The sequence below is a fragment of the Rhizobacter sp. OV335 genome (assembly GCF_900142965.1).
GTDB lineage: Bacteria > Pseudomonadota > Gammaproteobacteria > Burkholderiales > Burkholderiaceae_C > Rhizobacter.
Genome location: NZ_FRCQ01000020.1, coordinates 1 through 114950, shown reverse-complemented (window position 1 = coordinate 114950; position 114950 = coordinate 1). Strand labels below are relative to the sequence as shown.

Annotated in this window: 98 protein-coding genes and 3 tRNA genes (1 of these 101 running past the window's edge); 43 read left to right on the top strand and 58 right to left on the bottom strand. The window is 67.8% G+C overall.

All coding sequences use genetic code 11. The annotated features are described in order from the left end of the window. The 6 genes in view from BUE42_RS20200 to BUE42_RS20175 are tightly spaced (at most 14 nt apart) and all read right to left on the bottom strand, a layout consistent with a single transcriptional unit that may run on beyond the window. Nucleotides 1-261, bottom strand: partial view of a pilus assembly FimT family protein gene (locus BUE42_RS20200; protein WP_143171640.1) — the 5' portion only. It extends 222 nt beyond the left edge of the window; only the first 261 of its 483 coding nucleotides appear in the window; its start codon is at nt 259-261; its stop codon lies off the left edge, out of view. Further along, nucleotides 248-634: a type IV pilin protein gene (locus tag BUE42_RS20195; RefSeq protein ID WP_235002481.1), complete on the bottom strand. Its 387-nt coding sequence runs from the start codon at nt 632-634 to the stop codon at nt 248-250. The genes BUE42_RS20200 and BUE42_RS20195 overlap by 14 nt, the downstream gene beginning before the upstream one ends. Continuing rightward, nucleotides 634-1131 (bottom strand): type II secretion system protein, encoded by a 498-nt coding sequence (locus BUE42_RS20190; protein WP_073467082.1) that lies wholly within the window; start codon nt 1129-1131, stop codon nt 634-636. The genes BUE42_RS20195 and BUE42_RS20190 overlap by 1 nt, the downstream gene beginning before the upstream one ends. Further along, nucleotides 1128-3413, bottom strand: coding sequence for a cohesin domain-containing protein (locus BUE42_RS20185; RefSeq protein WP_073467119.1), 2286 nt, complete (start codon nt 3411-3413; stop codon nt 1128-1130). The genes BUE42_RS20190 and BUE42_RS20185 overlap by 4 nt, the downstream gene beginning before the upstream one ends. 14 nt (nt 3414-3427) lie before the next feature. Continuing rightward, nucleotides 3428-3979 carry a hypothetical protein gene (locus tag BUE42_RS33125; protein ID WP_159445463.1) on the bottom strand — a complete coding sequence of 184 codons (552 nt, stop codon included), beginning with the start codon at nt 3977-3979 and terminating at the stop codon, nt 3428-3430. Between the two features lie 5 nt (nt 3980-3984). After that, nucleotides 3985-4602: a hypothetical protein gene (locus BUE42_RS20175; protein WP_073467080.1), complete on the bottom strand. Its 618-nt coding sequence runs from the start codon at nt 4600-4602 to the stop codon at nt 3985-3987. 346 nt (nt 4603-4948) lie between these two features. Between BUE42_RS20175 and BUE42_RS20170 the strand changes: the two genes are divergently transcribed. Continuing rightward, a complete protein-coding gene (locus BUE42_RS20170) occupies nt 4949-5299 on the top strand; it encodes a hypothetical protein (protein WP_143171638.1) in 351 nt (116 codons plus the stop codon). Nucleotides 5300-6156: 857 nt separating this feature from the next. Here the strand turns inward: BUE42_RS20170 and BUE42_RS32465 are convergent. The 11 genes from BUE42_RS32465 to cynS all read right to left on the bottom strand — a co-directional run bounded on the left by BUE42_RS32465 (nt 6157) and on the right by cynS (nt 20222). Continuing rightward, nucleotides 6157-6780 (bottom strand): hypothetical protein, encoded by a 624-nt coding sequence (locus tag BUE42_RS32465; protein WP_143171637.1) that lies wholly within the window; start codon nt 6778-6780, stop codon nt 6157-6159. A 647-nt stretch (nt 6781-7427) separates the two neighbouring features. Further along, nucleotides 7428-8093: a hypothetical protein gene (locus BUE42_RS20165; protein ID WP_143171636.1), complete on the bottom strand. Its 666-nt coding sequence runs from the start codon at nt 8091-8093 to the stop codon at nt 7428-7430. Between the two features lie 501 nt (nt 8094-8594). Then, on the bottom strand, nt 8595-8885 hold the full coding sequence (locus BUE42_RS32460; RefSeq protein WP_143171635.1) for a hypothetical protein: 291 nt from the start codon (nt 8883-8885) through the stop codon (nt 8595-8597). Nucleotides 8886-9191: 306 nt separating this feature from the next. Further along, on the bottom strand, nt 9192-9773 hold the full coding sequence (locus BUE42_RS32455; RefSeq protein WP_143171634.1) for a hypothetical protein: 582 nt from the start codon (nt 9771-9773) through the stop codon (nt 9192-9194). Continuing rightward, nucleotides 9770-13858, bottom strand: a complete 4089-nt coding sequence (locus BUE42_RS32450; protein ID WP_073467077.1) for an RHS repeat domain-containing protein — start codon at nt 13856-13858, stop codon at nt 9770-9772. The genes BUE42_RS32455 and BUE42_RS32450 overlap by 4 nt, the downstream gene beginning before the upstream one ends. An 8-nt stretch (nt 13859-13866) precedes the next feature. Next, complete coding sequence (locus BUE42_RS20155) at nt 13867-17748, bottom strand: FG-GAP-like repeat-containing protein (protein WP_255376874.1); 3882 nt, start codon at nt 17746-17748, stop codon at nt 13867-13869. Between the two features lie 92 nt (nt 17749-17840). Continuing rightward, nucleotides 17841-18194: a hypothetical protein gene (locus BUE42_RS33870; protein WP_073467075.1), complete on the bottom strand. Its 354-nt coding sequence runs from the start codon at nt 18192-18194 to the stop codon at nt 17841-17843. A gap of 50 nt (nt 18195-18244) precedes the next feature. Then, a complete protein-coding gene (locus tag BUE42_RS20145) occupies nt 18245-18547 on the bottom strand; it encodes a hypothetical protein (protein ID WP_143171632.1) in 303 nt (100 codons plus the stop codon). 90 nt (nt 18548-18637) lie between these two features. Next, on the bottom strand, nt 18638-18991 hold the full coding sequence (locus tag BUE42_RS20140; protein WP_143171631.1) for a hypothetical protein: 354 nt from the start codon (nt 18989-18991) through the stop codon (nt 18638-18640). 274 nt (nt 18992-19265) lie between these two features. Then, on the bottom strand, nt 19266-19640 hold the full coding sequence (locus BUE42_RS20135) for a hypothetical protein (protein ID WP_143171630.1): 375 nt from the start codon (nt 19638-19640) through the stop codon (nt 19266-19268). Nucleotides 19641-19778: 138 nt separating this feature from the next. After that, nucleotides 19779-20222, bottom strand: a complete 444-nt coding sequence (cynS, locus tag BUE42_RS20130; protein ID WP_073467071.1) for a cyanase — start codon at nt 20220-20222, stop codon at nt 19779-19781. 62 nt (nt 20223-20284) lie between these two features. Here cynS and BUE42_RS20125 point away from each other — a divergent pair, with 62 nt between their 5' ends. From BUE42_RS20125 to BUE42_RS20115, 3 genes are all read left to right on the top strand, one after another. Then, the gene (locus BUE42_RS20125; protein ID WP_083614315.1) at nt 20285-22888 is read left to right on the top strand and encodes an ATP-binding protein; all 2604 of its coding nucleotides are present in this window, start codon (nt 20285-20287) and stop codon (nt 22886-22888) included. Between the two features lie 114 nt (nt 22889-23002). Continuing rightward, on the top strand, nt 23003-23278 hold the full coding sequence (locus tag BUE42_RS20120) for a DUF4242 domain-containing protein (RefSeq protein ID WP_073467117.1): 276 nt from the start codon (nt 23003-23005) through the stop codon (nt 23276-23278). Between the two features lie 72 nt (nt 23279-23350). After that, entirely contained in the window at nt 23351-24802 is a 1452-nt protein-coding gene (locus BUE42_RS20115) for an NAD-dependent succinate-semialdehyde dehydrogenase (RefSeq protein WP_073467070.1), read from the top strand. Here BUE42_RS20115 and BUE42_RS20110 read toward each other — a convergent pair. From BUE42_RS20110 to BUE42_RS20075, 8 genes are all read right to left on the bottom strand, one after another. Beyond that, on the bottom strand, nt 24789-26078 hold the full coding sequence (locus BUE42_RS20110; RefSeq protein WP_083614313.1) for a glycoside hydrolase family 18 protein: 1290 nt from the start codon (nt 26076-26078) through the stop codon (nt 24789-24791). The genes BUE42_RS20115 and BUE42_RS20110 overlap by 14 nt on opposite strands. A 30-nt stretch (nt 26079-26108) precedes the next feature. Continuing rightward, on the bottom strand, nt 26109-27137 hold the full coding sequence (locus BUE42_RS20105) for a phytoene/squalene synthase family protein (protein WP_073467068.1): 1029 nt from the start codon (nt 27135-27137) through the stop codon (nt 26109-26111). Between the two features lie 37 nt (nt 27138-27174). Further along, nucleotides 27175-28074, bottom strand: a complete 900-nt coding sequence (locus BUE42_RS20100; protein WP_073467067.1) for a ParA family protein — start codon at nt 28072-28074, stop codon at nt 27175-27177. A gap of 160 nt (nt 28075-28234) precedes the next feature. Continuing rightward, a complete protein-coding gene (locus BUE42_RS20095) occupies nt 28235-29347 on the bottom strand; it encodes an ABC transporter ATP-binding protein (RefSeq protein ID WP_073467066.1) in 1113 nt (370 codons plus the stop codon). Between the two features lie 15 nt (nt 29348-29362). Beyond that, nucleotides 29363-30976: an alpha-glucosidase gene (locus BUE42_RS20090; protein ID WP_073467116.1), complete on the bottom strand. Its 1614-nt coding sequence runs from the start codon at nt 30974-30976 to the stop codon at nt 29363-29365. A gap of 23 nt (nt 30977-30999) precedes the next feature. Further along, a complete protein-coding gene (locus tag BUE42_RS20085; RefSeq protein WP_200798999.1) occupies nt 31000-31848 on the bottom strand; it encodes a carbohydrate ABC transporter permease in 849 nt (282 codons plus the stop codon). Further along, nucleotides 31845-32744: a carbohydrate ABC transporter permease gene (locus tag BUE42_RS20080; RefSeq protein WP_073467065.1), complete on the bottom strand. Its 900-nt coding sequence runs from the start codon at nt 32742-32744 to the stop codon at nt 31845-31847. Before BUE42_RS20080 ends, BUE42_RS20085 begins: the two co-directional genes overlap by 4 nt. A gap of 156 nt (nt 32745-32900) precedes the next feature. Then, entirely contained in the window at nt 32901-34178 is a 1278-nt protein-coding gene (locus BUE42_RS20075; protein WP_235002479.1) for an ABC transporter substrate-binding protein, read from the bottom strand. Nucleotides 34179-34445: 267 nt separating this feature from the next. On the opposite strand from BUE42_RS20075, the gene BUE42_RS20070 reads away from it, so the two are divergent. Together BUE42_RS20070 and BUE42_RS20065 are read left to right on the top strand one after the other, a co-directional pair. Continuing rightward, nucleotides 34446-34724, top strand: coding sequence for a hypothetical protein (locus BUE42_RS20070; RefSeq protein WP_073467064.1), 279 nt, complete (start codon nt 34446-34448; stop codon nt 34722-34724). 5 nt (nt 34725-34729) lie between these two features. Next, a complete protein-coding gene (locus tag BUE42_RS20065; protein WP_073467113.1) occupies nt 34730-35140 on the top strand; it encodes a methylglyoxal synthase in 411 nt (136 codons plus the stop codon). 232 nt (nt 35141-35372) lie between these two features. On the opposite strand, the gene BUE42_RS20060 is transcribed toward BUE42_RS20065, so the two are convergent. Beyond that, the gene (locus BUE42_RS20060; RefSeq protein ID WP_073467063.1) at nt 35373-36509 is read right to left on the bottom strand and encodes a metallophosphoesterase; all 1137 of its coding nucleotides are present in this window, start codon (nt 36507-36509) and stop codon (nt 35373-35375) included. A gap of 235 nt (nt 36510-36744) precedes the next feature. Between BUE42_RS20060 and BUE42_RS20055 the strand changes: the two genes are divergently transcribed. The 9 genes from BUE42_RS20055 to BUE42_RS20015 all read left to right on the top strand — a co-directional run bounded on the left by BUE42_RS20055 (nt 36745) and on the right by BUE42_RS20015 (nt 47558). Beyond that, nucleotides 36745-38061: an ABC transporter substrate-binding protein gene (locus BUE42_RS20055; protein WP_073467112.1), complete on the top strand. Its 1317-nt coding sequence runs from the start codon at nt 36745-36747 to the stop codon at nt 38059-38061. A 120-nt stretch (nt 38062-38181) separates the two neighbouring features. Then, nucleotides 38182-39039 (top strand): carbohydrate ABC transporter permease, encoded by an 858-nt coding sequence (locus tag BUE42_RS20050; RefSeq protein ID WP_047584944.1) that lies wholly within the window; start codon nt 38182-38184, stop codon nt 39037-39039. A gap of 4 nt (nt 39040-39043) precedes the next feature. Next, a complete protein-coding gene (locus BUE42_RS20045; RefSeq protein ID WP_073467062.1) occupies nt 39044-39871 on the top strand; it encodes a carbohydrate ABC transporter permease in 828 nt (275 codons plus the stop codon). Between the two features lie 9 nt (nt 39872-39880). Further along, nucleotides 39881-40936 carry an ABC transporter ATP-binding protein gene (locus tag BUE42_RS20040; RefSeq protein ID WP_073467061.1) on the top strand — a complete coding sequence of 352 codons (1056 nt, stop codon included), beginning with the start codon at nt 39881-39883 and terminating at the stop codon, nt 40934-40936. Between the two features lie 16 nt (nt 40937-40952). Beyond that, a complete protein-coding gene (dalD, locus tag BUE42_RS20035; RefSeq protein ID WP_073467060.1) occupies nt 40953-42353 on the top strand; it encodes a D-arabinitol 4-dehydrogenase in 1401 nt (466 codons plus the stop codon). Further along, on the top strand, nt 42346-43146 hold the full coding sequence (locus BUE42_RS20030; RefSeq protein WP_073467059.1) for an L-iditol 2-dehydrogenase: 801 nt from the start codon (nt 42346-42348) through the stop codon (nt 43144-43146). The genes dalD and BUE42_RS20030 overlap by 8 nt, the downstream gene beginning before the upstream one ends. Nucleotides 43147-43248: 102 nt before the next feature. After that, nucleotides 43249-44181, top strand: a complete 933-nt coding sequence (locus BUE42_RS20025; RefSeq protein WP_073467111.1) for an AraC family transcriptional regulator — start codon at nt 43249-43251, stop codon at nt 44179-44181. Between the two features lie 28 nt (nt 44182-44209). Then, entirely contained in the window at nt 44210-44962 is a 753-nt protein-coding gene (locus BUE42_RS20020; RefSeq protein WP_073467058.1) for a response regulator, read from the top strand. Then, nucleotides 44946-47558, top strand: a complete 2613-nt coding sequence (locus tag BUE42_RS20015) for an ATP-binding protein (RefSeq protein WP_073467057.1) — start codon at nt 44946-44948, stop codon at nt 47556-47558. The genes BUE42_RS20020 and BUE42_RS20015 overlap by 17 nt, the downstream gene beginning before the upstream one ends. A gap of 7 nt (nt 47559-47565) precedes the next feature. On the opposite strand, the gene BUE42_RS20010 is transcribed toward BUE42_RS20015, so the two are convergent. The 6 genes from BUE42_RS20010 to BUE42_RS19980 form a co-directional block, all read right to left on the bottom strand. Then, nucleotides 47566-50544 (bottom strand): SMP-30/gluconolactonase/LRE family protein, encoded by a 2979-nt coding sequence (locus BUE42_RS20010; RefSeq protein WP_143171628.1) that lies wholly within the window; start codon nt 50542-50544, stop codon nt 47566-47568. 96 nt (nt 50545-50640) lie between these two features. Beyond that, the gene (locus tag BUE42_RS20005) at nt 50641-51999 is read right to left on the bottom strand and encodes an HlyD family type I secretion periplasmic adaptor subunit (RefSeq protein ID WP_073467055.1); all 1359 of its coding nucleotides are present in this window, start codon (nt 51997-51999) and stop codon (nt 50641-50643) included. Next, the gene (locus tag BUE42_RS34200) at nt 51996-60491 is read right to left on the bottom strand and encodes a calcium-binding protein (protein WP_304442389.1); all 8496 of its coding nucleotides are present in this window, start codon (nt 60489-60491) and stop codon (nt 51996-51998) included. Before BUE42_RS34200 ends, BUE42_RS20005 begins: the two co-directional genes overlap by 4 nt. A gap of 23 nt (nt 60492-60514) precedes the next feature. Further along, nucleotides 60515-60868 (bottom strand): hypothetical protein, encoded by a 354-nt coding sequence (locus tag BUE42_RS19990; RefSeq protein WP_073467053.1) that lies wholly within the window; start codon nt 60866-60868, stop codon nt 60515-60517. Then, nucleotides 60861-63029, bottom strand: a complete 2169-nt coding sequence (locus BUE42_RS19985; protein WP_073467052.1) for a peptidase domain-containing ABC transporter — start codon at nt 63027-63029, stop codon at nt 60861-60863. The genes BUE42_RS19990 and BUE42_RS19985 overlap by 8 nt, the downstream gene beginning before the upstream one ends. Before the next feature lie 55 nt (nt 63030-63084). Further along, nucleotides 63085-64314 carry a glycosyltransferase family 4 protein gene (locus tag BUE42_RS19980; protein WP_073467051.1) on the bottom strand — a complete coding sequence of 410 codons (1230 nt, stop codon included), beginning with the start codon at nt 64312-64314 and terminating at the stop codon, nt 63085-63087. Here BUE42_RS19980 and BUE42_RS33845 point away from each other — a divergent pair. Beyond that, nucleotides 64294-64605, top strand: a complete 312-nt coding sequence (locus tag BUE42_RS33845) for a hypothetical protein (protein WP_235002477.1) — start codon at nt 64294-64296, stop codon at nt 64603-64605. The genes BUE42_RS19980 and BUE42_RS33845 overlap by 21 nt on opposite strands. 60 nt (nt 64606-64665) lie before the next feature. On the opposite strand, the gene BUE42_RS19975 is transcribed toward BUE42_RS33845, so the two are convergent. The 7 genes from BUE42_RS19975 to BUE42_RS19945 form a co-directional block, all read right to left on the bottom strand. After that, on the bottom strand, nt 64666-64869 hold the full coding sequence (locus BUE42_RS19975; RefSeq protein WP_073467050.1) for a hypothetical protein: 204 nt from the start codon (nt 64867-64869) through the stop codon (nt 64666-64668). Between the two features lie 223 nt (nt 64870-65092). After that, nucleotides 65093-65467 (bottom strand): 2OG-Fe(II) oxygenase family protein, encoded by a 375-nt coding sequence (locus tag BUE42_RS33840; protein WP_073467049.1) that lies wholly within the window; start codon nt 65465-65467, stop codon nt 65093-65095. 221 nt (nt 65468-65688) lie between these two features. Further along, nucleotides 65689-66042, bottom strand: coding sequence for a hypothetical protein (locus BUE42_RS19965; protein WP_143171627.1), 354 nt, complete (start codon nt 66040-66042; stop codon nt 65689-65691). A 284-nt stretch (nt 66043-66326) separates the two neighbouring features. Further along, nucleotides 66327-66414: transfer RNA gene (locus BUE42_RS19960), tRNA-Ser, on the bottom strand. A gap of 75 nt (nt 66415-66489) precedes the next feature. Further along, entirely contained in the window at nt 66490-67785 is a 1296-nt protein-coding gene (gene serS / locus BUE42_RS19955) for a serine--tRNA ligase (protein ID WP_073467047.1), read from the bottom strand. Nucleotides 67786-67821: 36 nt separating this feature from the next. Further along, nucleotides 67822-68781, bottom strand: a complete 960-nt coding sequence (ispH, locus tag BUE42_RS19950) for a 4-hydroxy-3-methylbut-2-enyl diphosphate reductase (RefSeq protein ID WP_143171643.1) — start codon at nt 68779-68781, stop codon at nt 67822-67824. Between the two features lie 14 nt (nt 68782-68795). Continuing rightward, entirely contained in the window at nt 68796-69239 is a 444-nt protein-coding gene (locus BUE42_RS19945) for an FKBP-type peptidyl-prolyl cis-trans isomerase (RefSeq protein WP_073467045.1), read from the bottom strand. 71 nt (nt 69240-69310) lie between these two features. Here BUE42_RS19945 and radC point away from each other — a divergent pair, with 71 nt between their 5' ends. The 3 genes from radC to BUE42_RS33480 all read left to right on the top strand — a co-directional run bounded on the left by radC (nt 69311) and on the right by BUE42_RS33480 (nt 72950). Further along, the gene (gene radC, locus BUE42_RS19940; protein ID WP_073467044.1) at nt 69311-69985 is read left to right on the top strand and encodes a RadC family protein; all 675 of its coding nucleotides are present in this window, start codon (nt 69311-69313) and stop codon (nt 69983-69985) included. Beyond that, nucleotides 69982-70620 carry a Smr/MutS family protein gene (locus BUE42_RS19935; RefSeq protein ID WP_073467043.1) on the top strand — a complete coding sequence of 213 codons (639 nt, stop codon included), beginning with the start codon at nt 69982-69984 and terminating at the stop codon, nt 70618-70620. The genes radC and BUE42_RS19935 overlap by 4 nt, the downstream gene beginning before the upstream one ends. A gap of 314 nt (nt 70621-70934) precedes the next feature. After that, nucleotides 70935-72950, top strand: a complete 2016-nt coding sequence (locus BUE42_RS33480) for a peptidase inhibitor family I36 protein (protein ID WP_143171626.1) — start codon at nt 70935-70937, stop codon at nt 72948-72950. 23 nt (nt 72951-72973) lie between these two features. Here BUE42_RS33480 and BUE42_RS19925 read toward each other — a convergent pair whose 3' ends face one another. Genes BUE42_RS19925 through BUE42_RS19915 form a run of 3 tightly spaced genes read right to left on the bottom strand, consistent with a single transcriptional unit; the run spans nt 72974 to nt 74948 of the window. Then, nucleotides 72974-73381 carry a group II truncated hemoglobin gene (locus tag BUE42_RS19925; protein WP_083614307.1) on the bottom strand — a complete coding sequence of 136 codons (408 nt, stop codon included), beginning with the start codon at nt 73379-73381 and terminating at the stop codon, nt 72974-72976. After that, a complete protein-coding gene (locus BUE42_RS19920) occupies nt 73378-74193 on the bottom strand; it encodes a MinD/ParA family protein (protein ID WP_083614305.1) in 816 nt (271 codons plus the stop codon). Before BUE42_RS19920 ends, BUE42_RS19925 begins: the two co-directional genes overlap by 4 nt. 14 nt (nt 74194-74207) lie before the next feature. Beyond that, nucleotides 74208-74948 carry a GGDEF domain-containing protein gene (locus BUE42_RS19915; protein ID WP_235002475.1) on the bottom strand — a complete coding sequence of 247 codons (741 nt, stop codon included), beginning with the start codon at nt 74946-74948 and terminating at the stop codon, nt 74208-74210. Nucleotides 74949-75152: 204 nt separating this feature from the next. Between BUE42_RS19915 and BUE42_RS19910 the strand changes: the two genes are divergently transcribed. From BUE42_RS19910 to BUE42_RS19900, 3 genes are read left to right on the top strand one after another with little or no spacing between them, the layout of a single operon-like run. Beyond that, the gene (locus BUE42_RS19910) at nt 75153-76010 is read left to right on the top strand and encodes a CheR family methyltransferase (RefSeq protein WP_073467039.1); all 858 of its coding nucleotides are present in this window, start codon (nt 75153-75155) and stop codon (nt 76008-76010) included. Between the two features lie 43 nt (nt 76011-76053). Further along, nucleotides 76054-76698, top strand: coding sequence for a chemoreceptor glutamine deamidase CheD (gene cheD, locus BUE42_RS19905; RefSeq protein WP_073467038.1), 645 nt, complete (start codon nt 76054-76056; stop codon nt 76696-76698). Between the two features lie 52 nt (nt 76699-76750). Continuing rightward, nucleotides 76751-77848 carry a protein-glutamate methylesterase/protein-glutamine glutaminase gene (locus BUE42_RS19900; RefSeq protein WP_073467037.1) on the top strand — a complete coding sequence of 366 codons (1098 nt, stop codon included), beginning with the start codon at nt 76751-76753 and terminating at the stop codon, nt 77846-77848. Between the two features lie 16 nt (nt 77849-77864). Here BUE42_RS19900 and BUE42_RS19895 read toward each other — a convergent pair whose 3' ends face one another. Further along, nucleotides 77865-78161 (bottom strand): hypothetical protein, encoded by a 297-nt coding sequence (locus BUE42_RS19895; protein ID WP_143171625.1) that lies wholly within the window; start codon nt 78159-78161, stop codon nt 77865-77867. Nucleotides 78162-78250: 89 nt separating this feature from the next. On the opposite strand from BUE42_RS19895, the gene BUE42_RS19890 reads away from it, so the two are divergent. From BUE42_RS19890 to BUE42_RS19880, 3 genes are all read left to right on the top strand, one after another. After that, the gene (locus BUE42_RS19890) at nt 78251-79186 is read left to right on the top strand and encodes a LysR substrate-binding domain-containing protein (RefSeq protein WP_073467035.1); all 936 of its coding nucleotides are present in this window, start codon (nt 78251-78253) and stop codon (nt 79184-79186) included. A 63-nt stretch (nt 79187-79249) separates the two neighbouring features. After that, the gene (locus BUE42_RS19885; RefSeq protein WP_073467034.1) at nt 79250-80158 is read left to right on the top strand and encodes a DUF2167 domain-containing protein; all 909 of its coding nucleotides are present in this window, start codon (nt 79250-79252) and stop codon (nt 80156-80158) included. Beyond that, complete coding sequence (locus tag BUE42_RS19880; protein ID WP_073467033.1) at nt 80155-80892, top strand: site-2 protease family protein; 738 nt, start codon at nt 80155-80157, stop codon at nt 80890-80892. Before BUE42_RS19885 ends, BUE42_RS19880 begins: the two co-directional genes overlap by 4 nt. A 3-nt stretch (nt 80893-80895) precedes the next feature. Here the strand turns inward: BUE42_RS19880 and hemW are convergent, their stop codons facing one another. The 5 genes from hemW to BUE42_RS19855 form a co-directional block, all read right to left on the bottom strand. Further along, nucleotides 80896-82074: a radical SAM family heme chaperone HemW gene (gene hemW / locus BUE42_RS19875; protein ID WP_073467108.1), complete on the bottom strand. Its 1179-nt coding sequence runs from the start codon at nt 82072-82074 to the stop codon at nt 80896-80898. A 61-nt stretch (nt 82075-82135) separates the two neighbouring features. Beyond that, entirely contained in the window at nt 82136-82741 is a 606-nt protein-coding gene (rdgB, locus tag BUE42_RS19870) for an RdgB/HAM1 family non-canonical purine NTP pyrophosphatase (RefSeq protein WP_073467032.1), read from the bottom strand. A gap of 5 nt (nt 82742-82746) precedes the next feature. After that, on the bottom strand, nt 82747-83463 hold the full coding sequence (gene rph / locus BUE42_RS19865; protein ID WP_073467107.1) for a ribonuclease PH: 717 nt from the start codon (nt 83461-83463) through the stop codon (nt 82747-82749). A gap of 139 nt (nt 83464-83602) precedes the next feature. Then, a complete protein-coding gene (locus BUE42_RS19860) occupies nt 83603-84517 on the bottom strand; it encodes a PP2C family protein-serine/threonine phosphatase (protein WP_073467031.1) in 915 nt (304 codons plus the stop codon). A 4-nt stretch (nt 84518-84521) separates the two neighbouring features. Further along, nucleotides 84522-85490 (bottom strand): serine/threonine protein kinase, encoded by a 969-nt coding sequence (locus BUE42_RS19855; protein ID WP_073467030.1) that lies wholly within the window; start codon nt 85488-85490, stop codon nt 84522-84524. A gap of 28 nt (nt 85491-85518) precedes the next feature. On the opposite strand from BUE42_RS19855, the gene BUE42_RS19850 reads away from it, so the two are divergent. The 7 genes from BUE42_RS19850 to BUE42_RS19820 all read left to right on the top strand — a co-directional run bounded on the left by BUE42_RS19850 (nt 85519) and on the right by BUE42_RS19820 (nt 95460). Further along, nucleotides 85519-86463 carry a YicC/YloC family endoribonuclease gene (locus tag BUE42_RS19850; RefSeq protein ID WP_073467029.1) on the top strand — a complete coding sequence of 315 codons (945 nt, stop codon included), beginning with the start codon at nt 85519-85521 and terminating at the stop codon, nt 86461-86463. A gap of 124 nt (nt 86464-86587) precedes the next feature. After that, on the top strand, nt 86588-87793 hold the full coding sequence (locus BUE42_RS19845) for an AAA family ATPase (protein ID WP_073467028.1): 1206 nt from the start codon (nt 86588-86590) through the stop codon (nt 87791-87793). Then, nucleotides 87790-88383, top strand: a complete 594-nt coding sequence (locus tag BUE42_RS19840) for a DUF4276 family protein (RefSeq protein ID WP_073467027.1) — start codon at nt 87790-87792, stop codon at nt 88381-88383. Before BUE42_RS19845 ends, BUE42_RS19840 begins: the two co-directional genes overlap by 4 nt. A 77-nt stretch (nt 88384-88460) precedes the next feature. Continuing rightward, nucleotides 88461-89897 (top strand): Wadjet anti-phage system protein JetA family protein, encoded by a 1437-nt coding sequence (locus BUE42_RS19835; protein WP_073467026.1) that lies wholly within the window; start codon nt 88461-88463, stop codon nt 89895-89897. After that, nucleotides 89894-90583, top strand: a complete 690-nt coding sequence (locus tag BUE42_RS19830; protein ID WP_073467025.1) for a DUF4194 domain-containing protein — start codon at nt 89894-89896, stop codon at nt 90581-90583. The genes BUE42_RS19835 and BUE42_RS19830 overlap by 4 nt, the downstream gene beginning before the upstream one ends. Then, nucleotides 90580-94254, top strand: a complete 3675-nt coding sequence (locus tag BUE42_RS19825; RefSeq protein ID WP_073467024.1) for an SbcC/MukB-like Walker B domain-containing protein — start codon at nt 90580-90582, stop codon at nt 94252-94254. Before BUE42_RS19830 ends, BUE42_RS19825 begins: the two co-directional genes overlap by 4 nt. 3 nt (nt 94255-94257) lie before the next feature. Further along, nucleotides 94258-95460, top strand: a complete 1203-nt coding sequence (locus tag BUE42_RS19820) for a Wadjet anti-phage system protein JetD domain-containing protein (RefSeq protein WP_073467023.1) — start codon at nt 94258-94260, stop codon at nt 95458-95460. Nucleotides 95461-95465: 5 nt separating this feature from the next. Here the strand turns inward: BUE42_RS19820 and BUE42_RS19815 are convergent, their stop codons facing one another. The 5 genes from BUE42_RS19815 to BUE42_RS19795 all read right to left on the bottom strand — a co-directional run bounded on the left by BUE42_RS19815 (nt 95466) and on the right by BUE42_RS19795 (nt 98161). Beyond that, complete coding sequence (locus BUE42_RS19815) at nt 95466-96119, bottom strand: hypothetical protein (RefSeq protein WP_073467022.1); 654 nt, start codon at nt 96117-96119, stop codon at nt 95466-95468. Nucleotides 96120-96130: 11 nt separating this feature from the next. Further along, nucleotides 96131-96706: an HNH endonuclease gene (locus BUE42_RS19810; RefSeq protein ID WP_073467021.1), complete on the bottom strand. Its 576-nt coding sequence runs from the start codon at nt 96704-96706 to the stop codon at nt 96131-96133. 87 nt (nt 96707-96793) lie between these two features. Continuing rightward, nucleotides 96794-96879 (bottom strand) — tRNA-Cys (locus BUE42_RS19805). 10 nt (nt 96880-96889) lie between these two features. Continuing rightward, a tRNA-Asp gene (locus BUE42_RS19800) sits at nt 96890-96965 on the bottom strand. A 356-nt stretch (nt 96966-97321) separates the two neighbouring features. After that, nucleotides 97322-98161 (bottom strand): MBL fold metallo-hydrolase, encoded by an 840-nt coding sequence (locus tag BUE42_RS19795; protein ID WP_073467020.1) that lies wholly within the window; start codon nt 98159-98161, stop codon nt 97322-97324. 75 nt (nt 98162-98236) lie between these two features. On the opposite strand from BUE42_RS19795, the gene BUE42_RS19790 reads away from it, so the two are divergent. Further along, nucleotides 98237-99700, top strand: coding sequence for a MocR-like pyridoxine biosynthesis transcription factor PdxR (locus BUE42_RS19790; protein ID WP_083614301.1), 1464 nt, complete (start codon nt 98237-98239; stop codon nt 99698-99700). Between the two features lie 4 nt (nt 99701-99704). On the opposite strand, the gene BUE42_RS19785 is transcribed toward BUE42_RS19790, so the two are convergent. The 3 genes from BUE42_RS19785 to BUE42_RS19775 are packed head-to-tail and all read right to left on the bottom strand — an operon-like array spanning nt 99705 to nt 102181. Continuing rightward, nucleotides 99705-100916 (bottom strand): MBL fold metallo-hydrolase, encoded by a 1212-nt coding sequence (locus BUE42_RS19785; protein WP_073467019.1) that lies wholly within the window; start codon nt 100914-100916, stop codon nt 99705-99707. Then, nucleotides 100906-101589 (bottom strand): NAD(P)H-binding protein, encoded by a 684-nt coding sequence (locus BUE42_RS19780; RefSeq protein WP_073467018.1) that lies wholly within the window; start codon nt 101587-101589, stop codon nt 100906-100908. Before BUE42_RS19780 ends, BUE42_RS19785 begins: the two co-directional genes overlap by 11 nt. Nucleotides 101590-101605: 16 nt before the next feature. Continuing rightward, the gene (locus tag BUE42_RS19775) at nt 101606-102181 is read right to left on the bottom strand and encodes a TetR/AcrR family transcriptional regulator (RefSeq protein WP_073467017.1); all 576 of its coding nucleotides are present in this window, start codon (nt 102179-102181) and stop codon (nt 101606-101608) included. A 114-nt stretch (nt 102182-102295) separates the two neighbouring features. Here BUE42_RS19775 and gmk point away from each other — a divergent pair, with 114 nt between their 5' ends. The 3 genes from gmk to BUE42_RS19760 all read left to right on the top strand — a co-directional run bounded on the left by gmk (nt 102296) and on the right by BUE42_RS19760 (nt 105545). Continuing rightward, the gene (gmk, locus tag BUE42_RS19770) at nt 102296-102916 is read left to right on the top strand and encodes a guanylate kinase (RefSeq protein ID WP_073467016.1); all 621 of its coding nucleotides are present in this window, start codon (nt 102296-102298) and stop codon (nt 102914-102916) included. A 17-nt stretch (nt 102917-102933) separates the two neighbouring features. Beyond that, complete coding sequence (gene rpoZ / locus BUE42_RS19765) at nt 102934-103137, top strand: DNA-directed RNA polymerase subunit omega (RefSeq protein ID WP_073467015.1); 204 nt, start codon at nt 102934-102936, stop codon at nt 103135-103137. A gap of 110 nt (nt 103138-103247) precedes the next feature. After that, on the top strand, nt 103248-105545 hold the full coding sequence (locus tag BUE42_RS19760) for a RelA/SpoT family protein (protein ID WP_073467014.1): 2298 nt from the start codon (nt 103248-103250) through the stop codon (nt 105543-105545). On the opposite strand, the gene greB is transcribed toward BUE42_RS19760, so the two are convergent. Continuing rightward, nucleotides 105542-106108, bottom strand: coding sequence for a transcription elongation factor GreB (greB, locus tag BUE42_RS19755; RefSeq protein WP_073467013.1), 567 nt, complete (start codon nt 106106-106108; stop codon nt 105542-105544). The genes BUE42_RS19760 and greB overlap by 4 nt on opposite strands. Before the next feature lie 116 nt (nt 106109-106224). Between greB and BUE42_RS19750 the strand changes: the two genes are divergently transcribed. The 7 genes from BUE42_RS19750 (at nt 106225) to BUE42_RS19720 (ending at nt 114695) form a co-directional block, all read left to right on the top strand. After that, nucleotides 106225-106869: a glutathione S-transferase family protein gene (locus BUE42_RS19750; RefSeq protein ID WP_073467012.1), complete on the top strand. Its 645-nt coding sequence runs from the start codon at nt 106225-106227 to the stop codon at nt 106867-106869. Then, complete coding sequence (locus tag BUE42_RS19745) at nt 106869-107465, top strand: CGNR zinc finger domain-containing protein (RefSeq protein ID WP_073467011.1); 597 nt, start codon at nt 106869-106871, stop codon at nt 107463-107465. Before BUE42_RS19750 ends, BUE42_RS19745 begins: the two co-directional genes overlap by 1 nt. Before the next feature lie 76 nt (nt 107466-107541). Continuing rightward, nucleotides 107542-108171 (top strand): hypothetical protein, encoded by a 630-nt coding sequence (locus BUE42_RS19740; protein WP_073467010.1) that lies wholly within the window; start codon nt 107542-107544, stop codon nt 108169-108171. A gap of 134 nt (nt 108172-108305) precedes the next feature. Next, nucleotides 108306-108914: a sigma-70 family RNA polymerase sigma factor gene (locus BUE42_RS19735; RefSeq protein ID WP_235002474.1), complete on the top strand. Its 609-nt coding sequence runs from the start codon at nt 108306-108308 to the stop codon at nt 108912-108914. 93 nt (nt 108915-109007) lie between these two features. Continuing rightward, nucleotides 109008-109898 carry a helix-turn-helix transcriptional regulator gene (locus BUE42_RS19730; RefSeq protein WP_073467008.1) on the top strand — a complete coding sequence of 297 codons (891 nt, stop codon included), beginning with the start codon at nt 109008-109010 and terminating at the stop codon, nt 109896-109898. A gap of 10 nt (nt 109899-109908) precedes the next feature. After that, complete coding sequence (locus BUE42_RS19725) at nt 109909-112419, top strand: serine/threonine-protein kinase (RefSeq protein WP_073467007.1); 2511 nt, start codon at nt 109909-109911, stop codon at nt 112417-112419. A gap of 20 nt (nt 112420-112439) precedes the next feature. Continuing rightward, a complete protein-coding gene (locus BUE42_RS19720; RefSeq protein ID WP_073467006.1) occupies nt 112440-114695 on the top strand; it encodes a serine/threonine-protein kinase in 2256 nt (751 codons plus the stop codon). A 3-nt stretch (nt 114696-114698) separates the two neighbouring features. On the opposite strand, the gene BUE42_RS33835 is transcribed toward BUE42_RS19720, so the two are convergent. After that, the coding region (locus BUE42_RS33835; protein ID WP_235002472.1) for a hypothetical protein at nt 114699-114950 on the bottom strand (252 nt) is incomplete at its 5' end.

Genomic DNA, 114950 nt, shown 5'->3' with positions numbered 1-114950 from the left:
CGTGCCGACGAAGCGGCTGTCGAGCAGCAGGTTGTCGAGCGAGGCCGGGTACTGCTTCAGCGAGCCCGGCGAGGCCTCGCGGTAGCGGGTGATGGCCTGCGCATACAGCGTGCCGATGCGCACCAGCTCGTCTTCGCGCTCGCGCTGCGCCGCGTCGGCCCAGCGCGGGCCGGCGATCGACAGGCCGAGCGACATCAGCGCGATCAGCAGCAGCACGATCACGTAGGTGAAGCCGCGCGAGGGTGACTTACCAGCTCGCATACGCGCTCCCTTCTCGCGAGTTGCCCGGCGCACCGCTGTGCACGTCGGACACGCCCGCGCTGCCCCCGCCCTCCGACCCCACCAGCACCCAGCTGTCGATGCGGTCGGTCACCGGGTCGATCGGCATCTGCCGCAGGTAGCGCGCCTGCACCAGCTCCTGCAGCGCCGCCGGGTAGCGGCCGCGGTCGGCGTAGAACTTGTCGATCGCATCGCGGATCGCCGCCAGGTTCTGGCGCAGCACGACCTCGCGCGCGCGGTCGACGTGCTCGGCGTAGCGCGGCACCGTGATGGCCAGCAGCAGGCCGATGGCGGCCATCACCACCATCAGCTCGATCAGCGTGAAGCCGCGTGCCTTGTTGTGCATGACCTGCATCACCAGTCCTTCAGCGGCACGCCGTTCAGCCCGCTACGGGTCGAGCGGGAGAACACGTCGTAGACATCGGCGCCGGCCTGCGGCTGCTCGGCGGACGACAGGTAGCTGCGCACGCCCCAGGTCTGCTCGGCCGGCAGCTCGCCGCTGGCGAACGGGTCGCGCGGGATGCGGCGCAGGAAGACCAGCCGCTGCGCACCAGGCAGGCCGGTGTCGCCGCTGACCAGCGCCTGCAGGCTCGGCGGGTAGCCGGTGGCGCCGGCCGGCTGCGACAGCTGGCCCTTGTCGTTGGCGCGCTTGTAGGCATCGATCGCCTCGCGGATCTGCCACAGCGCTTGCTTCAGCTCGCGCTCGCGCTCGCGCTGCAGCGTGATCTCGGCGAGCGGGAAGACGGCCGCGGCGAGCACGCCCAGCACCGCCAGCACGACGATCAGCTCGACCAGCGTGTAGCCGGCGGCGCGGATCCGCTGCGGCACGGAGAGCGCGGGCAGGAACGTCATTTGACGATCACCTTCAGCGGCGGCGGCAGGCCGAACGGCTGCGCCGGGCTGTCGATGCCGAGCGGCTGCGCGCCGAGCACCGTCAGCTCGGCGGTGCCGGCAGCCGTCGCCTTCAGGCGCACGCTGAGCAGGCTGCCCTGGCCGCTCGCGCCGGTGGCCTGGTTGCGGATCGCACCGGCCTGCACCCGGCCCTGTTCGGCGTCGATCGTGCGGCTGAAGCTGGTGGCGGCGCCACCCTGCTTGAAGAGGTCGCCCTCGTCGACATCGACCACCGACAGTTGCGCCTTGCTGACCGAGAACTGCACCGGCGCGCCGCGCAGCGCGACCGGCGTCGCGAGGTTCAGCGTCGCGACGAAGGTCTCGCCGACCTTGACCTCGGCTGGAGCGCTCCAGCTGAGCGTCGGCGCGACAGGCGCCGCAGACGCGGGCGTGGGAGCAGGCTTCGCGCCCGGCACCGCCCCTGCCGGAGTCCCGGCCACAGGCGCGCTGGCCCCCGCGGCGGGCGCGACGGCCGCCACGCGGCCCGCCATCGGCCGCAGACGCGGCGAGGTTTCGGTGCCGACCCACATCTCGGTCTCGTTTGCGTCGGGGCGGCGCAGGTTGCGCACGATGTGCGGCGTGATCGCGAGGACCAGTTCGGTGCGCGACGAATCGTCGAGCTGGCTCGAGAACAGGCGCCCGAGCACCGGCAGGTCGCCCAGGCCCGGCACGCGGCTCGCGTTGGAGCGGTCTTCGCTGCTGATCAGGCCGGCCAGGACCTGGGTTTCGCCGTCGCGCAGGCGCAGCAGTGTCGACGCGTTGCGGGTGCCGATCTGGTAGGCGAGCGTTCCGGAGTTGGTCTTGACCTGGCCGGCCAGCGAACTCACTTCGAGCGCGATGCGGATCGCCACGTCGTCGTCGGCGTAGATGGTCGGCTCGACCTCCAGCTTCAGGCCGACCTCGATGTAGTTGACGCTGTCGGAAATGAAGTTGCCGGTGCCGGTGGTGACGGTGATCACCGGCAGCTTGTCGCCGATCAGGATCTTGGCCTTCTCCTTGTTCTTCGCGCGGATGCGCGGGTTGGCCAGCGTGTTGAAGTCGCCGACCTCGCGGCGCAGGTTGACGAGCAGGCCGCCCACCGTCAGGCCGATGTTGTCGCGCGTCAGGTTGCGCACGTTGCCGAGCGTGAGCCCGGTGGCGCCGGCCGGCGGCAGCGGCGTCAGCGCGAAGGTGTCGGGGAACTTGATGCCCAGCTCGGTGAGGCGGGTGGTGCGGATCTCGATCACCTCGACGTCGAGCATCACCTCGGGCTCGTGCGCGTCGTACAGCGCCATCAGGCGTTCGGCGAGCTGGATGTTCTCGGGCGATTCGCGCAGCGCCAGCATGTTGGTGCGCTCGTCGACATAGGGCTCGCGCACGCGCAGCATCGAGCGCAGGAAGGCGGCCGCGCCCTTCGCGTCGCCGCTGGCGAGGTAGAACACCTTGACGACCTGCTCCTGGTGCTCGCGCTGCTTCTCGGGCGTGTTCGGGTAGATCAGCAGCGTCTGGCTGTCGATCACCTTCTTCGCGAGCTGGTTGGTGCTGACGATCAGGTCGATCGCGTCCTCGACGCGCGCCGAGCGCAGGAAGACGGTGACGCGGGCGTCGGGGCGCACGTCCTTGTCGAGGATGAAGTTGATGCCGCTGTTGCGCGACACCACGTCGAGCACGGTGCGCAGCCCGGCGTCGCGGAAATCGAGCGAGATCGGGCGGGTTTCGGCGAGGCCCTTCTGGTTCGCACGCGCCTCGGCCTGGCGCACGTCGACCTCGATGCGGCGCTGGAAGGCGAGCAGGTCGGAGTTGCGCGGGTTGTCCTTCAGCGCCTGCTCGACCACGCGCAGCGCGGCGTCTTTCTGCTGCGCGGCGGCCAGGCGTTCGGCCTCGGTGAGCGCGGCGCGCTGGCGCTGCTCGGTGGCCACGTCGGCGAGCAGGTCGTCGATGCGGCTGCTGTTCGGGCTCAGGGTCTTGGCGCGGCGCAGTGCCTGCTCGGCGATGTCGTAGCGGCCGGCGGCGCGCGCGGCGGCCGATTCGGCGACCAGGCGGGCGAGTGCTTCGGTGCGGGCCTGCACCTGGCCGCTGCGCAGCGTGGCGCTGTTCGGGTACTCCTTCAGGCCGGCATCGAGCTGGCTGAGTGCCTGTTCGTAGTTGCCGGCGCGCAAGGCCTGCTGGGCTTCGTCGCGGTAGCGCTGTTCGGCGCATCCGGCCAGCAGCAGCAGTGCGAGCGCGAGGGGCAGCGTGCGAAGGGATCGTGCGAGGGTGGTCATGGAGCTGCTGACGTTCACTGCGGTGGCGGCGCGATGCCGATGGTGGCGCGCTGCCCGAGGGGCGGGTAGACGAGTTGCACGGCCTGGTCGGTGATGGATTCGACGAGGTAGCCGTCGTCGAGGCGCTGGTCGACGGTCACCTCGATCGGCGCGCCGCTGCCCTTGACGAGGAAGACGATGCGGCCGCCTTCCGGCGTGAGCATCTGGCCGTAGAAGCGGTAATTCATCGGCGGCGCCATCGGGGCCGGCGGTGGCGGCGCGACGGCGGGTGGTGGCGCGGGCGGTGGCGGCGGCGCGGGTGGGAGGACCGGCTGGAAGAAATCGCGCTTGGCGGGCTCGAGGGCTTGCGCGGGCCATTGCGTGGGCAGCGGCGCGAGGGGCGCGGCGCGGCCCCAGGCGGCGGGGGCCGGGGCGGCCGGAAGCGGCGCGCGCTCGTCGGTGGGCGCGGGCGCATCGCCGCCACGCGCGGCGGCAGCGACCAGCGTCGGCGCCTGCCGCGTGGCCCACAGCGACGCGGCGGTGAGGGCGAGCGTGCCACCGAGGGCCCACCAGAGGCTCTTGCGCATCGGCATCAGCGGGCGGCCTCCGAGGCGCGGGGCGCGGGGGCTGCGGCCACCGTGGCGGCGGGTGCGGCCAACAACGGCCGGCTCCAGCGGGTCAGCAGCAGCGAGGCCTCGACGTCGACGGGGCTCGTCATCACGCGCAGGTTCAGGCGGCCGACGGTGGTGGTGGCGTGGCGGTCGAGCAGCTCCTTCAGCACGAGCTTGATCTGCGGATACGGACCGCGCAGCGTGAGCTGCAGGTCGTGGCGGCCGAGCTGGTCGGCGGTGGCGGCGCGGGGCGTGTCGACCATGCTGACGACGGCGACGCCGAGCTGGCCGGTGACGCGCTGCATGTCGCGCACCCAGTCGGCGGTGCTGGCGTCGAGAGGGAGGCGGCGGGCGAAGTCGGGGTCGGGCTCGGCGGGGGCGCTGGCGGGCGTGGGAGCGGGTCGGGCCTGGAGCGTGGCCAGATCGCGCCGGGCATCGGCCAGCTGCCGTTGCTGGGCATGGAGCCATGCGCCGGCCGTGGCCATCGCGGCGAGTGCCGCGAGGCCGCTGAGCAGCCAGGCCAGCCAGGGAAGCTGCCCCTGATGCCAGCGGCGGGCCAGCGCCCAGTTCCACGACAGATTCTTGACGGACGACATCATGGCGTTTCGATCACACGCACGAGGGCAGCGAGACAGTGGGCGAGATCAATGCGCGACAGCGGCGATGCGGCTCGTCAACGGATCTACGGCGATCGAATGGGTCTGCTGCATGGGGTCCTCCCGTGAAGCGCACCGCGAGGTCTTGTGGAGCCTTGGGGCGGGTGCGCGGAACCGGGTGACGCCCGGTGAGGCTGGAGTGTCGCGCATAAACGGCTGACTTTTTGCAGGTCGACCGTGCCATCTGAACCGGTCTGCGGACCTCGACACACGGAAAGGCGCTGCGCAGAATCCCCGGGTCGCGACGCGCCATTCCGGCGGCGTCATGCGTTCCTCTCCAAAGACACACATGCAACTCACTCACCTCAAGACATTCCGTGCTGCAAGAGCAGGCCTGATCGTCGCCGCCGCGTTGACGGCCTTCGGCGCGCAAGCCCAGGTTCAAGCCGACTACGTGACCGGCACCGTCATCAACACGACAAGCACGCCCGCCGGCTACCTGATCTGGCTTGACGCCGGGCGCCCCACCAACTGCAATGGCGCGCCGTTGGGCTGGATGCTGATCAAGAGCGAGAACAAGGTGGTGATAGCGACCGTGATGATGATGTTCGCGCTGGGCAAGAAGACCGCGACGGTCTACACGACGGGCATCGGGCCGAGCGGGCATTGCGAGGTGAATCAGTACGATCCGGTGGAGTGAAGTGATGTCGGCGGCGTCGCAGACTTCGATTGCTACCCCGCCTTCTCTCGCTGCGTCAGCAAGGCAACTCGCTCAGGCAAGCGCGCGAACCACGGCGCATCGGATCCGACCCAGGTCGGCTTCTCCCGCTTGAGAGCGCGAACGAGCAAGGCTTCAAGATCGTCGTCGGACTACAGCGTATCGAGCAGGGGGATCATCAGCGACTTGAAGTCTTCGGTGAAGGCTTGTGCACCCGGCCTCGATGCATCAGCTTGAAGTGTCATTGCCCAACTCGGGTTGATATCCGAAAGGGCTTGGCACGGCGCTCAACCACCGACCGAGTAAATATCCGTTTGACTAGTTATTTAACTTTCACCGGAAAGTAAACGAGTTCCCCATCGCTTGAGCAACAACTCCATATCAACGCTACCGGATATCGTTTTTGACGAGACCTCGAAGCACGGACTCGACGTGATTTCCCCCTCGGGGCTGATCGGATCGGAAATATCGAAACTTCCAATAACTTTCCAAGGCAACGATAGCTCACGCAGGAATTCCTGTATTGCTTTTGGAACACCCATCGAGAACTGATCGTATGTAATCAAAAAACTCGCAATCAGATCGCCATTATATCCCTCGGCGACAACGATATTTCTTCGCCCCGCCCCTCCCTCCAAGAAATAATCTGGGAGGACCTCCTCGAGGAAGCCAATCAGCCTCTCAAATTCAATTATTTCAACTGACACAGCAGCACCTCAACAAGCATCTTCCGTATGAAATGTAGCGTCCGCTGGCCTCAATGCTCTGCCGCTTCAGCCCGTCCTGCTCACATGTGCGGACCAATAAATTGGTCGCCGCGTAAACAACTTGCACATCCGTCAAAAATCACGCAGCGAATTTCCGAGGGGCCGCCAGTTTCCATCGAAATAATCGCGATAGGAGTAAAGACACTCGGAAACGTAATCATCGAAGGTCCCCCAAGATCTTTGAACCTCTCTGGAAAATGGCTTTGTCAAACAGACCACCCGAGAATTTCGGTCGTAGACAAGAAGTCTTGAGGAGAAGAAGTAGGCACCCAGCTGAACATCCCCTTCTTTCAATTGCGCAGGCCTCGCCAAAATATTTGGTGGCACAATATTCGGAGATCTATATTTCACCACATAGTCATTCGGGATGTCGCGGAGATCGGGCAAACCAAATAATATGACATTACCCCCGAAAAATAATCCACCATTTGTTTCACACAAGAACCGCCCATAACCTTGCGGCAACGGAATATCTAACAATGGCAGTTCGGCTCGAATGCCACGATCGTCCTCCGTCTGCCTTGTTATGGATACGGATTCGATCGGCTCAGAAATGATCGGCCCAAATAAGACGTGGAGATGCGGAAATTCACCTCGTCGAATTCCTTTCCGTCGAGCTCCATACGCCACATAACGAGCAACAGCATCGCTGTCGTCGATCGCAACGTCTTTCAACATTTTATCGAGCATCTTCATGGGCAAATGTAAAAATGGACCTCTTTTGCACACTGAGCGATGCTGGGCGGTAGGTCTGGCCCTACTAGCGAACCCGTTTGGAGGCAATCCTTGCTTCTCCACTTTTCCAATCGCTCGCAAGAGCTCGAAGGGACTCCACCTCGACCGCAGACAAAGACAAACTTCGCCAATCTTCAACGGCTTGCCGAATTAATTCGGCCTCATCAGGTCGAGGCTGTCGCGAAATTTTCAGAAATCGACGGATGCTGCGAGTCCTCTGAGTAGCTGGCAAATCAGACTCGCGCACTCCGGCAGCGCGCATATGACGAACTATCCCATCTTGCTGAGTTGGAGAAAGCAACTCACGAACCCACGTGTCAACTTCTTTTGCAAGTCCCCGTAAACACCGAGTCCGTGTTCGCGTGGTACCGGAGACAAAATGAAGTCACGCAAACCATCAGGCACGTTGCCAGCACCAGCAAACTTGCAATATGTGTGAATTTTTTCGATCAAGGAGTCAATCGACGATGTGTTCTTTGTCATCTTGAATGGCCCTCGCATACGCCAAATCGCTCCTAAGCCGACACTATATAAGCGTCTCCGCTCATCCACCGACCATGTAAAGATCGTTTGAATAGTTGAGAACTGCGCATTCAACAGTTATACATTCAGGAAACTTTCTTGAATGAAGCTCCAATCAATCGCCTCGCTGCTGTCCCTCGCTTCTTCAGCAAGGCGACTCGCTCAGGCAGGCGCGCGAACCACGGCGTATCGGATCCCACCCACGTCGGCTTCTCTCGCTTGAGAGCTCGCACGAGCAGAGCTTCGAGATCGTCATCGGACTTCAACCCTTCGAGCATGGGGAGCATCAGTGACGTGAAGTCTTCGGCGAAAACTTGTGCCCCCGGCCTAGAAGCATCAGCCTGGAGAGTCATTGCCCAACTCGGGTTGATGTCAGACGGGTTTTGGCACCACTTCAGGTGCGCGAGGGAAATTGTCAGACATGGGGCAAAGCCCGCGTGGATTCGCTGGCGCGGCACCTCTTCGTCAGGATTGGCCTTCCGCAACAAATCATGCAGTGTTTTGGAGAGAAGAACGGCACCGGCATCAAAAGCCGCGTAGCCGTTGTCGGCGGTAAACGTACTGACGCTGACGACCGCTTTGATGGTCGGACACAGTGCCTTGGAATAGGGGACCAAGGCCCCCTCTGCCCAGATCGTCGGGCCATCGAAGCTCTGACCGTTCAGAAAAGTACTGACGAAGTCGAACGCTTCGGCGGACTGCAAGCCCCACCAGCGCAATGTGGAAGATGGCGCCTTCTTGAGGGACTTCATTGGCCAGCATTCCTTTCTAACCTCCACAGCGTAAACTGACAAAACCCGTCCCTAGGCCGCTGCATGGTTAGCGCGACGAAAGAGCAGCTTTTAGATCGACAAGAAGACGCCGGCGGTCGAAGTTTTTTGGCATTGCGTAAGCAGGCGACTCCAACTCCTCCAAGAGCAAGGCTTCAAGACGGTTCGACAACTCGTCTTGCGACGAAGCCAGGACGGTCTCAGGAGCAATGGGAACCGCAATCCCGACAAACCTCACCATCTCGCCCGTGAGGAGATCCTTGTACCGGCTAGCCCGATTGTTGGCACTGCAATACCGCTCGTTCTCTAGGGGATCAGACTCAACCGACACAAAGAAGACTGCGAATTGGTCGATTCCGCCACCATAGTCATTGGGTTCGATCGCGGGCCTTAGCCAATCTTCGAGACGGGTCGTAACGCTACTAATTAGCGCACGAACCTCTGGCGCAACGATACTCGTCACTCGGATTTTCATAATCTCAACTACTTAAATATACGGTTTCCCGGCGGCAGTGCGCCGTGCGTTGTGGCGTAATCAATAAGCTGAACTTTCTCCGCCACATATACCTGCGGCAAAGTTTCTCTTGCCTGAATTTCCATGACCAAACCTAATGTACTCAAAGCTTGCGCTGGATAGCGCGCAGTTGGATTTATGGTTATACCGTACTTCCAAACCTCGCCCGCATTCATATGCACAAGCTCACCGCGAACTGTTGGATACAGCCCATCACGCTCGGCCACCAACGCATATTGCACTGCCTGCGGGCCCGCCATTCAGTTGCAACCCTGGTTCGGATGGAGAGTATTAGCCCCAACTCATACCGTCCGTGATCTTCAGCGTGGGATTTCCTGCTGACAAGCCCACAAACGTCGGTATATTGGAATCGAGACTATAGTCCACTGCCACCGGTGCCACGCGAACAGAGAGTTTGGAACTTTCTCTCCAGCTATGAAACCCCCAGTCCTGAGCACCGGCATAGCTGGAATGCGGATCGCCGCACCCGGGGAAATTTGCGTTACAGACTACTCCATCGTTGCCATACGAAGTTCGTGCGTAGCCCTCGCGAGGCTATTCAGAACTCAAGCGACCTGCTTGAACGATGCCCCTGTTAAGCGCTTTCTGCTCCAACCATCAACCGCGTCACCACAAAAATAAACATCCGGGGTGACTTGACTGCTCCCGGGTGGGCGCGTTCTGAAGATTGGCGATAACGACTCAAAACCGGCATTGAGGTGAACATGCACCGCACTGTAGGGCAGAGGCGGATCAATTGGCACAGAGTGAGAGAATATTGACTGATTTATATTTATCACGTTTTCCACACCTTCCGGCAAATGTAGGTGCACCACATCCTCCCTGCCTGTCAATCCGCACGCAAGAAAATCTGAACTGGCTGCGCCCACCTCCATTAGCATTTCATACGCAGCAGAATTGAAGGCCGGAACCCAGGACCAATACATGAGGCCAGGCAGTTTCCGATCCTTTTTCGAGACTCGCCCCAGCACTTCAAAGCGCGCCCCGAGCCCCCCATTCGCGCCAGCGAGAATTCCCTTCACATACTTCGGGTCCAATCCACTGCGAATAGACGCGGCCAACAAACTCTCATCTGGCAGATAAAGATCCAATGCCGACCTTTCCCGCTCCAGCAAGTAGCATCTCATGGGAAGCTCCCCTTGACATAGATTGAAGTCTTAATGTAATTCAATTGAAGCACGACCGCGGCTCGCCCAGCCGGCGCAGTTGCCGTCATCACAGCATTAACAGTAGTTATATATTGACCCGTATGCAGGGGTTTATGATCCGCCCTCGATGTGATCACCAAGTTCTCGAGATCATCCACGCCTATTCCAACTGTTGCGAGTGCCACTCTCGCCGGAGCAGCCGCAGCCGCATTTCGTTCAACTATATGATGAACGTCGAGATTCTGAGCTTGCGCCTCGGTAATTCCCGCCGCCTTCAGGGCTCTTTCTCTGTAAGTGTCTGCATAGGTCGGTCCGGAGAACAGATCTGCGATGGCAGAGAATAAATCAATGATTGGCTTTGGGTCGCCTGGCACAGGAATCGGAGATCCTGGTTGGCTTGGTCGATCGTCGTGTGCAGACTGATTGAAGAGATATCCAAATGCGCCGGATTGTGCTCCGCTAGAAAATTTTCCCCGCCCTATTACCGAGGTAGTTCCACCGATCATTGCGTGCACGAATGTATCGCCAACACGGTCGCCGACCGTTAGACGGCCGCCCAAGTATTGCGCCGCCCCAGCCGACAGGGCACCCGATCCGCACTGGCCCCCGCCAACCGCTGAAGTCACGCAGCCAGCGCCAGCGTGCAGTATGGTGCGCCCCAGTCCGCTGTCACTCCAGAACGCCGCTGTGCTTGATAGACCAGATGTCGACGCACTCGCACTTAACGTCTGACCAAGACTGCCTGCACCGTAAAAGATCAACGATGTGAACCCGCCTTGCATCGCCCCCTTCATATTCCCTGATGCAACCGCCCCTGACACAAACCCCGCTGCGGCAGCTTGGCCCGCAGCCGCCCAGGTGATCTCCCCGGCTTTGGGTCCAAGCCAAGCCGCCACCGCGATGCTGATCACCATCCGCATTTGCTGCTGGTCGATGATCCCCGCCGCACGTGCCACCAGCGCACCCACGATGAACCCGATGCACACCGGGCACTTGCCATCCGCGTCCACCGTGTTCAGCGGCCGGTTGTAGACGTAGCTGTACGCGTTGTACGTCTGCACGTCGAATGGATCGCCCACCACCGGGTCGGCCTGCATGAAGCGACCGATCATCGGGTCGTACAACCGCGCGTTCATGTGGATCACGCCGAGGTCGTCCAGGTGTTCATGCCCGGTGAACCCCCGGTCCGTGCCGTTCGCTGCGTCCGGCGAGCCACCGTGGTAGTCGCCGACCAATGCATTGGCCGGGTCCGTCGCACCGTTCGCATAGCGGCGCTTGCCCCACGGGTCGTAGGCATAGCGGATCGTCTTCACCAGGCTGCGCCAGTCGCTGCCGCCGGCCACCGTCAGCGCCACCGTCGAGCCCAGGTGGTCCTTGTGCCAGTACTCCAGCTTGCTCACCGTCGCCGGGGCCGCAGCCGTCGTCGTCACCAGCGCCGTCGCGTTGCCTATGCCGATGTAGTGCCGGTGTGTCGTCACGCCGGCCTCGTCGGTCTCGCGCTCGTAGCTCAAGCCGTTCGCACCGTCCGGGTGCAGGAACCAGGTCGTGCGCGTGCCGAGGCTCGTCTTGCGCACCTCGACCAGGCGCTGCTCGGTTTCGCTGTACTTCCAGTCGTAGCTGGGCGCGACACCGCCGTTGCTGCTCACGCCGACGATGCCCGGCGTCACCCCATCGCCCTGCGGCAGGTTGAAGCTGTTGTAGCGCACGCTGCGGTAGCGCGCATCGCCGAAGGCGCGCGTCAGGTTTCCCTGTGCGTCGTATTCGTAGTCGGCGCTGTAGGCCGGCCCGCCTGCGCGCGTGCGGATCGCGTTCACCGCATGCGGCAGCGGTTGGCCGCTCGCCGGGTACACGTACGAGCCCACATCGCTCTTCGACAGGATGTTGCCGATCGCGTTGTAGGCTAGCGTCACGTCTTGCGTCGGGCCGCCCGAGTTCGTCGTCTGGTAACGCGTCAGCCGGTTCAGCGCGTCATAGTCGAACACCTCGTTGGCGTCTACCCCGCCGCCCGCACCGTTCACGTCGGTGCGCGCGCTCAGGTTGCCCAGCGCATCCCACACATAGCGGTGTTTGAACACGTTCATCGCCGTCGCGGTGGAGATGTCCGTGCCGGTGCCTGCGGCCGCGTCGGTGACGCGCCCGCTCATCGGCTCGAAGCGCGTGTGGCTGCTCACGCCATGGCCGAGCAACGCGTCTTCCACCTTGCCCCAGGCGTTCACCCGCTGCGCCGTCCAGTACGCGTAGCCGCTGCCGTTGTGCACCGTCTGCAGCGCGCCCAACATGGTGTAGCCGTACTGCACGCTCACGCCGGTCTGCCAGGTCTGCTTCACCAGCCGGCCGAAGTTGGCGTCGTACTCCGCGCTCTGCGAGAAGCTGCTCAGCTGATAGCGCGGCTCGCCGCTGATCACCGTCGTGTTGTTCACCGGCCGCAGGAAGCGGTCATACACCGTCGACCTCGCAACGCCGTGCGTCGTGCTGGTGCCGCACAGCTTGCCCTTGGTCGCGTTCGCTCCACCGCTGCCTGCGGCGAGACACGCAGCCCCGCTCGACGTACCGTTCACCGTGTCGTAGAGATAGCTGGTCTTGAACTCCGGCGTCAGCTTCTCGATCAGCCGACCCAACACGTCATAGGCCAACGTGCTGCTCGTGCCGGCCGCGCGCTGGTTCGGACTCTGCTGCGATGTCAGCTCGCCCAGCGCGTTGTAGCCGTAGGTCCAGTAGCCCTTGTTCGGGTCCAGCATCGCCGTCTTGCGGCCGCGCCCGTCGTAGCGCACTTCCACGCGGTTGCCGAGCGGGTCCACCGTCGTCACCAGGCTGCCTTGCGCGTCGTAGAGGAACGCGGTCTGCGCGTGCTGCGCGTCTTCGGCCAGCACCACGTGGCCTTGCGGGTCGCGCCACTGGATGTCGACCTGCGCGTTATCGCTGCCGCTGCCGCCGCGACTGCGCCGCGTCACCGTCGTCTTCGCGCCTTCGTAGGCGTAGCGCACCACCGCGAATTTGCGCCCCGCCGACGCGAAGCCGAAGGCCCTCAGCTCGTCCGCCACCCTCGCACCGTCGACCGTTTCGGTGTGGATCGTCTCGCTGCCCTCGCCGTTGTCGGCCGTGTAGACCGCCAGCGGCCGACCGATCACGTCGAACTGCGTGTACGTGAAGCCGTAGGTGCTGCCGTCGATGCCCGAGCTCAGCGTGTTCAGGAAGTACGGCTGCGTCGTCAGCACCGTCGCGCCGTTCTGGTTGTAGAACGTGTCGGCGACGATCAGCTTGCCCGCGGTGCTGCTGTCACCGTCGAACGCCTGCGTCACGCTGCGCATCGTGCGGCCGCGCAGATCCTGATACACGCGAGTCCATGGTCCGCTGACCACCCCGTTCGCTCCGTACGACTGCGTGTGCAGGAAGCTCAGTGCAAAGACAGGCTTCGGGTCGGTCGCCGGCAGGTTCGGCATCGCCGTTCCCGCCGCGCCCGCCGTTCCCGGGCACCCCGGCGTGTTGCTGCTCTTGTCGAGAATGGTCGACGAAACGTAGCAATACCAGATCAGGCTGAAGCTGCCGTCCGCCCGCGTCTCCTTCACCTTGCGGCCCAGCGCGTCGAGCTCCCACGTCGTCGTCAGCCCGTTCGGGCCGGTCGCCGAGATCGCCTGCCCGAATGCCGGGTCCACGCGCTTGGTCTCGGTGTGGCTCAGCGCATTCCAGGCGCTGGTGACGTAGCTGCCGTCGAGCGTGCCGTTCGGCTGCCCAGCGTTGCTGTATGACGCATTCGCAGTGCGGTCGGCGAACGCCACCCCTGCCGGCAGCGTGCCTGCGCAATTCGAAGTCGTCGTCTGCTTCCGGTTGCCATTCAGGTCGAGCTGGTAGCGGGTCTTGACGCACAGTGCGGGGTTGTCGGGCTCGATCTGCTCCTCGATCAGCAGCCCGGTCTCGTCGTCGTAGTTGAAACTGCTCTTGCGCGTCTCGAGCGACTCGCCAAAGGCCGGAGGCAACACCGTCTGGGCCAGCGCGTTCGCGCCCAGCAGCGTCAGTGCGGCCAGGGTGCCCAGCAGACGTGGAAAAGTCTTGTGAAGATCAGACATGGCGGTGCTCAGTCTTCCAACAGCAACTGCAGGATGGTCATCAGCACTTCGGGCCGCAGCAGCTTGGTCGGCGTGCCGTTCAACGCAGGATCCTGCGTGGCCTTCGCGGCAGGGCTCAGGTTGGCGTCGCTCCGGTCGAGCGGCTGCGTCACGTTGGTGGTGGACTTCACGGTGCTGGTCCCCAGGCGGCCCAGGAACCACTTCTTTTCGGTGACGAATCGGCTCGTGCCGCCGTCTCCGCTCAGGTAGGTGTTGGTCGTGGACTTGGTCATCACCTGCGGCTGACTGCCCTGGCCTCCCACGCCGTAACCCGTGGTCGTGATCGTCGCCGCGCCGACGTCGCCGTACGCCGTCATCGCCGTGTTGACGGTGTCTACCTTGCCGACCTTCAGCGCAGGGGTCATCGGATCCCAGGTCCGCTCGACGGAGCGCATCTGATAGGGGCGCTTGACCGCCTCGGTGGTGCCGCAAGGCGTCATCCACGTGGCCGACGAGGCGCTCGCCTGCGACTGCACATCGCAGTAGACGTAGGTCGTCATGTTGATGATCTGCGCGCCCCATCCGTCGGCCGGCTTGTCGGGCGCGTCACCGTCGACATCGAAGCATTCGCTGTTGGTGCCTGCGCTTGTCGAGGACTGCGTGCCGGAACCCAGCGCCTTCGGCAACTGGCGCGGCGAGCCGGGCCGCACGTTGCGGCTGTTGTCCACGTCGTCACGCACCAGGCTGGCCAGCGACGCGTTCGGAACCCAGGCTGCGATGTAGCGCGTGTAGGTGCACTTGGGCATGCCGACGAACTGCTTGCGCTGCGTGCCCTCCTGCCCGGTCTCGCTGTTCAGCGGCTGCAGGTACTCGGTGGTCGACGCCATCATCCCGCCATTGGCGTACGGGAAGTATTTCGTCACCGACTCCAGCCCCAGGTCACCGCCACCCGACAGGTCGGACTTCATGCCGACGTAGGCGAAAGCCGTCGTGACGCCAAGGTTCGATGGGTCGACGCCGTTCACGCTCTGCTGCTTGGTCGTGCCCACCAGCCACTGTGCAGGGTGGGCGTGGTGCGTCGGCCAGGTGTGCTTGCCGGCCTTGTCGGCACGCGCCTGCGGATCGGTGAGGCCGCCGAGGTCGATCGGCGGGCGCGTGTTCACGTACACGCCCACGCCCACCTCCACCGGAGAGTTGTTGCCGACGACGAGCCCGGCACTGGCCATGCCGGTCGACGAATAGCTGATCCAGGTGGTCACGCCGGACAGGTTCATCACCGACGTCATCACATCCGGCGGAGGTCCGTCGCGATACCACAGGTTGTTGTTGCCGCCGTCCTGCATGCGGATGAAGCCGACGCTTCCGAGGCCCATGAAATCGCCCGACATGAAGGTGACGCCACCGGTGGCCATCTCAGGCAAGCCGTAGCGCCCCCGGTCGATGTCCGACACGGCCGCGAGGCTGCCATCGAGCTTGCCCCCGTCCGTGCCGGCCATGCTCGTGAAGAAACGCAGGTCATGGCGATCGTCTTCGCCGGTCCAGGCCATGAAATCGGTCAGGCCATCACCGTTGATGTCCAGCGGCATCGAGCCGGCCGTGCCGCCACCGAATGCGAAGAAGCGTGGCCCCGTCATCAACCCGATGCCGCCCTCGCCGTCGCCGGTCGACTCCATCCACGAGGTCGGGCCCCAGGCTTTCAATGCGTTCAGCGGCCGATCGTCTCGGACGAAGATCCCACCCTGGTTGATGAACAGCCGCGCCTCGTGGGGATTTGCGGACACATTGTTCGGCGCTCCGCTGTGATTGGGCGGGATCGGGCTCGGTACGGTGCGCCATGCGGCGGGGTCCAGCAGGATCACATCGCTCTTGCCGTCGCCGTTCGCATCCACCACGGTCATCAGCGGGTTGCCCGCAGGCGCCGGATCGATGGATTGATTGACCTGATGGAACAGGCCGTCGCCCCCCTGCACGAACCGTTGACCCGTGAACAGCAGGTCGGGCTTGCCATCGCCGTCGATGTCCAGCACTTCGCCATTCGACATGCCCGACATGGCTTTGAGCTCCGCACTGCGGTGCACGCCTGTCAGCGGCAGCGATTGCTTCAGCTCGAACTGGCCGTTGCCCTTGCCGACGTAGTAGCGCAACAGGTGGGCCGAGGGCGGTACCGGCAGGGAATGGGGGCACAGACTCATGTCGCCGACGACCACGCCCACGGATTCGAGCGAGACCAGGTCCAGACGCCCGTCACCGTCGAAATCCTGCCAATACGCATCTTCGGCGCGGGACGTGAAAATATTCACGTTGAAGGTCTGATGCTCTTCCGTGAACGAGCACACGCGCGTCGTCTTCGTTTCTGACCGGGCCACCAGGGGCCCCTCGATCGGTGCGAGCACCCCGTTCTGCATCGCCATCGCCGCGTTGGGCGCGGCCACGAATTGGCCGTAGCTCGCGGCAGCCGGACTGTTGTCGGAGATCGACAGCCACATCTGAGCCTTGGTGCCGCTCGGGCACCAGGTGGTCGAGAGCGAGCGGCACAGGCGCAGCAGATCCTGGCGGCCATCCCCGTTGATGTCGACGGCCACGGTGTCGACGACATCGTCGTCGCCTCCGCCGGCGAACTTGCCGCCGAGCCGCACCGTCGCCAAGTCCCCCAACGAAGGCACCTTGTTGTAGTACCCCGGCACCTTCGCATCGGCCAGCCACAACTCGTTCACTTCACCATTCACGCCGGCATTCTTCGTCCACAGCAGCAGGTCGGTCTTGCCGTCGCCATTGAAGTCGCCGGAGATCGTGCCGCGCGTTCCGTCGAACATGATCAACGGCACGCCACCGAGGTTGAACCTCGAGAAGCCGAGGTAGTTCACGTCGTGGAACGCCCCCGGGTAGGTGAACCTTGTCGCCGGCAGGCATGTGACGGCCGTGCCGCCCGCGCATTCGGTGATGGTCGTCAGCAACTGCCGGTTCGTCGCTTTCGACGCAGCGTGCCCAATCTGGTAAAGGCGCACCGTGCCGGCGCTGGTGGACACCTGCACCTGGCTCAGCAACTGCGTGCTGACCACCTTCGAGCCGAGGTGGTAAGCCTCGGCCTTGTCGGGGCGTTCCTCGTAGACGAACAGCACCTGGTGCCTTTGCGGGCACGCACTTTCCTCAGCATCCTTGCAGCCGTAGTAGACCCGCTTCAGGTTCCACTCCCGTCCCGGCAGGACCATGCCCCCCGGCCCCTTGCTGCCCCAGGTGCGCGTCGTGTTGTCGTACTCGAACTCGATGGCATTGCCGACCGAATCGACCACCTTCTTCAACATCCAGGCCGTGGCCACGCCCGGCAACTGGCCGCCCTCGGAAAGAGCGATGGCATCGGGTGCCGGCACGCCGCGTATGCTGGTCAGCCCATACACCTGCGTCAGGCCGGCCTTGGTCTGCACCGTGAACGTGGCGGGGCCCTTGTCGGCGCCGCTGCCAGCCATGCCGCTGGCGCGAATGCGCGAGTAACCGTCGTTCTCGGTGCGGAACTCGACGAAGCCGCTCGCCAGGCCCAGCGCCGGCGTCGCCTGGCTGGCGGCGGCCTTGCCGACCCAGCCCTGGCTGGTGTCGACCTTGATCAGGCGCTGGCCGTCGAGGCACAGGTTGTCGTCGACCGTGTAGCGCACCGGTGTGATCTGCGGCTTCACAGCGCCGTTGACCGCCACCGGTTCGATCTTCGGGCATCGCGTGATCTGCGAGATGCCCTGCACCGTCCAGCCCACGCCGATCGGGCCGTTGTTGCCGCCGCTGTTGTAGACCAGGCTCAGCTTCGGTTCCATCCCCGCCACGCCCGGCGGCACGACGATCGGGTAGCTGTAGACGGCCTGGCCGCTCTCGCTGACGACCAACCCTTGCGCAGATGCACTCAGCGCTACCGAGGACACCACCATCGCCAGCACGCGCGGCGCGGCGCTTGAAAACCTGGCCAGCCACGCATCGGCCCGCGAGATGGAGAACGAGTTCATGGGGATCCTGTCAGGGCTCAGTTGGCGTCGAGCCCGAAGCTCGTGATGACGCAGCTCGCTGGCGCATTGGCGCTCTCGTAGTACACGAACATCTTTTGTCCCGTCGCCTTGGCAAGCGATACCGTTGCCCAGAAGCGGTTCAAGTCTGCCGGCACGGCATTGGCGCCGAAGATGATCTGGCCCGACGCGCACGGAACGGACACGAAATACGCGGTGACGATGCCACCCGGGTAGTTTTCGAGCCGCCAGGCGGCAGGGCTCTCTGCGACGCGCACCGAAGTCGCCTGGGCCGGCATCAGGCATCCCGCGAGAAGGACGGCAGCCGCCATGTTTCCCAGAGCCCGGCGGGTGCTGATCTTCAGGTTCTTCATGGTTCCTCCCGTTGTGGCGCTCGTCGGCGCGATCTCGTTCTGTGCGCGACTCATGACCCGACCGCCATCTGCACGATGTGGCAGAACCCACCCTCGTTGGAGACAACGAGCGTGACCGCCGAGCCCTGCGCCTTCGCCATCAGCAGCGATGCCACATAGACCTTGTAGTTGCTGTCGGCTTCATTGAGGTAGGCGAAACCGCTTCCACTCGGGCACAGGGCCGCGGCTGCGCCATTCAGATACACGCGGAAGGCGTAGTTCGTGGCTGCGGCGACCTCGATCGTGGTGATCTTCCCGCTTGGCGTAGCGTCCAATGCATACGCCGGCATGCTCGCCGCGCACGACATCACCATCGCACACCGCATCGCGCACACCGCACTCGCCCATCGGGCATGAAATCTCGACATGTGAATCCCCACGCAAGTCATGAAAATCGCAGCGCCTCAGTTCGGCCCTTCGAGGAAATACATCGTCGGCACGTTCTCCCATGACGGCAGCGTGGCGCAGGTCCGTCCGTTGTCCTCGTAGTAGATCGTCACGCTCTTGCCCGTCAGGCGCGCGCTCAGCAGCGCGGCGTACACCGCTTTGCACGGCACAGGCGCCATCTGGAACGCGCCCTGCGTCCCGATCGAGCACACCTTGTGGATCGGCGTGGCGTTGGACAAAGCCACCGCCACGACGCCGCCTTGGTCGATCCCCAGAAAGCCCACTGGGCCGGCGCACGAGTAAATGGACCAGGCTGCCGGCGACGACACCGTCAGCAATGCGGCGAGAAGGGCTCGATTTTTCATCAGCATGTCATTCCTTGTGTCACTCATCAACGCACGAGCACGCCCCCGCTCGCATGAGCGATGGCTGGCATCACGGGGAATCCTCCAGGGAGAAGGCGCTCGTGGGCGCCTGTCGATTCAATCTGCGATCAAGGTCTGACCACGGGGGCGCACGTTAACTGAGCCCGCTCGGCTCGCGCAAGCCCTCAGCCCCTTCGAGAGACATCAGTCCTCATCAACATTGAGTACGGAATGAGAGGGCAATGCGAGCCCGCTTCAATTGACGTCGAGCCCGATCCGACTACCGTCCCAGCGTGGCCCCGAACAGGCTGCAGCGCCCGTTGAACGCCGTCACGGCCGGGTTGTCCGTGATGTGCAGGGTCACAGGCTTCTGCGCCAGCACCGCCATCGACAGCAGGCTGAACAGGCGCTTGTCGGCGTCAACGCTGCGCAGCGTGGTGATGTAGTTCGGGTCGCATGACATGCCCGGCGGAACCGTGAAGCCGCCGGCAATCTGAATCTCGAAATTGCCGGCTTGGTGACCGACCGCATTGGCCTGGACCACGCCAATCGATTGCAGGTAGATTCCGGAGAGATAGGCTTCTGTGGCGGAAGCATTCAAGGCCACTGACGCGATGGCGCTCAAGAGCAAAGACTGCAACGTCAAGATCTTCATGGGGTCCTCCCGATTCAGCGCTCGTCGGCGCGGTTGGTTGCTTTGCGCGACCGGTGTCGCGGAGCGCGCACGTTAACCGAAGCCCGCACTGCCGCACAAGCTCCAGCCTCGCAGAGAGACGTCGGTCTTCATCAATATTCAGTACATCTTGTACGGCAGGAACTTCCCGCTCATCACAATGCTGACCCGATCCCCCGCCGGGTTCGGCTCACGCTGCAGGTCCATCTTGAAATCGATCGCGCTCATGATCCCGTCGCCGAACTCTTCATGGATCAATTCCTTGAAGGTCGTGCCGTACACGCTGACCAGTTCGTAGAAGCGATAGATCAGCGGATCGGTCGGCAGCGAGGTCGGCAGCGACCCCTTGTACGGCACCACGCACAGCCACTTCTGCTCGGCATCGCTCAGCCCGAAGATCTCGCCGAGCACGCCGGCCTGCTGCGGCGTCAGCGTCATCTGGCCGAGGCAGGCGGCCGTCGTCCATTCCTTGCTCAGCCCGACCTTCGCGGCCACATCGGACCACTTCAGGCCCTGGGCCACCTTGGTGGCAATGATCTTCTCGGTGACTTCGAGGCGGCTCATGGCAATGCTCCTGTGGACGATGCAGCCGACGTAGCAACGATCGTGCTAGCCTGCCGCGCACCATGTCGATGCTGCTCGAACGTGACGACCTGCTGGCCGCGCTCGCGGCCCGGTTCGCGCTCGCCGCAACAGGGCATGGCGGCACCGTGCTGGTGTCCGGCGAGCCCGGCATCGGCAAGACCGCGCTGGTCGAACGCTTCATGCGCGACGCCGCGCCGCGCAGCCTGCTGTGGGGCGCCTGCGAGGCACTGTCGACGCCGCGGCCGTTCGGCCCGGTGCACGACCTCGCGCGCGACCTCGGCCCGGCGCTGCGCACGATGCTGGCGGGCCAGGCCGATCGCGGCCCGCTGTTCGCGGCGCTGCGCGACGCGTTGGCCCGCCTGCCCGCCCCGGTGCTGCTGGTCATCGAAGACCTCCACTGGGCCGATGCCGCCACGCTGGATCTCGTCAAGTTCCTCGGGCGCCGGCTCGCGCGCGACGCGGTGCTGATGCTGCTGACGCACCGCGACGACGAAGGCGCGATGGCGCTGCTGCGCCCGGTCTTCGCCGACCTGCCGCCCGCCGGCGTGACCCGCCTGGCGGTGCCCAGCCTCTCGCCCGCGGCCGTGCAGCACATGGCGGCCGCGGTGCAGCGCGATGGCCACGGCGTGCATGCCACCACCGGTGGCAACGCGTTCTTCGTCACGCAGGTGCTCGCCGATGCAGGCGGCGGCGTGCCGGCGACGGTGCGCGACGCGGTGCTCGGCCGCGCCGCGCAGCTCTCGCCCTCGGCCCGGCAGGTGCTGGACCTCGCGGCCACGGTGCCGCGCGCGATCGAACTGTCGTTGATCGACGCGGTGCTGTCGCCCGACGACGCCGACGTCGACGCCTGCCTGCTCGCCGGGCTGCTGGTCGCCGACGGCAGCACGCTGCGCTTCCGCCACGAGCTGGCCCGTGTCGCCGTCGAACAGGCGCTGCTGCCCACGCGGGCCCGCTCGCTGCATGCACGCTCGCTCGCGGCCTTGCAGCAGGCCGCTGCCCCGCCGTCGCTGGCCCGGCTGGTGCACCACGCGCTGCTCGCCGGCGACAGCGATGCGGTGCTGCGCCTCGCACCGCAGGCCGCCCGCGAGGCGGCCGCGCGCGGTGCGCGCCGAGAAGCTGCTGCCCACTGCCGCAGCGCGCTCGCGCTGGCCGATCGCCTCACCCACACCGACCACGCGACGCTGCTCGACACCTATGCGACGCACTGCTTCGAACTGAACGACCTCGCCGCCGCGATCCCGGCGCGCGAAGCCGCGCTCGCGCTGTTCGAGAAGACCGGCGACCTGCCGCGCCTGGTCGAGACGCTGGCCGCGCACACGATGCCGCTGGTGCGCGCGTTGCGCAACGCCGAGGCCGATGCCGCGAGCCGCCGCGCGATCGAGCTGGCTCACCGCCTGCCGCCCGGCCCGCCGCTGGCGCTCGCCTGCGCCACCGAGTCGTACCTGCGCATGCTGAACCGCGACCTCGACGACGCCGTCGCGTGGGGCGAACAGGCGATCGCGCTGGCGCGCCGCTTCGAGCTGCCGCAGATCCTGGCCGGCGCGCTGAAGACGGTCGGCGCCGCGCTGCTGTTCGTCGATGCCGCACGCGGCCGCGCGCTGCTGCAGCAGAGCCTGGGTATCGCGCGCACGCTGGACGATGGCGGGGCCGGCGTCGCCGAGGCGCTGCTGATGCTCGGCACCGCCTCGGGCGAGGTGCATGAGTTCGAGGCCGCCGATCGCGCTCTCGCCGACGGCATCGCCTTTGCCCGCGAGCGCGACCTCGATCGCCTCGCCGGCTACATGGAGGCGTGGCGCTCGCTCTGCGACATGTACCAGGGGCGCTGGGAGCTGGCCGGCGAGCGGGCGCACGCCGCGGTTCAGCGCGAGGCAGCAGGGTCCACCAACCGCTTGATGGCGCTGGTCGCGCTGGCCCGGTTGCGCAACCGCCGCGGCGACCCGGGCGCACAGCAGGTGCTCGACGAAGCGCTCGCGCTGGCACGGCAGAGCGGTACGCTGCAGCGCCTCGCGCCGGTGCATTGCGCGCGTGCCGAGGCCGCCTGGCATGCGCAGCAACCGGCCACGGTGCTGCAAGAGGTCGATGCCGTCTTCGCGCTGGCCGCGGCCCATCGCCACCCGTGGTTCATCGGCGAACTGGCGTTCTGGCGCTGGCGCGCGGGCGGCGAGGCGGTCGTGCCGCCCTACTGTGCCGCGCCACATGCATTGCAAATCGCCGGGCGCTGGCGCGAGGCCGCCGCCGCGTGGCGCGAACGTGGTTGCCCGTACGAAGAAGCGCGTGCGCTCGCCGATGGCGACGAAGCGGCGCAACGCGATGCGCTGGCCCTGCTCGACCGGCTCGGCGCGCGACCGCTGGCCGAGCAGCTGCGTGCCGGCATGCGCGCGGCCGGCATCGTCGCGGTACCGCGCGGCCCACGGCCGGCGACGCGGCGCAACGCGGCCGGCCTGACGGCGCGCGAGCTGCAGATCCTCGCGCTGATCGCCGAAGGCTTGCGCAATGCCGAGATCGCCGCGCGCCTTTCGCGCTCGACGCGCACCATCGATCACCACGTCGAGGCGATCCTCGCGAAGCTCGGCACGCCATCGCGCGCCGAGGCCACCGCGGCGGCGCGAGCGCTGGGCCTGCTCGCCGATCCGCGCCCAAACTAGGCAGGCGCGCCGCCCAAGATGGGCAGCGCCTGCCCTGTGCCGCGAGGCGCATGGATCTTAAGGTTGCACCACGGTCCGATGTCCGGGCCGATCGAACGCCACCAGGAGATCACCATGCCCCGCTACCTTGTCGAACGCAACTTCCCGACCGGCCTCTCGATCCCGATGGACGAGACCGGCAGCAAGGCCTGCCGCGCGGTCGTCGCCGGCAATGCCGAATCCGGCGTCACCTGGGTCCACTCCTACGTGAACCCGGACCGCAGCAAGACCTTCTGCATCTACGACGGCCCGTCGCCCGAAGCGATCCGCCAGTCGGCGAAACGCTCCGACCTGCCGGTCGGCGCGATCACCGAGGTGTCGGTGCTCGACCCGTACTTCTACCGTCCCTGAGCGGACAGCAAGGGCTTGGGGGAAGGCTGACAATGTCGGCCTTCTCCGCTGCAACGACCACGCGAAAGCCCCATGAGCTCCACCTTCGACACCTACCCCGACACCCGCCTGCTGATCGACAACCAATGGGTCGACGCCACCGGCGGCAAGACGCTGGACGTGCTGAACCCCGCCACCGGCGCGCCGATCGGCAAGGTGGCCCATGCGTCGATCGCCGACCTCGACCGCGCGCTGGCCGCCACGCAACGCGGTTTCGAGACCTGGCGCGCGACGCCGGCGCACGAACGCGGCAACCTGATGCGCCGCGCCGCCACGCTGCTGCGCGAACGCGCCGACGGCATCGCCCGCCTGATGACGCAGGAGCAGGGCAAGCCGCTCGCCGAAGCGCGCGTCGAGGTGATGGCCGGTGCCGACATCATCGACTGGTTCGCCGACGAGGGCCGCCGCGTCTACGGCCGCATCGTGCCGTCGCGCAACCTGAACGCGCAGCAGCTGGTGCTGAAGGAGCCGGTGGGCCCGGTCGCCGCCTTCACGCCGTGGAACTTCCCGATCAACCAGATCGTGCGCAAGCTCGGTGCGGCGCTCGCGAGCGGCTGCTCGTTCCTGGTGAAGGCGCCGGAGGAAACCCCGGCCTCGCCGGCGGCGCTGCTGGCCACCTTCGTCGACGCCGGCATCCCGGCCGGCGTGCTTGGCCTGGTGTTCGGCAACCCGGCCGAGATCTCGGCCTACCTGATCCCGCACGCCGTCATCCGCAAGGTCACCTTCACCGGCTCGACACCGATCGGCAAGGAGCTGGCTGCACTGGCCGGCCGTCACATGAAGCGCGTCACGATGGAGCTGGGCGGCCACGCGCCGGTGATCGTCGCCGACGACGCCGATGTCGCGCTCGCGGTCAAGGCCGCCGGCGGCGCGAAGTTCCGCAATGCAGGCCAGGTCTGCATCTCGCCGACCCGCTTCCTGGTGCACAGCAGCCTGAAGGATGCGTTCGCGCAGGCGCTGGTGCAGCACGCCGAGAAGCTCAAGCTCGGCGACGGCCTGGCCGAAGGCACCACGCTCGGCCCGCTGGCCAATGCGCGCCGGCTGGGCGCGATGGCCAAGGTGGTCGACGACGCCCGCAAGCGCGGCGCCACCGTCGCGACCGGCGGCGAGCGCGTCGGCAGCAGCGGCAACTTCTTCGCACCGACCGTGCTGGTCGACGTGCCGCTCGATGCCGACGTGTTCAACAACGAACCCTTCGGCCCGGTGGCCGCGATCCGCACCTTCGAGACGCTCGACGAGGCCATCACCGAAGCCAACCGCCTGCCGTTCGGCCTGGCCGGCTACGCCTTCACCCGCTCGATCAAGAACGCGCACCAGCTGGCGCAGCGCCTGGAACTCGGCATGCTGTGGATCAACCAGCCCGCCGCACCGGTGGCCGAGATGCCGTTCGGCGGCGTGAAGGATTCGGGCTACGGCACCGAAGGCGGCCCGGAGGCGATGGAGGCCTACCTGGTCACGAAGAGCGTGTCGATCATGGCTGTCTGATCGGCTTGACCTGAGCAGGACCCGGGGTCTGCCCGACCCCGAGGTTCATCGCGTTCAGGATGTCGCCGTTGTCCTGTGACAGCTCCCACGCGAAGACGCCCGCCAGCCCGTGCGCGACCGCGAAGCGGCCCTTGCGCCGCACGCTGCGCGGGTCGTCGTAGCCGATCATCTGCTGCGTGCTTGCATTCCACAGCGTGTACGACTGCGTCTTGCGGTCGTACACCGCTTTCCAGCCCTGCGTGCCGACTCCCTTCGGTCCGAGCCAGCCGTCGGCCAGTTCGCGGTAGGTGATGTCACCCTCCTTGCCGGGGAACACGCCGGTGCGCGGCACGCCGTTGAAGCCGTTCGGCCCCGGCCCCTTCACGCCGGCGAAGCCACGGCCGTACATCGCGACGCCGGCCACCAGCTTGTTCGCCGGCACGCCGGCCTTCGTCATCACCCGCACCGCGCCTTCGAGGCTGTCGTTCGAGTCGGGCGTCGGGCTCGCGAGCGGCGTGTGGTGGCCGGCCAGCGGCGTCCAGCCGCCGGCGAAGTCGTAGGTCATCATGAAGACGAGGTCCATCACCTTGGCCGCGGCGGCGTGGTTCACCTTGGTCGCGAGTGATTCGGTGGTGTTGACCGCGGCGGTCAGCAGGTAGCGCCGGCCGGTCTGCGCGGCCAGGCCGTCGAGCGCGTGGCGCAAGTCGACCATCAACTCGGCGTACCCCTGCCCGTCGGCCGGCGTGCCGAGCGCGACACCGTTGGCGCTGCCGTTCGACGTGGGGTGCTCCCAGTCGATGTCGATGCCGTCGAAGGCCGGGTGCGTCTGCAGGAACTGCGCGACGGAGGCGGTGAACACCGCGCGCCGCGCCGGGTCGTTCGCGAGGTGGAAGAACGGGTCCGAGCCGCCCCAGCCGCCGACCGATGCCAGCACCTTGGTCCGCGGCGCTCGCTGCTTGAAGCGGGCGAAGACGGCGTCGAATTCATCGTCGCGTTTCGAGGTGGCGAGCTGGAAATCGGCCTTGCCTTCGCAGGCCGCCGCATCCTGCGGCAGCTGGCCCGGGCCGCACAGGTGCAGGAAGGCGTAGAGCAGGTGCGTCAGGTTGCCGGCGGGCACGCGGTCGAGCAGGTCTTGCGGCTGCCAGTTCGGCACGTAGACGCCGACGACCTTGCCGCTGGTCGGCGTGAACGGGTGGTGCTGCCCGGTGAAGGGCGGCACCGGCTCGGCGGCCGGCGCGGCGCTGGCCATCAGGGTCAGCGTTGCGGCCAGGGCCATCATCCATCGCGATCGGGTCATCGTCAGTCTCGTCGAGTGGGGTGGAAGAAGTCAGGCACGGCACGCCGCGTCGGTGCGCGCGAGCGCCGCATCGATCCAGCGCCGCAGCGCGGCGGTCGACAGCGCGGTCGGCACCGAGCGCAGCAGCATCCGGTAGACCGCGCCGCGCGTGACCTTGACGCGCCGCGACGGCTCGAGCCAGCCCGGCGAAGTGAGCAGCAGTTCGAGCGACGCGAGCCCGAGCATCAGCGGCCACAGCGACGCGAGCCGCAGGCGCAGGCTGCCGGCGGGAATGCGCAGCACGTAGTCGGCGCCGTCGCGGTAGCCGGCCAGCGCCTGCGCGCTCAGCTCGACCAGCAGCGGCCGGGCGGCCGCGCGGCGCGACGGATCGGACAGGTCGGCGACTGTCAGGCCCCGCTGCGCGAGCAGCTCGGCGGGCAGGTAGCAGCGGCCGTTGGCGAGGTCTTCGGCGGCGTCGCGCAACACGTTCGTCAGCTGCAATGCCTGGCCGTAGGCGATGCCTTTCGCGACCATCGCGTCGCGCGGCCAGGCCTGCAGCTCGGGCCGGTGGCGCATCGCGATGTCGGTCCAGAACTCGCCGACGCAGCCGGCCACCATGTAGGTGTAGCGGTCGAGCTCGGCGCGGGTCTGCAGCGGTACCGGCGCGCCGGCGCGGCCGTGCTCGAAGTGCTGCAGGTCGAAGCACATGCCGTCGGTCAGCGTCGTCACGACGCGGCGGATGTCGGCGGTGTCGACGGGCGCCTGCTGGCGCAGCAGGTCGAGGGCCTCGGGCAGCGCGGTCATCAGCGCGGCCTCGCCGGCATCGGTCGGGTTGCCGGCGTCGATGGGTTGCGCAGGCCGCGTGCCGGCCACCTGCTCACGCCACGACTGCAACTGCGCGAGCCGTTGCGGCGCCGGGCGGCCGGGGGTGTCGGCGATGGTGTCGGCCGCGCGCGCGAGCAGGTAGGCCAGGCTGACCGGCGCGCGCAGGCCCGGCGGCAGCATGCGCAGGCTCAGGTAGAACGATCGGGAGACGCGCTTCAGCAGCGCGCCGAGCAGCGTGTCGGCAGGAACGGGCATGGGCTGGCAATGTAGCCGCAATGCGGCGTGCACCGGCTCAACCCGAGGACTTGAACACCCCGAACAACCGCCCGATGCGGCCGGCGATGCCGCGCTCGCCGGACGACACCTTGATCAGCGGGCTGGTCGGCCGGTTGCCGAACGGGTCGGCGGTCTGCACGCCGCGCGTCGCGGCGGTGCCCGCGCGCGCCGGGGCGGCACGCGGCGCAACAACCGGTGCAGCGGCCGGCGCCGCGCTGGTCGGCACCGTCATGCGCGCCGCGGCGCGGGCCACCACATCGGCCTTCGCCGCTTCCTGCCAGGCCTTCTCGACCCACGCGAGGATCGGCTGCCACTGCATCAGGTCGGCCTCGACCTTGGCGGGCGGCAGGTCGAACAGCGTCGCGCCCTGCTCGACGCAGCGCACATAGGCCTGGGTCTCGCGCAACGCGCCGAGGTACGGAAATTTCGATTGCGCCGCCCACTCGGCCATCGTCTCGGCGGCCTTGGTGCGCGCATCGAGCCGCATGCCGACCATCGCGACCTTGCAGCGGCCGCTGGCCACGCGCGGCAGCGTGTGAAGTTCTTCGTAGCAGGCGGCCGCGGATTCGCGGTCGAAGAGCGAATGGCACACCGGCATCACGATCATGTCGGCATACATCACCACACGGGCGAGTTCGCTGTCGCGCAGACCACCAGGGGTGTCGATCACGACGTGGCTGATGCCGGACGGGGGGCGCAGCACGCTGCGCGGGTCGACGGCCCATCCGACCACCGGCGCGCCCTGCGCCACCGGCTGCTCGGCGCGGCGCTTCAGCCATGCGAGCGACGATTGCTGCCGATCGACGTCGCCGAGCATCACCTTCATCCCCTGGCGCGCGCAATAGCCGGCAAGGTGGGTCGCCAGTGTGCTCTTGCCACTGCCTCCCTTGCGATTGATGACGGCTACCACACGCATGGACGATGAAACCCGGAGTCCTGCCAGAACGGCCCCCGATTACATCACCGAAGCGCTTGCGCCGGGCGGCGTACAAGCCACCTTTCACCCTGTTCACGTTTGGATACCCGCGGCGTTGCGGCCGCGCTGAAACCGGTGCCAGCCGTTTTCAATGGACGGTTCAATGCACGGCCGTGCGGGCCAACGCCTCGCCATCCGGCACGAAGGCATGCAGTTGCGTCGCCGGCAGCTCGAAGCTGACGGTGTCGCCGAGCTTCAGTGACTCGTCGGTCACCTTCGCGAGCAGCGGTGGCTCAGCGTCATGCCAGGTCACGTAGGCGTAACTGAATTCGCCGAGGTGCTCCAGGTGGGTGATCTGGCCGCGGCCCTCCCCCTGGCCGAGCTGCACGTGCTCCGGGCGCACGCCGAGCGTCAGATCGCTGCCCGCGGCGACGCGCGACCCATCGACCGCCGCGCTGCCGGCCAGGCCGCTCGGCAATCGCCAGCCGAGCCGGGCGGCATCGCCCGAGACGGCGACGGCCGGCAGGAAGTTCATCGACGGCGAGCCGATGAAGCCGGCGACGAAGCGGTTCTGCGGCCGGTGGTACAGGTCGAGCGGCCTGCCGATCTGCGCGACGCTCAGCAGGCCCTTGGCCGCGGCGTCGGGGCGCAGCAGCACGATCTTGTCGGCCAGCGTCATCGCCTCGACCTGGTCGTGCGTCACGTAGACCATGCTGACGTTGCCGAGCTTGCGGTGCAGTCGCGCGATCTCGACGCGGGTGTTGATGCGCAGCGCCGCATCGAGGTTGGACAGCGGCTCGTCGAACAGGAACACCTTCGGCTGGCGCACGATCGCGCGGCCGATCGCGACGCGCTGGCGCTGGCCGCCGGAGAGCTGGCGCGGCTTGCGTTCGAGCAGCGCCTCGAGCTTCAGCATCGCGGCGGCCTCGGCCACGCGGCGCTCGATCTCGGGCTCGGGCAGCTTGTGGTGGCGCAGCCCGAAGGCCATGTTCTCGTGCACCGACATGTGCGGGTACAGCGCATAGCTCTGGAACACCATCGCGACATTGCGCTGCGCGGGGGGCAGCTCGTTGACGACCTGGCCGTCGATCACGATCTCGCCGCCGCTCACGTCGTCGAGGCCGGCGATCAGGCGCAGCAGCGTCGACTTGCCGCAGCCCGACGGGCCGATGAAGACGCAGAACTCGCCGGGGGCGATCGTCAGGTCGACGTCGTTGAGGATCGCGACGTTGGCGAAGCTCTTGCGGACCTTGCGGAGTTGGATCTGGGACATGGGGATTCCTTCACATCATTGCTGCGCGAACACCGCCTCTTGCGGCTCCAGCACGATCTCGGCGCCGTCGATGCGGCCGCCGAAACCGTGGCCGTCGACCGCCTGCCACGCGACGGCCAGCCCATGCGCCAAACGCGCCGGGCGGTCCGACAGGTTGAAGGCGCACAGCAGCTGACCCGCACCCTCCCCGCGCGTGAACGCGACCACCTGGTCATGCGCCGGCAGTAGCGCCATCGCGCCCTGGCGCAGCGCCGGCTGCGTCGCGCGCCAGTTCAGGAACGCCCGGTAGCGGTTCAGCACCGACACCGGCTGCGGCGCTTGCGCATCGACCGCGCGCTGGCGCTGGCCGTCCGGCACCGGCAGCCACGGCGCACCGGTCGTGAAGCCTGCGTTCGGCGCCGCGGCCGACCATGGCATCGGTGTGCGGCAGCCGTCGCGGCCGACGAACTCCGGCCACATCTCCTTGCCGTACGGGTCCTGGATCTGCTCGTACGGGATCACCGCCTCGGCCAGCCCCAGCTCCTCGCCCTGGTACAGGCAGATCGACCCGCGCAGCGAGCCGAGCAGCCCGACCAGCAGCGGCGCAACGCGTTCGGCCGGGCCGAGCCCCGCCCAGCGCGTGACGACGCGCACCACGTCGTGGTTGTTCAGCGCCCAGCACACCCAGGCGTCGCCGGCCTCGGCCAGCATCTCGGCCAGCACCGAATGCACGTAGCGCGGCTCATGCCGCTCGGTCATCAGGTTGAAGGTGTAGGCCATGTGCAGCCGCGCGCCGGTGGTGTAGGCGCGCAGCGTGGCGTACTCGTTGTCGTCGCCGATCTCGCCGATGGTGGTGATGCCCGGGTAGCGATCGCACAGCGCGCGGAAGCGCTGCAGGAAGGCCAGGTTCTCCGGCTGCGTCTTGTCGAACAGGTGGCTTTGCCGCGCATACGGGTTGGCGCGCGGCACGCCGACCGCGAACTGCCCGGCCGGCTGCGGCGGGTTCGAGCGCAGCTGCTGGTCGTGGAAGTAGAAGTTGACGGTGTCGAGCCGGAAGCCGTCGACGCCGCGCTCGAGCCAGAACTTCGCGGCGTCGAGCACCGCGTCCTGCACCTGGGGGTGGTGGAAGTTCAGGTCCGGCTGCGAGGCCAGGAAGTTGTGCATGAAGTACTGCTGCCGCTTCGTCTCCCACTGCCAGGCGCTGCCGCCGAACAGCGACAGCCAGTTGTTCGGCGGCGAGCCGTCGGGTTGCGGATCGACCCACACATACCAGTCGGCCTTCGGGTTGTGGCGGCTCGCGCGGCTCTCGACGAACCACGGGTGGTCCTTCGAGGTGTGGCTGATCACGAGGTCGATCAGGATCCTGATCTTCAGCGCATGCGCGCGGGCGACGAGCGCATCGAAATCGGCCAGCGTGCCGAACATCGGGTCGACATCGCAGTAGTCGGTGACGTCGTAGCCGAAGTCGCGCATCGGCGAGCGGAAGAACGGCGAGATCCAGATCGCGTCGGCGCCGAGCGACGCGATGTGGTCGAGCCGCTGCGTGATGCCGGCGAGGTCGCCGACGCCGTCGCCGTTGCTGTCCTGGAAGCTGCGCGGGTAGACCTGGTAGATGCAGGCGCCGGCCCACCAGTCGGATGGAGTTGTCATGGTCGTGTCGTTCAAAAAGGGAATCAGCCTTTGACGGAACCGGCGGTCAGGCCGGCGACGATCTGCCGTTGAAAATAGACCACCAGCCCGATGAGTGGCAAGGTGACGATCACCGAAGCCGCCATGATGGCCCCCCACGGCGCCTCGTAGCCGTTGCCGGCGCTGACCAGCGCGATCGCGACCGGCACGGTGCGCTGCTCGGTGCTGATCGTGAAGGTCAGCGCGAACAGGAACTCGTTCCACGCGGCGATGAAGGCAAGCAGCCCGGTGGCCACCATCGCCGGCCACAGCAGCGGCATGAAGATGCGGAAGATCAGCGTGAAGACGCCGAGGCCGTCCATCATCGCGGCCTCTTCGATCTCTTTCGGCAGCTGGCGCATGAAGGTGACGAGCACCCACACGGTGAACGGCAGCGTGATGACGAGGTCGGCGAGCAGCAACGCGCCGAGGTGGTCGTAGAGGCCGAACGCCTGCACCAGCTCGAACATGCCCGACAGCACCGCGACCTGCGGAAACATCGACGCCGACAGCACGGTCAGCATCAGCGTGCCGCGCCCACGGAAGCTGACGCGCGACAGCGCCCACGCGGCCGGCAGGCTCAACGCAAGCGACAGCGCGACGACGCCACCGGCGACGAAGGCCGAGTTCAGCAGGTTGCGGGCGAACGGCTGGTCGCGGAACAGGCTGGCGTAGTTGACGAGGGTCGCGTGCGCCGGCCACAGCTCGGGCGAGAACAGCGCGGTGCCCTGCTTCAGCGAGGTGGACACCGCGTACAGCAGCGGGAACAGCGAGACGAACAGCAGCAGAGCGGCCGAGGCGTAGTACAGCGCCGACATCGCCGGCGTGCGCTTGTGGATGCTGGGGCCGTTCATGACGAAGCCTCCTCGACGCCGCGGCGCGTGGCGCCGAGGTACACGATGGTGACGAGCGCGATCATGAAGAACAGCACCGTGGCCGACGCCGAGCCGAAGCCGACCTGCTGGAAATCGATGAGCTGTTCGCGCACGTAGATCGACATGCTCTTGGTGGCGCGGCTGTTGGAGGTCATCACGTAGATCACGTCGAACACGCGCAATGCGTCGAGGGTGCGAAACACGACGGCGACCGCGACGCCGGGCACGATCAGCGGCAGCGTGATGCGGGTGAACACGCGCCAGGTCGGCACGCCGTCGACCTTGGCGGCCTCGTAGCAATCGAGCGGCACCATCTGCAGCGCGGCGAGGATCAGCAGCGCCATGAACGGCGTGGTCTTCCAGACGTCGACCATCACGACGGTGAAGAGCGAGAGCGTGGGGTCGGCCGTCCAGGCGAGCGGCGCGGCGATGAGGCCGAACGCCAGCAGGTAGTGGTTCACGACGCCGAACTGGTCGTGCAGCATCCAGCTCCAGATGCGCGCCGACACGACGGTGGGAATGGCCCACGGCACCAGCATCGCGGCGCGCAGCAGCGTGCGCAGCCGCGACGGCTGGTTGACGACCAGCGCGACGCCGAGGCCGAGCACGGTCTCGAGCGTGACCGACAGCAATGCGAACGCGCCGGTGACGCCGACGGCCCGCCACCAGTCGGGATCGCGCAGCACGCCGTATTCACCGCCGTAGTTCTCGAGCCCGATGAATTTCCATTCGTCGAGGTGGGCGAGCGACGCATCGGTGAGGCTGAACCACAAGGTGCGGGCGAGCGGCCAGCCGGCGACGGCCAGCAGCACGACCAGCATCGGGGTGAGCATCCACCAGGCCCAGCGCACGCGTTGTCTTGTCAGGCCTGACATATCAGTGTTTCCTTCACGCCGAGAATCACCGTTCGGACTGAGCTTGTCGAAGGCCTTTGCGCGCGGCACCCACCCTTCGACGGACGGGCTTCGACAGGCTCAGCCCTGCTCAGGGCGAACGGAGGGAAGTGGGGACCGAAGGTCGATGGAGAGTATTCAGTTCCACCGCCCCCCGCGCCCGATCTGATTCAGGCGCTGATCGAGCTTCGCAACCGCCTCCTCAGGCTTGGCACTGCGCGACAGCACCTCGTGCGCCGCATTCCAGAACTCGTTGCTCACCTGGTTGTAGCGCGAAGCCGTCACAGTGGCCGGCCGCGGCACCGCACTCGCGAACGTGCCGGCCAACTGGCTCATGAACGGGTTCGCGGCGACCACGTCCTTGTCCTGGTACAGCGTCGACACCGTCGGGTTGAACGAACCCTTCAGCGCCCGCTCCTTCTGCACCTCGGCGCTCGTCATGTACATCACCAGGTCGGCCGCCAACGCCGCGTTCTTCGAGTACTTCGACACCGCCAGTTGCTGGCCGCCCAGCGCTGCCGCGTTCGAACCCGCATCACCACCCTTCGGCAGCACGGCCACGCCGACCTTGTTCTTGATCGGGCTGTCGTCACGCTGCGCCAGCGACCAGGCGTACGGCCAGTTGCGCATGAAGACCGCGTTGCCAGCCTGGAACACGCCGCGCGATTCTTCCTCGGCATAGTTCAGCACGGCCGTCGGCGAGATCGTGCCGACCCATGAGGCTGCCATCGCCAGCGCCTTCGCGGTCGCCGGGTTCTTCACCGACACCTTGCCCGCCGCATCGACGATCGTGCCGCCGCCGTAGCTCGACACCCACTCCAGCGCATTGCAGGTCAGGCCCTCGTAGGCCCGGCCCTGCCACACGTAGCCCCACATCTTGTCGTTGCCCGCCGCGCGCTCGGCCGACTGGATCTTCTGCGCGGTGTCCGTCAGCTGCTCCCACGTGAGCGGCACCTTCAGACCGTGCTTCTCGAGCAGGTCCTTGCGGTAGTACAGCAGCCCGGCGTCGATGAACCACGGCATCGCGACCAGCTTGCCCTGCACGCTGCCGTTGGCCACCATCGACGGGAAGTGCGTCTTCTCGACGCCCTTGGTGTACGGCTTCAGGTCCAGGAAGTGCGAACCGAGGATGCCCGGCCACACCACGTCGACCTGGAACACGTCGATCTTGTCGGACTGCGAACCCAGCACCTGCTGGTACAGCGCCAGCCGCTCGCTCGCATCGTTCGGCGTCGAGACCACCTCGACGGTGTGGCCGGCCTTCTTGGCCCAGGCCTCGGCCGCGCTCTTGCACAGCTCAAGCTCCTGGCCGACAGCCCCGCACGAGATCTTCAGCGTGGCGGCCTGCGCGGCCGCCGTCGCGATCAACGAAAAGCCGGCCGCAGCCAGCGCCAGGATCAGGCGTCTTTGCATCATGGTTTGTCTCCATCTGTTGTGGTTCGGGCCGGATCGAGTCCGGCTCCTGGGCGGCATTACAGCGGCCACCCGCCCGGCCAGGATGTCGACCATGAACGACACCCCTGCCGGCTTTGTCATCTTTGAAACATGGCGACGGTGAGCGGACGGCAGCAATCCACGCATCCCCCGAACGAAGGTGTCGCGCCGTGCGCACGCTCACCTGCCACTGGCTACCATGGACGCCACGCGTGCGCTCCTGCGCACTCCCCAGCCTGAGGCCACCCCGTGTTTGAAACCATCATCGCCGGCACCGTGCTCCTGGTCTGCGCCATCCTGCTGGTGCGCCTGACGCTCAGCGTGCGCCGACGAATGCAATTCGATTTCCTGATGCAGCGCTGGTGGGCCATGCTGGCCGGCACCTGGCTGCGGCTGTGGCGCTGGCCGGCCGCGCGCCGCGAGGCGAACCGTGAAGCGCGCGACGCGATCGAGCGGGCCCGCGGCGGAGAATGGGACGGCAACGTGTACCGCCCGAAATCCTTCCGCAAGCCCCGCAAACCGCATTGATGTTCATGACCGACTCCTTTTCTGCCACCCCGTCCGCCGCCCCGCCCCGCATCGCGCTGATCGCCCACGACCACAAGAAGGACACGATGGTCGAACTGGCCCGCGAGTACCTGGGCTTCCTGCAAGGCTGCACGCTGGTCGCCACCGGCACCACCGGCAGCCGGCTGCACGACCAGCTCGGGCTGACGGTGCAGCGCATGCTGAGCGGCCCGCTCGGCGGTGACCTGCAGATCGGCGCGAAGCTGGCACAGGGCGAGATCGACCTGGTGGTGTTCCTGCGCGACCCGATGACGCCGCAGCCGCACGAGCCCGACATCAACGCGCTGGTGCGCGCCTGCGACGTGCACGACGTGCCCTGCGCGACCAACCTGTCGACGGCGCGGCTGGTGCTGGCCAGGCTGTCGGAAAGGCGCTGAAGGCTTCGGGCACGTGGATTGCCCCATTCCGTACGGGCCGATGCCCGCAGGAGTGTTCCATGTGCCAGCTTTCAGAGCGTCCCGACGCCCGCCGCCGCCGGGTCGAAGGCCCGTCGCGGGACCCGCGTGATCACGCGGGACTGGAGCGGCCCGCCGCCCATCCGAAAGGCGCCCGGTCGGACAAGCCCCACGCCGATCGCGCACCGGCAAACCGTGCCGGCTGAATTGCCGCTCAGGCCCTCACGAGCCTGAGGCGCGTGATCTCCGACGGCGCGCCCAGCCGCTTCGGCGGCCCCCAGTAGCCGGTCCCCCGGCTCACGTAGACCCACAGCGCGCCCAGCCGGTGCAGCCCGGCGACGAACGGCTGCTGCAGCGGCACGAACAGGTTCCACGGCAGGAACTGCCCGCCGTGCGTGTGCCCCGACAGCTGCAGGTCGAAACCCGCCTCGGCCGCAGCCGCCGCGCTGCGCGGCTGGTGCGCCAGCAGCACCTTCGCATGCGCTTCATCCGACGCGCCGCGCATCGCCCGCGCCGGATCGCTGCGCTGCCCCTCGTCGAAATGGTGCGCGCCGAAATCGGTCACGCCCGCCAGCAGCAAGCGCCCCGCGCCATGCTTCAGCAGCAGGTGCTCGTTCATCAGCACCGTGATGCCGAGCCGCCGCAGCTCGGCCACCCAGGCCGGCGCACCGGAGTAGTACTCGTGGTTGCCGGTGACCGCGAACACGCCGTGCCGCGCCTGCAGCCGCCCGAGCGGCGCGGTGTGTTCCGACAGCTCCGGCACCCGCCCGTCGACCAGGTCGCCGGTCAGCGCCATCACGTCGGCGTCCAGCGCATTCGCCGCATCGACCACGCGGTCGACAAACCCCTTGCGGATCGTCGGCCCGACGTGCAGGTCGCTGATCTGCACCAGCGTGAAACCCTCCAGCGCGGGCGGCAGATCGGTGATCGGCACGTCGACACGCCGCACGCCAGGCCGGCGCCGCGCGTTCAGCAGCCCCAGCAGGCTCGCGAGCAAGGCCAGCGCCGGCACCGCGAGCGCCGACAACTGAAGCACCGACGCCGGGATCGCCGCCGCGCCGGTCGCCAAGCTCCACCCGCCCCAGGCCAGCAGCACCGCATCGCGCCCGAGCGTCAGGACCAGCAGCGTCGAGAAGAACCCCATCGCGATCAACCCGGCCCAGGCCAGCACCCCGGTAGCCGCGCGCCGCCCGAGGATCGGGCTCGCGGCCGACAGCACCAGCACGAACAGCGCGGCCAGCAGGGCCACGCCCACCCAGCCCCACGGCGCGGGCAGCCCACCCAGCAGGCGCGACCCGATGTAGGCGTGGAAGGCGGCCAGCAAGGCCACCGGAAACAAGCGGATTGACATGGTGGGACCTGTCCCGGAACGGGATGGAAGCGGGCAATCCCCGCAGATGGGGCCGCCGCGCGCCATCTCAACACAACCCCTGTCCCGGAAATCCAGGAAAACCCGGGCCTTTCAACGCAACAAAGTACAGCCCTTGGCGGGGTCCGTACCAAATCCCTCAAAGGCATACGTCTATCGTTGCGGCTGCGGACGTGGCGCACCACGTCGCATCAGTTCGACAACGATGGAGACACAGATGACAAACAAGACTGCAGTGGTTCTGGCTATTGGCGCGCTCGGCGTCGTGGCGGCCACGTCTTCGCACGCCACCGACCTCGTGATCGCGACCGTCAACAACGGCCACATGATCGAGATGCAGAAGCACACCAAGGACTTCGAAAAGGCGAACCCCGGCATCACGCTGAAGTGGGTCACGCTCGAAGAAGGCGTGCTGCGCCAGCGCGTCACCACCGACATCGCCACCAAGGGCGGCCAGTTCGACGTGATGACGATCGGCCTGTACGAAGCCCCCATCTGGAGCAAGAAGGGCTGGCTGAAGGAGATCAAGACCGATGCCGCCTACGACGTCGACGACCTGCTGCCGGCGATCCGCAGCGGCCTGTCGCTGGACGGCAAGCTGTATGCGGCGCCGTTCTACGGCGAAAGCTCGATGACGATGTACCGCGACGACCTCGTCAAGGCCAAGGGCCTGACGATGCCGGCCAACCCGACCTGGACGCAGATGGCCGACATCGTCTCGAAGATCCACGACCCGGCCAAGGGCGTGTACGGCCTGTGCCTGCGCGGCAAGCCGGGCTGGGGCGACAACATGGCCTTCCTGACGACGATGGTCAACACCTACGGCGGCCAGTGGTTCGACATGAGCTGGAAGCCGCAGATCGACACCAAGCCCTGGAAGGACGCGATCGGCCAGTACGTCGACCTGATGAAGAAGTACGGCCCGCCCGGCGCGTCGGCCAACAGCTTCAACGAGAACCTCGCGCTCTTCAACGAAGGCAAGTGCGGCGTGTGGATCGACGCGACGATCGCCGCGTCGTTCATCAGCGACCCGAAGCAGTCGAAGGTGGCCGACAAGGTCGCCTTCACGCAGGCACCGCAGGCCGTCACGCCGAAGGGCGCGAACTGGCTGTGGTCGTGGAACCTGGCGATCCCCGCCTCGTCGCAGAAGGCCGATGCCGCGCAGAAGTTCATCACCTGGGCGACGTCGAAGGAGTACATCAACCTGATCGCGCAGAGCTCCGGCTGGCACACCGTGCCGACCGGCACCCGCAAGTCGACCTACGCGAACCCGGAGTTCCAGAAGGTCGCGAAGTTCGCGGTCGAGGAGCAGAAGGCGATCAACAGCGCCAACCCGAACGACAGCACGTTGCCGAAGTCGCCGTACGTCGGCGTGCAGTACGCGGCCATTCCGGAGTTCCAGGCGATCGGCATCGCGGTCGGTCAGCAGATGAGCGCGGCCTTGTCGGGCAAGGTCACCGTGGACCAGGCCCTGAAGACCTCGCAAACCGCCGCCGAGCGTGAAATGACCAAGGGCGGCTACTTCAAGAAGTAAATGACGACCCCTCGGTCGGCGGGTACGTCGACCGATCCCCCGAGGGGATGCGGGCCGGCTTGGGGCGGCCCGGCGCTCGGCCCGCTCCTCTCCGGCCGACATCCAAAAGAGGTCCATGTCATGAGCCGATTCCTGCCCCGCGCGCTGATGGCGCCGGCGGTCACCACGCTGTTCCTGTGGATGATCGTCCCGCTGGTGATGACCATCTGGTTCTCGCTGGTGCACTACAACCTGATGCAGCCCGGCGACAAGACCTTCGTCGGCATCGAGAACTTCCACTACTTCATCACCGACCCGGACTTCTGGCCGGCGGTGCTGCAGACGCTCGAACTGCTCGGCGCGGTGATCGTGATCACCGTCGTGCTGGGCGTGGGCCTGGCGCTGCTGGTCAACGAGCCCTTCCCCGGCCAGGGCATCGTGCGCGTGCTGCTGATCTCGCCCTTCTTCGTGATGCCCACGGTGAACGCGCTGCTGTGGAAGCACATGATGATGAACCCGATCTACGGGGTGCTCGCGCATGTGTGGCACTTCTTCGGCGCGACACCGGTCGACTGGATGACCGACCTACCGCTGTTCTCGGTGATCCTGATGCTGTCGTGGCAGTGGCTGCCGTTCGCCTGCCTGATCTTCATCACCTCGCTGCAGTCGCTCGACCGCGAGCAGATGGAAGCCGCCCGCATGGACGGCGCCAATGCGCTGCACCAGTTCTGGTACCTGACGCTGCCGCACCTGGGCCGCTCGATCGCGGTCGTCGTGATGATCGAGATGATCTTCCTGATGAGCGTGTTCGCCGAGATCTTCACCACCACCGGCGGCGGCCCGGGCAACGAGAGCACCAACCTCGCGTTCCTGATCTTCAAGCAGGCGCTGATGAACTTCGATGTCGGCGTGGCCTCGGCCGGCGCGCTGTTCGCCGTCGTGCTCGCCAACATCGCGGCGGTGTTCCTGATCCGCATGGTCGGCAAGAACCTGGACTGACGCCATGAGCACCACCTACCCCAACGGCTTTCCGTACGTCCGCACCTTCTTCGCGTGGGCGATCGCGCTGTTGCTGTTCTTCCCGCTGCTGTGGCTCGGGCTGACGGCGTTCAAGACCGAGATGCAGGCGATCGCGGTGCCGCCGCAGCTGTTCTTCACGCCCACGCTGTCGAGCTTCGTCGAGGTGCAGGTGCGCAGCGACTACCTGCTGTACGCCAAGAACTCGCTGATCACGAGCGTGGTCTCGACCGTGCTCGGGCTGCTGATCGCGGCACCCGCGGCCTACTCGATGGCCTTCTTCCGCACCAGGCGCACCCGCGACATCCTGATGTGGATGCTGTCGACCAAGATGATGCCGGCGGTCGGCGCGCTGGTGCCGGTGTACGTGATGGCGCAGACCACCGGCATGCTCGATTCGCTGACGGCACTGATCATCGTGTTCACGCTGTCGAACCTGCCGATCATGGTGTGGATGCTCTACAGCGCCTTCAAGGAGGTGCCCAACGACATCCTCGAGGCGGTGCGGCTCGACGGCGCGACCGTGTGGGACGAGTTCCGCCACGTGATCCTGCCGCTGACGATGGGCGGCATCGCGTCGACCGGGCTGCTGTGCCTGGTGCTGGCGTGGAACGAGGCCTTCTGGTCGCTGAACCTGACCTCGGCCAACGCCGGCACGCTGGCCGCGCTGATCGCGTCGTACTCCAGTCCCGAGGGCCTGTTCTGGGCCAAGTTGTCGGCCGCGTCGCTGCTGGCCATCGCTCCCATCATCGTCTTCGGCTGGTTCAGCCAGAAGCAACTCGTCCAAGGCCTGACCTTCGGCGCCGTCAAGTAAGGAGACCCCATGTCATTCCTCGAACTCAAGGGCATCGTCAAGGAATTCGGGCCGGTGCGCACCATCAAGGGCATCGACCTGCAGATCGAGAAGGGCGAGTTCATCGTCTTCGTCGGACCGTCCGGCTGCGGCAAGTCGACGCTGCTGCGGCTGATCGCCGGGCTCGAGGCCACCACGCAAGGCTCGATCCAGCTCGACGGCCGCGACATCACCAACGTGCCCTCGGCCAAGCGCGACCTCGCGATGGTGTTCCAGTCGTACGCGCTGTACCCGCACATGACGGTGTTCGACAACATGTCGTTCGCGCTGAAACTCGCCAAGGTCGACGTGGCGACGCGCCAGCAGAAGGTCGAGCGCGCCGCGAAGATCCTGAACCTGACGCAGTACCTGCAGCGCACGCCGAAGGAGCTGTCGGGCGGCCAGCGCCAGCGGGTCGCGATCGGCCGCGCGATCGTGCGCGCGCCCAAGGTCTTCCTGTTCGACGAACCGCTGTCGAACCTCGACGCCGCGCTGCGCGGCCAGACGCGCGTCGAGATCGCGAGCCTGCACCGCGACCTCGGCGCGACCACCATCTACGTGACGCACGACCAGGTCGAGGCGATGACGCTGGCCGACCGCGTGGTGGTGCTGCGCGACGGGCTGATCGAGCAAGTCGGCACGCCGCTGGAGCTGTACGACCACCCGGCCAACCAGTTCGTCGCGCAGTTCATCGGCACGCCGCAGATGAACGTCGTGAAGACGGCCGCCGTGCCCGAGCTGACACGCCTGGCCGGCGCCCGCCTGCCGGCCGACGGCGCGGTCGGGGTGCGGCCCGAATACGTGCGCATCGTGGCGCCGGGCAACGGCCTGGCGGCGCGCGTGGAGCTGATCGAATCGCTCGGCTCCGACACGCTGATCCACACCCGCATCGGCGAGGGCAGCAGCGGCGTGCCGCTGATCTCGCGCCAGAGCGAGCGCACCACCCTCAAGCCGGGCGACAGCGTCGGCATCAGCTTCGACGCGACCGCCCTTCACATCTTCGACGCCCAGGGACGGACGCTGCGCCCGCTGCAGCAGGCCGCCTAGCGATGCGAGCTTCCCCATGACGACCACTCCCCTGACCATCCTCCACCTCGGCCTCGGCTCCTTCCACCGCGCGCACCAGGCCGTCTACCTGCAGAATCTGATCAACCAGGGCGACAGCAGCTGGCAGATCGCCGGCGGCAACCTGCGCCCCGACATGGCCGACACCATCGCCGCGCTGCAGAAGCAAGGCGGCGCCTACACGCTGGAGACGGTGACGCCGGCCGGCGAGCGCTTCTACGAACGCATCACCGCGATCCGCCAGATCGTGCCGTACACGCCCGACCTGGCCGGGCTGATCGCGATCGGCGCCGATGCAGCCACGCGCATCATCTCGTTCACCGTCACCGAGGCCGGCTACTACCTCGATGACCACAACCGGCTCGACGACAGCTTCGCCGACCTGGCCAGCGACCTCGCCGGTACGACGCGCTCCACGATCTACGGCGCGATGGCCGCGATCCTCGCCGAGCGCCGCCAACGCAACGCCGGCCCGGTGACGCTGCTGAACTGCGACAACCTGCGCGGCAACGGCGAGCGCTTCCGCGCCGGCTTCCTCGACTTCCTCGCGCGCCGCAATCAGTCGGACCTGCGCGCCTGGGTCGAGCAGCACACCAGCTCGCCGAACGACATGGTCGACCGCATCACGCCGCGCCCGCTGCCCGACATCGCGGGGCGAGTGAAGGCCGCGACCGGCGTCGACGATGGCGCGCCGGTGATGGGCGAGCGCTTCATCCAGTGGGTCATCGAGGACCACTTCATCAACGGCCGCCCGGCCTGGGAGAAGGCCGGCGCCGAGATGGTGGCCTCGGTGCTGCCGTACGAGGAAGCGAAGATCCGCATCCTGAACGCGAGCCACAGCTGCTTCGCGTGGGCCGGCACGCTGCTCGGCTACCAGTACATCCACGAAGACGTGGCGCACCCGGCGATCCGCAAGATGGCGTTCGACTACGTCACCAACGACGTGATCCCGTCGCTGGAGTCGTCACAAAAACCTTATCCGCTCGACCTCGCGGCCTACCGCGACGTCGTGATCGACCGCTTCAGCAACCCGTACCTGCAGGACACCAACCAGCGCGTCGCGATGGACGGCTACGCGAAGATCGCCGGCTTCCTGTGGCCGACCTTCCGCGAGTGCCTCGGCCGCGGCGCGTCGATCGCGTCGGTCGCGAAGCTGCCGGCGCTGTTCTTCGAGTTCCTCGGCCGCTGGCACCGCGGCGAGCTGAGCTACACGTACCACGACCAGGGCATGGACGCGGCGAGCGCGCATGCGATCTTCGAGAGCGCCGACCCGCTGGCCGCGTTCAGCCGCGACCCGGTGCTGTGGGGCCCGCTGGCCGGCGATGCGCGGCTGGTGGCGGCGCTGCAGCAGGCGCATGCCGAGGTGCTGCAGTTCCTGAAGGAGAACGGCCATGGCTGATTTCCCCGCCACCCAACGCCTCGCGGACTGCCACGCGCTGCTGACCGGCGCCGGCGGCGGCATCGGGCTCGCGGTGACGCGGGCCTTCCTGCGCGAAGGCGCGCGCTGCACCGCGGTCGACCTGCCGGCCACGCCGGCGCCCGAGCTGCAGGCGCTGGTCGACCAGCACCCGGGGCGCTTCCAGTACCTGAGCGGCAACGTCGCGCGCAGCGACGACATCGCGCGCTTCGTCGCCGGCGCGCAGGAACGCCTGGGGCCGATCACGACGCTGTTCAACAACGCCGCGGTGTTCGACCTGGCGCCGCTGCTCGATTCGGACGAGGCGATGTACCAGCGCCTCTTCGACGTCAACGTCAAAGGCATGTTCTTCACGATGCAGGCGGTGCTGCGCCGCATGGTCGACGGCGGCGTGCGCGGCAGCATCATCAACCTCGCGTCGCAGGCCGGTCGCCGCGGCGAGGCGCTGGTGTCGCACTACTGCGCGAGCAAGGCGGCGGTGATCAGCTACACGCAATCGGCCGCGCTCGCGATGGCGCCCCACGGCATCCGCGTCAACGGCATCGCGCCGGGCGTGGTCGACACGCCGATGTGGGGGCAGGTCGACGCCCTCTTCGCGCGCCACGAGCACCTGCAGCCGGGCGAGAAGAAGATCGCGGTCGGCAAGGCCGTGCCGCTGGGCCGCATGGGCGTGCCCGACGACATCGCCGGCGCCGCGGTCTTCCTGGCCGGTGGAGAATCGGCCTACATCACCGCGCAGACGCTGAACGTCGACGGCGGCAACGTGATGAATTGACCCCCCCGAAGCGCCTGCGGCGCCTCCCCCCGGGGGGCGCCACCAGCGGCCCGGCAAAGCCGGTTCCGCGGTGGCCGCTTGATGGCACATGAGTAGATGAACATGAATCGCACACGCAGCCCCGAACTCGAGCACGACTTCGTGCGCGACACCAAGCTCGGCTACGAGCCCGAGGGCACCTACGGCTACGTGCGCTGCCTGGAGCACGGCGTGCCGAACCCGCTGGTGCGCTGGCACTACCACGAAGAGTACGAGCTGCACCTGATCATCGAGACGCGCGGCAAGGTGTTCGTCGGCGACTACATCGGGCATTTCGAGCCGGGGCACCTGGTGCTGACCGGGCCGCGCCTGCCGCACAACTGGATCTCCACCGACATCCCGGCCGAAGGCGTGCCGCTGCGCGACGTGGTGCTGCAGTTCTCCGACGAGCCGCTGCGCCGCGCGACCGACCTGATCCACGACCTGCGCGACGTGCTGCCGCTGCTGGAGCGGGCGCGCCACGGCATCGAGTTCTTCGGCATGAGCGACCGGGCGCGCGAGCGGCTGGTGCGCATCCGCAGCCTGCACGGGCTGAAGCGCTTCACCGAGTTCCTGGAGTTCCTCGGCGAGCTGTCGGAGTGCAGCGACTACCGGCTGCTGTCGAGCATGCCGCTGCAGAGCTTCGACGACGACACCTCGCTCGCGCAGATCAGCACCATCGTCGACTACATCACCGAGAACAGCGCCAACCAGTTCTCGATGGCCGAGCTGAGCCGGCGCGTGGGCATGAGCGAGAGCCAGTTCTCGCGCTACTTCCGGCGCGCCACCGGCAACACCTTCACCGATTTCGTGAACCGGCTGCGCGTGACGCGGGCCTGCCAGCTGCTGATGGAGACCGACCGCTACATCACCAACGTCTGCTACGACGCGGGGTTCAACAACGTCGCGAACTTCAACCGTCGCTTCCTGGAGATCAAGGGGATGACGCCGAAGGAGTTCCGCAAGCAGGGCGAGGCAAGGTTCGGCGGGGGCTCGGGTAAATCCCCATCCCAGTAGCCAATCCCCCCCGGTGCACACTGCCGGGATGCCTTCGGTTGCCCCTGCCCGCCCGCGCATCCTCGTCGTCGACGACGACCCCGACCTGCGCGCGTCGCTCGACGACGCGCTGACGCAGTCCGGCTTCGACGTCAGCACCGCCGGCGACGGCGTCGGCCTGCACGCGGCGCTGGCCGAGGCGCCGCACGCGCTGGTGCTGCTCGACCTGCGCCTGAAGGACGAGCACGGCCTCGCGCTCGCACGCGGCCTGCGCGAGCGGCATCCGACCCTGCCGATCATCATGATCAGCGGCAGCAGCGACGAGATGGACCGCGTGCTGCTGCTCGAACTCGCGGCCGACGACTTCCTCGTCAAGCCGTTCAGCCCGCGCGAACTGCTGGCCCACGTGCGCGCGGTGCTGCGGCGCACGCAGCCTGCCGGCGCCGCACCGGCGCCACGCGAGCCCGCCGCGCAGCTGCAGTTCGGCGACTGGACGCTCGACCTGCGCGAGCGCGAGCTGCGCAGCGCCGACGGCAGTGCCTGCGCGCTGACGCCGGCCGAGTTCCGGCTGCTCGAAGCCTTCGTCAGCCAGCCCGGCAAGGTGTGGACGCGCGACCAGCTGCTGGAGCACACGCGCAGCCTGGAGACCGAGGTGTTCGACCGCAGCGTCGACGTGCTGATCCTGCGCGTGCGCCGCAAGATCGAGCCGAACCCGAAGCACCCGCGCTACATCTGCACCGAGCGCGGGCTGGGCTATGTCTTTGCCGCCCCGGTGACACACGGGCATGAGCGCACCACCTGAAGCGACCCCCAGTGTCGGCCCGCGCGCGCAGCGGGTGCGCACGCGGCTGATGGCCGCCTTCGTGATCCTGCTGGCCGCGGCCATCGCGCTGACCATCGTCGGCTGGCTCGGCATGCAGCGCACGCAGCGCGAGCTGTCCGCCTACGAAGACGAGGTGCTGCCGCAGATCGCGCAGGCGCTCGAACTCGCCGAACGCACGACACGGCTGGCCGCCACCGCGCCGAACCTGGCCGAGTCGCGCACGCCCGAGAGCCTGGACGCCAACGCGACGATCGCGCGCGGGCTGATCAGCGAGATCCGCCAGCGCTCCGGCGAGATCGACGTCCAGAGCCCGCTGAAGGCCCGCCTCGACCCGCTGATCGACCGCGGCGACATCAACCTGCTGCGCCTGGCCGAGCTGACCCAGCTGCGCCAGCAGGTGCGCCAGCGGCTGCAGACGCAGATGGAGCGGCTGGAGGACATCGGCAGCCGGCTGCACGCCCGCGGCACGCCGCCGCGCCACGGCGACCCGGTGCTGACCCAGGTGTGGTCCAGCCTGGTGCTGGGTGCAAGCGTCGACACGCCGGCCACGCTCGGGCGGCTGCAGGCCGATGTGGAAGCGCTGCTGATCGCGGCCGACCGGCGCGCGGCCTACGCCGGCCTCGGCGACGTGTTCCGCGCGACGCTGCGCGAGCTGTCGATCGGCCCGGCCGGCATCCTGCGGCTGCGCAGCGAGCAGATCAACCTCGACGGCCGCAGCGGCTCGCTGGTGCTGCTGACGCGCACCAATGCCGATGAACTGAGCGCGCAGGTCTCGCGCCACGTCGACACGCTGCGCCAGACCGCGCAGACGCGCAGCGAGGGGGTCTCGCGCGCGATCACCTCCGGCAAGACCGGGCTGCTGTTGCTGACGCTGGTGTGCGGCGTGATCGCGCTCGGCGCTACGGCCTACGTGCACCGGCTGGTCGGCGGCGTCGAGCGGATCACCGCGGTGATGTCGCGGCTGGCGCGCGGCGACACCTCGGTGGCCACGCCGGCGACCGCGCGCCGCGACGAACTGGGCGCGCTGGCCCGCACCTTCGAGGTGTTCCGCGACAACCTGCTGGCCAAGCAGCAGCTGGTGGCCGACCTGCGCCAGCAGGGCGAGCTGCGGGCCGCGGTGCACAGCAGCATGAACGACGGGCTGGCAGTGTTCGACCGCGACGGCCGGCTGCGGCTCTGGAACGAGCCGCTCGAACGCATGCTGGCCGTGCATGGCGTGCGACCGCTTGAGGGCGAGCCGCCGCGCCAGCTGATGGCGCAGCTGACCGGCGGCATCGCATGGAGTGCGCCGGGCCTGACCGAGCGGCAGACGCTGGCCGCCGGCGCGCTGCCGCCGTTCACCGCGCATGCGCACGTCGAGCTGTACCTGCCGGACAACCGGGTCTACGACGTGCGCAGCCGGGCGATGCCGGATGGCGGCGTCGTGAGCCTGGTCACCGACCTGACCGAGCGCCGCGCGATCGAGGTGCAGCTGCAGCATGCGCTGCGGCTGGAGATGCTGGGCCAGTTGACCGGCGGCGTCGCGCACGATTTCAACAACCACCTGGGCACGATCGTCGGCACGCTCGGGCTGCTGGAGTCGCAGCCCGGGCTCGATGCGATCGGCCGCGCGCAGCTGCAGCGCGCCGGCCGCGCCGCCGAGCGCGCCAGTGCGTTGACGCGGCGGCTGCTCGCGTTCGCGCGGCGCCAGCCGCTGCAGGCCGAGCCGGTGGTGGTGGATGCGATGGTCGAGGAGATGGTCGACCTGATCGACTACAGCGCCGGCGAGGCGGTGCAGGTGGCGCTCGCGCTGCGCGCTGGCACCGCCCGCGTGCACCTGGACCGCGGGCAGCTGGAGAACGCGCTGCTGAACCTGGTGATCAACAGCGCGGCCGCGATGCCGGGTGGCGGGCGGCTGCAGGTCGCGACGCGGGTGGACGGCGGGGAGCTCGAACTGCGCATCACCGACACCGGCAGCGGCATTCCGGAGGCGCTGCGCGAGAAGGTGTTCGAGCCGTTCTTCACGACCAAGGCGGACGGCGAAGGCAGCGGGCTCGGGCTGTCGATCGTCTACGGCTTCGTCAAGCAATCGGGTGGGCGCATCGCGCTCGCGAGCCGCATCGGCGAGGGCACGAGCGTGACGCTGCGCTTCGCGCTGGATGCGGGCGTGACGGCGGCGGTGCCGGTGGTCCCGGTGGTGCGGACGCCTGCCGAGGCCGACTGGCCGGTGTCGTCGGTGCTGCTGGTCGACGACGACGAGACCTTCCGCAGCACGGTGGCCGAGATGCTGTCGGCAGCCGGTTGCAGCGTGCGCGCGGTGGCGAGCGCCGAGCGGGCGCTGGACCTGCTCAAGAAGGGCCCGGCACCGCAGATGCTGCTGTCGGACGTGCGGCTGGGCGACGGCACCGGCGGCGTGGAACTCGCACACGCGGTCGCCGCCGGCTGGCCCGACGTGCGCGTGGCGCTGATGTCGGGCATGCGCGCAGAGGCGTTCGGCGCACAGGATGCCGAACCGGGTTGGCCGTTCCTGCAGAAGCCGTTCGATGCATCGGCGCTGCGCGACTGCCTGCGTGCCGCGCTCGCACCGGCCCGCTGACCGCCCCTCAGCGCAGCCGCTTCAGCGTGGCAATGCCTTCGCGAGGCGCCGCCGATGCCTGCACCGGGTCGAGCACGGCCGGCACCGGCACCACCAGCACCTTCACGCTGCCGGCGATGAACAACGTGCGGCCATCCGCGGCGATGTTGACGATCGGCTTCACGCAACTGCCGTCAGCGAGCGCCGTGCGGCAGGTCGGGTATTCGGCCAACCCGAAGCTGCCGAGCAGCGGCAATTGCGCCGCAGCACCGACCGGCCCGCTGGCATCGAAGACAAAGACGCGAGGCAGCGTCGTGCCGGCCGGGTCGCTCCAGTCCGACGGCAGCGACACGACGTACACGCGGCGCCCGTCCGGCGACAGCACCGCCGCGTTGTCGCTCCAGCCGGGCGCCGTCACGTGGACCGCGCCGATCAACGCGAAGTCCGCGTCGTAGACCTTGCCGGCCACCATCATCCGGCTGCCGGTCTCGTCGATGCCGTTCAGCGGCGCGTCCAACGCTCCGACATTCGCGGGTGCGTCGTGCCACTCGGGCAAGGAGATGTCCGCATACAGCAGCGGCGACGGGCCGCCGCGGTTCGAGCTCATCACGACCCGTTCGCCGTTGCGCGACACCTCGATGGCCGATCCGTTCGGGAAGGCGGTCGTCGAGCCGGTCGCCACATCCGCGAAGACCCGGGTCCCCAGGTCGAAGGTCATCCCCCGACCGCCATCCGTGCCGGCCCAGAACCTCGCCTTGCCATCGTTCGTGACGCCGATGCCATGGCCGGTCGATCCGGCGACCGGCTTCACGCCCATCAGATAGGTCCAGGAGATCGAGAATCCCACCGGATCCACCAGGTACAGCCGGCCGCTGTCCGTGGTGGCAAGCAGCCACTGGCCGTCGGGGCTCAGCCCGATGTCGACGAGGCCGGGCATCTGCAGCGTTCTGGCAGACCACTCGCTGCCCTGGTTCCGAAAGCGCAGCACGGCCGACAGCCGGCGGTTGGCGACAAACACCTGGCGGTGCCAGGCATCGTGGAGCACGCTGACCGGTGTGCCGTCCGCGGGGAAGCTTGCCGCGGGGTAGGCCTGGGGATCGATCACCCGCAGCGTCGCCGGCTGGGTGGCGATGCCCAGCGCATTCGACATGCTGACCTGGAAGTTCCCCGCCGCCAGTGCCGGCAGCGTCACTTTCAGCGAGGCCGCGCCGGCCCGCTCGACGTCGACCGGCGTGACGCCGCCGATCGACAGGTGCGATGCCGGGTCGGCCAGCCGATCGAAGCCGCGGCCGCTCACGATGAGCGTCGCAGGCTGGCCCGACAACAGCAAGGCCGGCCCGAGCGTGAGCACCTCGGCCAGTTCGCGCCGCAACGTCAGTTTGGCGTCCGCCGGCGTCAGGTCCTGTCCGACCGGCGCATCGGAAGCATGCACCTTGATCTTCACGGTGGAGATCGCGTCGGAGTAGGGAGGCAGCGCGCGCAGGTCGGCGACCTTCACCTCGAACGGCACCGACGTGCCCACCGGCCCACTCGGCTGCGGCAGGTGCACCCAGGGCGACACGGTGGTGGCCGTCCAGGTGCCGGAGGCAACGCCGTTGGTGACCACCGGAATACTGCCCGACAGCACCGAGCCGGTCGAATCACTGTCGAGCACCACCGACTGGGGCAGCGGTACCGCGAGGCCCCTGCCGACGGTCATCGAGACCGGCACCTTCACGGGCTTGCCCGGATACGCGCCCGTCAGCGTGATCGTCGCCAGATAGACGCCCGGCGCGAGACGCAGTGCGCTGGCCTGCGCCAGCAGATCGCCGTCGGAACCCGTGGTCAGCGTCAGCCAATCGGTTGCCGCCAGGCCGCTGTTGTACGAGATGCTCGCCGTCACGTCGGGATTCCAGCTCGGCCGCTGCAGGCCCAGCGGCTGCGGCGTGGCGCTGGTGCCTTCGGCAACGGCCAGCGTCAGCCCGGTCTTCGCGGCGACGTCCAGCATCCGATCACCGCCCGAAGGAGCACTGACGGTGAAGGTGACGGGCAGATCGACCGTCTGGGTACCGCTGCTCACGTGAATCACCGCCTTGTAGGTGCCAGACGGCAGCGACAGCGTGCTCACGGTGAAGCCGGTCGCATCGGTGTCGGAGACGGTCAGCCACGGGAGGTTCGGCGGGCCGAGCTTGAAACCGTCCTGGCCGTACTCGTTCAGGCTGAGCACGCGGACCCGGGCGTTCGCCGCCTGGCCACTGGGGGCCGAAAGCGCCAGCGCGGCCGAGTCGAGAACGAGTTGCCGGGCGGGGACCTCATGGCGCACCGTGAGCATGCGGCTGTGGCTTCCGGCCGTCACCCGGATGCCGGCTGTGAAGGTGCTGGCGCTGCTCGCGAGCGCGGTGACGCGGAAGCTGTCGGCGGTGAGCTGGTCGATGGTGGCCCAGCCGGCGAGCGACGACGCGGCGAAGCTGGTCGCATCGGGCGGCAGCGTCAGGTGCACCGTGGCGGACACCGGCTCGCCGACAAAGCTTTGCAGCACCAGCGTGTCCGGACTGAACACGATGTTCGGCCGCACGGTGATGGTGTACGACAGATTGGCAGGCGACCCCGCGTAGTGCCGCTTGCAGGTCGGGTCGGCGCAGACCAGCAGCACCAGCGTTCCCGTGTAGGTGCCCGCGGGCAGCTGCGAATTCACGATGACGCGCACCCGCGCGCCCGTGGTGCCCTGCACGTCGACCTGCACGTGGTCGATGTTCGAATCAGGTTTCCCGCTGGGGGTGTCGGCGCCGAGGTACACGCTGCCGCTGGGCGAACCGTGCGCGGTGGCCTGCACCACGCCTTCTGGCGCGACCTGGCCCGCCTCGAACTCGATGCTGACGTTGTCGCGGTCGTAGGTGACGCCGAAGGTCGCGCTCGTCACGCCATCGTCTGCGCCGCCACCTCCACCGCAGGCCGACGACAACAGCATCGCCGCGGCGACAAGACAGCAGTTCGCCAGCCGGCGAACCGGCGCGCGCAGGGAAACCATGTCGACTCCTCCTCGCCCGTGCCGGTGGCCGGGTGCCCGTTTCGTTGTGGATGGGTGCGGCGCGCCCTCACGCGCCGTGGCGCATTCTAGGCAGGCTCAACGCTCTCGCGCTGCCTCCTGCGCGACCTTCTTCACCGGCGACAGCAAATACTCGATCACCGAGCGCCGCCCCTGCTGCACCTCGGCCGTGACGGCCATGCCCGGGTTCAGCGCCAGCTTCTCGCCGGTGGCGGCGCTGGTCAGCACCGGGCTGTCGATCTGCACGATCGCGCGGTAGTTGAGCTGCGGCTGGCCCGGTGGCTGGGGTTGCTGTTGTTGCTGCTTCGGATCGGCCGCATCGGCGCTGACCAGGATCACGCGGCCGTCGAGCAGGCCGTATTTCTGGAACGGGTAGGCCGCGACCTTGACCTTGGCGAGCTGGCCGACGCTGACGAAGCCGACGTCCTCGTTGTGCAGCTGCACCTCGGCCTGCAGCGGCTCGCCCTGCGGCACGATGTTCATCAGCAGCGCGCCGGCCGACACCACCGCGCCGCGCGTGGTGGTGGCCAGGTCCTTCACGATGCCGGCGTTCGGCGCGCGGATCTCCAGCTGGCCGGCACGCACCGTCGACTTCTGCCATTCCTGGTCGCTGCGGTTCAGCGTGGCCAGCGTCTCGATGCGCTCGTTCTCGAGCTGCGAGCGGTACTGCGAGCGCAGCGCCGCCAGCTTGCGCTCCGATTGCGCGATGGCGAGTGCCCCGCTCTGCACGTTGGCGGTCTGCACCTTCACGTCCTGCTCGCGCTCGGTGGCCTCGCGGCCCTTCTCGTTGGCCGCCAGCTCGCCGACGAAGCCTTCCTTGACGAGCTGACGGTAGGCCTGCGCGGACTGCTGGTAGCTCGGCAGCGTCTGCGTCAGCTTGGACAGCTGTTGCTGCGACGCATGCAGGTCGGCCTGCGCGCGGGCGCGGGTCTCCTGCTCCTGCGCGACGGCATCGAGGTAGGCCTGGCGGCGCGCGCGGAACTGCGCGTCGACCTGGGCGTACAGCAGCGGCGGCTCGCCGCGGCCGGGCAGCAGCGGCTGGTCGGCCAGCTCGGCCTCGATGCGGCGCAGCGTCAGCTTCTTCAGCGCCACCTCCTGGCCGAGCGCCGCGGTGTCGGCCTGCGAGGCCCGCGCGTCCAGCTTCAGCAGCAACTGGCCCTCGGTCACCGCGTCGCCGTCCTTCACCAGGATCTCGGTGACGACACCGGCCTCGGCCGGCTGCACGAGCTTGGTGAAGCTGATCGGCACCAGCCGGCCCTCGGCCGTCGCGATGATGTCGAGCTGCGCGAACACCGACCACGCGAGCAGCAGCCCGATCAGCACCGCGACCGTGACCAACAGCACCCGCGGCAGGCGCGCCGGCGGGCGCTCCTGGATCGCGAGCAGGTCGGGCGCGAAGTCGAGCGCGTCGGGGTCGAGCACGGCGAGCTGGGTCATGCGCCGAGGCCTCGCAGGTCGTGGCGTTCACCGCGCCAGACCGTGTGGTTGCCGGATCCGGCGAGGCCGGCGGCCAGCACGTCCGACGCCGCGGCCGGGTCGGCGCCGATCGGCGTCGGCAGGCCCTCGCGTTGCGGGCTCGCGATGCGCATCGCCGAATCCAGCGCGCTCCACGAATCGACCAGCAAGGGCATCGCCTTCTCGGTCGGCGCGCTGCTCGACAACGCCGTCACCGTGATCGGAATCGTCGTGCCGTCGGCCAGCTTGATCGACTCGATCTTGTTGGCCGTGCCGACGTACCAGTTGGTGATCGTCAGCTTGTCGGCCGTCACGCCGCTGATCCCCAGCACGAGGTTGTTGCCGCTGCGCGTCTGGGTCAGCTGCGCTGCGGTGATGCCGGTGGCGATCTCGATGCGGTCGCTGCCACCCGCATCGGTGATCGTGTCCTGGCCGTCGCCGCGACCCCAACGGTAGACGTCGTTGGAGCTCGTTGCGGTGTCGCTCATCGTGTCGGTGCCGCCACCGCCGTAGTAGGTGTCGTTGCCGAGCCCACCCGTCAGCGTGTTGTTGCCGCTGTTGCCGAACAGCAGGTTGTCGAGATCGTTGCCCATGCCATTCAGGTTGCCGGTGCCCAGCAGGTTCAGGTTCTCGACGTTGGCAGCCAGCGCGCTGGTCATCGTGGCCAGGGTGTTCAGCGTGTCGGTGCCCTCGCCGAACAGCTCGGTGATCGTCTCGCCCGCGACGTCCACGAAGTAGCTGTCGTTGCCCAGGCCACCGATCATCATGTCGACACCGCCCTTTCCGTCGAGCACGTTGTTGCCGACATTGCCCACCAGCGTGTTCGCCGTCGTGCTGCCCGTCCCGTCGATGTTGGCACTGCCCTTGAGCGTGAGGGTCTCGACATTCACGGCCAGCGTGTAGGTGACGGTGGACTCGACCGCGTCGGTACCGGCACCGGACGCCTCGGTGATGCTGTCAAGCTGGTCATCGACCACATAGGTGTCGTTGCCCGCCCCGCCGCTCATGGCGTCCGCTCCCGCGCCACCGTCCAGCCGGTTGGTTCCGCCGTTGCCGGTGAGGGTGTTGGCCAGGTCGTTGCCCGTGCCGTTCACGTTCGAACTGCCCGTCAGCGTCAACACCTCGATGTTCGCCGAGAGCGTGTAGCTGACGTTGCTCTTCACCGTGTCGGTGCCTTCGGCGGAGTTCTCGACGATGACATCGGCCGTGCTGTCCACCGTGTAGGCGTCGTCGCCTGCACCGCCGCGCATCGTGTCGACGCCCTGCCCGCCGTCCAGCGCATTGGCCCCGGCATTGCCCACCAGCACGTTGCCGACCTTGTTGCCGATGCCGTTCAGGTTGCCGGTGCCGGTGAGCGTCAGGTTCTCCAGCGTCGCCGCCAGCGTCAGCGTGATGGCGGATTCGACGGTGTCGATGCCCTCGCCATCGAACTCGTTGATGTTGTCCTGCGTGCTGTCGATGACATACGTGTCGTCGCCCAGGCCGCCGTACAGGCTGTCGGTGCCGGCACCGCCCTCCAGCCGATCGTTGCCGGCGTCGCCGTTCAGGAAGTCGTTGCCGTCGCCGCCGAGCAGCGTGTCGTTGCCGATGTTGCCGCGCAGCCAGTCGTTGCCGGCCAGGCCGGTCAGCAGGCTGTCGATGGGGAGCGCTTCGAGGGTGTCGTCACCGTCGGTCCCGGTGAGCCGACTGAGCAGCTGGTTGATCTGCGACGTGCCCCAGACCGTGCCGTCCGCAAAGCGGATCTCCTCCACGTGGCCTGTGCTCGTGTCGGACAGATACCACTCGGCGACGCGAATCGTGTCGCCCGTCACCGCATGGGTGAGCACGAGGTCGCGATTGTCCAGCTTGCCGCGGATGTCGGAGGCCAGCACGCCGGACTGGAAGACGATCGCATCGACGGCACTGTCGTCCACCGCATTCATCTCATTCGCCACGAAGAACTCGTCGCGCTTGATCTCCAACACCACGTCCTGTCCCCAGTTCGCGCCGAAGACATATTGGTCGGCTCCTTCGCCGCCGACGAGCGTATCGTCGCCTGCGCCGCCGCTGAGCGTGTCGGCGCCGCTCCCCCCCTTGAGCAGGTCGTTGCCGGCATCGCCGTTCAGCATGTCGGCCGCGCCCTGGCCGAACAACTGGTCGTCGCCATCGCCGGCGGACAAGCTGCCGCCGCCCGCCGAGGCGATCAGCAGGTCAGCACCCGTGGTCGCCTGCTGCAACGAGCTGCGGCCGAGACCGGCCACGATCGCATCGCGCGTGAGCCGCGTGCGATCGGGCAGCAGGATGGAGTCGAGGTCGGTGCGGACCATGCCCGGGCCCGAGAAAAAGTCTTCGATCGTCATCTGATCGGCACTGCCGTCGATCGAGATCACCAGCGCGGTGTCCTGCTGCGTGAAGCGCAGGCGGCTCGCATCGGTGCTGGCCGTCAGGCCGATCGCCGACAGGCCCTGCTTCGATCCCTGCCAAAGCGCATCGCTGCGCGCGCCTGCGGTGCTGACCCGGTCCACGCCCGCTCCCTGGCCGAACTGCACCTGGACGTATGAAGACATGTTGCCGGTGCGGCTGAGGCTCAGCGTGTCGTTGCCGCTGCCTCCGTCGAGCAGCGCGTAGGTGGCGTCGCGGATCTCCAGCATGTCGTCTCCCGCGCCACCGAGCAGGGTGTCGTGCCCGCCGTAGCCGCGCAGGGTGTCGTTGCCGTCGCCGCCATCGAGCTGGTCGTAGGAGTCGAGGTAGTCGTAGCGCTGGTAGAAGGAGCTGTAGCTGACGCTTGCGAAGTCCAGCGACTCGAGGCGGTCGTCGCCGTCGCCGCCCTGGATCGCGTTGTTCGCCTGGCTGCCGTACAGCACGTTGTTGCCGGCGTTGCCCAGCACGTCGATGTTGCCGATCAATGCGCCCGCGCGCAGGTTCTCGACATTCGCATAGTCGGCAAGCGACAGCCGCGTGGCCGTGAGCCCGGCCAGGCTGTCGACGATCACCGTGTCGATGCCGCCGTTCGCCGCCTCGATCACCACGTCGTTCACGCCGATGCGGTAGGTGTCGTTGCCACCTTGGCCGGCCAGCACGTTGGCGGCCGTGTTCTGCGTGCTGTCGAAGATGTTGTCCAGCGCATTGCCGCCGCCGCTGATGGCCGCGCTGCCGCGCAGCGTCAGCATCTCCAGGTTGGCGCCGAGCGTGTAGCTTTGCGTCGAGATCACCTGGTCTGCCGAGGACAGCTGAGCCCCGTCGGCGAGGACCGCCTTCTCGATCACGACGTCGCCCACGTCGTCGACCATGTAGGTGTCGTCGATCGTGGTGCCCATCATCGTGTCGGCCCCGGCGCCACCGTCGATCAGCGTGCCGAGGATCGGGCCGCTGATCCAGTTGAAGTTCGCACCGCCCGTCTGCAGGTCGATCACGTTGTTGCCGGCATTGCCGATGTACGTGTAGCGCAACACGTCGTTGGCGTTGTAGAAGATGCCGCTGGCCTTGATGAGAGAGCCGACGTAGAGGTTCTCCACGTTGTCGGGGAGCGTGACGCCGAACGCGTTGCTCTGCAGCGTGTCGATGCCTTGGCCCGCGAGTTCCACGACGTTCGGCGTGACCGGCACGAAGAAGCTGCGATCGACGCCGGCGTAGCGCGTGCGGTCGAGGACGTAGTACCAGTCGTTGCCGGCGCCGCCGTACAAGGTGTCGGCACCGCCCATGCCGTCCAGCACGTTGTTGCCGGCATTGCCACGCAGCACGTTGGCCGCCGCATTGCCGTAGCCCGAGATCGGCATCCAGCCGGTCAGCTCCAGGTTCTCGACGTTGTCCGGCAGCGTGTACGTCACCGTGCTGCGCGCCGTGTCGGTGCCGCCGCCAGCCTGCTCGATGATCACGTCGGACGAGTTGTCGATCGAGAAGACATCGTCGCCGATGCCCCCCGTCTGCGTGTCGGCCGGGCCATGGATGCTGGCCCCGGCGCGAGCGACCACGTCGGCGTAGCTCCAGGTGCTGCCGTCGGCGAAGCGGATGCTGGCCACGCCCTGGCCGCCGGGCTGGAAGAACTGGTCGATCCACATCTGGGCGCCCGAGGGGCCATGCACCAGGATCAGCGAATCGCTGGTGGAGGACGCTCCACCACCGTCCTGATCGGTGCGCACGAGCGTGATGTCGGCGGCTGAGAACCCGGCACCGACCTGGATCACATTGGCGTTGCTGCCATCGAGATCGATGACGCGGTCGCTGCCCGTCCCTGGGTTGAACAGGTAGGTGTCGTTGCCGGCACCACCCTTCAGCACGTCGTAGTCGGCGCCGCCGTCCAGCACGTCGTTGCCGGTGCCGCCGTCGAGCACGTCGTCGCCGCCGCTGCCCAGCAGGGTGTCGTCACCGGCGCCGGACTGCACGCTGTCGTTGCCGCCCAACGCGTCGATCGCGTCGGCCGCGGCCCCGGTGTAGATCTGGTCGGCACCGGTGGTGGCCTGCTCGTTGCCGCTCGCCAGCGGCAGGGATGCCGTGGTGAACGCCGAGCCATCCGCGAATCGGTACTGGTTCATCGGGTTGGTCGAGAAGGCGCCCGTCACCGTCAGCTGGTCGCTGGTGCCGCGAATGCGGATGATCAGGTCGTCGTCGTGCTGGACCCAGATCAGGTCCGAGGGCAGGACATCCGCGGTGAACTGCACCACCTCGACATCGGTCTGGCCGCGATCGGTGTTGCCGATGCGGTCGGCGCCGTCGCCACGACCGAAGACGTAGGTGTCGTTGCCGCCGCCCCCGGTCAGCGTGTTGGCCAGCGCATTGCCACGCAGCACCTCGTCAAGGAATGTGCCGGAGACGCTGCTGCCGGTAGCCGTTGCATCGAGCCGCACGCCACGCGCGGCGAGCTCCTGGAAGCTCAGCGTGGACCCATCGGCGAAACGCACGCGGTCGAACGAAGTCGACACATGGGCCCAGTCGGCACCGTTGAACTGCAGCACGGCGCAGTCGGTTCCGCTGCCGTAGGCGAGTACGAGCCGCGGCGCGCGGTCGACGACACGCCATTCCAGCCGCACGCTGTCGGGGGCCACGTTGTCGGCGAACTCGATCACGTTCGGATCGCGCGAGACGCCGGCCTCGGACAGCAGCGCGGAGCCCTGCAGCAGGTCCATGCCGTCGCCCTGGCTCAGCGCGATGGTGACGCCGCCGCCGTTCCAGTTGTAGATGTCGTCGCCGCCGGCGCCTTCCAGGCGCGCGTTGCCGTCGAAGCTGTTCAGCGTATCGGCCGCCTTGCCGCCGGCCAGTGAGCGCGAGCTGCCGTCCGTCGTGAGGGAGACGCTGTCGACAAGCGTCGAGCGCAGCAACTGCGCGAGCGACTGGGTCGTGCCATCCGCCATCTCGAACGAGCTGACCGCATTGCCTCGCAGGCCACCCTGGATCACCACCCGCGCGCCGCCGTCCATCACGACGACCAGGTCGCCCGGGACTGCTCCCTTGCCGGTGGCCACCACGGCCTCATCGGCAAACACGACCTTGTTGACGCCTTGCGTGTCGGAGATCGTGTCGGCCACGGTGCCGTCGATGGTCAGGTCGCCGGCATGCAGGATGTAGGTGTCGTCGCCGGCGCCGCCGGACATCAGGTCCAGGCCGGCACCGCCGTCCAGCGTGTCGTTGCCGGCACCGCCGATGAGCGTGTCGTCGCCGGCGCCACCGATCAGCAGGTCCTTGCCATTGCCGCCGACCAGCGTGTCCGCACCGCTGCCGCCGTCGAGCGTGTCGTCGCCGGTCAGGGTGGAGACAGCGAAGAAGGAGTCTTCGTTCTCGCCCGAGAGCCAGTCGTTGCCATCACCGCCGCTCAACAGGTCGTTGCCGCCGCCGCCGAGCAGCGTGTCGGCCCCCTGACCGCCCTTCAACGTGTCGGCGCCGTGCTGGCTGGCCGGCAGGATGCCCTCGACATCGTCGCCCGAGAGCTGGTCGTCGCCATCGCCGCCGTCCATGTTGTCACTGCCGGCATCGCCCCACAGCCTGTCGTTGTCGGCACCGCCGAGCAGGGTGTCATTGCCGCCGCCTCCGCGCAGCGTGTCGTTGCCTGACTCGCCGTCGAGGTAATCCGCGCCTTCGTCGCCGGCTGCGGTATATGTCCAGCTCTGTGCCGTGGCGCCATTGACACCGTCGCCGAGCAGGTAGTCGTTGCCCGTGCCGCCGAAGGCCACGTCGGCACCTCCGCGCCCGTAGACCATGTCGTCGTCTGCGCCGCCCAGCAGGATGTTGGCGCCTGCCGAGCCGACAAGCAGATCATTGCCCGTCCCGCCATCGAGGAAGTCACCATCGTCGCCGCGTGCCGGCGCAGATGCGTTGACGTACTCGTTCCACAGCAGGTAGTTCAGGCCACCGGGCCGCTGATTGCTGGTATCGGCCACTTCGACGCCGTTGAACCGGTAGACCTTGCCGCCATCGGCGCCGGTCGTCACGGTGACCTGCCACTGCTGGCCGCGGCCGACCTCCACTTCGCCGGCGCCGAGCGATGCAAAGCGCCCGTACTTGCCGCTGTCACGATCGGCCTGGCTGAGGAGGTCGTACTCGTCGGCGGGCAACCACCACTTGCCGCTGCCCCAGACGTTGAACGAGTGGCTGGCGAACAGCAGGTCGTCGCCGGCGCCGCCGTACAGCATGTCGGCACCGCGTCCACCGAACAGGAAGTCCGCGCCGTCGCCTCCGAACAGCTGATCGTTCTTGTTGCCACCGCTCAGGATGTCGACACCGGCGCCCCCAAAGAGCGTGTCGTTGCCGATGTCCTGATTGATGGATTCCACGAACACCCCGACGGGCGCGATGACGCTCCCATCTTCCATGCCGCTGACGATGATGTCGTTGCCGCCGCCGCCATCCAGCTCGTCGCCCGGTTGATCGTGCGTGGACAGGTCCGGGGTGCCGCGATAAAACGGCAGGATCACGCCAGGCGCGTTGCCCGCAATGATGAATCGGTCATGGCCGCCGAGCAGAGTGGGCCCGCCGATGTCCACGCCGTTGACGACGACCTCCTGGTCGCCCAATGCATCGCGCACCGAAGGCGCAATTTGCACCGGGGTGGGCGCCGCATCGAACTTGATGCCGAGCTGGTCGGGCTTGAAGTTGGCGATGCAGAAGGCGCCTTGCGCGCAGGAGACGATCAGGTCCTGCTGCCCCACCGTGCTTCGGCTGTCGATCAGGCTGTAGAAGATCTGGCCGTCGTCGCTGACCCAGGTGTTGGGGGATCCGGCCACGGCCTTGCCGCCCTTGAGCTGCACGCTCGTGCCGTTCACCGTGAAGTTGATGACACCTGCACCGTCGGAGTCGAGCACCGTGTCGAAGCCCTCACCTGCGGTGATCGCGTAGATGTCGATGCCGTCGCCACCAAGCAGGCTGTCATCCCCGGCGCCACCGTCAAGCCGATCGTCCCCGGCGCCACCACGCAGTTCGTCGCTGCCGGCACCACCCGCCAGGACGTCGTTCCCGCCTCCGCCGATCAGGACATCGTCCCCCGCATTGCCGGACAGGATGTCGGCGGCCGCGCTGCCGATGATCAGGTTCGCTGCCGCATCGCCAGAGACGGCACCGGCCCCCACATAAGCCGAGTCGAAACGCTTGCTGCCGCTGTCACCGGCACCATCCGCCAAGCCGGCAGCAAGGCGATAGTCCGCCTCGGCGGCCGCCCTCCAGGACGTGTTGTTCAGATCGATCTTCGTGCTGGTTTCGCTCGTAGGTGCGAACAGGCTGCCGAGCACTGAAGACCTTCCAGCCGCCAAGGCCGGGAAGGCGGTTGTCATGACCGCATCGAACGCAGCGATCAGAGCGTTTCCCGACAACGCGCCGGTCAACCGCGCCAGTCCATCGACGAAAGATTGAGGAATCTCGACGTCGAATACAGCCGCAGCTACCCCCGCCAGAACTTTTGCCTTGTCTTGATTGGAAAGGTCCGTCGCTCCGACGATGGTCGACGAGATCTGGTTGTAGGCATCCTGCTCTGGATGAGTCTTCTTCAAATTGTCCCTAGCCCTCTCGATTGTCGTATCTGAATAAGGGAGCCACTTGAAAAAAAGCAATCCGTTTGCTGGGTCGTGCGTATCCAGTTCCACTTTTTTTGGGCCGACCTTTGAGAGCTCAAAGCCGAACACCTTTGCTTCTCCGGATAGCTCGCCGACATAATTTCCATCTGCATTCTTCGATATCTTGGTCTTGAGCTCTCCGGAAATAGCTGCCTTGCCCCAACCGATATCCAATTCCAAGCCTGTAGTCTGCTGAGTCGCCGCATTGAATGACAGTTTGGCAGTGAGCGGTCCGAACTTGAGGGAAACATTACCCTTGCCATCGCTGTCTATTTTGTATTTCAGGCCGGGCACTCCCGGAATATCGAACGCGAGATCGGCGATCTTCTCCGACGGCTTGAAGGTGACCCCACCAGCGCCAAGCGTGGTGACTTCCCCCGTCTTCATGTTGAACTTTACTTTCAGCTCTTTATACTGATAGGTGATCTCATCACCACTGATGGAAATTGGATTCGCCATGATTTACTCCGCCCTGATGTTGGTTATGAGAAATTGAACCCCGACACGTGCCGTAAATAAAAGAACCCTACAAGAAAAGCCATTGCATTTGCCAGCACGATGGAAACCGTCTGAAAGACAAGGCACTTGCCGAGCCTCAGAAGAGATGGTGACCTGAGGAAAATCAGCAGGAAAACTGCAGCCGGAAACAATTGAATTGCCGAAAGCACCACCGAGAACACCTTGTCCGCGCCCTGCAATTCACGGTCAGCCGTATTCGTCAGCTCATACCAAGCGATGAACGCGAGATACGAAAACAAGAGGGAGCTATTCAGCAGGAGCCAGAAGAGACGAAGGCCTTGGGGCCACCGACCCCGAAACGACAGGGCGTCATCCATGAGCGTCCGTCCCCTCGCCGGCCATCCCACGATGCGCAGACTCCTGCGCCACCGCCTGCAGCATCTGCCCGCCCTCCGCATGCAGCTGCACCACCGCATCGATCTTCAACAGCTTCGGCAGGTTGTGCGTGATGAACAGCATCGTCACCCGCCCTTTCAGCGCGTTGATCGTCTTCGCGAAGCTCTCGGCCGTGTCGTGGTCGAGCGCCGATGTGGCCTCGTCGAAGATCAGCACCTTCGGGCCCTTGAGCAATGCACGCGCAATCGCCAGCCGCTGCTTCTGCCCGCCCGACAGGCCGCTGCCGCGCTCGCCGATCTCGGTCTGGTACCCCTGCGGCAACGCCTCGATCGTCGTGTGGATGCCGGCCATCTTCGCGGCCTGCACCACCTGCTCGAAGCTCGCGGCCGGGTTGCCGGCGCGCAGGTTGTCGAAGATGCTGCCGCTGAACAGCACCGTCTCCTGCGGCACCACGCCGAAGTGCGCGCGCAGCTCGTTGGCGGCCATGTGGCGGATGTCGACGTCGTCGATGCGGATCTGCCCCTGGCTCGGCTGGTAGAAGCCCATCAGCAGCTTCGCGAAGGTGCTCTTGCCGGTACCCGACGGGCCCATGATCGCGACCGTCTGCCCCGGCTGGATCGTCAGGCTCAGGTCCTGGTACAGCAGCGGCAGGTCATCGGCGTAGCGGAAGCCCAGGTTGCGCACCTCGATGCGGCCGGCGCCACCCGCCTGCCGCTGCGGCGTGATCGAGTACGGCTCGGCCGGCGCGTTCATCACGTCGCCCAGCCGCTGCACGCTCAGCGAAGCCTGCTGGAACTGGCTCCACAGCCCGACGATGCGCAGCACCGGCTGGCTCAGCTTGCCGGAGAACATCTGGAAGGCCACCAGCATGCCGATCGTGAAGCTCGGCTCCGTCATCACCGTGTACGCCCCCACCATCAGGATCAGCAGCGTCTGCACCTGGTCCAGCGTGGTCGCGAAGATGTTGTAGGTGTTGGCCGTCTGCTTGGTCTTGAAGCCCGACTGCAGGTAGCTCGCCAGGTAGCCGGCGAAACGCTGGCGTAGCTGCGGCTCCATCTGCAGGCTCTTCACCGTCTCGAAGCCGGCGATGTGCTCGGTGACGAAGGCCTGGTTGCGCGCGCCCAGCAGGAACTGCTCGTTCAGCCGCGCCTGGAACAGCGGTGCGATCACCACGCTCACCACCGCAATGACCGCCAGGATGCCGAGCGCGATGCAGGTCAGCAAGGCGCTGTACCAGAACATCAGCCCGAGGCAAATCACCAGGAACGGCAGGTCGAGCACCAGGCCGACCGCCGCGCCGGAGACGAACTCGCGGATCGTCTCGACCGCATGCAGCCGCGCCGCCACCACACCCGTGGGCCGGTGCTGGAAGTAGCGCAGCGGCAACCGCAGCAGGTGCTCCCAGATGGCAGCGCCCAGCACCGCGTCGACCCGGTTGCCGGTGTGCAGCACCAGGTACTGCCGCACCCAGCTGAGCAGGCTGGTGAAGACGGTGAAGATCAGCATCGCGATGCCGATCGCGATCAGCGTGCTCTGGGTGCGGTGCACCACCACCTTGTCGATGATGGCCTGCGTGAACAGCGGCGTCGCCAGTGCGATCAGCTGCAGCGCGAGCGACGCGAGCAGCACGTCGCGCCACACCTCGCGGTGCTTCATCAGCTCGGGCACGAACCAGCGGAAGCCGAAGCGTGGCGCCCCGGCCGCGCCATCGGGGTCGGCCGCTGCGGCAGTGACCGGCACCGCCAGCCAGGCCTCGCCTGTGATCGCCTGCGCGAACGCCTCGGCATCGAGCTCGCTCGCCGTCGCGCTGCCGGCCTTGAACAGCACCACCTTGCCGTCGACCGCGGCGGTCACGATGCCGAACACCGGCGCCGCATCGTCCGCGGCATCGGCCTTCAGCGCCACCAGCAGCGGGAACACCATGCGTTCCAGGCGCGCCGGCTTCAGCGTGATCTGCCGGATCTTCAGGCCGAGCGTACGGCCTGCCGCAATCACCGTCGCGTGCGTGCAGGGCGGCGGAAACTCGCGCGCCACCAGCTCGGCCGAGAACGGCTGACGATGCAGCGAACAGATCGATCCCAATGCCCACAGCAGCTGCTGTGGCGGCACCGCTTGCGGCGCCCCACCCCTCGTCCTCGTCATGGAGGCTCACTCCCGATTTTGTGTGGTGCAGTCTAGCCAGCGCGGGGCCGATTCCTCAGGGAATCGGCGTCCCCACTTTGGGGGATGACGCGGTCAGCAAAGCGTCGTAGCCGGCCAGGCCCGCCTGCATCGAATAGCGCTGTGCATGCTGGCGAGCGGCGAGCCGGCGGGCGGTCCAGGCACTGCCGCCTTCGAGCGCGCCGGCCGTGGCCTCGGCGATGCGCGCCACGTCGAAGAACGGCACCAGTGCGCCGGTCTCGCCGTCGGTGATGGCCTCGCGCACCGGCTCGGTGTCGGAGCCGATGATGGCCGCGCCGCAGGCCATCGCCTCCAGCAGCGACCAGCTCAGCACGAAGGGGTACGTGAGGTACACGTGCGCCGCCGACACCTGCAGCACCTTCAGGTACTGCGCGCGCGGCAGCTTGCCGGTGAAGTGCGTGCGCGCCGGATCGAGCTTCACCTCCTGCAGCATCTTCTCGCGCCAGTTCGTCGCATCGCGCACGCGCTTGCCGTAGCTCACGCCGTCGCCGCCGACGATGATCGCGTGGCAGGTCTTGTTCTGCTGCTGCAGCCGCTCCAGCGCCCGCATGAAGATGTGGAAGCCGCGGTACGGCTCGAGGTTGCGCGCCACGTAGGTGACGACCGGGTCGCCCGCCTTCAGCACCACGCCGCTGCGCGTGCGGATCGCCGCATTCGCATCGGGTGCGAGGCCGTCGGTGTCGATGCCTTCGTGCTGCACGCCGATCTTCGGCAGAAAGATCTCCGGGTGCCGGCTGCGCTGCCACTGCGTCGGGGTGACCGCGGCATCGCAGTTCGTCAGGTTCAGCGTGTGCAGCGCGTTCCAGGTGCGGATGCGCGCGCGGTCGTCGAAGCTGATCGGAAACTCCGCATCGAAGCCCAGGTCCTGGCCGTCGGCGTTGTAGTACCACTCGCACAGGTGCACGAGGCGCGCGTCGGGGAACACGTCCTTCGCATACAGCGTCTCGCCCCAGCCCGGGTGCGCGAGGATCACGTCCGGCTTGAAGCCGTGGTCGCGCAGCTTCAGCATCGCGCGCGCCGCCGCCTGGCCGTGCAGCGTGGCCGATTCCATCTGCCGCAGGTAGCCGTGCTGCTGCGCATGCGGTGCGCGCGCGAGCTTGTAGTTCAGCAGGCCGTCGAAGCCGGGCAGCCCGGGCGCCGTCTCGCGGCCGAGTGCGCGCACGTCCCAGCCCGTGCGCTTGGCCCAGGCCGTGACGAGCTGGCCAAACTGGCCGGGGAAGTTCTGATGGATCACCAAGACGCGCATCGTGCGATTCTCCGCTGCGAGTGTCGTCAAGCTGCCATCTGCCGCAGAGACAAGGGACCGTGCCACCGGGTCGATGGCGACGAGAAGGCGAGCTCATGCGCTGACGGTGTCGTCGGCGATTCGCCGGCGTGCAGCGGCGTCGGCAGGCCTTCGCGAACCGGTGTGCTCGACAGCGAGGCAGCCATCGCGTCCCATCCCGTCACCACGACCGGCATGGCCTTCTCGGTGGGCACGCTGCTCGACAGTACCGTGACCGTGACCGGAACCGTCGCGTGCCATCGGCCAGCTTGATCGTCTCGATCTTGTTGGCCGTGCCCACGTACCAGTTGATGATCGTCAGCTCGGCAACCGCTACTCAACCACCAAAGCAAAAGAACTCGCCACCGCATAGACACCCCCATCCCTGTAGGCAAGCAAGGCCTCGCGCAAATCCGACATCACCTCGTCTCGCTGCGCGTCGAGGTATGGTGGCAGGCGCAGTTGACGCAACTGGTAGCGGACCGCGCCGCTCTTCCCGTCGCTGCCGACGGCGTCCACAAGCGACAGATCGACCACGATGAGTTCCCCGTGCCAGAACGCGTTCTCGATCGATCGTCCATTGGCGGGAATTTGTTCCTCCGGTCACGAAGTTCTGATCGATCGCCTCGATGCCGTACGCCTGCCGGTCGTCATCGATGATGTACTCATTCACGAACGCCACGATGTTTCCTTTCAAGGCACGCCGTACATCACGTCCGACCTGAGCACGTACTTGACCCCCTCCGTCACCGCGGCCCCTTCATGCCACGTGTGATGAATGAACAGCAAGCCGCTGCCCACCTTCGGCACGATCTCGAAGGTCCGGAAATCCGTGGCGCCTCCGGCGAAGCGGCATCGCAGCCATCCGCCGCCACAGCAGATCGATCCATTCCGGCGCCTCGAACTGCGCGCGTTCGTTGTTGCGCACATTGGTCATGAACTGCGGCCCCGCGTCCGTTCGCACCGTCGCCTCGCCAAAGCCTCGCTGCTCGGCCAGTTCGATCAGCGCAGCGCACTCGCTGGCGAGCAACAAGCCCGGGACCGAAAGCACGCGAGGCGAATGAACCACCCACGGCTGCGGTGGTGCGTGCGCCAGCGCATCTGCCTCGCTGATGTACTCGTTGACGAAAGCCATTGTCTTTTTTCTCCCGATGACCCGGCGCAGTCTAGCCACGGCTTGCACCCGCGCAAGGCCCCTCTGAAGAGGGACATCTGAAAGCCAGATGGCGACATGCCGATTCGCCATGGCGCTGCGCCCGAGGCATCGATTTCATCAGCGAAATCGGGCGAGCCTCACGGCACGTCTCACCACGCCGCGAGGCCTGACCTGCCTGTCCCGCCGGGAGGCTCGGCGGCCTAGATCAGCTCGTCTTCACCATGCCGCGGCATGCCGAAGCGCGAGTTGCACAGCCCGCATTGGCAGCTCACGTCCACCACCGCCACGATCGACTGGCCGGGCACCGCTTCCGCCCGCTCAATCACCTGCAGGCCGCTGCGGCATGCGGGGCACCGTGGGTCGATGTCCAGCCTGACGTGCCGGAGGTAGGCGCGGGCCAGGCTCACGGCGAGGCCCTGGGCCTGCAGGTAGATCCGCTCGGCCCTTCGTTCGATGTGCAGCACGAACGCATCCATCACGACGGTCATTGCCCTGACGACCACGAGCGAAACACACAACGACAACATCGTCAGAAACTGCGTCCAGTTCTTCATGTCTTCTCCTTTCGACACCGGGTTGCACTGCGCGGTGGCGTCGATCGGGCGAGTCTAGAAATCAACTGTGCAGAACATTTGCACGTCTTGCGGCCACGTCAAATTGGGTGTTCGCGCACCGCGGCGATCGGCGTCGGCAGCCCTTCGCGCGTCGGCTCGGCCAAGCGCATCGCCACGTCCAGCGTGGCCCAGGAAGTTCTCCGCCGCGCGAATGAAAAAAGCCCCGAAACACAAGGGTTTGCGGGGCTTTCTCGGACTTCGGCGAACTTTGCCGGATCTATCACTGGCGGAGAGGGTGGGATTCGAACCCACGGTACCTTGCGGTACGCCTGATTTCGAGTCAGGTACATTCGACCACTCTGCCACCTCTCCTGAAACTGGGGCTTCGGCGGGTCAACTGCCGAGCCGCGGATTCTAGCCCAGGAAAAGGGCCGTTCCGCCCTCCCCTCAGCCTTTCAGCACCACCTGCCCGCCCAGATACGGCCGCAAAGCCTCCGGAACCGTGACGGATCCGTCGGCGTTCTGGTGGTTCTCCAGCACCGCCACCAGCGTGCGGCCCACCGCCAGGCCCGAGCCGTTCAGCGTGTGCACCAGCTCGTTCCTGCCCTGCGCGTTCTTGAACCGCGCCGGCATGCGCCGCGCCTGGAAGGCCTCGCAGTTCGAGCACGAGCTGATCTCGCGATACGTGTTCTGCGCCGGCAGCCACACCTCCAGGTCGTAGGTCTTGGTCGAGCCGAAGCCCAGGTCGCCCCCGCACAGCGCCACCACCCGGTACGGCAGCTCCAGCAGCTTCAGCACCGCCTCGGCATGGCCCACCATCTCTTCGAGCGCCTCGTAGCTCTTCTCGGGGTGCGTGATCTGCACCATCTCGACCTTGTCGAACTGGTGCTGGCGGATCATCCCGCGCGTGTCGCGCCCGGCGCTGCCCGCCTCGGAGCGGAAGCACGGGCTGTGCGCCGTCAGCTTGATCGGCAGCACGCTCTCGGCCAGCACCTGCTCGCGCACGCTGTTGGTCAGCGAGATCTCCGACGTGGAAATCAGGTACTGCTCGGCCTGCGTCTCGTCGCCGCCGCGGCTCACCCAGAACATGTCGTCCTTGAACTTCGGCAGCTGCCCGGTGCCTTCCAGCACCTCGCGGTTGACGATGTACGGCGTGTAGCACTCGGTGTAGCCGTGCTTCTCGGTCTGCACGTCGAGCATGAACTGCGCCAACGCCCGGTGCAGCCGCGCGATCGGCCCGCGCAAGAAGGTGAAGCGCGAGCCCGAGAGCTTCGCGCCGGTGTCGAAATCCAGCCCCAGCGGCGCGCCCACGTCGACGTGGTCCTTCACCGTGAAGTCGAAGCTGCGCGGCTCGCCCCAGCGCCGCACCTCGAGGTTGCCCGATTCATCGGCCCCCTCGGGCACGCTCGCATGCGGCAGGTTGGGCACGCTCATCAGCATCACCGAGAGCTCGGCCTGGATCGCCTCCAGCCGATCGCCCGAGGCCTTCAGTTCGTCGGCCAGGCCGGCCACCTCGGCCATCACGGCCGACGTGTCTTCGCCTTTGCCCTTCAGCATGCCGATCTGCTTCGACAAGCTGTTGCGCTTCGCCTGCAGTTCTTCGGTGCGGGTCTGCAGCGTCTTGCGCTCGCCTTCCAGCGACTGGAACAGCGCGACGTCGAGGTACGGTTGCGGCGACTTGCGCTTCTCGAGCAAGGTGACGACGCTGGCCAGGTCTTTGCGCAGCAGGGTGATGTCGAGCATGAGTCTCTCTAGGTAGATGGATCGAAATTCAGGAAATCAGACGTCGGCCATGGACTTGTCGCCCAGGCCCTTGGGCAGCGGAAAGTGCGTGGTCTCGATCACGCCCGGCATCTTGCGCACCGACACGGCGCCCAGCGTGCGCAGCCGCTCGATCACCTGCTGCACCAGGATGTCGGGCGCCGAGGCACCGGCCGTCAGGCCGACGCGCCGCTTGCCGTCGAACCACTGCGGCTGCAGGTCTTCGGGCTGGTCGACCATGTAGGCGTCGGCACCGAGCCGCTCGCCGAGTTCGCGCAGGCGGTTGCTGTTCGAGCTGGTCGGGCTGCCGACGACGATCAGCACGTCGACCTGCGGCGCCATCACCTTGACCGCATCCTGCCGGTTCTGCGTCGCGTAGCAGATGTCCTGCTGCTTGGGCTCGCGCACCAGCGGGAACCGCTTCTTCACCGCAGCCAGGATCTCGGCCGCATCGTCCACCGACAGCGTGGTCTGCGTCACCACCGCCAGCTTCTCGCTCTGCGCCACCTGCACGCGCCCGACGTCGGCCACGTCCTCGACCAGGTAGATGCCTTCGTTCAGCTGGCCCATCGTGCCCTCGACCTCGGGGTGCCCCTTGTGGCCGATCATGATGAAGTCGTAGCCTTCCTTGTGCAGCTTGGCCACCTCGACGTGCACCTTGGTGACCAGCGGGCAGGTCGCGTCGAACACGCTGAAGCCGCGCTGCGCCGCCTCGGCACGCACCGCCTGCGACACGCCGTGCGCGCTGAACACCAGCGTGGCGCCGGGCGGCACGTCGGCCAGGTCCTCGATGAAGATCGCGCCCTTGGCCTTCAGGTCGTTGACGACGTAGGTGTTGTGCACGATCTCGTGGCGCACGTAGATCGGCGAGCCGAATTTCTTGATCGCGCGCTCGACGATCTCGATCGCGCGGTCGACCCCGGCGCAAAAACCCCGCGGCTCGGCCAGCAGCACTTCGTCCAGCGTGTGGCTTGTCATGTGGTTCTCGCCCATCACAGCACCCCGATCAGTTGAACTTCAAAGGTCACGGGCCGGCCCGCCAGCGGGTGGTTGAAGTCGAACAGCAGCCAGTCGCTGCCCACCTCGCGCACGACGCCGGCGTACGAGGCCTGGCCATCAGGCGTCGGGAACTGCACCACGTCGCCGAGGTGGTACTGCTCGTCGGGGTCGCCCAACTCGTGCAGCAGCGCCAGCTTCACGCGCTGCAGCATGTCGGGGTTGCGCTCGCCGAAGGCCTCGCCGGCGGCCAGCTCGAACGACGCCCGCGTGCCTTCGGCCAGGCCCATCAACCGCGCTTCCATCGCCGGCGAAAGCTCTCCGCTGCCCAGCGAGAGCGTGGCCGGCTTGTCGGCGAACGTGTTGATCAGGTCGACCCCATCGGGGCCGGCCAGCCGGTAGTGCAGGGTCAGGAACGATCCCTGTTGAACGTGGGTCAAGGCAAATCCTGGTTCGGTAGACTGGACTCAATTTTAGGTGCGGCGCCCCGCCGTTCCGCCGGATCATGCCCATGCTGCTCAAAGACCTGCCCGCCGACGCCCGCCCGCGTGAAAAACTGCTGGCCCGCGGCCCGCAGGCCTTGGCCGATGCCGAGCTGGTCGCGCTGCTGCTGCGCACCGGGGTCAAGGGCGATTCGGTGCTGAACCTCGCGCAGCGCCTGCTCGACGATTTCGGGGGGCTCACCGGGCTGCTGCAGGCCGATCCGCAGGCGCTGCAGCGCATCAAGGGCCTCGGGCCCGCCAAGCGGGCGCTGGTCAGCGCGGTGCTCGAGCTGGCACGCCGCTCGCTCGGCCAGCAGATGACCGAGCGGCCGGTGCTCGACAACATCGTCAACGTCAAGAACTACCTGCGGCTGCAGTTCGGCGGGCGCGGCCACGAGGTGTTTTCGGTGCTGTTCCTCGATGCGCAGAACCGGCTGATCCAGATGGAAGAGATGTTCCGCGGCTCGCTGACGCAGGCCAGCGTCTACCCGCGCGAGGTGCTGAAGCGCGCGCTGCAGCTGCACGCCGCCGCGGTGATCCTCGCGCACAACCACCCTTCCGGCTCGGCGCAACCCTCGCGCTCCGACGAGGCGCTGACGCAGACGCTCAAGTCGGCGCTCGCGATGATCGACGTGCGCGTGCTCGATCACCTGGTGGTCGGCGACACCGACGTGGTCTCGTTCGTGGAGCGGGGCCTGCTGTGACCCTGCGCAGCCTGCAGGACCTGGCCGACATCCGCGAGGCGCTGAGGCAGGCGCAGCGCGAAGCGGCCGAGCGCGAGGCCCGCGCCCGCGAGGAAGAAGCCCGCCGGCTGCGCGAGGCCAACCTGTTCTCGGCCAGCGTCGGGCGCGTGCAGCCGATGGCGCCCAGCGGCCGTCGCCACGCGCTGCCGACGCCCCCTTCGCCCGAGCCGCGCCAGCGCGAGCTGGATGAAGAGCGCGCGCTGCGCGAATCCCTCTCCGACGAGTTCGACCCGGTCACGCTGCTCGAGACCGATGACCAGCTGTCCTACCGCCGCCCCGAGATCGGCATCGACGTGCTGCGCAAGCTGCGCCGCGGCGGCTGGGCCATCCAGGGCGAGGTCGACCTGCACGGCCTGCGCCGCGATGCGGCCCGCGAACGGCTCACCGCCTTCGTCCATGATGCCGTGCACGGCGGCATGCGCTGCGTGCGCGTCGTGCATGGCAAGGGCAACGGCTCGCCCGGCCGCGAACCGGTGCTCAAGGGCAAGGTGCGCAGCTGGCTGATCCAGAAGGCCGACGTGCTCGCCTTCGTGCAGGCGCGCGGCGACGAAGGCGGTCACGGCGCGGTGATCGTGCTGCTTCGCGCGCTGCGCTGACGTCATACCGCGTCACGATCTGGCGTGCTTCGTCGCATGCGCGTCGGGTCGTAAGCAAGGCAACAAATGCCACGCGGCCCTTCATCCCCCTAACCCGTGGGAGGCAGGTTACATCGCATGCGACTAGGGCGTCGGCACACGCCTCGACAGCGCACGGGCAAGGCGTTCGAAAACATCTGAAAGCGCTGTCAAAAATCGACCTGTCAACCCTGTTTCACCGATGGTTGCAAGTCGATCGGTATGAACTTTGCACGGTTTTGACCACAACGCGCATTCGCGATCGCGATAGGCGCACCCTACAAGGAGGTCAGACCGTGTCCCGACAATCCCGAGCATTCGATTCGTCCACCCATCGCCTGCTGTTGCCGCTGGCATCGGTGGCCGTGCTGCTGGCCGCTTGCGGCGGCGGCAACCAGCAGAGCGCCGACGCACAGAGCGCTGCTGACCAGCAGGCCGAGGCCGTGACGGCCGCCGCGGTCGACACCTCCGCGATCTGCTTCTACGAACACATCAACTACCAGGGCGCGAGCTTCTGCGCCGGCGCCGACTCGACCTGGATCGGCTCGGCCTGGAACGACCGCGTCTCGTCGGTGAAGGTGAAGGCGGGCTACAAGGTCCAGCTGTTCCAGCACATCAACTACGGCGGCAGCTCGATCACGCTGACGGCAGACACCGCAAACCTGGTGTCGCTCGGCTTCAACGACGCCGCGTCGTCGCTGAAGGTCACCGCGCCGACCACCACCACCCCGCCGACGGGCACGTCGCCGGTGTCGGGCATCCAGGTCGCGCAATCGCTGCTGTTCAACAGCGACGACAGCGCGCTGGTGCTGGTCTCGGGCAAGGCGGCGCTGGTCAAGGTCAACGTCACGAGCGGCGCCACCGGCGGCACCAAGCCGAGCGGCACGCTGCGTGTGACGAGCGCCAACGGCAGCACCCGCGACATCCTGCTGACCGCGCCCACCGGCGCGCTGCCGGCCAGCGTGCCGGCCGTGCCGAGCTTTGCCGATTCGTACACCGCCACCGTGCCGGCCGATCTCGTGAAGACGGGCGTCAAGCTGACCGCACTGATCGGCAGCAGCGCCGGCACGACGATCACGCCGCGCGTCGGCGGCGGCACGCCGATGAAGTTCGTGCCGATCGCAATCCAGATCGCCGGCACCGTCGGCAAGCTGCCGGTGAGCCAGGGCGCCCACCTGCAGGCGCTGTTCCCGGTCTCGTCGGTCACCGTGCAGTCGCACCCGACCTACGTGTCGAGCCGCGTGACCACGCTGCCGACCACCGACGACGGCTGGAGCGATGCGTTCGGCAAGATCCTCGGCGAACTGGCCGACCTTCACTCGCTGGAAGGCGCAGCCAAGCATGACCACTATTTCGGCTTCATCCCGAAGCGCACCTGGGGCCTCGCCGGCCTGGCCTACCTGAGCAGCCACTCCGGCGTCGGCTTCGACATGCCCGACCAGCCGACCACCGTGCGCGACGTCGTGGCGCACGAGATGGGCCACAACTTCTCGCTGCCCCACGCGGCCTGCGGCGGCGCCGGCAGCCCGGACCCGGCCTACCCGTACCCGGACGCCAACCTCGGCAAGTCGGGCCGCTATGTGTGGCCGTACCTGGCGGACAGCAACACCTTCTACGACCCGCGCCCGACCGATCGCCACGACATCATGAGCTACTGCGGTGGCCAGGTCTTCTCCGACTACAACTACCGGAAGATGCAGACCTACCTGACGCCGGCTGACAAGTCGATGGTCAACGAGGCGGCTGCCGCGGCGATGACGGCCACGCAAGACCTGCTGCTGATCAGCGGCGAGATCGGTGCGACCGGCACGGCCGAGCTGAACCCGGTGAAGTCGCTGGTGGGCCGCGCGGAAGCACCCGAGCCCGGCCAGTACACGCTGCGCATCGTGTCGGCCAGTGGCACCGCGGACATCCCGTTCGCGCCGCGTACGCTGGACCACAACAGCACGCTGCAGCACTTCGGCTTCACGGTCCCGAACCCGGGTGCGATCCAGAGCATCACGGTGCTGCAAGGCGCCAAGACGCTGTTGAACTCGCAGGCCAAGGCAGCCAGCACGACCGAGCGTGCGCAGGCCGCAGCGGCTCAGGTTCAGGTGCAGGAAAGTGGCGGTGCGTTGAAGTTGACGTGGGATGCAGCACGTCACCCGTACCTGACCGTGACCTGGGTCGGCACCGAGCAGCGCCGCAACCTGGCGCAGGACCTGCGCGGTGGCAGCGTCACGCTGTCGAGCGCCGACCTGCCGAGCGGTGGCAGCTTCGAGCTGGCACTGTCGGACGGCCTGAACGCGGTGCGCGTCTCGCACGCCCGCTGATCGGAAAGGCGCAACGAGGGCGCTCAGACGCCCTTGTTGCGCATCCAGTCAGCCGTTTGAAAGAAGGATTCGCGCAAGCGCGTGATCAACGCCGGGTCCAGTTCGGTTTCCTGCATCGCCTGGTGCATGCAGGCGAGCCACTGGTCGCGCTCAAGGATGCCGATCGAGAACGGCAGGTGGCGCGCCCGCAGCATCGGGTGGCCGAAGCGCTCGGTGTAGTGCTGCGGCCCGCCGAGCCAGCCGCACAGGAACCAGAACAGCTTGTCGCGCGCCGACTCCAGGCTGGCGCCGTGCGCGGCGCGCAGCGCGGCATAGCCGGGCTCCAGGTCCATCAGGTCGTAGAAGCGGTCGACCAGCGCACGCACGACGCCCTCGCCGCCGACCCATTCGAACGGCGTGGCGGGCTTGGGAGCGGGTGCGGTCTCGCTCACGATGCGGCAAGCTTGGCGGCGATCGCGACGATCGCCTTGGCCGCTTCGCAGCCGGGCAGCGATTCGAGCAGCAACTGCCGCTTCTGCACCGCCTCGCGCACCGACGGATCGATCGGCACCTCGCCCAGCAGTTCGAGCTTCAGCGACGGATCCGGCCCCGCCAGCTGCGGCGCGACGAACTTGTCGACCACCTGCTGCAATTGCCCGCGGATCACGCGGCCCTCGCCGGCGCGGTTGACCTGGTTCACCACCAGCGAGATCTTCGTGCGCTGCTGCTGCGTCGCGAGCACCTTGATGGTCGCGTAGGCGTCGGTCAGCGAGGTGGGTTCGGGGGTCGCGACGACGAGCACGTCGTCGGCCAGCGAGACGGCGTACAGCACCACGTCGGAGATGCCGGCGCCGGTGTCGAGCAGGATGCGGTCGAAGCGCGGCGCCACGGTCTCGATGATCTTCAGCAGCTGCTCGCGGATCTCAGCGGTCAGCCGCGAGTACTCGACCAGGCCCGAGCCGGCCAGCAACACCGAGAAGCCCCCCGGCGCCGGCAGGATCGCGTCTTCGAGCTTGGCCTTGCCGGTGAACACGTCGTGCAGCGTGATCTTCGGGAACAGGTTCAGCACCACGTCGAGGTTCGCGAGGCCGAGGTCGGCATCGAGCACCAGCACCCGTTCGCCGCGGCGCGCCAAGGCGGCCGCCAGGTTGGCCGACACGAAGGTCTTGCCGACGCCACCCTTGCCGCTGGTCACGGCCATGGTGCGCGCACGGTGCGCGGACGGCGCGCGCGCTGCGGGAGCTGCGGTTTCTGTCGTGCTCATCGCTTGTTCAACACTCATTCAATGTCCTGGAACTGCGACGTACCGAACAGCATGCCCTTTTCCTCGGCGCTCACCAGCGACACCGGCGGCTGCTCGAGGCAGGCGCGGTTGCGGCCTTCGCGCTTGGCGCGGTAGAGCTGCTGGTCGGCGCGTTCGATCCACAGTGTGGCCGACGACCGCACCCACTGCGGTGCAAAGGCCCCGCCCAGGCTGATCGTGACCGACAGCGACTGCCGCCGCGCCACCGTGACCGGCGTCGCTTCGACCTTGCTGCGGATGCGCTCCGCCACCACATGGCCGAAGGCCGGCGGGCAGTTGGGCAGGATGATCGCGAATTCTTCGCCGCCGAAGCGGGCCACGGTGTCCATCGGCCGCACGCAGCTCATCAGCGACGCGGCCACGGCCTTCAGCACCAAGTCGCCGGCCGCATGGCCGTGGGTGTCGTTGACCATCTTGAAACGGTCGATGTCGACCATCAGCACCAGCGCCGGCTCGCCGGCCCGCGCGACGCGGTCGATCTCGCGGGCCAGCGCCAGTTCGAACTGGCGGCGGTTCGACAGGCCGGTCAACGCGTCGCGGCTGGAGATGTCGCACAGCGCGTCGATCACCGACTGCAGCCAGGCGGTCTGGCCGACCTGGGCCAGATCGGGCAGGGAGTGACCGGACTGGCCGAGCAGTTGCAGCGCACCCGCGAGCCGCAGCTGTCGTGCGGCATTCGGGTCTGGCGTTGCGGGTACTGCTGGAGATGTGGACACGTCGGACCAGAGGCTGTGTGGTTTCAGTCTAGCAGCGGGCATATTCACGCCCCCCTGGGAATAGCGCGGTGATTGGTACCCATCTCCCGCGTTGGCGGCGCCTCAAGGTCCGCAGACTGGCAGCCGATAAGGCGTGGAGGTGGTCCGCATCGGAGTCCGCTGGTCCCGTCTCGAACAACATCCGAACGATTGCCTGGAGACATCATGAGTGCAGCGTCCCCTGCCGAACTCGCCGCGTTGCGCAACGCGTCCGATCAGGAGTTCAGCTTCGGCAACGCCGATTTCGAGCGCGTGCGCCAGCTGATCTACCAGCGTGCCGGCATCAGCCTGCACGCCGGCAAGCAGGCGATGGTGTACAGCCGCCTGTCGCGCCGCCTGCGCGAGACCGGCCAGCGCAGCTTCGCGAGCTACCTGCAGTGGCTCGAGGCCTCCAGCGGCCCGTCGGCCGACCGCGAATGGCAGGAGTTCGTGAACTGCCTGACGACCAACCTGACCTCGTTCTTCCGCGAGGAACACCATTTCCATGCGCTCGCCTCCGACCTGAAGGCGCGCGCCGGCCACTCGCTGCGCGTGTGGTGCAACGCCGCCTCCACCGGCGAGGAGCCGTACTCGATCGCGATGACCTGCGCCGAGGCGCTCGGCCACAGCGCGGTGCGCATCGTCGCGAGCGACATCGACACCAACGTGCTCGCCACCGCCGGCCGCGGCGTCTACCCGGCCGATGCGCGCGGGCTGACCGCCACCCACCACCGCGCGCACTTCCTGCGCGGCAAGGGCGACAACAGCGGCTTCATCCGCGTGAAGCCGGAACTGGCGCGCATGATCGAGTTCCGCGTGCACAACCTGATGGACGCGCGCTGGTCGCTCGGCGACCCGTTCGACATCGTGTTCTGCCGCAACGTGATGATCTATTTCGATGCGCCCACCCAGCGCAAGGTGCTGGAACGCATCCACGGCGTGATGAAGCCCGGCAGCCTGCTGTTCGTCGGGCACTCGGAGAATTTCACGGATTCCAAGGACATCTTCCGCCTGCGCGGCAAGACGGTCTACGAACGGGTTTGAGCCTGCTCAAGCACACCCTCCCGCCCGCCGATATGGATAGACCATGGCCTTGATCAGCTCCAACACCCCCGCGGCCGGCTCCCGGCTCGAACGCCTGAAGGGCGCGCCGCGCAAGCCGGGGGAGGCCTCGTTCTTCTTCTACGACGCGCATTTCAAGAACGACGCGGTCAAGATCCTGCCCGGCGAGTACTTCGTGCACGACGAGGACATGCTGATCATGACCACGCTCGGCTCGTGCATCGCCGCCTGCCTGTGGGACCGCAATGCCAAGGTCGGCGGCATGAACCACTTCATGCTGCCCGACGGCGCCGGCGATTCGGGCCGCTACGGCTCGTACGCGATGGAACTGCTGATCAACGAGATGATGAAGCGTGGTGCCAACCGCATGACGATGGAAGCCAAGGTGTTCGGCGGCGGCCAGGTCATCAGCGGCATGAACACAATGAACGTCGGCGAGCGCAACACCAGCTTCGTGATCGACTACCTGAAGACCGAGCGCATCCCGATCGTGTCGAAGGACGTGCTCGACATCTATCCGCGCAAGGTCTGCTTCCTGCCCGGCAGCGGCAAGGCGATGGTCAAGCGCCTCGCGCCGGCCCACCCCGAAGCGCTGGTGCAGCAGGACCGCATCGCCGCGCAGAAGGCCTTGCCCGCCGCGACCGGCGGCGGCTCGGTGGACCTGTTCTGACCAGATCCGCATCCAACGACAACGACGACGAGACAACCTGCAAGGCACGAACATGGCAAAGACACGCGTGGTGGTGGTGGACGATTCGGCGCTGGTGCGCAGCCTGCTCACCGAGATCATCAACCGGCAGCCCGACATGGAATGCATCGGCGCGGCCAGCGACCCGCTGGTGGCGCGCGAGATGATCCGCAACCTGAACCCGGACGTGATCACGCTCGACGTCGAGATGCCGCGCATGGACGGCATCGACTTCCTCAGCAAGCTGATGCGGCTGCGCCCGATGCCGGTCGTGATGGTGTCGACGCTGACCGAGCGCGGTGCCGACGTCACGCTGCGCGCGCTCGAGCTGGGCGCGATCGATTTCGTCGCGAAGCCGAAGATCGGCGTCGCCGACGGCCTGAAGCTGCTCGCCGAGGACATCACCGACAAGGTGCGCATCGCGGCGAAGGCCCACATCCGCAAGCTGCACGTGCCGTCGAGCGCGCCGGCTGCCGACGGCACGGCCGCGCCGGTCCGCCCGGCCGCACCGATGGCCTCGCTCGGCCGGCTGTCGACCGAGAAGATCATCTTCATCGGCGCCTCCACCGGCGGCACCGAAGCGACCAAGGAAGTGCTGATCAACCTGCCGCCGGACTGCCCGGCGGTGATGATCACGCAGCACATGCCGCCCGGCTTCACGCGCAGCTATGCCGCGCGGCTGGACGGCCTGTGCCGCATCCGCGTGAAGGAAGCGCAGGACGGCGAGCGCGTGCTGCCGGGCCATGCCTACATCGCGCCGGGTGGGCTGCACCTGAGCGTGGAGCGCAGCGGCGCCAACTACATCGCCCGCGTGCAGGACGGCGAACCGGTGAACCGGCACAAGCCGTCGGTCGAGGTGCTGTTCAAGTCGGCGGCGCGCGTCGTCGGCCCGAACGCGCTCGGCATCATGCTGACCGGCATGGGCGCCGACGGTGCGAAGGCGATGCGCGAACTGCGCGACGCCGGCAGCTACAACCTGGTGCAGGACGAGGCGAGCTGCGTGGTGTTCGGCATGCCGCGCGAGGCGATCAACGCGGGCGCGGCGCACGAGGTGCTGCCGCTGACGCAGATCGCGCCGCACCTGATCGATCGGCTGCGCAGCACGTCGGGGCTGTCGCTGAACCGCGTCTGATCGCGGTTCACCCAGGTCACCAGCGCGAGGGCAGCTCGCGCACGCCGAGGCGGAAATCGTCGACGCGATGCGCTTCGACCTCGCGCCGGCTCTGCGCGTGCGACACCACCCAGTCGGGCGCGCCGATGTCCTTCAAGGTGCGCGGGCTCAAATCGAGCACCGCGTCGTAACGGCGCTCGCGCCGCCGTTGCTCGCGCCACCCATGCCATGCCGCGACAGGCGCCAGCAGCGCCTCGCGCCACCGATCGGCCCAGCGCACGGCAATCGGACGGCACAGGGGCAGGCTGGGCTGGAATGTTTGCGGCGTCGTCATGGTGGGCTCCTTCTGGCTTCGGTTGCTGGTAAGCATAGAAGGCAGTCCTCTGGGATGGAATTGATTTGTTCAGCGCGAGTTGGTCAGCTATGCTTACCAGCATGCCGAACCATCGCCTGCCGCTGAACACGCTTCCGGCGTTCCGCGCCGTCGCCCGGCTCGAGAACCTGCGGGCCGCGGCCGAGGAACTGAGCCTGACCCACAGCGCTGTCAGCCAGCAGATCAAGCTGCTCGAGGAGCAACTCGGCTTCGTGCTGTTCGACCGCCGCGGGCGCCGCATCGCGCTGAACGCGGCCGGCGCCGCGCTGCTGCGCGCGGTGGAGCCGGCGCTGGCCCAGCTCGACGACGGCATGCGCGCCGCGGCGGCGGCCGCCTCGGGGGCCGAGCACCGCATCCGCGTCACGCTGCTGCCGTCGTTCGCGCAGCGCTGGCTGCTGCCGCGCATGGCGCGCTGGCGCGAGCGCAATCCGCACATCGGCATCGAGCTGTTCGCGTCGCAACAGGTGATCGACCTGAAGCGCGACGGCTTCCATGCCGCGCTGCGCCAGGGCGACGGCGAATGGAAGGGGCTGGTCAGCGAGCGGCTGATCGATTCGCCGCTGATCGCGATCGGCTCGCCGAATGCGGCGCACCGTTTGCAGGGACGCGACGCGAAGGCACTGGCCGACGAGCCGCTGCTCGGCAGTGCGAGCCTGTGGGCGCGCTGGTTCGAGCTGGCCGGATTGCGGGTGCGCGTGAACCCGGTGGCCGCCTTCAACGATGCCGGGCTGATGCTGCAGGCCGCCGAGCAGGGCCTGGGCCTGGCACTGGCCCGCGAGCTGCTCGCGGCCGATGCCATCTGCGACGGCAAGCTGGTGCGGCTGTCGCCGCTCTCGCTGCCCGACGACGAGGCCTACGCCTATTGGCTGGTCTACCCGCCTGACCTGCGCGACTGGCCGCCACTCGTCGCGCTGCGCGACTGGCTGCGCGAAGAACTCACGCAATCCCAAGACTTGGTGAAGACACCGCCGATGCCGCTGCGATAGCATCGATCGGCGCGTGAGGGCGCGCCGACAACTGCCACGCAGGCAACACATCCCGGAGGACCCATGAAGTTCATCAAGATCGCCGCCGCCGCGGCCCTGGCCGCCGCATTCGCGCTGGCCGGTGTGCTGACAACCGCCCCAGTGCAGGCCGGCACCGCCGAAGACCGCCAGAAGGAAGGCGAGGCGGCCGTTGCCGCGGCGCGTGCCGCCACCGTCAAGGGGCCGAGCGACATCACGCTGCGCGACCAGGCCGTGCTGAAGCTGCCTGCCGGCATGGAATACGTCCCGCAGCCCCAGGCCGGCCGGCTGATGCAGGCGATGGGCAACAGCAGCGACGACCGGCTGATCGGCCTGGTGCAATCCAGCGGCGACCCGCAATGGCTGGTGGTCGCGCGCTACGAGGCCGCGGGCTACATCAAGGACGACGACGCCAAGGACTGGAACGTCGACGACCTGTACAAGAGCCTGAAGGAAGGCACCGAGGCCGGCAACAAGCGCCGCCGCGAGCAGGGCTTCCCCGAGCTCGAGATCGTCGGCTGGGTGCAGAAGCCGAGCTACGACGCGACGGCGCACCGCCTCGTGTGGTCGATGGCGGCGCGCACGCCCGGCGAGAACGACGCGCAGCAGAGCATCAACTACAACACCTACGCGCTCGGCCGCGAGGGCTACATCACGCTGAACCTGATCACCTCGCGTGGGGCGATCGAGGCCGACAAGCCGGTGGCCGGCCAGTTGCTGTCGGCGCTGAACTTCAACGGCGGCAAGGGGTATGCCGATTTCAACAGCAGCACCGACAAGGTGGCCGAGTACGGGCTGGCCGCGCTGGTGGCCGGCGTCGCGGTCAAGAAGCTCGGGCTGTTCGCGGTGATCGCGGCGTTCTTCCTGAAGTTCGCGAAGGTTGCGCTGCTGGCCGGTGCCGGGCTGCTGGCGGTGATCGGCAAGTTCTTCTCGCGCAAGAAGTCCGACACGTGATCAAGCTGCTCCTGCTGCTGTTCAGCGGCCTGAAATTCGGCAAGCTGTTGACGACCGGCGGCACGATGCTGCTGTCGGTCGTCGTGTATGCCTTCATCTGGGGCTGGCGCTATGCGGTCGGCTTCGTCGCGCTGCTGTTCGTGCACGAGATGGGGCATTTCATCGCGGCACGGCAACGCGGGCTGGCGGTCGGCGCGCCGACCTTCATCCCGTTCGTCGGCGCGTGGATCCAGCTGAAGGAGCAGCCGCACGATGCCGAGACCGAGGCCTATGTCGGCATGGCCGGTCCGCTGATCGGCTCGCTCGGTGCGCTGGCCTGCTATTTCGTCGCACGCGACCAGCACATCGACTGGCTGCTCGCGGTCGCGTACTCGGGCTTCTTCCTGAACCTGTTCAACCTGATCCCGCTGAGCCCGCTGGACGGCGGGCGCATCACGCAGGTGATCTCGCCGTGGCTGTGGCTGGCGGGGGTGCCGGTGCTGCTGGCGATGGTGATGTGGCGCCCGAGCCCGATGCTGATCCTGGTGGCGGTGCTGGCCGGCTCGCAGCTGTGGAACGCGTGGAAGCAGCGCGGCGACCCGTCGGCGCAGGCCTACCGCGTGGCATCGTTCGAGACGCGGGCGGGCTATGCGGTCTGCTACATCGCGCTGGTCGGCTTCCTCGCGGTGATGACCTACGACCTGCACGAGATGCTGGAGCTGATGCGCCACGGCGGCGGCACCGGCAGCGTCTGAGGCTCAATCGGCCAGGAACAACGACTGCAGGTCGCTGAGGAAATCCATCCCGCGAGCGGTCGGCCGCACCCAGCCGCCATCCTGCTCGACCAGGCCCTGCGCCAGCGCCTTGTCGAGCGGCGCGCGGATCGCGCTCAGCGGCATCCCGGTGCGCTCGGTGAAGCGCACCAGCTCGAAGCCGTCGACCAGCCGCAGCGCGTTCAGCATGAACTCGAACGGCAGCTGCTTGCGCGCGACCTCTTCGTCCTGCGAGATCGCCGCGCCCGCCAGCGCCTGCGCCATGTACTTGGCCGGATCGCGGAAGCGGATCTGTCGCACGACGCGGTGCGGAAAGCTCAGCTTGCTGTGCGCCCCGGCACCGATGCCGAGGTAGTCGCCGAACTGCCAGTAGTTCTGGTTGTGCAGGCAGCGGTGGCCCGGCTGCGCGAAGGCCGAGACCTCGTAGCGCGCCAGCCCGCTCGCGGCCGTGCGCTCGACGATGCGGTCGAGCATGTCGAACGCCAGGTCGTCGTCGGGGATGGCCGGCGGGTGCTTCGCGAAGAAGGTGTTCGGCTCGATCGTCAGGTGGTAGATCGACAGGTGCGGCGGCTTGAAGTCCAGTGCCTGCTTCAGGTCGGCATCGAACTGCTCGAGCGTCTGCCCGGGCAGCGCGTACATCAGGTCGAGGTTGAAGGTGTCGAAGCACTCGCGTGCCTCGGCCACCGCGGCGCGCGCCTGCGCGGCATCGTGCACGCGGCCCAGCGCGCGCAGCTTCTCGTCGTCGAAGCTCTGCACGCCGATCGACAGGCGCGTGACGCCGGCCGCGCGGTAGCCGCGGAAGCGGTCGCGCTCGAAGGTGCCCGGGTTGGCCTCGAGCGTGATCTCGCAGCCGGCCTCCAGCGGCAGGCGCGCGCGGATATCGGTGATCAGCTGGTCGATCGCCGCCGGTGCGAACAGGCTGGGCGTGCCGCCGCCGATGAAGATGCTGTGCACGCGCCGGCCCCAGACGAAGGGCAGCGCGGCTTCGAGGTCGGCGCGCAGTGCGTCGAGGTAGCGTGCCTCGGGCAGCTCGCCGGGCTTCTCGTGCGAGTTGAAATCGCAGTACGGGCACTTGCGCAGGCACCACGGCAGGTGCACGTACAGCGACAGCGGTGGCAGCGCCGCGAGTTGCAGCGTGCCGGGGCGCATGTAGCGCGCGACCATGTCGTTCGCCGATTCGCCGGCCGCGGCCGGTGCGTCCGGCGCCGGGCCGATTGGAATGACGTCAGCCAAGGTGCCACACCTCGCGCATCAGCGCCAGCATCTGCTGCGATGCGATCGCACGGTGGCTGACACGGTTCTTCTCGTCGGCGCTCAACTGCGCCACCGAGCGGCCGAGCGACGGGATGAACATCAACGGGTCGTAGCCGAAGCCGCCCTCGCCCGCGCGCTCGCGCAGCAGCTCGCCGTTCCAGCGGCCGAAGGCGATCAGCGGCTCGGGGTCGTCGGCCTCGCGCACCGCGACCAGCGCGCTGACGAAGCGGGCACGCCGGTCGTCGCGCCCGTGCATCTGCTCGAGCAGCACGCGGTTGTTGTCGCCATCGCTCTTCGGCTGGCCGAACAGCGTCGCATAGCGCGCCGACAGCACGCCGGGCGCGCCCTTCAGCGCATCGACGCACAAGCCCGAATCGTCGGCGATCGCCGCGGCATCGGCCGCGCGCGCGGCGTGCCGGGCCTTCGTCAGCGCGTTCTCGACAAAGGTGAGGTACGGCTCCTCGGCCTCCGGAATGCCCAGCGAGCCCTGCGTGACCAGCTCGATGGCCAGCGGCGCGAACAGCGCCTGCAGCTCGCCGAGCTTCTTCGCGTTGTTCGACGCGAGCACGAGCCGCATCGTCTTCAACCCGCCAGCGCGGCCCGCTGCGCGGCCACCAGGTCGCGGATGCCCTTGTCGGCCAGGCCCAGCAGCGCGCTCATCTCGTCGCGCGAGAAGGCCGCGCCCTCGGCCGTGCCCTGCACCTCGACGAAGCCGCCTGCGGCGGTCATCACGACGTTCATGTCGGTGTCGCAGGCCGAGTCTTCGATGTACTCCAGGTCGAGCAGCGGCGTGCCGTCGACGATGCCGACCGAGATCGCGGCCACCGCATCGCGGATCGGCGATTCGACGATCAGGCCCTTGCGCTGCAGCCAGCCGACGGCGTCGTGCGCCGCCACGTAGGCGCCGGTGATCGCCGCGGTGCGCGTGCCGCCGTCTGCCTGGATCACGTCGCAGTCGAGGTGGATGCTGCGCTCGCCGAGCTTCTTCAGGTCGAACACGCAGCGCAGCGAACGGCCGATCAGGCGCTGGATCTCCTGCGTGCGCCCGCTCTGCTTGCCGCGCGCCGCCTCGCGGTCGCTGCGGGTGTGCGTGGCGCGCGGCAGCATGCCGTATTCGGCCGTCACCCAGCCCTCGCCGCTGCCGCGCTTGTGCGGCGGCACCTTCTCTTCGACCGACGCGGTGCACAGCACCTGGGTGTCGCCGAACGACACCAGCACCGAGCCTTCGGCGTGCTTCGTGAAATGGCGGCGGATGCTGACGGGGCGAAGCGCGTCGGCGGCGCGGCCTTGGGTGCGGATGAAGCTCATGGGTGTGCAGCGGTGAAGGTGGTGCGACGAAGGTGGTGTCGTGAAAGACAAAGTCCGCATCGCGGCGGGCGCGAGCGGACTCGGGGGCGAACGATGCCGAAGCTTACGCCGGGACGCGCCCGGCGTGCCGTCAGGGCTTTTTTTGCGACGACCGGCGGATCGCCTCGTTGATTTCCTTGATCGAGCGCTCGATCTCGGCATCGTCGAGTTCGTCGGGCGCTTCCTGGCCCAGCACGCTCGCCTGGATGGTCGACGCGAAGACCTCTTCGCCCAGCGTGTCGGTGGAGATGCCGCCGTTGCTGTCGTTGTCTTCGGCCGATTCCCATTCGACGGCCAGCACCGTCACGTTGTCGCTCTTCGCGCCGCCGTTGCGCAGCGCCTGCTCGACCAGCTCGGGCACCGCGTCGGCCAGCGTGTTGCGCGCCAGCTGCTCGGTGATCGTCGCATCGGTGACCGTGCCCCACAGGCCGTCGGAGCACAGCAGCAGGCGGTCGCCGCTTTGCAGCACCAGCGGGCCGACGGTGTCGACCACCGGCTTGCCCGGGCTGCCCAGGCAGGTGAACAGCACGTTGCGGTTGAAGCGCTCGCCCATCGGCACGACGTGGCTGAGCGTTTCCTGCAGTTCGGAGTACGAGTGGTCGCGGGTGCGGGCGACCAGCTTGTCGCCGCGCACGAGGTACAGGCGCGAATCGCCGCAATGCGCCCAGTACGCGTTGTTGCCCTGCAGCACGCAGGCGACGACGGTGGTGCGCGGCGTGTCGATCAGCGCCTTCTGGGTGGCGTAGCGCAGCAGCTGGTGGTGGCCGGCGATGATGGCCTCGTGCAGGAAGCGCATCGGCTCCTTCAGCGTCGGCTTGGCATCGCGCTGGTACATCGCGGCGAGGGTCTGCAGCGCGAGCTGCGAGGCGACCTCGCCTTCCGGGTGGCCGCCCATGCCGTCGGCCAGGGCAAACAACCCCGAATCCCGCGTGTAGCAATAGCCCATGCGGTCTTCGTTCTTCTCGCGGCCACCCTTGCGGCTGACCTGGTACACGGTGAATCGCATGACCTCAGCCCTTCGCGCCGGTCGTGAGGTTTTCGAGCTGCAACTTCAGTCGTTCACTGAAGCTGAGCTTGGTGTAGCGCCGTTCGGTCTCGCGCGCCAGTTCCTTCTGAAGGGCAAAAACGCTTTGCGGGCGCGACAAGGGATCCAGCGACATGCACCACTCGGTTACTTCAATGAGGTTGTCGGAATAGACGTTGCGCAGCCGCGAGAGCGACAGCGCGAGGCGGTCTTTCTCGATGCGTTGCGGGGAATCGTTGGGCGGATAGCCCTGCATGCAGGCGTAGATGCAGGCGCCGATCGCGTAGATGTCGGTCCAGGGGCCGAGCGTGCCGTCGCGGCGGTACATCTCGGGCGCGGCGAAGCCGGGCGTGTACATCGGGCGGATGAAGTTGCCTTCCTTGCTCAGCACTTCGCGCGCCGCGCCGAAGTCGAGCAGCACCGCCTTGTTCTCGTTCGTGATGAAGATGTTGGCCGGCTTGATGTCCAGGTGCAGCATCTTGTGCTGGTGCACGATGCGCAAGCCGCGCAGGATCTCGTCGAACAGGCTGCGGATGGTGGACTCGCGGAACACCTTGTCGCGCTTCAGGTCGCGCGCGGTGACGATGAAATCCTGCAGCGTGTCGCCCTGCAGGTAGTTCATCACCATGTAAACGGTTTCGTTCTCGCGGAAGAAGTTCAGCACGCTGACCACGCTCGGGTGGCTGATCTGCGCGAGTGAACGGCCTTCTTCGAAGAAGCTCTTCAGCCCCAGGCGGTACAGCGGCTGCTTCTCGGGCTTGACGCGTGGCGTCAGTTCACCCGGCGCTCGCTCGGCCAGCGAGGAGGGCAGGTATTCCTTGATGGCGACCAGGTGCCGGTCGGAGTCTTCGGCGAGGTAGACGACGCCAAAGCCACCCGCTGCCAGCTTCTTGATGACCTGGTAGCCACCGACGACCGTGCCCGATGGCAACGGAGCAGGTTTTGGCTTTGACATAATCGGATTTTGCAATGCGATAAATTGAATGCCAGTCTACAGCATGACCGGGTACGCAAGCGCCACCTCCGGGGCGCAAACCGCCACAGATAGCACGGTGGCGGCAGATGCTTCCGCCGCCCGGTCGCCTGCGACCTCGCTGACCAGCGTGATGGTGGAACTGCGTTCCGTCAACAACCGCTTCCTCGACCTGAGCCTGCGCCTGCCGGATGAATTCCGCTCGCTGGAGCCGGTGCTGCGCGACCTGATCACCAAGCGCTTCCGGCGCGGCAAGGTCGAGCTGCGGCTGAACACCCATCGGGAAACCGAATCGGCCTGGCCGACGCCGCAGCCGGACCAGCTGAACCGGTTGAGCCGTATCGAGAGCACGGTGCAGAGCTGGCTGCCGAAGGCGCAGCCGCTGTCGGTGCACGAGGTCTTGCAGTGGTGCAAGACAGGCTCGGCGGCCGAGCACCTGGACGAAGCGGCGCTCGACGCCGCGCGGCGCTGCATCGACGGCCTGGCGGAAGCGCGCGAGCGCGAAGGCGAGAAGCTGGTGGCGGTGCTGATGGACCGCGTGAAGCGCCTGCGCGAACTGGCGACTCAGGCCGAGCCGCTGGTGCCGGCCGCGGTGCAGCGCCAGCAGCAGCGCTTCGTCGAGCGCTGGCAGGAGGCGCTCGACGTGACCGGCGCGACCCAGAGCATCGCTCGCGAGGCGCTGCAGGACCGCGCGCTGAACGAGGCCGCGGCCTATGCGATCCGCATCGACGTGGCCGAGGAACTGGCCCGCCTGCGCGCCCACCTGGAAGAGATCGCCCGGCTGCTGAAGGCGGGCGGCGAGGTCGGCAAGCGGCTGGATTTCCTGATCCAGGAGCTGCTGCGCGAGGCCAACACGCTGGGCTCGAAGGCCTCGACGCTGGAGCTGACCAACATCTCGGTGGAGATGAAGGTCGCGATCGAGCAGTTGCGGGAGCAGGTGCAGAACCTGGAGTAAGGTCTGCTGCAGTTCATGCCGGCCCTGTGCCGCGTCCCTGGGCACGCGCGTGGCAAACATGCTCGGCGAGAGGCCGCCCTTGCAAGCACATCCGCCACGACTCCTTCAAGACAGAGAGGTTTACATGGCCCAGACAGTTTGCATTCGGCGTGTGGTGCTTCGCAACTACAAGAGCATCGGCCATTGTGATGTTCGCTTGCTCCCTCTGACCTACCTGGTCGGTCACAACGGCGCCGGAAAAAGCAATTTTCTGGACGCTCTGCACTTTGTTCGAGACGCGTTGGCCGGATCCCTGGACAGCGCCATCAACGCGCGTGGCGGCTTGAACGAAGTGCGCCGCCGCTCCAGTGGCCATCCGACGCATTTCGGCATTCGACTTGAATTTCGCCTGCGAGATGGTCGTGAGGGGCGATATGCCTTCGACATCGGTGCGATGGCCAGTGGCGGTTATGAAGTGCAGCACGAAGAATGCGTCATCACCGGAATCGGCAAAGGCCCCTTCTTCCGCATTTCCAAGGGCCAGCTGCGCGACAGCAGCGAACCCACCTTCCCGTCGGTGACGGCAGACCGACTTGCCTTGGTAGCGGCATCCGGCTTCACGGCATTCAGGCCAGTATTCGACACATTGACTGCGATGGGTTTCTACAACCTGAATCCCGAGCTGATGCGGGAACTTCAAAAGCCGCAGGACGGTCGCTTGCTCAAGCCCGCTGGCGAGAACATCGCCAGCGTGATCGGGCATCTGGAGCGTGTTGCGCCCGATCGCGTGAAGACCATCGAAGAGTATCTTCAATCGGTGGTGCCCATGGTGCACGGCATGGAGCGCAAGTCCATCGGCCCCATGGAAACGCTGGAGTTTCGACAGGAAATGGCGGGTGCCAAACATCCTTGGAAATTTCTGGCGCAGAACATGTCCGATGGCACGCTGCGAGCGCTCGGCGTGATGACGGCACTGCTGCAAAGCAACGTCGACTACTCGCCGACGTTGATCGGCATTGAAGAGCCCGAAACTGCGCTGCATCCTGCGGCCAGCGCCGCCTTGCGCGAGGTGCTGGTGCATGCCGCCAACCACACGCAAGTCCTGGTGACAAGTCACAGCCCTGACCTGCTGGATGACCGCGGCATCGATGCCGATTCCATCATCTCCGTCGTCTCGGAAGGCGGGGAGACGAAAATTGCGCCATTGGACGAAGCCTCTCGCCAAGTACTGCGCAATCACCTGTTTTCCGCCGGAGAGCTTCTGCGCATGAATCAGCTGGCCCCCGATCGCGACATCATCGCGCAGCAGAGCGCAAGCCAGACAGAGCTCTTCGGCGAGGCCCGGTCGTGATCTCGATCGCATCGATCGTGGAGGGCGACGGAGAGGTTTCCGCGTTGCCGATCTTGTTGCGAAGACTGGCTTCGGAACGGGAACCGGCTGCGCTGGTCAACCTGCTGCAACCCATCCGGGTTCGGCGCGACAAGTTTCTGAACAAGGACGATGAATTTCGCAGACAGCTGCTTCTGGCAGCGGCCAAGAGTGGCCGCGATGGGTGGGTTCTGATCGTGCTGGATGCCGATGACGACTGCCCTGCCAGCCTGGGCCGAGAAATTCACCAACGGGCACAACAGCACATACCGCATCAGCGCTTGTCGGTGGTGCTGGCGAACCGGGAGTTCGAAGCCTGGTTCATCGCCGCCGCGCCTTCCTTGCATGGGGCACGTGGGTTTTCGTTGGCCCCTGAGGAGAAAATCCTGGCCGAATCGCCTCGCAATGCCAAGGGCTGGATGAGGGAGCACATGCAAAGCGGTACGTACAGCGAAATTCTGGATCAACCTGCATTTTCCGCCCGCATCGATCTGCAACAAGCCTTCGACAACAGCCGGTCGTTTCGCAAGCTGTGCAAAGAGTGGCAAACCCATGTCGCTGGTCGAGGCTGAACATCAAACATATGAAGCAGCTTGCTTCGTCGCGCCGTTCGCCGGTGCGGTTGCCGTGAACAACTGATCAAACCGCCGTGCAGTTCTTCACACCGCCTCGCGAGCAATTCTTCCGCCCGCTCACGCACGACAACCGCGCGCTGTGTACGGCCGCGCTGCGTGCGCTGCACGAGCGCGTGCACGGGGCCAACGCCGACTATGCGGAAACTCTGACCCGCGAGGTCGTGCTCGACATCATCTTGCGCGCACTCGCCGATCCCCAGCTGCGCGCGCAAGCCTTCGAAGCGGAGCAACCGGTGCGTCCCGAGGAGGAGCGGGCCTACGCCGGCGAGCTTCTGCGCAAGCTCAAGGACCATGGCTGGCTGGAGGACTATCGCGACCCCATCGATCTCAAGCCGACGCTCAAGCTCAGCCGCGCCGGCAAGGCCTTCAGCGAGACCTTCTCCAACCTCGACGACTCGCGTGCCAAGACCCGCCAGCGCAACATGCGCTCGGCGCGCAAGGCGCTGACGGCCTTCATTGCCACACGCGATGCGGACGAGTTGCTGGACGCACAGGAATTCGCGAGCCGCGTCGTGCAAGACCTGCAGGACGACATCGAGTACTTCCGCCAGTTGATCCAGAGCCTGACCCGAGAAGCCCTCGCGCAGAAGGTGGCCTGGAGCGAGTTCAACGACTTCATCGAGAAGCGCTTCATGCATGAGTACGCGGTGCGCCTGGTGGCCGACTCCGCCGAGCGTCACCGGGGCCAGATCGTCGAGGCGCTGGACGAGGTGCGCGCGCTGGATGGCGAACTGCGCGCCCAGGCCGATGGACATCTCCTTCAGCGCGCGCCCTGGCTGGAGCAGGAAGTGCAGGGCCGCAGCCCGCTGCTGTGGCTGGCCGACCGCATCGAGAACATGGTCGAGGCCGCGTGCAGCCTCAAGCTGCCGATGTTGCGTTCGGAGATGAACAACTACGTGCGCCGCTTCACCAGCCTGCTGCGGCAGGCGCTGTCTTTGGACTACGGCGCCGAATCCGCGCTGGGCCGCACGATGGCCTGGTTGAAGGAGCGCCCGGATTCGCAGCGCGACACCCTGCTGGACGCGCTGGCCGATCGCCTCGCGACCTGCGAAGCCCGTCTGCCCGGCGGTGTACTGCGCTGGATACTGCGTGACCGCGAAGCGGCCCATGCCGCGCAGTCCCCGCTGGTGGTGGACGATGAGAGCCGGCTCTTGGCGATGCTGCGCCGCGCCGAGGCAGAGGCTTTTGCCTTCAGCGACCGTGACGTGCTGAAGGGCTTGCTGCCGCTGTTGGAGCACGGCCCCGTCGCACTGGATGTCCTGCCCGTCGCCACCGCGGCCGATGCCGTGCGCGTGCTGCACGCCGTCGGAGCGGCGCGGTCGGCGGAAGGTCGCCAGTTGCGCGTGCGGGCCCGCAAGACCGACGCACAGGTTCGCAACGAGTTCTTCGCAGCGGACAACTACGTGCTGGATGTCCAGCCCACGGACCGGTTGGAGCCCCCGTCGAGATGACGCAATCGCTCGCCCACTTCGTCGAACAGCGTCTCTCCACGGAAGGCGCCGGCAACGTGAAGGCCGCCCGCTTCGCCGAGCTGGCAGGGCGTCTGCTGGCCACCGGCGTGCTCTGGCGCGACTACTCCCAGCCCGAAGCCAGGCATTACGACGATGCACTGCAGTGCGAACAGCTGCTGCGCGAGTGGTTCGGCTGCATGGGCTTCGTGCTCGCGCACGACCCGGAGGCCCGGCTGCTGCGCCTGTACCCGCCCGGGGAAGGCGGCGGCGAGGACGATGAAGACGGCGTGAAGCGGCTGCGTGCCCGTCTGTCACGCGATTTCGTGGCCACGGTCATTGCGCTGCGCTTTCTCTACACCGAAGCGCTCACGGGCCGACGGCCACTGGTCGACGAGCGACTGGCCATCAGCCTCGAGGAGCTGTCCCAAGCCGTCGTGTCGCTGCTGGCGCATCGATTGCCGAACTCGGCCACCGAGCGCATGACGCTGCTGCGCGACTTGCGCAAGCACCGTGTCGTGCACTTCGTGGAGCGCGACGATGCGGGCGACATGCAGATGGGCCTGGCGGTGCTGCGGCCCGTCATGAGCTTCGTGAGCGATGATGCGATGGAAGACGCCCTGCGGCTGGCCGGAAGGAACCTGCCGCCTGCTGCGGCTCCAGCGCCTCCCGAGGGCAGCTTGCCGTGAAGATCGGCAAGCTGCTGACCTGGCACTGGGGTTCACTCGATGACCGTGAATGGGTCTTCGCAGACACCGTGCTGCTCACGGGAGAATCGGGGTCGGGAAAATCCACGCTGCTCGACGCGATCCAGACCGTGCTGACGGCCGCGCACCAGCACCTGGTGCAGTTCAACATCGGCCAGGACGAATCCACGCAGAGCCGTCGCGGCGGCAAGGAGCCGCGGACGCTGGCGGCCTATGCGTTGGGCCAGCAGGCCGATGGCGTGTTCATGCGCACGCGCTCGACCAGCTATGTGGGCATCGTGTTCGAGCCTTCGGAAAGCGCGGGCGAGCAGGCGCCATCGTTCACGGCGCTGGTCGGCGTGGAAGCGTTCGAAGAAGGACGGCGCGCCACGCTGCAGGGTCCGCCGCAGTTCTTCATCGTGCGCCGGGCCTTGTCGCTGACGGATCTGTCACGGCGCAGCGGCGAAGCCCTGGGTGACGCGCCGCTGCCGCTGAAGGAGCTTTACCTGCAGCTGCAACACCGCCTGAAAGCCGACAAGGAAACGGTGGTCCAGCGCTTTCCCGACAAGGGCGGCTATCTGCAACACCTCTATGGCGCGCTGATGGGAAAGACCGCCGTGGGCGAGCACGAGGCCGTGCGCGCCGGCAAGTCCATCGTCAAGGCCATGGCCTACAAGGAGCTGGGCAACGTCAACGACCTGGTGCGCGACGAGATCCTGGAGCCGCACGACTTCAGCCGCGACCTCGACAAGATGCGCGAGCTGATGCGCTCCATCGCAGGCCTGAAGGCGGAGGCCGATCGCCTGCAGACCAACCTCGATCGGCTCGATGCCGCCGGTGAACGCGCCGGTGCCGTGCTCGACGAATCTCGCCGCTTCGTCGTCATCACCATTGCGCACGCGTTGCGGGTGCTCAGCGAAACCGGGGACGAGCTGGCCTCCGTGAAGCGTCAGATCGCGACGCAGGACAGGAAGCAAGGCCAGTCGGCCGAGAAGCTGGCCTCGCTCGACGCTCAGGACGTCCAGTTGCGGGAACAACAGGGAATGGTGAAGCAGCGCCTGGCGGGCAGCGAGGTGGCCCGGGAGAAAGACTCGCTGGAGAATCAGGTCCTGCTGCAGTCAGATCAGTTCCGCCTGCACTGGGCCCGTGTCCAGGAGGCTGCGCACGGCATCGGCGCGATGGTCGATCAGTTGACGCATCTGCTGACGCTCGACCTGACCGCCATGTCCGCGCTGGCCGACGCGGTGCAGGCGCTTCGACCGGCCGCCTCTAGCGTGTTGAAGCCGTGGCCGGACATGGCGCGGGCATACGCGCGGCCAGCTCGCCTCGACGTGGAACTGCCCGCCTTCGAACTGGAGGTCTTCGATGCCAACCTGGCCATCCTGCAGCGCGGCATCCACGAGGGCGACGACTCGGTGCAGGCCGCCGTCGTGCAGGCACTCGCCGACGCAGGCGCACGCGCGAAGGCGTTGAAGGACGAGGCCGAGCAGCGCGACGCCGAACTGCGGCAACTGCAGGCCGGACGCAGCGTCGCCCCACCTGACAACCACGAGGCCGTGGCGCTGATCGAGCGCGAGCTGCCGCAGGCTCGCCCACATCTGCTGGCCCAGCTGGTGGAGCCGCGCACTGGCAGCACGTGGCAGAACGCCATCGAGGGCTACATGGGTGGCGATCGGTTCGCGATCATCGTCGAGGCAGGCCACGAGGCGCTCTGCGCACGGCTGGTGAAGCGGCGCTTCCCGGTGCGCTCGCCCAAGGTCGTGCAGGGTCGCAAAGCCATGGAGGACACCGAAGGCCGCCGGCCCGAAGGCCGCGCCATCCTGCACGAACTGGTGTGCCGGCATCCCGTCGCCAACGCCTTCCTGATGGCGCAGTACGGCCGCGTGCGCAAGGTGGACAGCGAGGAAGAGCTTGCGCGCACGCCGCAAGGCCTGATGGAACAGGGACTGGGCAGCCGCGGGTACGGCATGTTCGCGTGCCGCGCGCCGGACAGCGACCTGAGCTTCGGGGAAGCGGCTCGCCAGCGCCGCCGCACATGGTGCGAGGACGAACTCGCGCGGCTGACTCACGAGGCGCGCACGCTGCAGTTGCTGGACCAATCCTTGAAGGCGGTCGCGCGCATGTTCAACGGCGCCGCATTCACACCGCTGTCGCCGCTGGTGCTGGCCGTTCTGGAGAGCCAGGCGCAGCACGCCACCGCCGAGCAGGCGCTGAAGGCCCTCGACTTGTCTTCCATCGAGGGACTGGAAGCCGAGCGCCGGTCGCTTGACGAACGCCTTGCAGTCGTCAAGGGCCTCCGCGACGACGAGCTGAAACTGGTCGGTGCCGTCGACAAGGAACTGGCCACTTTGCGTGACCGTGAGCAGATCCTCGATCTACGGCTTCCGGATCTGGAGATAGCCTGCACCAACGCCACGGTCTGGGCTGCTCGCTTCGCCGGCGCGGTGCCGCAACTGGCCACCGAACCGCAACTGGTCAGCGACGCGCAAGCACTGGCAGCCGAGGCGCAGACCAGCCTGGACGCCTTGCGCCATCGCGCGCAGACCCTGCGCGAGAACCTGCCGCGCACGCTGCGCGAGCTCCAGCAGGCGGTCGGCACCTACCTGGGCGGCGCGCGCGACGACAGCGAGCGTTTCGCCTGGAGCGATCTGCCCCGCAGCATCGACCGCCTCGAGGAATTGCTGCCGCTTGTTCTTCAGACCCGCAACGCCATCGATGAGCACGCCCAGCGCCAGCGTGCCATCGGGCTGGCCGACAACGCCCGCTCGCTGCAAGAGGCGGAAGGCAGCTTCAACCACGTCTTCACCAGCAGCTTCTGCTTCAAGGTTCGCGACGACGTGAAGCAAGGCGCTGTCGTGCTGCAACGGCTCAACCGCCACCTGAAGGACATCCGCTTCGGCAACGACAGCTTCCAGCTGGAATGGGACTGGATTCCCCGCATGAAGAAGGTGTGCGAGTTCTTCGATGCGGTCGAGGGTGCCGTGGAAGGACTGGAACACGATCGCGGCTCGATCTTCGCGTCGCCCCGTCTCAGCGATGAACAACGCGCCACCGCGGAGGACATTCGCCGGCTGCTGCTCGCCAACGACCAAGGTGCCAACGAGCGGGCGCTGAAGGAACTCGCCGACTACCGCAACTACCGCCGCTACGACATCGTGCGTATCAGCCCGGTCGGCACCACTCGGCTGTCCACCTGGGGCACCGGCTCGGGCGGTGAGCTGGAGACGCCGTTCTACGTCGTGCGCTCGGCGGTGCTCGCCCATGCGCTCGGCCACTTCGGGCGAGAGCGGCGCGAAGCCCCGGCGCTGCGGCTGATGCTCAGCGACGAGGCGTTCTCGAAGATGGATGAATCGCGTTCGCGCAGCGTGCTGCAGTTTCTGTCGCGCACGCTGGGGCTGCAACTCGTGGTGGCGATGCCGACCTCGAAGTCCGGTGCGGTGAAGCCGGAGTTCGACAAGGAGTTCACCTTCTCCAAGGTGCTCGCGCGGCGCGACGGCCAGGAACTGTTCATCAGCGATGTGCAGGAGAAGACGCTGCACCGCGACGCCCTCACGCGCCTGTGGGCCGAGCATGCGGCCCAGGCCCGCGACGCTGCACGCAAGGAATGGGACGCAGCCGCGGCGCCGATGGGCGCTTCCTCACCTGATTCGAGCGGCGCCGGCACCACGGTCTGAACCATGCTGCCCTCGTTGCCCCCTGTCGAGCCGCCTGCAGCCCACCCATTCCTCCAGCGCCTGGCCCGCGCTCTTCTCGCCAAAGCCGAGCGCAGCATCGGTCAGGGCCCCGTGCGCCTGCCGCTGGACCGCAAGACCGCGCCCGAGTTGCACGTTGCGGCTGACGCCGACCAGCTGCAGCTGCTGGTCATGTTGCTGGACGAGCTGTGCGAAACAGGCTGGGTCGGACTGCAGATCGATGCGCCACGCGCTTTTGCCGGCTTCACCGACCGCAAGCCGAGACTCGAGCTTCGCGACTTCGATGCCCTGGCAGCCTGGGCCGGCTACATGCCGCAGGCCTTGCGATGGCAGCAGCAGTGGTTGCAGCACCTGCGGACGCAATGGGCCGCCACGCCGCCCGCGCCAGGAGCGACCCTGCCCGGCAACCCCCAGGGGCTGCTCGACTACCTGGCCCGCAACCCGATGACGCTGCTGGAGAGTCTTTCGCTGGACGAGGCGACCCACAGCCTGTCGGCCTTGATCGACTTGTGTCGCTCCGGCCGGTCCATGGCGCTGCGCGAGGCTTCGGCGCGTGTGTTTCAGGGACGCTCCAAGCTGTTGGACAACCGGGAAGAACTGCTTCGCCTGACCGGCGCCGTGCCAGGCCAGTTTCACGAGCCACCGATCCAGCTGTTGCTGGCGCCGCCCGGGGATGGCAGTTTCGCGGACGTGCTGTTCGTCGAGAACCTCGTGACCTTCGAGCACATGGCCGACGCACGCGCTCCCGCCTGGGACCGCAGCCTGCTCGTCTATGCCGCCGGCTTCCGGGGCAGCGCACGGCGGCTGCGCTCGCGCTCAGGGTGCCGACCGTACCTGCGCGCCCCATCGGCCAATGCCGTGTTGCCGGCCATCGAGGCTTGGCTCTTCAATGCGGCGGAAGTTCCCGTCTTCTTTTTCGGCGACCTTGACTTCGCAGGCATGCAGATCCTCGGCAACCTGCGCGAGGTCTTTCCACATGCGAGTGCATGGCAAGCCGGGTATCGCGCGCTGGCACGCTTGTTGGCGCAGGGGAACGGCCACCTGCCGGATCAGGCCTCGAAGGCTCAGCAATCCGACCCCGGTGAGACAGGCTGCCCATACGCTGACCACGAATTGCTGCCGGCGATGCGACTTCACGGCCGCTTCATCGACCAAGAGGTTTTTGATTCGTTGCCGGCAAGGGAATAGGCCGCTCAACCGAAGCGCCAATATCGCTGGTGGACGACTTTCTCGACAGTGCGTTGAATGCTGGGTCGCAGCGCGCGACGCGGTTCGAACCCGGGATCGATGAACGCCAGGCCGTCGAAGAGCGAAGGCTGAACCTTCGCCTTGATGCCGCACACGCGCAGACGCTTGCGCAAGGTCTTGACGGAGACGCGCAAGTCCGCAGCAAGTGCATGGACATCCCAGTCGAACCTGATCAGCAGTTGCACATAGGCCGACGCTTCGGAGTAGCTGTGTCGGACCAACTTCGCGTAGTCGATCTCGTCCTCGGCTTGTTGCAATCGGACCAGTGGGTCCGAATCCAGCGGCGAGGTCAGCAGGCGCGCCAAGGCGCTGGCGGCGACTTCGGCATCCTCCTGGTCCCAGTTCTTGTCGATGCGAATGGCGTGGCGCATCTGCTTCTCGGCGAACTTCACGAGCTTGCAGTAGAGCCACTTGAGGACGGACTGCTGATCGTCAGGATCGTCGAAGTCGACCGGGTAGCCTCTTTTCTGCCCCATGTCGGCAGCGACGAGCCACGCCTCTTGCTTGACGTCGTCGACACTCATCTCGCCACGCGTCGCACCGGCGATTCGTCGCAGTGCAGTTGCCTGGGCCCGCAGGAACTCGTCGATGGTCCGCATGCGGCAGGCTGTCAGCCCAGGCGCGATCCCTTCGGCAGCCGCGCCGACAACCAGTCGTGCACGTCGGCCCGGATGTGCCGGCCTTCGAGCAGGAAGTCCTCGAAGCGGCTGGGCACGTACGGCAGGTAAACCAACGGCATGCGTGCTTCCTCAGGCGTGCGAGCGGCTTTGCGGCCGTTGCACGCACCGCAAGCGGTGACGAGGTTCATCCAGGTCCAGCGGCCGCCGCGCGACTCCGGCACGATGTGCTCGCACTGCAGGTCACGCTCCGAGAAGCGCTGGGCGCAGTAGGCGCAGGTCAGCCGGTCACGGCGGAACAGCTTGTTCTTGCTGAAGGCCGGCGCCACGTCGAACAGGTTGACGCGCGACGCACCGCGCATTGCAATGATCGGGTGCACGTCGATGACCGACTGCCGCCCGCGCGCGACGTTGAAGCCGCCGCGCAGCGTGGCCAGCGGGCCGTCGCCCTCGACCCAGGCCACCGCATCGGCCGCCACGTGGGAGGCCGCATGCTCGAGCGAGATCCACGCCTGCGGCGTTCCCTGGATGTCGAGTTGCAGCACGTGGTTGTGAGAGTGGGGCTGCATCGGTGGCCTCCTTTCGCGGGCCGTCGGCGTGGAATGGATGAGTGGCGCTGCCGGATGGAACGTTCCACCGGCCTTGCTTTCACTGACTGGACTCGACGATCCGATTCGAACGGATGCGGGCTTGCGCCGTCTGGTTTGCAGCCAGATGCCTTCGACCACTTGGCTACGTCGAGATGTTGCTGTTGGCGCCCCGTGCGGGAGTCGAACCCGCGGCTTCCGGCTAGACAGGCCGGCACTCTGGCCACTGAGTTAACGGAGCATTCAATCCATCCGGTCACGGGTTCCGGCGCCGCCCAATCGTTGCGGCCGATTTCCGCCCTCGAAGCCGAAGCTCCACAAGGGTTTCCTGATAGAGACGAAATGAAAAAAAGCCCGGATCCTCATCAGATCCGGGCCTCTGCAAACAGAGCTTGGAAGGGCGTGCCTCAAGCGCACCCTTCTCCCGGTTGAACCCGATCCTCGTGTCGATCAAGCCGGCGCTGACACAGCAGCGCGACCTGACCCTGCAGGGGTCGGTAAGCGACGGTGTGGAGCGGCTTGGTCACGATGCGGGTTCCTGAAAAACTTCGTTCGATCAATCGAGGAGGCGGACTGTAAATAGTCTTTACTCAATCGTCAACAATTTTCTTGCAACGTCGATTCATCGGCTTCTACACCCATCGCACGCAGGTAGCGATCGAAGGAGCCGTCGACTGCGGCGCGCCCCTCGCCGCGGATGTTGCGACCCCAGGTGTAGCCGAACACATCGTCGAAGGATCGACCCTCGAGCACCTGCCTCATGCGCACGACATCCGCCGCCTTCATCGGCACCAGGTTGGGGTAGCTGTACATGAACGACACGTGCCTGCGATCCGCCACCACTTGCAACGCATCTCCTGGAAACAGCGCACCGCCCGGCCGCGGTCCGCGCTGCCAGTGCAAGGCCGTGCTGCCCGCGAAGTGGCCGCCGCAGCGCAGCAGCGCCACGCTCTCGGAGAGCCGCAGCTCGTCGCCTTGCCAGAAGCGGATCCGGCTGGACGGCCGCATCACCCACTCTCGATCCGCCTCGTGCAGCAGGATCGGCACGCCGCCCAGCGCCTCGCTCCAGTCGACCATCGACGCATAGAAATGCGGGTGCGAGATGGCGATCAGATCGACGCCCCCGCGCGCCTTCAATGCGGCGACCGCTTCGTCGGTCACCAGGCTGACGCACTCCCACAGGATGTTCCCCGCATCGGTGGGCAGCCACATCGCGCGCTGGTCGATCGCGAAGCCCGGCGCCAGGCCGATGCCCAGCACGCCGCCATCGTCCTCCAATCGCAAGGTATGGCTTGACGCCAGTTCGGCCATCGTGGTCCAGCGCTGGCCCTGCCAGCCGACGTACTGCCGCTCGTCCTCGCAGATCGGACAGCGCGCGGGTGCCGCAGCAGCTGCGGCGAACTGCGTTCCGCAGGTGGCGCAGATCGGGTGGTGCATGGCGTTCTCCTTGGATTGGCTTGTCGATGGCCGCAGGATGCCGTCCAATGTGGTTCGTTCAAAGAGCCACTTTGCATGACTTCGAGCAATCCACTTTTCGGCATCGACCTCGACCTGCCGGCGCCGGGTTCAGGCGGGGTTTCGCAGGCGTTGCATCGCCAGCTCCGGTCCGCGATCGTCGAGGGCCGCCTTGTGCCCGGCCTGCGCCTGCCGGCGTCGCGCAAGCTGGCCGCGATGGTCGGCGTCTCACGCAGCACGGCGACTGGCGTCTACGACCTTCTGCAGTCCGAAGGCTATGTCGAGGGTCATCACGGATCAGGCACCTTCGTCGCATCGCGCACGGCGACGCCCAGGTCAACGCCGCCGGCGCCGGGCGCGGCGCCTGCCCACAAGCTCGCCGCCGCCTGGCGAAACGCGAGCCCGGCACCCGCCACGCCCTCGGCAGCACCGCGTTTCGACTTCCGCGCCGGCTACCCGGACCAGCAACGCTTTCCGTTCGACGTGTGGCGGCGCCTCGCATCGCGCGCGCTGCGCGCCGCCGCGCGGACCAGCGGCGCCGGCAGTGATCCGCAGGGCGACCCGCGACTGCGCGAGGCCATCGCGCAGCACGTGTCGGGTGCCCGCGCCGTGGCCTGCGATGCCGACGCCGTGGTCGTCACGGCCGGAGCGCAGCAGGCCTTCGACCTGCTCGTGCGCATCCTCGTCACCTCGGGTCGCACCGCCGTCGCACTCGAGAACCCCGGCTACCCGCCGCTGCATGCCGCCTTCGAGCGGGCCGGCGCGCGGCTGCACGACATCGGCATCGACCAGCACGGCCTGTGCGTCGATCAGCTGCCACAGCGCGTCGATGTGATTGCCGTGTCGCCCTCCCACCAGTCGCCGCTGGGCGTCACGATGTCGGCGGCGCGGCGCCTGGCCCTGCTGGAACATGCCCGTGCGCACGATGCGCTGGTGATCGAGGACGACTATGACGGCGAGTTCCGCCTCGGCGGCCGCCCGCTGGATGCGTTGCAGACGCTCGACCGCGAGCAGCGCGTCTTCTACGTCGGCACCTTCGCGAAGAGCATGTTCATGGCGCTGCGCATCGGCTTCGTCATCGCGCCGCCATGGGCCGTGCCCGCGCTGGTGGCCGCGCGGCTGCAGCACAACTGGCATGTGCCGGCGGTCAACCAGGCCACGCTCGCCAGCTTCATCGCCGAAGGCCACCTGGCCCGCCACGTGCGCAAGATGCGGCCCCTGTACGCAGAGCGGCATGACACGCTTCTGCGGGCAATCGAACAGCATCTGCCGCACCGGCTCACGCCTGTCCCGTCGCTGGCCGGCCTGCACCTCAGCGCGGCCTTGCACGCGACCGACCCTGCGGTGCGGTGGCAGGCCGCGGCTGCGGCTGCGGCAGCCGGCGTCCGCATCGCCACGTTGGCCTCCAGCGTGCGCCGGCCGCTGGTGCTGAACGGCCTGGTCTTCGGCTACGGGCTGATAGAGACCGCCGACATCGAGCCGGGCATTCGCGCGCTGGCGCAGGCCGTGCGCCCGTCCTGACGACTCACGAAGCCGACGTGACGCACGCCGGCAGTTGCACCCGATCGCCGTCGATGCCGTTCTTCGTCGCCACCACCGGCTTCTCGGCCGCGCTGCGCCAGGCCTGCTGCGGCCACCATCGCCCCGGCATTGGATCGCGACCCGGCTCGACGCTCTGCCCCGGCCGCGGCGTCAACACGCTGACACCCTGGCAAGCCGCTGCCGCGAGCACGCGTTCGACCGGCTCGGTCCAGCCGTGGTGGGCGAGCGCGAACAGTCCCCAGTGCACCGGCATCATCAGCTTGCCCTGCACGCGCTGGTGCGCCAGCACGGCCTGCTCCGGCCCGAGGTGCCAGTCGGGCCAATCGGCGTCGTACTGCCCCGACTCGATCAGCGTCAGGTCGAAAGGCCCGAGCCGCTTGCCGATGTCGTTCATCTCCTCGAACAGGCCGGTGTCACCGGAGTAGTACACACGGTGCGTCGCGCCGACCAGCGCGAAGCCGGTCCACAGCGTGCGATCGCTCTGCGGGTTGAGGCGACCCGAGGCATGGCGCGCCGGCGTCGACGTGACCTGCAGCGTGCCGACCTGCGTCGACTGCCACCAGTCGAGCTCGACGATGCGATCGGCCGGCACACCCCAGCCGCGCAGGTGCCCGCCGATGCCCAGCGGCACGACGAAGCGTGCCCCGCTGGCCTGCAGCGCCCGCACCGTGCCGGCATCGAGGTGATCGTAGTGGTCGTGCGAGACCAGCACCACGTCCACCGGCGGCAGCTTGTCGAGCGGGATCGGCGGCGCGAACCAGCGCTTCGGCCCGGCCCAGCTCACCGGCGACGCGCGCTCGCTCCAGATCGGGTCGAGCAGCACCCGCGTGCCGTCGATCTCGAGCAGCGTCGACGAATGGCCGAACCAGGTCACCCGCAGCCCGCTGGCCGGCAGCGTCGCGAGCGCCTCGCCCTGGCTCGCCAGCACCGGCACCGCGGCCAGCGGCGCGCCATCGGGCGTGCTGTCGAACGCGCGCAGCAAGGCGTCCTTCATGTTGCTCCACATCGGCTGCGGGTTGTTGAACTGGCCGTCGTGCCATTGCGGCGACGCCTCGAGCGGCTGCTGCTCGGCCTGGCCGCGGTGCAGTTCGCCGAAGCCGGTGCAGGCGCTGGCCAGCATCAGCGCGATGCCGGTCCCGGCGGCCAGCAGGCTCCACTTCAGCCGGCGCCAGCCGGATTTCTTCTCAACGCCCATCGCGGGTCTCCTGGCTCAATGCAAAGATGTCGGCCGGCTCGGCCACCCGCCGTGCTGCCGGGCCGCGGGCGGCTGCCAGCATCGCGCGGCCGATCACCTCGGTGCTCAGCAGGCTGCGCGGAAACAGCGACCGCAGGCCGCTCAGCACCGGCCCGAGCACCACATAGAAGGCGTGGATCCAGCCCACCTTCGAGCGCGCGCCGTTCAGCGGCTGGATCACGCCCGGCCGGAACATGAAGGCGGAGCGGAACGGCAGCCGCATCAGTTCGTTCTCGGTGCGGCCCTTCACGCGGGCCCACATCGAGCCGCCCTTCTCACTGCTGTCGGTGCCCGTGCCGGAGACGTAGACGAAGCACGCCTGCGGACTCACGCGGGCCAGCGCCTGCGCGATCGACAAGGTCAGGTCCAGCGTCTGGCGGCGGTAGTCGGCTTCGCTCATGCCGACCGACGAGACGCCGAGGCAGAAGAAGCAGGCATCGACGTCGCGCAACTGCGCTTCGATGGCTGTCAGGTCGAACAGATCGGCATGCACCACGCTGACCAGTTTCGGGTGCTGCTGCGCGAGCGCGCTGCGCCCGACGCTCACCACCTGCGTCACGTCGTCGGCCAGCAGGCATTCGCGCAGCACGCCGTGGCCCACCATGCCGGTGGCGCCGAAGATCAAGACTTTCATGAGAGTTCCTTTTTCATCATGGGCGGGCAACGCCGCGCCAGAACACATCGAAGCCGGCGGCGGCGTAATCGGTGCCGCTGCCGTCGGGCTCGGCCAGCGCGGCCATCGTGGCCTCGGCCAGGCCGTTGAACATCGCGCCGATGAAGTGCACCGGCTGGTCGACGAAGACCTTGCGGCGCACGCACTCCTCGCCCTCGCGCAGCAGCTCGGCAAACGGCGCGCTGCCGGCCTCGCGGGTCTCGGTCGTGATGCGGTCGGACACCCGCAGCTGGCCCATCACCTTGCACTTCAGCGGGTGGGCCATCGCCCACTGCAGGTACTGCATCCACACGTGCGCGAACTTCTCGCGCGACGACGCCTTCGCCGGATACGTGCTCATCATCGCGTCGGCCAGCTCGACCTTCAGCGCGCGGTACAGCTCGTTGACGAGCACGTCCTTGCTCGCGAAGTAGGTGAACAGCGTGCCCTCGGCGACGCCGGCCGTGCGCGAGATCGCCGCGGTCGGCGTCGACCACACGCCGCGCGCGGCGAATTCCTCGATGGCGGCGTCGAGGATGGCGTTGCGCTTGTCCTCGCTGCGAGGTCGGGCCATGGCGTTCTGCGTTTTTTTAATTGAGCAAGTACTCAATCATAGAAAGCAAGAACTCGGGCGTCAAGCGACTTTCCACCTGGGAAGCCCTGCAGCGCTGGTGCAAAATCCCGCGCGATGGATTACCCCGGCAATCTCTTCGTGGTGGCCGCCCCCAGCGGCGCCGGCAAATCGAGCCTCGTGAAGGCCTTGCTGGAACTCGATTCGCACCTGGTCGTCTCGGTCTCGCACACCACCCGCGCGCCGCGCGGCCAGGAGCAGGACGGGCGCGAGTACTGCTTCATCAGCGAGCCGGAGTTCCGCGCCAAGATCGCGGCCGGCGACTTCTTCGAATGGGCCGAGGTGCACGGCAACCTCTACGGCACCTCGCGCCGGGCGATCGAGGAGCGCATCGCCGGCGGCCACGATGTGGTGCTCGAGATCGACTGGCAGGGCGCGCTGCAGATCAAGCGGCTGTTTCCGAACGCGATCCTGATCTTCATCCTGCCGCCCAGCTGGGAAGAACTCGCGCAGCGCCTGAACCGCCGCGGCGAAGACCACCCCGACGTGATCGAGCAGCGCCTGACGAACGCCCGCGTCGAGGTCGCGCAAGCCCGACATTTCGACTTTGTTATCATCAACGCCTTGTTCGAGACGGCGCTCTTCGACCTGAAGGCGATCGTTCACTCGCAGCGGCTCAAGTACGCTGCACTGCAAAGAAGCAGACCTGCTGTCTTTGCCAACCTGAATCTCAACTGAGAACGGAGTTCTTGACCATGGCCCGCATCACCGTCGAAGACTGCCTGACCAAGATCCCCAACCGCTTCCAGCTCGTGCTGGCCGCCACCTACCGCGCGCGCATGCTGAGCCAGGGCCACGCCCCGAAGATCGAGACCAAGAACAAGCCGGTCGTGACCGCGCTGCGCGAGATCGCCGCCGGCGAGATCGGCATCGAGATGCTGCGCAAGGTGCCGATCTGAGTCTTCACCGCCAGAATCCTCGCCAAGACGGCCCCTCGCGGGCCGTTCGCGTTTTCCCTTGCTGCGGCCCCACGGCGGCGCCTGCGTCGAATCCGCGATAAATTCGGGCCATGAACGCCCGTTCTCCGGCCACTGCCTTGCGTGAAGCGCCGCCCGCCCCGTCGGGCCGCGGCGGCAGCGCGCCGGTGCCGGCGGCCACGAAAGACGCGGCCGCCGCGTCGTTCGCGGCGCTGACCCACAAGCTCGACTACCTCGACGCCGCCGACATCAAGCGCGTGCGCGAGGCCTACCGCTTCGCCGACGAGGCCCACCTGGGCCAGTTCCGCGCGAGCGGCGAACCCTACATCACGCATCCGATCGCGGTCGCCGGCCTGTGCGCCGACTGGAAGCTCGACGCCCAGGCCATCATGGCCGCGCTGATGCACGACGCGATGGAAGACTGCGGCGTCACCAAGCCCGAGCTGATCGAGCGCTTCGGCTCGTCCACCGCCGACCTGGTCGACGGCCTGACCAAGCTCGACAAGCTGCAGTTCTCGACCCGCGAGGAGTCGCAGGCCGAATCCTTCCGCAAGATGCTGCTCGCGATGGCGCGCGACGTGCGCGTGATCCTGATCAAGCTCGCCGACCGCCTGCACAACATGCGCACGATGGATGCGATGGCGCCGGCCAAGCGCATGCGCATCGCGCGCGAGACGCTCGACATCTACGCGCCGATCGCGCACCGGCTCGGCCTGAACCAGACCTACCGCGAGCTGCAGGAGCTGTCGTTCCAGCACACCCGGCCGTGGCGCCATGCGGCGCTGTCGAAGGCAGTGCTGCGCGCGCGCGGCTACCGGCGCGACATCGTCGAGCGCATCCAGCGCGAGGTCGAGAAGGCCTTCGCCGACGCGCAGCCGCAGGCCCAGCAGAAGGTGCAGGTGTTCGGCCGCGAGAAGACCCTCTATTCGATCTACAGCAAGATGCGCGAGAAGCACTTCAGCTTCGCGCAGGTCAACGACATCTTCGGCTTCCGCATCGTCGTCGGCACGCTGCCCGAGTGCTACCTGGCGCTCGGCGTGCTGCACCAGCTGTACAAGCCGCTGCCGGGGCGCTTCAAGGACTACATCGCGATCCCGAAGGCGAACGGCTACCAGTCGCTGCACACCACGCTGGTCAGCCCGCTGGGCACCGCGGTCGAGTTCCAGATCCGCACCGAGCCGATGCACGCGGTGGCCGAGAAGGGCATCGCCGCGCACTGGATGTACAAGGCCGGCGGCAACACCCAGCTGCACGACGCGCAGCGCCTGGGCACGCTGTGGCTGCAGTCGCTGATCGACATTCAAGACGAGACGCGCGACGCGAACGAGTTCCTCGAGCACGTCAAGATCGACCTGTTCCCCGATGCCGTCTACGTGTTCACGCCGAAGTCGCGGATCATGGCGCTGCCGCGCGGCGCGACGCCGGTCGACTTCGCGTACGCGATCCACTCCGATGTCGGCGACCACTGCGTCGCGGCCAAGGTCAACGGCGACCCGGTCGCGCTGCGCACCGAGCTGCGCAGCGGCGACGTGGTCGAGGTCGTCACCGCGCCCGGCGCGCGGCCGAACCCGGCCTGGCTGAACTTCGTGCGCACCGGCCGGGCGCGCTCGAAGATCCGCCATTACCTGAAGAACATGGAGCAGGAAGAGTCGCAGCAGCTGGGCGAGAAGCTGCTCGCGCAGGCGCTGCGCGCCGAGGGCCTGAACATGCCGGCCAGCGACCCGGCCGAAGCCGCGGCCGGCGCGCTGTGGCAACAGCTCGCGCGCTGGAGCGGCACCCGCTCGCGCGCCGAGCTGCTGATCGACATCGGGCTGGGCCGCAAGATCGCGACCATCGTCGCGAAGCGGCTGGCGCAGATGATGGGCGAGCGCGGCGAGCGCCCCGATGCGCTGACGCTGACGATGGGTCGCTACGGCGCCGACGACAACGCGCCGTCGCAAGGCCTGGTGGTGATCGACGGCAGCGAAGGCGCGTCGGTGCAGATGGCGCCGTGCTGCCGGCCGATCCCGGGCGACGCGATCGTCGGCTACCTGGGGCGCGGCGAAGGGCTGCTGGTGCACACCGTCGACTGCTCCACCGCGAAGCGCTTGTTCGAGCGCGACAGCGAGCGCTGGATGACGGTCGAGTGGGCCGAAGAACCGGTGCGTGCGTTCGAGACCGGCGTCACGCTGCTGCTGAAGAACGGCAAGGGCGTGCTGGCGCAGGTGGCGGCGGCCGTCAGCGAGGCCGAGGCCGACATCACCCACATCGACATGGACGACGAACCGGCGGCGCAGACCATCGAGCTGCGGCTGCTGCTGAGCGTGCGCGACCGGCTGCACTTGGCCGACGTGATGCGCACGCTGCGCCGGGCCGCGCCGGTGCTGCGCGTGACCCGCGTGAAGCCTTAACCGGCGCTGCCCTTCGGGTACTGCACGTCGATCACCTCGATCCGCTCGAGGCCGCCCGGCGTCATCAGCTGCACCTCGTCGCCGACGCGCGCCTTCAGCAGCGCCCGCGCGATCGGCGCGATCCAGCTGATCTCGCCCTGGCTGCTGTCGGATTCGTCGACGCCCTTGATCGTGACCGTGCGCTCCTCGCCGCGCTCGTTCGCATAGGTCACGGTCGCGCCGAAGAACACCTGGTCGTTGCCGTGGTGCAGCGACGGATCGGCGACCTCGGCGATGTCGAGCCGCTTGGTCAGGAAGCGGATGCGGCGGTCGATCTCGCGCAGCCGCTTCTTGCCGTACAGGTAGTCGCCGTTCTCGGAACGGTCGCCGTTCTTCGCGGCCCACGACACCACCTCGACGACCTTCGGCCGCTCGTCGTCCAGCAGCGTCAACAGCTCGTGGCGCAGCGCCTGGTAGCCGGCCGGCGTCATGTAGTTGCGCGTGCCCTGCGGCAACGCCGGCAGGCCGACGTCGTCATCGTCATCGCCATCGGAATCGGTCTCTTTGGTGAACGCCTTGCTCATGCCGGCGATTTGAACCCAAGTGCCGGTGCCCGGCGCATTCCACTCGCGACCAGGGTGATTGACTTGCCTAACCGGTTAGGCAAAATGGCGCCGATCCGAAACCCGAGGACCTCGCCATGTACACCCTCTTCGCGACCCCCGGCTCGGTCGGCTGCGCCGCCGTCGATGCCGCGCTGCGCCTGTGCGGCGTGCCCTTCGAGACCGTCGAAGCCGCGCCGTGGACCGAGTCGCCCGGCCGCGACCGGCTGAAGGCGATCAACCCGCTGGTGCAGATCCCGACGCTGCAGGGCGCCGGCGGCGAGCTGCTGACCGAGACCGCGGCGATCCTGATCCACCTCGGCCTCACGCACCCCGAGGCGCAACTGCTGCCCACCGACGCGGCCGCCCGTGCCAGTCACCTGCGCGGGCTCGTCTATCTGGCCGCCAACGTCTATCCGGCGATCACGGTGATCGACTTCCCCGAGCGCTTCTGCGCAGCCTGCAGCGACGACGAAGCCAAGCGCATCCGCGCGCAGACCCGCCGCCACCTGCACGGCCTCTGGGAGGTGTTCGCCGACAGCTACGCAGCGCCCCCCGCGGGCTTCCTCGGCGGTGACGCGCCGGGCGCGCTCGACCTGATGGCTGCCGCGCTGTCCAAGTGCTTCGGCACTCGCCCGCACCTGGCGGCGGCGCGGCCGGCCTTCGCCGCGCTGCTGTCGCGCATCGACGCCCACCCACGCTTCGCCGACACCGAGCGGCGCTACTGGCCGGCCGCGTCCTGATGCCCGGCATCTCGGCCGGCGTCGGCGGCGCGCTCGCGCTGGAGTTCGCGAACACCGCCGGCGATCACCTGGCCGATGCGCCGTCCGAGCGCCTGAGCAGCTGGGCCCGCTTCGCGCAGTGGTGCCTCGAGCAGGACCTGGTCGATGCGCGCGGCGCCGCGGCGCTGAAGGCTTCGGCCGACGAGCTCGCGCCGGTGGTCGCCGCGCGCGATGCGGTGTTCCGCGTCGGCCTCGCGATCACGCAGGGCACGAAGCCGCCGGCGGCCGCGCTCGCGCTGCTGAACGACCTCGCCGCCGGCGACGGCCCGCGCGTCAGCCACACGCAGGCCGGCTTGCGCTGGCGCGGCACCGCCGACGATGGCGCGGCCTCGCTGCGCACGCTGCTGGCGCGCGAAGGGCTGTCGCTGTTCTGCTCGCCGCGCGCTGCCCGCATGCGGCTGTGCGCCGGGCCACTGTGCGGCTGGCTGTTCCTCGACGACAGCCGCGGCGCACCGCGCCGCTGGTGCTCGATGGGCGACTGCGGCAACCGCGCCAAGGTGCAGCGCCACCATGCGCGCCGATCGGCCGCCGCAGGCCCCACCGAACCCGAGGCCTGAACGTGCAACAGCGGTTCCCCTCGCGCGGCGCAGCGTGTACCCTTGCCGCTGCTTCCAGCTCCCACGTCGTCTCCCCATGCGCCTGATCCGGTCCCTGCCCTTTCTGATCCTGCTGTCCACGGCCCGCGTGGCATTGGCCGCGCCGGCCCCCGCGCCGACGGCCGATGCGAAACCCGCCGAACGCTGCGAGACCGCGGTCGCCGACACCATCCGCGAGATGCGCGGCAAGGAAGCGCGCGACATCGAGTTCGTCGCCGCCCAGCGCTCGCTGCTGCCGGCCACCGGCGACGAGACCACCGTCAAGGGTGCCGGCCGCTACAAGACCACCGCGACCGGCGTGCACAGCTTCACCTACCGCTGCGCCTACAACGCCGAATCGAACGAGACCTCGGGCGTCGTGTTCCGCGAAACCGGCAGCACCCGCCCGGCCGCCGAGAAGGCCTGGGAGCCCGACCTGAGCAAGGTCTCGCCCGACGCCTGCGAGACCGCGATCGCCGCGACGCTGAAAGACAAGTACCCGCGCGTCGGCCGCATCGCCTTCGATGCCGAGACGCGCCGGCTGCAGCCCGCCCCGAACGACGACACCTGGCTCGACGGCCAGGGCGCCGTCGAACGCGCGCCCGGCATGAACTCGATCCCGTTCACCTACCGCTGCGCATTCCAGGCGCGCACCGGCCGGCTGATCGGCGCGCAAGCGACGCCCTGACCCCGGCGGGGCGAAGCGGTGTCGCGCCACGCGAAGCAACGCGCGGCCCGCACACAAACTGATGCGTTCGCATCGCAGCCCGTGTCGTAAGCTCGGCCCTCTTCGGTTTCGGCAACGGATGTCGGAGGATGCGCGTGGTCGATCGACCCTCGAACGATGCGGTGTTGGGCGGCGAGGTGACGCAGTTGCTGCGGCGCTGGACCGACGGGGATGCGCACGCGCTGCACCGGGTGCTGCCGCTGGTGTACGACGAGCTGCGCCGGCTCGCCGGCCGCCACCTGCGCCATGAGCGCGCGCACCACACGCTGCAGAACACCGGCCTGGTGCACGAGGCCTACCTCCGTCTGACAGACGACCGCCCGGTGCAATGGGCCTCGCGCTCGCAGTTCTTCGCGCTCGCATCGAAAGTGATGCGTCACATCCTGGTCGACCATGCGCGTGCGCGCGGCGCCGACAAGCGCGGCGGCGGCCAGCTCCACGTGCCGCTGGACGAGCTGTCGGAAGCCGCCATCGCGCAGCTCGCGCCGCGCGACACGCCGGTGCTCGACGTGCTGGCGCTCGACCAGGCGCTCACCCGGCTGCAGCAGCTCGATGCGCAGCAGAGCCGCGTCGTCGAGCTGCGCTTCTTCGGCGGGCTGAGCGTCGACGAGACCGCGGCCACGCTCGAGATCTCGCCCGCCACCGTGAAGCGCGAATGGGCCAGCGCCCGCGCTTGGCTGCTTCGCGAGCTGGCCGTACGCTGAACCCATGCGCGGATACGCTTCGACACACATTGCATGAGCCGCCACGGCCCGAGCTTGCGCCCTAGCGGGAACGAGAACTTCGGGAGAGTTGCGATGAACGCCGCATTCCATGCCGACATCGACAGCAATTTCGGCCACCTGCAGGCTGCCGAGCACGGGTCGCCGCTGCTGCGCCCGCCGCCGCCGGTGCTGCTGCACACCGAGCCGCCGCGCATCGAGCCGCACCCGCGCGGCAGCGTGCGCCGGCCCGCGCTGCTGACTGCGCTGCTGGCCGCCGAGAGCCCGTGCGAGCGCCACCGCACGGTGCGCGCGCTGCTGCAGGCGCTCGGCTTCGAGTGGCTGGCCTGCGGCACGCTGGTGCGCGAAGAAGCCGGCTGGCGGCCGAGCGCGTTCTGCACCAGCCTGATCGATGCCGAGTGGCTGCAGCACTACTTCGCGCAGCAGCACCACGAGGTCGACCCGCGCTGGCGCGAGGCGCTGCAGTCGTCGCTGCCGTGCATCTGGTCGCTGGACCAGTGGGACGACGGCAGTGCGGCGCCCGGCGCAGGCACCCACTTCGCCCGCTTCGTCGCCGACCTGCGCGCCACCGGCATGCAGAGCGGTGCGTTGCTCGCGCTGCCGGGCCGCCGTGCCGACGAGCGCTGGCTGCTGAGCCTGCTGTCGCGCACGCCGGGCAGCGCGTGGATCGGCGACGCGGTGCTCGGCCAGTTGCTGACGCTGAGCCTGTGCCTGCACGAGTTCTACCTGCAGCACACGCGCTGGCCGTCGTCCGGCCCCACCGAGCCGGGCGACGAGGTGCTGAACCCGGTGCAGCGCGACATCCTGCTGCAGCTCGCGCACGGCGCGAGCGACAAGCAGATCGCACGCGAACTGCAGCTGTCCTCGCACGCGGTCGACTACCACATGCGCCAGCTGCGCCGCCGCTTCGCCGCGCGCAACCGCGTGCAGCTGACCCAGGCCGCGCAGCGCCTCGCGCGCCGCTGAAGGGAGCCTCATGAGCCAGACGATGGATGCCCAGCGCTGGCAACGCCTGAAGACGCTGGTGGCCGATGCGCTGGCGCTGCCCCTCGCGCAGCGGGCCGGGTTCGTGCAGCACAGCTGCGCCGGCGAGCCGGACCTGCAGGCCGAGCTCGAATCGCTGCTCGCCGCCGCCGAGCCGGAAGACACGGCGCTCGACCAGCAGCCCGCCGCGCAGCTGCTGCAGGCGATCAACGCGCACGCGTCGCGGCAGTGGATCGGCCGCCGCCTCGGCCCCTACCGGCTGGTCTCGCTGATCGCCCGCGGCGGCATGGGCGAGGTCTACCGCGGCGAGCGCGACGACGGCCAGTTCGAGCAGCGCGTCGCGGTCAAGCTGATGCGCGAAGACGGCGACCCGCAGATGCTGCTGGCGCGTTTCAATGCCGAGCGCCGCATCCTCGCGTCGCTCGACCACCCGAACCTCGCCAAGCTGCTCGACGCCGGCCTTTCGCCCGACGGCGAGCCGTATTTCGTGATGGAGTTGGTCGACGGCATCGCGCTCGATTTCTACTGCGAGCAGAACGCGCTCGCGCTGCCGCAGCGGCTGCAGCTGTTCCGCCACGTCTGCCTGGTGGTCGACTATGCGCACCGGCAGGGCGTGATCCACCGCGACCTGAAGCCGGCCAACATCCTCGTCACGCCGCAGGGCGTCGTGAAGCTGGTCGACTTCGGCATCGCCAAGCGGCTGGGCTCCAGCGGCGACGGCAGCGAGGCGACCCTCACGCTGCAGCGCGTGCTGACGCCCGACTACGCCAGCCCCGAGCAGGTGCGCGGCGAGACGCTGACGCCGGCCAGCGACATCTACGCGCTCGGCGTCGTGCTGTACCGGCTGCTGGCGCGCGCCAGTCCCTATGGCGAGGCCACCGACAGCTACGCGCTGACGCGCGCGATCTGCGAGACCGAGCCGCCGCGCCCGAGCCATGCGGTGCCGCACGGCGGCCGGCTGCGCCGCCAGTTGCGCGGCGACCTCGACGCGATGGTGCTGATGGCGCTGCGCAAGGAGCCGACGCACCGCTATGCGTCGGCCGAGGCGCTGGCCGACGACGTGTTCCGCCACCTCGAAGGCCTGCCGGTGCATGCGCGCCGCGGTGCGTGGAGCTACCGCGCCGGCCGCTTCGTGCTGCGCCACCGGGCGATGGTCGGCGCGGCGCTGGTCGCCAACCTCGCGTTGACGGCCGGCATCGGCATCGCCGCGTATGAAGCGTGGCAGGCCAACGTCCAGCGCGAGCGCGCCGAGCGCCATTTCGCGAGCGTTCGCAAGCTCACCAACACGCTGATCCTCGACGTCAACAACGCGATCCGCAACCTGCCGGGCTCGACCCAGGCGCGCCAGCTGGTCGTGCAGACGGCGCTGAACTACCTGCAGCAGCTCAGCGCCGAGCTGCAAGGCGATGCCGCGCTGCAGCTGGAGCTGGCCGGCGGCTACCGGCAGATCGCCGACCTGCAGGGCCGCAATGCCGAGGCGAGTCTCGGCGACCCGGTGGCCGCGCTGGCCAGCTACGAGCGCGGCATCGCGCTGGCCGAGCCGCTCGGCCAGGCGGCGCGGCGGCGCGACCCGAACTTCCCCGCCGCGCAGCGCGAGCTCGCGCTGCTGTACGGCAGCCGCGGGGCGCTGCTGACCTCGGTCGGCCGCAACGACGACGGGGCGGCATCGCTGCGCCAGGGCATCGCGATCACCGACGACCTGCTCGCCGCCGAGCCCGACAACCTGCGGGTGGCCCTGCTGCGTGCCACGCTGTACACCGAGCTCGGCAGCACGCAGCAGCGCGCCGGCCAGCACGAGGCCTTCCTCGCATCGACCGGCACCGCCACGCAGCAGCTCGAGGCGCTGCTGGCGCGCGAGCCCGCCGACGCGATCGCCGCCAACACGCTGGCCACCACCTACGGGCTGCGCGGCATGACGCTGCTCGGCCACGACCTGCTGCCGCAGAGCGCGCAGCTCGCGCTGCAGGAGTACGGCAAGGGCGCGGCGCTGCTGCAGCGCATGGCCGATGCCAACCCGAACGACACCAAGCTCACGCGCACGCTCGCGATCCAGTACCACGGCATGGGCCGCGCGCTGGTGCGGCTGAAGCAGCCGGGCAAGGCGCTGGAGCTGCACCGCCGCGCGATCGCGATGCTGGAGCGCCTGGCGCAGCAGGAGCCGAACAGCCCGCAGTTCAATTCCGACCGGGCCGGCGCGGCGGTGCGGCTCAGCGAGGCGCAGCTCGCCGCCGGCGACGTGGCGGGCAGCCGCAGCACGGCGGCTGCCGCGGTCGCCACCTTCGAGGCGCTGCCCGATGGCATCCGGCGCGACATCGTCACGCACTACCTGCACGGCCTCGCGTACTACCAGCTCGGCCAGGCGCTGCGCGCGCAGGGCGACACCGCCGAGGCCTGCACCCGCTACCGGCAGAGCCTGCCGATGTTCCAGGAGGTGAAGCGCCTGCTCGACCCGACCGACATCGGCCCCGACGCGGCGCGCGAGGCGCTGCAGCGCTGCCCCTGAGAAGGCCTGACGAACAAGCCATGGAACGCGCCCCGACCGCCCTCACCGGCCAGCGTTTCGGCCCGTACCGGCTGGTCGCGCCGCTCGGCCGCGGCGGCATGGGCGAGGTGTGGCGCGCGGCACGCGACGACGGGCAGTACGAGCAGCAGGTCGCGATCAAGCTGGCGACGCAGGCCGACGGCGCCGCATCGCCCGAAGCGCTGGAGCGTTTCCGCCGCGAGCAGCGCATCGTCGCCGGCCTCGACCACCCGCAGCTCGCGAAGCTGCTCGATGCCGGCGTCGCCGCGACCGACCTGCCCTGGTTCGCGATGGCCCTGGTCGACGGCGAGCCGATCACCCGCCACTGCGAGCGCGCCGGCCTCGACCTGCCGGCGCGATTGCGGCTGATGCGCGAGGTCTGCGAGGTCGTGCACTACCTGCACCAGCAGGGCATCGTGCACGCCGACCTGAAGCCGGAGAACCTGCTGGTCGGCGCGACTGGTGAACTGCACCTGGTCGACTTCGGCATCGCGCGCCACATCGGCGAGCCGGCGGCTTCGGCGATGACGCTCTCGTGCGCGAGCCCGGAGCAGGTGCGCGGCCTGCCGCTGACGCCGGCCAGCGATGTCTACGCGCTCGGGCTGTTGTTGTACCGGCTGCTGGCCGGCCGCAGCCCGTACCGCGAGCAGGCGGCGCATGCGCTCGCGCACGAGGTCTGCGAGCGCGAGCCACCGCCCACCGGCGCGCGCGTCGACCGCGACCTGGAGGCGGTGGTGCGCAAGGCGCTGCAGAAGGAGCCGGCGCAGCGCTATGCGTCGGCGCAGGCGCTGTCGGAGGAGTTGTTCCGCTGCCTCGAAGGCCTGCCGGTGCAGGCGCGCAGTGGTGGGCTGCACGGCCGCGTGCGCCGCTTCGTGCTGCGCCACCGCAGCGCGGTCGGCGCGGCGCTGCTGGCCAACCTGGCGCTCGCGGCCGGCCTGGCGCTGATGGTGCACGAGACGCAGCGCGCGCAGCACCAGCGCGCCCGCGCCGAGCAGCATTTCGCGAACGTGCGCGCGCTCGGCCGCGTGCTGATCTTCGACGTGCACGACGCGATCCAGAACCTGCCCGGCGCCACGTCGGCGCGCAAGCTGGTGGTCGAGCATGCGCTGCGCTACCTGAACGAGCTGAGCGAGGATCCGTCCACCGATCCGGCAGAGGACACCGGCCTGCGCACCGAGATCGCGGCCGGCTACCGCAAGGTGGGCGACATCCAGGGCCAGCCGTTCGGCGCCAACCTGGGCGACCCGGAAGGCGCGCGCCGCAGCTACCTGCGTGCGCGCGAGCTGTCGTCGGCCGCGGTCGCGGCGGCCGCGCCGGGCACCGCGCGCGACGCCGCGCAGCGCGAGCTGGTGGTGGTGCACAAGCGGCTGGGCGCGCTGTCGGATTCGCTGGGCGAGCTGGCGCAGGCCGATGCGATGCTGCGCGCCGGCATCGTGCTCGCGCAGGCGCTGGTCGATGCGCACCCGGGCGAGGCCGATTTCACGTCGCTGCTGGCGGCGATGCACGGCCAGCTGAGCCAGCTGAAGTTCTACGCCGGCGACTTTCCCGCCTACCTGCAGGCCGCCGAGCTGGAGTTCCGCGCGCTCAGCGAGGTGGTGCGGCGTCAACCGGACGATCGCGAGGCGGTGATGAGCCTGTCGGTGTGGCACGACCTGCGCGGCCAGTACCTGGCGCAGCACGACGACAGCCTGGCGAGCGGCCGGCTGGCGCTGCAATCGTTCGAGGCCTCGATGCGGCTGAAGCAGCAGTTGCTCGACCGCGAGCCGCGCAACAGCAGCTACATGCGCTATGCGGCGAGCGAGCACCTGAACCTGGGCGTCACGCTGCTGCGCGTGAAGCAGCCGGCGCAGGCGATCGCCGCCTACCGGCGGGGCACTGCGCTGCTGGCCGAACTGACGCGGCTGGATCCCGACAACATGGACGCCCGCCAGGCGCTGGCACTGGCCAGCAACAACCTGAGCGGCGCGCTGTACGAGGGCGGCGACCTGCCGGGCAGCGCCCGCGCCGCACGCGAGTCGATTGCGGTGTTCGAGTCGCTGTCGCCGGGCGCGCAGGCCGATGTCGCGGCGCTGCGCATCCAGGGGCGCAGTCACTTTCACCTGGGCCGCGCGCTTTCGCGCAGCGCGCCGCGCGAAAGCTGCGAGCACTACAGGCGCTCGCTTGCGATCCTGGTCGACCTGCAGGCCCGCGTCGGCCTCGCACCGGGCCAGCTCGACCCGGCCGAGGTGCGGGCCGCGCTGGCGCGCTGCGGCAGCTGAGCCTCACTCTCCGTTCGGGCCGTACCCCACTCCCCCGTTCGGGCTGAGCTTGTCGAAGCCCTCATGCCATGCGAGCAGACCCTTCGACGGGCTCAGGGTGAACGGATTCCCTCCCCCGTTCGGGCTGAGCTTGTCGAAGCCGTCGTGCCACGCGAGCAGGCCCTTCGACAGGCTCAGGGCGAACGGGTTCTCTCCCCCCGTTCGGGCTGAGCTTGTCGAAGCCGTCGTGCCATGCGAGCAGGCCCTTCGACAGGC

Coding starts and splice junctions, on each gene's coding strand:
- BUE42_RS20195 (WP_235002481.1), bottom strand. CDS start 634: ATGCAGGTCATGCACAACAAGGCACGCGGCTTCACGCTGATCGAGCTG.
- BUE42_RS20190 (WP_073467082.1), bottom strand. CDS start 1,131: ATGACGTTCCTGCCCGCGCTCTCCGTGCCGCAGCGGATCCGCGCCGCC.
- BUE42_RS20185 (WP_073467119.1), bottom strand. CDS start 3,413: ATGACCACCCTCGCACGATCCCTTCGCACGCTGCCCCTCGCGCTCGCA.
- BUE42_RS33125 (WP_159445463.1), bottom strand. CDS start 3,979: ATGCGCAAGAGCCTCTGGTGGGCCCTCGGTGGCACGCTCGCCCTCACC.
- BUE42_RS20175 (WP_073467080.1), bottom strand. CDS start 4,602: ATGATGTCGTCCGTCAAGAATCTGTCGTGGAACTGGGCGCTGGCCCGC.
- BUE42_RS20170 (WP_143171638.1), top strand. CDS start 4,949: ATGCAACTCACTCACCTCAAGACATTCCGTGCTGCAAGAGCAGGCCTG.
- BUE42_RS32465 (WP_143171637.1), bottom strand. CDS start 6,780: ATGAAGATGCTCGATAAAATGTTGAAAGACGTTGCGATCGACGACAGC.
- BUE42_RS20165 (WP_143171636.1), bottom strand. CDS start 8,093: ATGAAGTCCCTCAAGAAGGCGCCATCTTCCACATTGCGCTGGTGGGGC.
- BUE42_RS32460 (WP_143171635.1), bottom strand. CDS start 8,885: ATGGCGGGCCCGCAGGCAGTGCAATATGCGTTGGTGGCCGAGCGTGAT.
- BUE42_RS32455 (WP_143171634.1), bottom strand. CDS start 9,773: ATGAGATGCTACTTGCTGGAGCGGGAAAGGTCGGCATTGGATCTTTAT.
- BUE42_RS32450 (WP_073467077.1), bottom strand. CDS start 13,858: ATGTCTGATCTTCACAAGACTTTTCCACGTCTGCTGGGCACCCTGGCC.
- BUE42_RS20155 (WP_255376874.1), bottom strand. CDS start 17,748: ATGGTGGTGTCCTCGGTAGCGCTGAGTGCATCTGCGCAAGGGTTGGTC.
- BUE42_RS33870 (WP_073467075.1), bottom strand. CDS start 18,194: ATGAAGAACCTGAAGATCAGCACCCGCCGGGCTCTGGGAAACATGGCG.
- BUE42_RS20145 (WP_143171632.1), bottom strand. CDS start 18,547: ATGGTGATGTCGTGCGCGGCGAGCATGCCGGCGTATGCATTGGACGCT.
- BUE42_RS20140 (WP_143171631.1), bottom strand. CDS start 18,991: ATGCTGATGAAAAATCGAGCCCTTCTCGCCGCATTGCTGACGGTGTCG.
- BUE42_RS20135 (WP_143171630.1), bottom strand. CDS start 19,640: ATGAAGATCTTGACGTTGCAGTCTTTGCTCTTGAGCGCCATCGCGTCA.
- cynS (WP_073467071.1), bottom strand. CDS start 20,222: ATGAGCCGCCTCGAAGTCACCGAGAAGATCATTGCCACCAAGGTGGCC.
- BUE42_RS20125 (WP_083614315.1), top strand. CDS start 20,285: ATGTCGATGCTGCTCGAACGTGACGACCTGCTGGCCGCGCTCGCGGCC.
- BUE42_RS20120 (WP_073467117.1), top strand. CDS start 23,003: ATGCCCCGCTACCTTGTCGAACGCAACTTCCCGACCGGCCTCTCGATC.
- BUE42_RS20115 (WP_073467070.1), top strand. CDS start 23,351: ATGAGCTCCACCTTCGACACCTACCCCGACACCCGCCTGCTGATCGAC.
- BUE42_RS20110 (WP_083614313.1), bottom strand. CDS start 26,078: ATGACCCGATCGCGATGGATGATGGCCCTGGCCGCAACGCTGACCCTG.
- BUE42_RS20105 (WP_073467068.1), bottom strand. CDS start 27,137: ATGCCCGTTCCTGCCGACACGCTGCTCGGCGCGCTGCTGAAGCGCGTC.
- BUE42_RS20100 (WP_073467067.1), bottom strand. CDS start 28,074: ATGCGTGTGGTAGCCGTCATCAATCGCAAGGGAGGCAGTGGCAAGAGC.
- BUE42_RS20095 (WP_073467066.1), bottom strand. CDS start 29,347: ATGTCCCAGATCCAACTCCGCAAGGTCCGCAAGAGCTTCGCCAACGTC.
- BUE42_RS20090 (WP_073467116.1), bottom strand. CDS start 30,976: ATGACAACTCCATCCGACTGGTGGGCCGGCGCCTGCATCTACCAGGTC.
- BUE42_RS20085 (WP_200798999.1), bottom strand. CDS start 31,848: ATGAACGGCCCCAGCATCCACAAGCGCACGCCGGCGATGTCGGCGCTG.
- BUE42_RS20080 (WP_073467065.1), bottom strand. CDS start 32,744: ATGTCAGGCCTGACAAGACAACGCGTGCGCTGGGCCTGGTGGATGCTC.
- BUE42_RS20075 (WP_235002479.1), bottom strand. CDS start 34,178: ATGATGCAAAGACGCCTGATCCTGGCGCTGGCTGCGGCCGGCTTTTCG.
- BUE42_RS20065 (WP_073467113.1), top strand. CDS start 34,730: ATGACCGACTCCTTTTCTGCCACCCCGTCCGCCGCCCCGCCCCGCATC.
- BUE42_RS20060 (WP_073467063.1), bottom strand. CDS start 36,509: ATGTCAATCCGCTTGTTTCCGGTGGCCTTGCTGGCCGCCTTCCACGCC.
- BUE42_RS20055 (WP_073467112.1), top strand. CDS start 36,745: ATGACAAACAAGACTGCAGTGGTTCTGGCTATTGGCGCGCTCGGCGTC.
- BUE42_RS20050 (WP_047584944.1), top strand. CDS start 38,182: ATGAGCCGATTCCTGCCCCGCGCGCTGATGGCGCCGGCGGTCACCACG.
- BUE42_RS20045 (WP_073467062.1), top strand. CDS start 39,044: ATGAGCACCACCTACCCCAACGGCTTTCCGTACGTCCGCACCTTCTTC.
- BUE42_RS20040 (WP_073467061.1), top strand. CDS start 39,881: ATGTCATTCCTCGAACTCAAGGGCATCGTCAAGGAATTCGGGCCGGTG.
- dalD (WP_073467060.1), top strand. CDS start 40,953: ATGACGACCACTCCCCTGACCATCCTCCACCTCGGCCTCGGCTCCTTC.
- BUE42_RS20030 (WP_073467059.1), top strand. CDS start 42,346: ATGGCTGATTTCCCCGCCACCCAACGCCTCGCGGACTGCCACGCGCTG.
- BUE42_RS20025 (WP_073467111.1), top strand. CDS start 43,249: ATGAATCGCACACGCAGCCCCGAACTCGAGCACGACTTCGTGCGCGAC.
- BUE42_RS20020 (WP_073467058.1), top strand. CDS start 44,210: ATGCCTTCGGTTGCCCCTGCCCGCCCGCGCATCCTCGTCGTCGACGAC.
- BUE42_RS20015 (WP_073467057.1), top strand. CDS start 44,946: ATGAGCGCACCACCTGAAGCGACCCCCAGTGTCGGCCCGCGCGCGCAG.
- BUE42_RS20010 (WP_143171628.1), bottom strand. CDS start 50,544: ATGGTTTCCCTGCGCGCGCCGGTTCGCCGGCTGGCGAACTGCTGTCTT.
- BUE42_RS20005 (WP_073467055.1), bottom strand. CDS start 51,999: ATGACCCAGCTCGCCGTGCTCGACCCCGACGCGCTCGACTTCGCGCCC.
- BUE42_RS34200 (WP_304442389.1), bottom strand. CDS start 60,491: ATGGCGAATCCAATTTCCATCAGTGGTGATGAGATCACCTATCAGTAT.
- BUE42_RS19990 (WP_073467053.1), bottom strand. CDS start 60,868: ATGGATGACGCCCTGTCGTTTCGGGGTCGGTGGCCCCAAGGCCTTCGT.
- BUE42_RS19985 (WP_073467052.1), bottom strand. CDS start 63,029: ATGACGAGGACGAGGGGTGGGGCGCCGCAAGCGGTGCCGCCACAGCAG.
- BUE42_RS33845 (WP_235002477.1), top strand. CDS start 64,294: ATGGATCACCAAGACGCGCATCGTGCGATTCTCCGCTGCGAGTGTCGT.
- BUE42_RS19980 (WP_073467051.1), bottom strand. CDS start 64,314: ATGCGCGTCTTGGTGATCCATCAGAACTTCCCCGGCCAGTTTGGCCAG.
- BUE42_RS33840 (WP_073467049.1), bottom strand. CDS start 65,467: ATGGCTTTCGTCAACGAGTACATCAGCGAGGCAGATGCGCTGGCGCAC.
- BUE42_RS19965 (WP_143171627.1), bottom strand. CDS start 66,042: ATGAAGAACTGGACGCAGTTTCTGACGATGTTGTCGTTGTGTGTTTCG.
- serS (WP_073467047.1), bottom strand. CDS start 67,785: ATGCTCGACATCACCCTGCTGCGCAAAGACCTGGCCAGCGTCGTCACC.
- ispH (WP_143171643.1), bottom strand. CDS start 68,781: ATGACAAGCCACACGCTGGACGAAGTGCTGCTGGCCGAGCCGCGGGGT.
- radC (WP_073467044.1), top strand. CDS start 69,311: ATGCTGCTCAAAGACCTGCCCGCCGACGCCCGCCCGCGTGAAAAACTG.
- BUE42_RS19920 (WP_083614305.1), bottom strand. CDS start 74,193: ATGAGCACGACAGAAACCGCAGCTCCCGCAGCGCGCGCGCCGTCCGCG.
- BUE42_RS19910 (WP_073467039.1), top strand. CDS start 75,153: ATGAGTGCAGCGTCCCCTGCCGAACTCGCCGCGTTGCGCAACGCGTCC.
- cheD (WP_073467038.1), top strand. CDS start 76,054: ATGGCCTTGATCAGCTCCAACACCCCCGCGGCCGGCTCCCGGCTCGAA.
- BUE42_RS19900 (WP_073467037.1), top strand. CDS start 76,751: ATGGCAAAGACACGCGTGGTGGTGGTGGACGATTCGGCGCTGGTGCGC.
- BUE42_RS19895 (WP_143171625.1), bottom strand. CDS start 78,161: ATGACGACGCCGCAAACATTCCAGCCCAGCCTGCCCCTGTGCCGTCCG.
- BUE42_RS19890 (WP_073467035.1), top strand. CDS start 78,251: ATGCTTACCAGCATGCCGAACCATCGCCTGCCGCTGAACACGCTTCCG.
- BUE42_RS19885 (WP_073467034.1), top strand. CDS start 79,250: ATGAAGTTCATCAAGATCGCCGCCGCCGCGGCCCTGGCCGCCGCATTC.
- hemW (WP_073467108.1), bottom strand. CDS start 82,074: ATGGTCGCGCGCTACATGCGCCCCGGCACGCTGCAACTCGCGGCGCTG.
- rdgB (WP_073467032.1), bottom strand. CDS start 82,741: ATGCGGCTCGTGCTCGCGTCGAACAACGCGAAGAAGCTCGGCGAGCTG.
- BUE42_RS19860 (WP_073467031.1), bottom strand. CDS start 84,517: ATGCGATTCACCGTGTACCAGGTCAGCCGCAAGGGTGGCCGCGAGAAG.
- BUE42_RS19855 (WP_073467030.1), bottom strand. CDS start 85,490: ATGTCAAAGCCAAAACCTGCTCCGTTGCCATCGGGCACGGTCGTCGGT.
- BUE42_RS19850 (WP_073467029.1), top strand. CDS start 85,519: ATGCCAGTCTACAGCATGACCGGGTACGCAAGCGCCACCTCCGGGGCG.
- BUE42_RS19845 (WP_073467028.1), top strand. CDS start 86,588: ATGGCCCAGACAGTTTGCATTCGGCGTGTGGTGCTTCGCAACTACAAG.
- BUE42_RS19830 (WP_073467025.1), top strand. CDS start 89,894: ATGACGCAATCGCTCGCCCACTTCGTCGAACAGCGTCTCTCCACGGAA.
- BUE42_RS19820 (WP_073467023.1), top strand. CDS start 94,258: ATGCTGCCCTCGTTGCCCCCTGTCGAGCCGCCTGCAGCCCACCCATTC.
- BUE42_RS19815 (WP_073467022.1), bottom strand. CDS start 96,119: ATGCGGACCATCGACGAGTTCCTGCGGGCCCAGGCAACTGCACTGCGA.
- BUE42_RS19810 (WP_073467021.1), bottom strand. CDS start 96,706: ATGCAGCCCCACTCTCACAACCACGTGCTGCAACTCGACATCCAGGGA.
- BUE42_RS19795 (WP_073467020.1), bottom strand. CDS start 98,161: ATGCACCACCCGATCTGCGCCACCTGCGGAACGCAGTTCGCCGCAGCT.
- BUE42_RS19790 (WP_083614301.1), top strand. CDS start 98,237: ATGACTTCGAGCAATCCACTTTTCGGCATCGACCTCGACCTGCCGGCG.
- BUE42_RS19785 (WP_073467019.1), bottom strand. CDS start 100,916: ATGGGCGTTGAGAAGAAATCCGGCTGGCGCCGGCTGAAGTGGAGCCTG.
- BUE42_RS19780 (WP_073467018.1), bottom strand. CDS start 101,589: ATGAAAGTCTTGATCTTCGGCGCCACCGGCATGGTGGGCCACGGCGTG.
- BUE42_RS19775 (WP_073467017.1), bottom strand. CDS start 102,181: ATGGCCCGACCTCGCAGCGAGGACAAGCGCAACGCCATCCTCGACGCC.
- gmk (WP_073467016.1), top strand. CDS start 102,296: ATGGATTACCCCGGCAATCTCTTCGTGGTGGCCGCCCCCAGCGGCGCC.
- rpoZ (WP_073467015.1), top strand. CDS start 102,934: ATGGCCCGCATCACCGTCGAAGACTGCCTGACCAAGATCCCCAACCGC.
- BUE42_RS19760 (WP_073467014.1), top strand. CDS start 103,248: ATGAACGCCCGTTCTCCGGCCACTGCCTTGCGTGAAGCGCCGCCCGCC.
- greB (WP_073467013.1), bottom strand. CDS start 106,108: ATGAGCAAGGCGTTCACCAAAGAGACCGATTCCGATGGCGATGACGAT.
- BUE42_RS19750 (WP_073467012.1), top strand. CDS start 106,225: ATGTACACCCTCTTCGCGACCCCCGGCTCGGTCGGCTGCGCCGCCGTC.
- BUE42_RS19745 (WP_073467011.1), top strand. CDS start 106,869: ATGCCCGGCATCTCGGCCGGCGTCGGCGGCGCGCTCGCGCTGGAGTTC.
- BUE42_RS19740 (WP_073467010.1), top strand. CDS start 107,542: ATGCGCCTGATCCGGTCCCTGCCCTTTCTGATCCTGCTGTCCACGGCC.
- BUE42_RS19730 (WP_073467008.1), top strand. CDS start 109,008: ATGAACGCCGCATTCCATGCCGACATCGACAGCAATTTCGGCCACCTG.
- BUE42_RS19725 (WP_073467007.1), top strand. CDS start 109,909: ATGAGCCAGACGATGGATGCCCAGCGCTGGCAACGCCTGAAGACGCTG.
- BUE42_RS19720 (WP_073467006.1), top strand. CDS start 112,440: ATGGAACGCGCCCCGACCGCCCTCACCGGCCAGCGTTTCGGCCCGTAC.